Raw genomic sequence first — 96,687 nt, forward strand, 5'->3', positions numbered from 1 at the left:
ACCGTGCTGGAACAGCTCGACCTCCTCGGCGAACAGGTCGTTCCCGTCCTGCGCGAGGAGTTCGCCAAGAACCGCGGCCAGGACGTGCCCGAGGCGCCGACCCACCAGTCGCTGCTCGCCGCGCACACCACCCACAACACGCAGGATGCACAGGAGAAGGAGGAGAGCGGGGTATGAGCGAGCGTATGAAGGTGGTCGTGGTGTCGGCGGGGCTGAGCGTGCCCTCCTCCACCCGGCTGCTCGCCGACCGGCTCGCCGCCGCGGTCGGCCGTGCCACGCCGGTGGACGTCGAGGTCGTCGAGCTGCGCGACCTCGCCGTGGAGATCGCGCACAACCTCACCAACGGGTTCGCCGGCAAGGCGCTCGCCGCCGCGCAGGACGCGGTGACCCGCGCCGACGGGCTGATCGTCGTCACACCGGTCTTCAGCGCCTCCTACAGCGGACTGTTCAAGTCCTTCTTCGACGTGCTCGACAAGGACGCGCTGACCGGCAAGCCGGTCCTGATCGGCGCCACCGGCGGCACCGGACGGCACTCCCTGGTACTGGAACACGCCCTGCGCCCGCTGTTCGCCTACCTCCGCGCCGTCGTCGTCCCCACCGGCGTCTACGCCGCCTCCGAGGACTGGGGCGCCGAAGGACTCGCCGAACGGATCGAACGGGCCGCGGGAGAACTGGCCGCGCTGATGCCGTTGGCTCCGCGGCGGGGGGAGGAGGCCGTCGTGCCCTTCGCCGAACAGCTCGCGGCGCTGCGGCGCTGAGGATACCGAGGGCGCCCGCCCACCCGACCCGGCCGGCTGAGAGGTCGCCGTCTCGGGTGGGCGCCGGCCTGTGAGAGTTCCGTCGGCGGAGCGGTCCGGGGGTTTCGCCGGTTGCCTCTTCCTCGGTGAGAGGCCGGTAAAAAGGGTGATCGTAGGTCCGGCGGGCCCGGTCGAACCGCCGGACGCCTTGGCAGACTGGGGATGTGCCCCAGACTGTGCTGCTCGCCGAAGACGACCGTGCCATCCGTCATGCCCTGGAGCGTGCCCTGACGCTGGAGGGGTACCAGGTGACGGCGGTCGCCGACGGCGTGGAAGCGCTGGCGCAGGCGCACCGCAACCCGCCGGACGTGCTGGTCCTCGACGTGATGATGCCGGGCATCGACGGGCTCCAGGTGTGCCGGGTGCTGCGTGCCGAGGGGGACCGCACGCCCATCCTCATGCTCACCGCCCTCGTGGAGACCGCCGACCGCATCGCGGGTCTGGACGCCGGGGCCGACGACTACGTGGTCAAGCCGTTCGACGTCGAGGAGGTCTTCGCCCGGCTGCGCGCGCTGCTGCGCCGTACCAGCCCGGTGTCCGTGCCGGGCGGCGGCTCCGAGGGCCCGGTCCGTGAGGCGCAGGTGTCCTCCGACCGGCAGGTGGAGGCCGCAGGTCTGCGCATGGACCTCCAGGCCCGCCGGGCCTGGCGCGGCGGGCGCGAGCTGGAGCTGACGCGGACCGAGTTCGAGCTGCTGGAACTGCTGGTGCGCAACGCCGGCATCGTGCTCGACCACTCCACGATCTACGACCGCATCTGGGGCTACGACTTCGGCCCCGGCTCCAAGAACCTCGCCGTCTACGTCGGCTATCTGCGCCGCAAGCTGGACGAGCCCGGCGCCCCGCAGCTGATCCACACCGTCCGGGGCGTGGGTTACGTGCTGCGGGAGGACTAGGTGGGCCGCCGGTGGCTGCCGGACCGGCCCCGGCCGAAGCTGGTCTCCCTGCGCACCACCTTCGCGGTCTCCTTCGCCGCCGTCACCGCCGCGGTGACGATCCTGGTCGGCATCATGTCGTACAACTCCGCCGCGCGGCTCGTCCGGGTGGACCAGCAGTCGGTGTTCACGCAGGTCGTGCAGGACGTCCGGGACGAGGTACGGCAGCACAGGATGGGGCCGGAGGACTTCTCCTCCTCCCGTCCGGGGCACGATCTGGTCCGTCCCGCCCGCACCGACGTCCAGGTGCTCGGCGCGCGGGGGCAGATCGTGGACCACGGCAGCCCGGTGCTGCCGGTCACCTCCCGGGACCGGGCCACGGCGCTCGCGCGGACGGCCGGGCAGGTGGTCGAGCACAAGGACGTGCGGGTGGACGCGGACCTGTTCCGCATCGCCACCGTCTCGCTCGGGAACGGACGGGGGGCCGTCCAGGTCGCGCAGGAGTTCAGCGACACCGAGGACCTGCTGCGGGCGCTCCAGCAGCGGACGCTGATCCTGATGGCGGCGGTCGTGGTGGCGGCCGGGCTGTTCGGCTGGTGGCTGGCCCGGCGGATCACCCGGCGCCTGGTGATCCTGACGTCGGCCGCCGAGGACGTCGCCCGCACCCGGCAGCTGGGCATCCAGGTGCCGGTGGCCGGGCTGGACGAGGTGGGGCGTCTGGGCCGGGCCTTCGACCGGATGCTGGGGCGGCTCGCGCAGTCGGAGGAGGACCAGCGCAGGCTGGTGCAGGACGCCGGCCATGAACTCCGCACGCCGCTGACCTCCCTGCGTACGAACATCTCGCTGCTGCGGCGGATCGACGAGCTGCCGCCCGCCACCCGGGAGGAGCTGGTCGCCGACCTCTCCCAGGAGGCCCGGGAGCTGACCGACCTGGTCAACGAGCTGGTCGACCTCGCCGCCGGGCAGTCCGACAGCGAGCCGCCCCAGCGGGTGGACCTCGCCGACCTCGCCGAGGACGTCGTGGGGCTGGCCCGGCGCCGTACCGGCCGGGAGATCGTGCTGCGCGCGAGCGGCGACACGACGACCGACGGGCGGCCCGGGATGCTCCAGCGGGCCATCTCCAACCTGGTCGAGAACGCGGCCAAGTTCGACCGGGACGGCAAGGCGCCGATCGAGATCGGGATCACGGGGCCGGCGCGGCCGGGGACGGTCCGGGTGGAGGTGCGGGACCGGGGGCCGGGGATCGCCGAGGGCGACCTCGTCCGGATCTTCGACCGCTTCTACCGCGCCGCCGACGCCCGTTCCCTGCCCGGTTCCGGTCTCGGCCTGTCGATCGTCCGCGAGATCGCCATGGCCCACGGCGGAGCGCCGTTCGCCTTCCGCCGGGAGGGCGGGGGCGCGGTCATCGGCTTCACGGTGGGCGGCGGGATCGTCCCGGGCGGCGGCGGCACCTGAGGCGTGCGGGCGGCAGCGGGCCGTGGGGGACGGGCGTGGGGGGTGCCTCCGTGCGGCCGCCCGTCCTGTGGCACGCGGGGCTATGAGCGGCCCGGCAGGGTGAGGAAGCCCTCGGCGCGGGCGCTCGCCAGGCCGATCCTCGGGATGTCGCTGCTCTTGGCGAAGAGCAGGAAGCGGGGTTCCCACACGGGCCGGTACTTGGCGTTGGCCCGGTACAGGGACTCGATCTGCCACCAGCGGGAGAAGAACGTGAGGGTCGAGCGCCACAGGCGCAGCACCGGGCCCGCGCCGAGGCGGGCGCCGCGTTCGAAGACCGAGCGGAACATGGCGAAGTTGAGCGAGACGCGGTCGATGCCCAGCTCCCGCGCGTGCAGGAGGAGTTCGACGACCATGAACTCCATCAGGCCGTTCTCGCAGGCGCGGTCGCGGCGCATCAGGTCCAGGGAGAGGCCGCGCTCCCCCCAGGGCACGAAGCTGAGCAGGGCGCGGGGTTCGCCCTGCGCGTCCCGGCACTCCAGCATCACGCAGCGGCCGTCGGCCGGGTCGCCGAGGCGGCCGAGGGCCATGGAGAAGCCGCGTTCGGTGGCGCCGTCCCGCCAGTGCTCGGCGCGGTCCACGAGGACGGCCATCTCCTCGGCCGGGATGTCCTCGTGGCGGCGGACGCGGACCGTGCAGCCGGCCCGGCGGACCCGGTTGTGGGCCTGGCGGACCACGCGCATGGCCCGGCCCTCCAGGGTGAAGTCGGCGAGGTCCACGATCGCCTCGTCGCCGAGTTCCAGCGCGTCCAGGCCGTGCCGGGCGTAGACCGTGCCCGCTTCCTCGCTCGCGCCCATCACGGCCGGGGTCCAGGCGTGCCGGCGGGCCTCGGCGAGCCAGGCGTCGATGGCGCCGGGCCAGGCCTCGGGGTCGCCGAGCGGGTCGCCGGAGGCGAGGCTGACCCCGCCGACGACACGGTAGGCGATGGCCGCCTTGCCGCTGGGGGAGAAGATGACGGCCTTGTCGCGGCGCAGGGCGAAGTAGCCGAGGGAGTCGCGCTCGCCGTGGCGTTCCAGCAGGTCGCGGAGCCTGTGTTCGTCCTCCTCGGCGAGCAGGCAGGCGCCGCGCGGGGCGCGGAAGCAGGCGTAGAGGACGGCGAGGAACGCCACGGCCATCAGGATGTTGACGATGACGTCCACCCAGCGGGGGGCCTGTACGGCGGTGACGTGGTCGGCGAGCGGGCCGACGCTGATGCCGCGCAGCAGGGTGTAGGCGATCTCGTCCTTGAGGCCGGCGCCGGTGACCTTGTTCGTCGCGTGGACGAGGAGCGTGCCGAGGCCGCCGCCGGCGAGGATGCCGCCGATGCCGGTGGCGAGGGCCAGGCGCGGGTTGGAGCGGTCGCCGATGGCGTCGAACTCGCGGCGCCCGAGCAGCAGGGCGGCGACGAACAGGCCGGTCAGGGCGGTGGAGACCCAGTTGAAGGCGTGCTCGCGGTAGGGGGCGCGGGTGAGGGCGGCGGCGTAGAGGCCGAGGAGGGGGCCGGCGAGGAGCAGGTTGAAGAGCCAGGCGGCTCGTTTGCGGCGGCGCATGACCACCGCGAGGAACAGGGCGAGGGCCGCCGAGACCAGGCCCGCGGTGGCCAGGTAGGGGGTGAAGAACTGGCCCGCGTTGTGTTCGTGGACCTCTTCGCGGAAGGGGAGGGACACGACCGCCGCGAGGTTCAGCACGGCCAGCAGGCGCAGGTACCAGACGGTGGCCGTGGCGGCGCGGGCGCGCAGCCGGTGGTCGCCGCCGATGCGCGGGAGGCGGGGGGTGAGGACGCGGACGGCGCGGCGGGGAGCGGGGAGCCGCGGCGGAACGGGGGAGGACTGTCGTGCGGTGGTCGTCCGCTGTTCGGACGTCGTCTGTGGTGCGGGCATGGCGACTGGTCACCCTTGGGGACGGGGACGGGGCACCGCCGACCCTACAGCTTGTAGGGTAACGAGGGGTATGCATCCGCACGGCCTCCCCTGCCGCGGTGGTCCTCAGTCGCCGCCTCCGCGCCGGGCCGCCGTCAGCAGCCAGGCCAGGTTGCCCACCGCCGCCCCGGCGGCCACCGCGGCGACGATGACCCCGCCGGTCGCGAGGCCGTCGCTGAACAGGTGCGGACGCCGGTCCAGGCTGTGCAGCCCGAAGCCGCACAGCTCGTACACACCGACGGCGGCGATCACCAGGCTGACGATCAGCACGGCCAGCGTCGGCGCGAGACTGCGTGCGCAGACCTGCGTGCCGGGCTCCGCTTCCGTGGTGTCCTGCATGGGTCCCCCGTTGAACAGACGTGTGAACAGCCCGGTGGCCGTCGGCGCTTGGGAACCTACAATACGTAGGGTCGGTTAGGGTCGACGCCGTGCGGATCTACATGAGCGTGGACATGGAAGGCATCACCGGGCTCGTCGACGCCGACGACGTCCAGCCGGGCGGCCGGGACTACGAGCGGGGCCGCACCATGATGGCCGACGACGTGAACGCCGCCGTACGGGGCGCGCTGGCGGCCGGCGCGACCGGCATCCTGGTCAACGACGCCCACGGGCCGATGCGCAACCTGCTCCCCGGCGCGCTGCACCCGGCGGCCCGCCTGGTGCGCGGCAAGCCCAAGCAGCTCGGCATGCTGGAGGGGCTGACCGGGGAGTACGACGCCGCCCTGTGCGTCGGCTACCACTCCCGGGCCGGTGCGCTGGGCGTGCTCAGCCACAGCTTCATGGGTCACGAGATCGAGGACATGTGGCTGGACGGCCGCCCGGTCGGCGAGATAGGCCTCGCCCACGCCACGGCCGCCGCCCTCGGGGTGCCCATTGTGGCCCTCACGGGTGACGACGCGGCGTGCGCGGAGATGACGGAGTGGGACGCGTCGGTCGTCACCGTCCCGGTGAAGTACGCACGCGACCGGTTCGCGGCCGAGCTGCGGCCGGAGGCGGAGGCGCGGGGGGCCATCGAGGAGGCGGTCACCCGCGCGCTGTCCCAGGGCCCGCGCCGCCCCGCACCCTCCGCCGCCGAGGCCACCCTGACCGTCCGCTGGCAGTCCGCCTCGGTCGCCGCGACCCTGCTCGGCATCCCGGGCGTGACGGCCGAGGACCCCAGGACGGTCCGGGCGAGCGGCCAACTGCCCGCGCTGTACCGGCAGTTCGGGGTGTGGATGCGGGTGGCGGCGTCGCTCACCAACCAGCCGCCGTACTGCTGACGCCCATCGGCGGGCCGTGCGGCGGCTGCCTGGTCCGGTGGCGGGCCGTGTGGCGGGTGTGGGGGCGGGTCGCGGGGGCCTGGTCGCCGTGGCGGGTGGAGTACCGGTGGCGGTGGCCGGTGGAGCGGGTCGGGGCCGCGGGGCGGGGATGCGCAGGCCGTGAGGCACTCCGGGGCCGGCCTGGTGAGCGGGTCGGCGGCGCCGGCTGCGGAGGGAGGCCAGGGCGTGCTCCACGATCCGGGCGGCGGCCCGCTACGGCCCGCGCACCGTCCTCGACGGCGCCGGTACGGCCACCGCCGCCCGCCTCCTCGTCACCCGGCGGGTGGTCCCGGCCCGCTGTGCCGCCGGGCCGACTTCACCGGGACCCGGCAGGACGTGGTGCGGGCGTTCGTGGGGGCGGGTGGCCGGCGCCGGTCAGCGTGACCGGCCGGCCGGGTGCCGGTGCGCCCCGTCCCGCAGGAACAGCACGCTCGTGAGGGTGCCCAGGAGTACGAGGGCCGCGTTCAGCGCGATCGCCGTCCGCAGACCGCCGAGGACGGCCACGGCCCCCGTACCGCTCATCGCGGCGGTGGCGACGGCGCTCATCACCGGCGTCCCCATGGTGATCCCGACCTGCTGGGTCATCGTCGCCAGCCCGGTGGCCAGCCCCTGCTCCCGGTCGGCGAGACCCGAGGTGGCGGTCACCATGAAGCCGACGATGACCAGCATGTTGCCCACACCGCCCGCGAAGGTCGCGGCCGACAGCAGCCACAGTGAGGAACGGCCGGTGCCGAGCCCCAGCAGGGCCGCCGTGCACAGGGCCTGGCCCAGGCCCCCGGCCAGCAGCACCCGGGTGGCGCCGAGCCCGCCGATCAGCCGCGGGGCGAGGGCGCCGCCGACGACGGTCCCCGCGCCCAGCACACCGAACGTCAGCCCGGCGGCCAACGGCGAGAAGCCGAGCACCTCCTGGAGGTAGAGGGTCAGCAGGAACACCAGGGACGTCTCGGTCAGGAAGGCGATCAGACCGGCCACGTTCCCCCACGCCACCGACCGCCTGCCCAGCACGTGCGGCGGCACCAGCGGCGCGGACACCCGCCGCTCCACCGCCGTGAACACCCCCAGCAGCACCACCCCGGCCGCCAGCGGCAGCAGCGCGTCCGGCGCGCCCCAGCCGTGCTCACCGGCCTGCGTCAGACCGAGGACGACGGCCAGCAGTCCGAGCGTCACCGTGACGGCACCCGGCACATCCGTCTTGGGCCGCTGCTCGGGCCGGGACTCGGCGATGACGGTGGGCGCGACGAGCAGCACGGCGAGGGCCACAGGTACGTTGACGAAGAACGCCCAGCGCCAGGAGAGCAGGTCGGTCAGCAGGCCGCCGAGGATCGCCCCCGTGGTGAAACCGGCCGACATCAGCGCCCCGTTCAGCCCGAGCGCCTTCTCCCGCAGCGGGCCCTCCGGGAAGGACGTCGTCAGCAGCGACAGACCGGCCGGGGTCACCGCGGCGGTGGCCAGCCCCTGGAACACCCGGGCCACGATGAGCACGTCGGGGCTGCGCGCCAGCCCGCCCGCCAGCGAGGCCGCGCCGAGGACGGCGAGACCGGCCAGGAACACCCGGCGGCGGCCGAAGAGATCGGCGACCCGTCCGAACAGCAGCGTGAACCCGGCCGCGCAGAGCGCGAACGCCGTGCCGATCCACTGGAGACGGGCGAGCGGGAAGCCGAGACCGGCGCCGATCACCGGCAGGGCCACGTTCAGGATGGAGAAGTCCACGGCCAGCATGAACTGGGCCGCGAGCAGCAGCACCAGCACCAGGCGGAGCCGGGGCGTGAGGACGGCGGAGACGCCGGGTGGCCGAGGGGTGACGGTGACGGACATGACGGGACGGTCCCTTCTGCTGCGGAAGCGTTCACGGACGGCGCGGGGTGCCGACAGGCGGCGGTAGCGCCCGCGCCCGCGCCGTGGTCGCCGGGGTCGGCGGAGGTGCCGGGTTCGGTGGAGGTGGCAAGGTTCTTGCGGAGGCGCCGGGGTCGGTGGAGGTGCCGGCGGTCCGGGTTGCGGCCGCTCCGGGTCGCGGGTGCTCCGGACCGCCGATGTCCTGCGGAGGTGCCGCTGTGCGGCGGACGTGCCGCTGTGCGGCGAAGGCCGCCGGGCCCGGCGCCTCCGCCGGGCACAAGAGTCGTCCGTGCCGCCCGCCCCAGCCAGCACCCCCCTGCGACCGGCCGCCGCGAGGGTGGTCATCGCGTGACCACCTTCGGGTGTGCCGCTCACGCCGCCCGCCGGGCAGGATGGACGGCGACCGCCGTACGCCCGGAAGGCGCGCGCCCCGCACTCGCGCCCGCCACACCCCCCGGAGGCCTGCATGGACGCGCCGTCCGAACTGGGAGCCTTCCTCAAGTCACGCCGTGCCGCGCTGCGGCCGCAGGACGTCGGCCTCGCGACCGCGCAGGCCCGCCGCCGGGTCGCCGGGCTGCGCCGCGAGGAGCTGGCCCTGCTCGCGGGCGTCAGCATCACCCACTACACCCGGCTCGAACAGGGCCGCGCGGCCGGTGTCTCCGACTCCGTGCTGGACGCCATCGCCCGCACCCTGCGCCTCACCGAGGACGAGACCGCCCACCTCAGGGACCTGGCCCGCCCCGCCGCCCGGCGCCGCCCGGCGGCACCCCGTGCCGAGCACGCGACCCCGTCGGCCCGTCAGCTGCTCGCCGCCATGACCGACGTACCGGCGCTCATCCTGGACCGGCGCAACGACGTCCTGGCCTGGAACCGGCTGGGCCACGCCCTGCTCGCCGCGCACCTGCCCGAGGACGCCCCGGCCACCCCCACCGCCCGCCCCAACCTCGTCCGGATGCTGTTCCTGGACGAGCGGTACCGGGCCCTGTACGCCGACTGGAAGGAGGAGGCCCACCTCGCGGTCGCCTCCCTGCGCCTGGTCGCCGGCCGGCACCCCGACGACCGCGCACTGGCCGAGCTGATCGGCCGGCTGTCCATCCGGAGCGACGAGTTCACCGCCCTGTGGGCCCGGCACCCGGTCCGCACCTGCGCCTCGGGGAGCAAGTCCCTGCGCCACCCGGCGGTCGGCACGCTGGAGTTGAGCTTCGAGAACCTGTGCCTGCCGGGCCCCGCGGGCCAACGCCTCATCGCCTACACGGCCGCACCCGGCACCCCCTCCGACGCGGCCCTGCGCCTCCTGGCCGGTACGGCGGCGTCCGCCGAGCCGGCGCCGCCCGCGCCGGACGCGATCACGGTCGCCCACGCCGCCGGGACCTGAGCCGACGAGGGCCGGGCCGGGTCCGGGCCCGTGGCCGGCCGCCGGCCTCGCGCGGGGACACGCACCGGCTCCCCTTCCCGCCTTCGCCGACGTAGCCTGCCGGGACTTCGCCGTATCCACCGCCGAACGGGAGTGCCCGCGTGACCGAGCCGACCGCCCCGGACAAGAAGCCCTTCCTGTACGTCGTCGTCTGCGCGAGCGGCGTCGCCCCTGACGTCGGCGAACTCATCACCGCCGCCCAGGAGGCGAACTGGGACGTCGGCGTCGTCGCCACGCCCCGGGGCCTCGGCTTCATCGACGCGGAGGCGGTCGAGGCCCGGACCGGCTACCCGATCCGCTCCGCCTGGCGCTCACCGGGAGACCCGCGCCCGCTGCCGCCGCCGGACGCGATCGCCGTCGCCCCGGCCACCTTCAACACGATCAACAAGTGGGCCGCCGGCATCTCCGACACCCTGGCCCTGGGCATCCTGTGCGAGGCGTACGGCATGGGCGTCCCGACCGTGGCCCTGCCGTACCTGAACTCCGCCCAGGCCGCCCACCCCGCCTACCGGCAGAGCCTGGACCGCCTGCGCTCGATGGGTGTCCTGATCGGCTCCTCCGCGCACCACCCGCCGAAGTCCGACGGCGCGGCGGACCGCTTCCGCTGGGAGGAGGCCCTGGAACTGCTGGCCCCCGTCGTCAGCACGGCCAGGTGACGCCGGCGTCGTCGGCACGGCGGGGGTGACGACGGCCCCCGCGGGCCGGCCGCCCGGCCGGCCGGCCCGCGGGGACAGCGCGCTGCCGCCACCGCCCGCCGGACGTAGGGTCCGTATATGAGTGCCGTCTGGACCGGCCGGCGCGGTGCCGCGCCGCCGGAGCCGCCCTCTCGCCGCCGCCGGTGCCCCCGCACAGGAGCGTGAAGCATGTCCGGCACGGCCACCGACCCCCGCTCCCCCGGCTCCGGACCGGACGCCGTGGACTGCGTCCTGGACCGGTGCGCACGCGAGACCGGTGCCTACGCCGGCGGGCTCTACGTCCTCTCCCCGGACGAGCAGGTGCTCCAGCTCGCGGTGCTGAGCGGGATCTCCCGGCGGATCGCCTCGCCCTGGGCCCGCGTCCCGGTGCAGGCCGCGAGTCCGGTGAGCGACGCCGTACGACGAGGAGCCCTGGTGTGGATCGGCGGCCAGGAGGAGCTGGCACGCCGCTACCCGCAGCTGGCGCTCGTCCTGCCGCACCCGTTCGCCATGGTCGCCGCGCCGGTCAGCAGCGGCGCACGGACGTGGGGCGGCCTGGTGCTGCACTGGTCCAGCGCGCACCCCGCCACCCTGAGCGCACAGGAGCGGGCGCTGATCACCGACGCCTGCCGCCGCCTGGGCCCGATCCTGCGGCGGGCCGCCGACAGCGGACGCGTCCTCGCCGGGCCCGAGCCGCGGATCCTGTCCCCCTCGCGCAAGCGTGCCGCCGGACCGGCCGAGGCCCAGGCCGCGGCCGACTTCGCCGAGCGGCTGCCCAGCGGCTGCTGCGCGCTCGATCCGGACGGCCGGATCACCTTCCTCACCACCGCCGCGGCGGAACTGCTCGGCGCCGGCATTCCCGACCTGCTGGGCGCCCGGCCCTGGGAGGCGCTCGCGTGGCTGGACAACCCGGTGGCCGAAGACCGCTACCGGGCCGCCGTGCTGAGCCGTCGGCCGACGTCCTTCACCGCCCGGCGGCCCCCCGACCAGTGGCTGTCGTTCCACCTGTACCCGGACGCGTCCGGCATCAGCGTGCGCGTCGTCCCCGCGTCCTCGGCCGACGCCGTACCTCCTCCGCATCTGCTGCACCCGGCGCCCGCGGCGGAACCCGGCCGGGCCACGGCGCTCTACCACCTGATGCACCTGGCCGCCACGCTCACCGAAGCGGTCGGCGTCCAGGACGTCGTCGACCGGGTCGCCGACCAGATCCTGCCCGCCTTCGGCGCCCAGGCCCTCGCCCTCATGGCCGCGGAGGAGGGCAGACTGCGGATCATCGGCTTCCACGGCTACTCCGCCGCGCTGATGGACCGCTTCGACGCGGCTCCCCTGTCGTCCGACACCCCGGCGGTGCACGTCCTGACGACAGGGATCCCGAGCTTCTTCGGCACCTTCGGCAACCTCAGGACGGCCTATCCTCCCGCCGTCCTCCAGGACGACATGGCAGCCTGGGCGTTGCTGCCGCTGATCACCTCCGGGCGCCCCGTCGGCTCACTCGTCCTCGCCTACGACCGGCCGCGCGCCTTCCCCGCCGAGGAGCGCTCCGTCCTCACCTCGACCGCCGGGCTGATCGCGCAGGCGCTGGACCGCGCGCGCCTCTACGACGCCACGCAGCAGCTCTCCCACGACCTCCAGGCCGGCCTGCTGCCGCGCACCCTGCCCCGGGTCCCCGGCCTGGACGTGGCCGCCCGCTACCTTCCCGCCGGCTACGGCATGGACGTCGGCGGCGACTTCTACGACCTCATCCGCCTGGGCGAGACAACCGCCGCCGCGGCCATCGGAGACGTCCAGGGGCACAATGTCCAGGCCGCCACCCTCATGGGGCAGGTCCGCACCGCCGTCCACGCCTCCGCCGGCGCACCCCCCGGCGAGGTCCTCGCCCGCACCAACCGCCTGCTCACCGATCTCGACGCCGGTCTGTTCACCAGCTGCCTCTACGCCGACCTCGACCTCGCCCGCCACAGCGCCTGCCTGGCCACCGCCGGGCATCCGCCGCCGATCCTGCGCCATCCGGACGGCCGCACCGAGATCCTCCGGCTGCCTCCCGGGCTGCTGCTCGGCATCGATCCCGCCGCCGACTACCCGACGGTGAACGTCCCGCTGCTTCCCGGTGCCGTGCTCGCCCTGTACACCGACGGGCTCGTGGAGACCCCCGGCACCGACATCGAGGACGCGATCACGGCCCTCGCCGGCCGGCTCGCCCACGAGCGGAACCAGTCCATGGACGCCCTGGCCGACACCCTCATCACCCACGCCCGGCACACCATGCCCCGCAGCGACGACGTCGCCCTGCTCCTGATCGGCCCGCAGGGGAGGTGCGCACCGGGGCCCCTGTGAGGCCGCCCCGCCTGACCGTAAGCGAGCGACTCCGGCGACCAAGCACGAGTGGGAGGAGGCCCCCCAGACAAACCCCTCGCGCCGCGGTTGGCCCTCTACCGCCAGCCGTCGAGGGAAACCTCCGGGCCTCCAGCGAGATACCGGTGGAGGGCGCTCGCGGTCGTGTCCACGAACTCCTCTGGGATGGCATCGGCATCGACCCAGCAGACCTGAGCGTGCTTGCGAGGTTCGCGGTTCTCCGGTTCTCCGGTTCTCCGGTCCAGTCATGCGCGGTGAAGACCACGGTGAGGAAACCGTTGGGAGCTTCGACGCCCCAGGCACCGTGAATGATGTGGGCGACCTTCAGGGACTCCGGCTTCACGGTCAGGCCGGTCTCCTCGCACAGCTCGCGCACCGCGGTCTTGGTGCGCCAAGACGCGACGACCCTGATCGGCCCCCTTCTCGGCCTTGCGCCACTACCGCACTTGGACTTGCCACGCCCCGACATCACCACCAGCCACCCCAACGGCTACCTGTGGAAGCGCGACTACGTCGACGCCTGGCTGGGCGACGTGCCCGCTGTGTGGATCGACGACGACTTCACCAGCCTCGACCACGAATGGTCAGTGGAGCGTGGCGCCCGCGGGTTGCCGACTCCCCTCATCCAGCCCGACCCCCGAGAAGGTGTTCAACCGCAGCACTTTGCGCAGGTCTCGGCATGGGCCACGGAGGCGCCCACGCTCCGGGAGAGCGAGTCCGCGCCTCTGCGTGAGGCTGAAGCTGCATAGGCAGAGGCCGCTGCAGCGGATCTGCGGCCTCCGGGTGGTATCGCGATGAGGGATGTGTCGTGGGCCACCGCCGGAATCACCGGTGCCCCCGGCGAAACCAATGTGCCCTGGCCGCCTGAAGGCCCCTTTCATGGCGAGGGCGGGGTCCGAAAACCCCGCCCGCTACCCGAGAAACCCCAGCTCAGGGCCACACCAGGCAATAAGGCTGGTGCCCCGCCTCGTGCAGCCGGTGCGAGAAGTCCTGCCACTCGTGCAGCAACTGGTACACGTTGAACGCGTCCCGCGGACCGCCCCGGTCGGGGACCGTCGACCAGATGAAGGCCGCCGCGCCGACCGCTTCCTCGCCGATGCCGCGGAGCGGGTCGACGACCGTCATGGGGAGTTTGACGACCGCGTAGTCGGGGTGCAGGACGACCAGTTCCAGGGGTGGCACCTTGTGCAGGGGGACGCCCTCGATGCCGGTCAGCACCATCGCGGCCATCGTCTCCGGCTTGATCTTGGTGAACATGCCGTTCATGCCCAGCTCGTCGCCGCCGAGTTCTTCGGGACGCATCGAGATGGGGACGCGGGCCGCGGTCGCGCCGTCCGGCGCGCCGAAGTATTTGTACGTCACCCCCACCCGACCACCATTCCTGCTCCCCGCCCGGAGGCGGTCGGCCCGCTGGTCGAGCCGGCGGTCGAGCTCCCGGTCGATCCGCCGGTCGTACCGCTCGGGCTCGCCCGGTACACCCTGTGTCTGCCGTGCGTCGGTCTGACGTGTCTCGGTCGTTTCCTCCGCGTCGCGCCGGTGCCTTCCCCGCCGGGCACGTCGAGGACCCAGGTCATCAGTCCCCTCGCCCAGTCCGCCACCGCGATGCATATCTCCACCCGACTGCTTTTCTAGGACGCGTGGCCCCCGCCGCGCAACCCGATCATCGTGTCAGTGACCTCCCCCACGGCCGCCCGCCGAAACGTGCGGTGGAACAACAGTCCACGCGGGGGGATTCCCGGCCCTGATCATCCGGCCCCTGATGAGTACGTGCGTATGGGCTCTGTGTATCAGGTGTCAGTCTCGCAGATGAGGGATGGCCTCGCTGTGATCTTGGGACCCGCCGCGTCCGATCGGACCGCCACCGTGACCGCCGCCGCCCGCGATCGCCATCTCCACCGCGGTCCGGCCGGGGCTCGGCGCGGGGTTCGGCCTACCCTGAGGAGGTCACCCCGCAACCGGAGTCCGAGAAGCCGGAGTAGCCGCACGTCATGAGTGCCATGAGCGAAACGCCCTATCCCTACGACGCGCCCGTGTCACAGGCGCTCTTCGACCGTGCCTCCGTCGTCACCCCGGGCGGCGTCAACTCCCCGGTGCGCGCCTTCCGCGCCGTCGGCGGTACGCCCCGGTTCATGGTGTCGGGCAAGGGGGCCTACCTCACCGACGCCGACGGGCGCGAGTACGTCGACCTGGTGTGCTCCTGGGGGCCCATGATCCTCGGGCACGCGCACCCCGAGGTCATCGCCGCCGTCCAGGAGGCCGTGGCCCGCGGTACGTCCTTCGGCACGCCCGGCGAGGGCGAGGTCGCGCTCGCCGAGGAGATCGTCGCCCGGGTGGCGCCCGTGGAGCAGGTGCGGCTGGTCAGCAGCGGCACCGAGGCGACCATGTCCGCCATCCGGCTCGCCCGCGGGTTCACCCGGCGGTCCAAGGTGATCAAGTTCGCCGGGTGCTACCACGGGCACGTCGACTCGCTGCTCGCCGCGGCCGGCAGCGGGGTCGCCACCTTCGCGCTGCCGGACACGCCCGGTGTCACCGGCGCCCAGGCCGGCGACACGATCGTGCTGCCGTACAACGACCTGGAGGCCGTGCAGGAGGCCTTCCACCGGCACCCCGGGGAGATCGCCTGTGTGATCACCGAGGCGTCGCCGGGCAACATGGGCGTCGTGCCGCCGGACCCCGGCTTCAACCAGGCCCTCAAGGACTCCTGCCGGCGCAACGGCGCCCTGTTCATCTCCGACGAGGTGATGACCGGCTTCCGCACCAGCCGCGCCGGGTGGTACGGCGTCGAGGGCGTCGCGCCCGACCTGATGACCTTCGGCAAGGTCATGGGCGGTGGCTTCCCGGCCGCCGCGTTCGGCGGGCGCGCCGATGTGATGGCCCACCTCGCCCCCGCCGGGCCGGTGTACCAGGCCGGCACCCTCTCCGGTAACCCCGTCGCCACCGCCGCCGGTCTCGCCCAGCTGCGGCTGCTCGACGACGCCGCCTACGACAAGGTCGACGCCGTCGCCGAGCAGATCCGGACGCTCGTCGGAGACGCGCTGTCGAAGGAGGGCGTCGCGCACCGGGTGCAGAGCGCCTCCAACATGTTCTCCGTGTTCTTCACGGACCGGCAGGTGCGCGACTACGAGGACGCCAAGCGGCAGCAGTCGTACCGTTTCACCGCGTTCTTCCACTCGATGCTGGCGAACGGCGTCTACCTGCCGCCGTCGTCCTTCGAGTCCTGGTTCGTGTCCACGGCCCACGACGAGCGGGCCCTTCAGAAGATCGCCGACGCCCTTCCGGCGGCGGCCCGGGCGGCTGCGGAGGCCACGGCAGAATGAGCGACAGCAGCAAGGACGTCACGGTCGTCCACCTCATGCGGCACGGCGAGGTCGCGAACCCGGACGGGGTCCTGTACGGGCGGCTGCCCGGCTACCACCTGTCCGAGCTGGGCCGGCAGATGGCCGAGCGGGTCGCCGAGCACCTCGCCCCGCGGGACGTCACCTATGTCTGCGCCTCCCCGCTGGAGCGGGCGCAGGAGACCGCCACGCCGATCGCCAAGGCGCACGGGCTGGATCTCGACACCGACGAGCGGCTGATCGAGGCCGAGAACGCCTTCCAGGGCAAGACGTTCGGCGTCGGCGACGGCGCGCTGCGCAATCCGGACAACTGGAAGCACCTCGTCAACCCGTTCCGGCCGTCCTGGGGCGAGCCGTACGTGGACCAGGTGGTGCGGATGATGGGCGCGCTGAACACGGCCAAGGACCGGGCGCGCGGGCACGAGGCGGTGCTGGTCAGCCATCAGCTGCCGATCTGGATCGTGCGCTCGTACGTGGAGCGACGGCGGCTGTGGCACGACCCGCGCAAGCGGCAGTGCACGCTCGCCTCCCTGACGACTTTCACATATCTGGGTGACAAGATCGTGTCCGTGGGCTACAGCGAGCCCGCCATCGACCTGGTCCCGGTGCACCTGCGGGCCGGCGCCAAGCCCCAGAAGGGGAAGGGCGCCGCCCAGGGGAAGGCGTTCGGCGCCTGACCGGGTTCACTCGTCACTGACGGTCCGTTTGGTGTCGCTTAGCGCACTTTTGCGGTTTCCGTTACGAAAAACATAAGAATCTGCGGAACCTCCCCGATCGTCCTGCCCTCTGACTGGGTGACCAGCAGGCAGCGACGAATCGGGGATTTCCATGCCCACCTTCTCCCGGACCTTCTCCCGGCGGGGAATGCTCGGCCTCGGCGCGGGCGCGGCGGCCGCCGCCTCGCTCGCCGGCTGCGGGAGCCTCACGTCCTCGGACGGCGGCGGCCACCGGAACGGTTCCGGCCAGGGCGAGCCCGGGCGGGGCGACGGGGACGGGAAGGGGAACACCGCGCATCCGGCGCGGCCCATCGGTGACGGCTCCACCTCCTTCACCGGCAGGCAGCCGCACCAGCCGGCCAAGCCCGAGCCGCTGGAGCCGGGACAGACCCCGCCCCAGTTCGTGATCTTCTCCTGGGACGGCGCCGGCGAGGTCGGCAACGGGCTCTTCCCGCGCTTCCTGGACCTGGCCAAGGAGCACGGCGCGTCCATGACCTTCTTCCTCTCGGGGCTGTACCTGCTGCCCGAGTCGAAGAAGCGGCTGTACGAGCCGCCGAACAACCCGCGTGGCGCCTCCGACATCGGCTACCTCACCGACGAGCACATCAAGGCCACGCTGACGAACGTGCGCCGGGCCTGGCTGGAGGGTCACGAGATCGGCACCCACTTCAACGGGCACTTCTGTGCCGGTACGGGCACGGTCGGCAACTGGACCCCGCAGCAGTGGGAGAGCGAGATCCGGCAGGCCAAGGCGTTCGTGAAGGAGTGGCGGACCAACAGCGGCTGGACCGACCTGCCCGCGCTGCCGTTCGACTACGACAAGGAGCTGGTCGGCGGCCGTACGCCCTGCCTGCTCGGGCAGAACAACCTGCTGCCCACCGCCCGGAAGCTGGGCTGGCGCTACGACGCCTCCTCGCCGGGCGGCCGTCAGGTGTGGCCGGAGAAGAAGCTGGGGATCTGGGACCTGCCGTTGCAGCAGATACCCTTCCCCGGACACTCCTTCGAGGTGCTGTCCATGGACTACAACATGCTCGCCAACCAGTCCGTGAACTCCACCAAGGCGCCCGCCTACAACTACCCCGGCTGGCGCAAGCAGTCCGCGCAGGCGTACATCCAGGGATTCCAGCGGGCGTACGAGACGAACCGGGCGCCGTTCTTCGTCGGCAACCACTTCGAGCAGTGGAACGGCGGCATCTACATGGACTCCGTCGAGGAGGCCTTCAAGCACATCGCGCGCGAGAAGGAGAAGGGCGCCGACGTGCGGCTGGTCTCCTTCCGGCAGTTCGTGGACTGGATGGACGTGCAGAAGCCCGAGGTGCTGGCCAGGCTGCGCACGCTCGGGGTCGGGCAGCGGCCGGCGGGCGGCTGGAAGGAGTTCCTGCGGGCCGGCGGGTCCGCCTCCTCCGACGCCGCCTGACATCGCCACCGGCCGGGCGGTATGCCGGGAAAGTCCCGTGTAAATACGCCCTGAAATGCGGTTTTCCGCCCGGCAGGGGGGTGCGCGAGATCCCCGGAACAGGCATGCGAAACTTTTCACATGAGTACCCGTAGCCGCGCCGTCCTGCTCAGCGCCGTGGCCGCCGTCGCGGCCCTGTCCCTGTCCGCGTGCGGTAAGGGCGGCACCTCCGGAGGCGGGGGCGACACCCACTTCGTCACCGGCAACAACGGCATCGACACGGTCCCCGCCGGCAAGCGCGCCACGGCCCCGGACCTGTCGGGCAGGACCATCGACGGCAAGACCCTGAACGTCGCCGACTACAAGGGCAAGGTCGTCGTCGTCAACGTCTGGGGCTCGTGGTGCGGGCCGTGCCGCGAGGAGGCGAAGTACTTCGCCAAGGTCTCCAAGGAGTACCAGGACAAGGGCGTCCAGTTCGTCGGCATCAACACCCGGGACACCAGCACCACCCCGGCCGTGAACTTCGAGAAGGAGCACGGCGTCGAGTACCCGAGCCTGTACGACCCCACGGGCAAGCTGATGCTCCGCTTCAAGAAGGGCACCCTCAACCCGCAGATCATCCCCTCCACGCTCGTCATCGACCGGCACGGCAAGGTCGCCGCGCGAGCCCTGGAGGCGCTCGACGACACGGGCCTGCTGAAGATGCTCAAGCCGGTCCTCGCGGAGAAGTGACGTGAGCGCGCTGCTGACGCTGGCCGCGGAGACGGGCCAGAACGAGACGGTCCTGCACGGGGCCCTGCTGGTCGCCCTGCCGGTCGCGCTGCTCGCCGGGCTCGTCTCCTTCTTCTCGCCCTGTGTGCTGCCGCTGGTCCCCGGCTACCTCTCCTACGTGACCGGCGTCGCGGGCACCGACCTGGCCGAGGCCAGACGGGGGCGGATGGTGGCGGGCGCCTCCCTGTTCGTCCTCGGCTTCAGCGCCGTGTTCGTCTCCGGCGGTGCGCTCTTCGGCTACTTCGGCGCCAACCTGATCGACTACCAGGGCACCCTGTCCAAGGTGCTCGGCGTGCTCATGATCGCCATGGGCGTCTTCTTCATGGGGCTCCTGCCCTGGTTCACCATGCGCGAGTTCCGCTTCCACAAGCGGCCGACGGGCGGCCTGCTCGGGGCGCCCCTGCTCGGCGCCCTCTTCGGCGTCGGCTGGACGCCCTGCATGGGCCCGACGCTCTCCTCGGTGAACTTCCTCTCCTTCCAGGAGTCGAGCGCGGCGCGCGGCTCGCTGCTGATGGTCGTCTACTGCCTCGGCCTCGGCGTGCCGTTCGTGCTCACCGCGATCGGCTTCCGCAAGGCCCTCGGCGCCTTCGCCTGGGTCAAGCGCCACTATGTGTGGGTGACGCGCATCGGCGGCTCGATGATGATCGTGACCGGTGTGCTGCTGCTGACCGGCGCCTGGAACAGCCTGGTGCAGCAGATGCAGACCTGGTCCGGCGGCTTCAATGTGGGGATCTGACCGATGAGCAAGACCGACACCGACACCAGCCGGGACCGGGAGGAGCTGGGAGCGGCCGGCTCCCAGCTGTCCACCGCGCCGCAGGAGGAGCAGACGATCCTGCCCGGCCTCGGTGTCCTCGGCTGGGCGCGCTGGTTCTGGCGGCAGCTGACCTCCATGCGGGTCGCGCTGCTGCTGCTCCTGCTGCTCTCGCTCGGCGCGATCCCCGGCTCGCTGATCCCGCAGACCGGCGCCGACGCGAACAAGGTCGACGACTTCCGCGCCGCCCACAGGACGCTCGCGCCGGTCTACGACAAGCTCGGCCTGTTCCACGTGTACAGCTCGGTGTGGTTCTCCGCGATCTACATCCTGCTGTTCGTCTCCCTCATCGGCTGCATCGTCCCGCGCACCTGGCAGTTCGCCGGCCAGCTGCGCGGCCGCCCGCCGGGCGCGCCCAGGCGGCTGAACCGGCTGCCCGCCCACACCACCTGGCGCACCACCGAGGACCCGGAGCGGGTCCGCGAGGCCGCGCTCGCGCTGCTGCGCAAGCGCCGCTTCCGCGCCCACGTCGTCGGTGACGCCGTGGCCGCCGAGAAGGGCTACGTGCGCGAGCTGGGCAACCTGATCTTCCACATCGCCCTGATCGTGCTGCTGGTCGCCTTCGCCTCGGGCCAGCTGTACAAGTCCGACGGCACCAAGCTGATGGTGGAGGGCGACGGCTTCTCCAACGCGCTGCCGATGTACGACGACTTCAAGTCCGGCAGCCTCTTCCAGCCCGACGACCTGGTCCCGTTCAGCTTCACCCTGAAGGACTTCAAGGGGACCTACGAGCTGAGCGGCCCGAACCGGGGCACCGCGCGCACCTTCCAGGCGAAGATCGCCTACAACAAGGGCGCCTACGGCAGGCAGACCACGACCACCGTCAAGGTCAACGAGCCGCTGAAGATCGACGACTCCAAGGTCTACCTGGTCAGTCATGGCTACGCGCCCGTGATCACCGTCCGGGACGGCAAGGGCAAGGTGGTCTACCGCGACGCCGTGCCGCTGCTGCCGCTCGACGGCAACGTCACCTCCCAGGGTGTCGTGAAGGTCATGGACGGCTACCGCGACGCCGACGGCAAGAAGGAGCAGCTCGGCATCAAGGCCTTCTTCCTGCCGACCTACGGCGGGGCCGGCATGGAGATCGCCTCGGCCTTCCCCGCGCTGCTGAACCCGGTGCTGAACCTGGAGCCGTACCACGGCGACCTGGGCGTCGACTCGGGCCTGCCGCAGAGCGTGTACCAGCTCGACAAGTCCCACATGAAGGACTACAAGGACGCCAAGGGCGCGCAGCTGAGGGACAACCTCAAGCCCGGTGAGACCATGAAGCTGCCCAACGGCGCCGGCTCGATCACCTTCGAGAAGGACGTCAAGGAGTGGGCCGGCTTCGAGATCGTCCAGGAGCCGGGCGGCGGCTGGGCGCTCGCCGGTGCCCTCGCCGCGATCTTCGGACTGGCCGCGTCCCTGTTCATCCAGCGCCGCCGGGTCTGGGTGCGCGCGGTGCGCGGTGCCGACGGCGTCACGGTGGTCGAGATGGCCGGGCTCGGCCGCAGCGAGTCCGCGAAGGTGCCCGAGGAGCTGGGCGACCTCGCCGGAATCCTCTACGACCAGGCGCCGGGGGCACCCGGCCCCGACGACTCCACAGCAACCCCCGACCCCCAAGCCGTACCTGCCGAAGGGGCTGAGAAGTGACTCTCGCCGCCGCAACCGATCTCGCCGCCGCGACCAACGAACACCTCGCGAGCATCAGCAACACGCTGATCTACTCGTCGATGGCGGTCTACACCCTGGCCTTCTTCGCCTACATCGCCGAGTGGCTGTTCGGCAGCCGCAGCAAGGTCGCCCGTACGGCCGCCGCGCTCACCGCCGGCAGCGAGCGGACGGCGGGCGGGCCCGCCGTCACCGTGAAACGGGCCGGCGGCACCGCCGTGCTGGAGCGTCCGAAGGTCGTCGTCCGCTCGGCGTCCGGCGCGCGGGACGTGCCGGACGGTCCCGGCGCGCACGGCGGCGACGAGCAGGGCGACCTCTACGGCCGGATCGCCATCTCCCTCACCGTGCTCGCGTTCCTGGTGGAGCTGGGCGGCGTCGTCGCCCGCGCGGCCTCCGTGGAGCGGGCGCCGTGGGGCAACATGTACGAGTTCAACATCACCTTCTCCACGGTCGCCGTCGGCGTGTACCTGACGCTGCTGGCCCTGAAGAAGAACGTGCGCTGGCTCGGCCTGTTCCTCGTCACGACGGTCCTGCTGGACCTGGGCCTCGCGGTCACCGTGCTGTACACGGCCAGCGACCAGCTGGTGCCGGCCCTGCACTCGTACTGGCTGTACATCCACGTCTCCACCGCCATCTTCTGCGGTGCCGTGTTCTACGTCGGCGCGGTCGCCACGATCCTGTACCTGTTCAAGGACTCGTACGAGAACAAGCTCCAGCTCGGCGGCAAGCCCGGGAAGTTCGCCTCCTCGGTGCTGGAGCGGCTGCCCGCCTCCGCGTCCCTGGACAAGTTCGCCTACCGGGTCAACGCGGCCGTCTTCCCGCTGTGGACGTTCACGATCATCGCGGGCGCGATCTGGGCGGGCGACGCCTGGGGCCGGTACTGGAACTGGGACCCGAAGGAGACCTGGTCCTTCATCACCTGGATCGCCTACGCCTGTTACCTGCACGCCCGGGCCACGGCCGGCTGGAAGGGCCGCAAGGCCGCCTACCTGGCGCTGATCGCCTTCGGCTGCTGGCTGTTCAACTACTACGGCGTCAACATCTTCGTCAGCGGCAAGCACTCCTACGCGGGCGTGTGACCGCCGGGCAACGGCGCGACCGGCCACGGCGGACCCGCACCCGCGGGACGGCGGCCGTGACCACGTGCGCATCCCCGGGCCCGGGGGCAGGCTGGTGTCATGAGCGGTTCCATCGCACAGGGCACCAGCCAGACGCACGGGAACACGCACATCCTGCACTTCGTGGTGCGGCTCCCGCGGCGGATGGAGGAGGTCTGGGCCGCGCTGGCCACGCCGGAGGGACTGGCGTCCTGGTTCACCGCGGCCGACGTGCTCGAACCCCGGCTCGGCGGCGCGGTCACCCTGCGCGACCTGGGGGACGGGCAGGTCACCGCGTGGGACGTGGACCGGGTCGCGGAGTACACGGTCGGGGCCGGCGGCCGGCTCCGGTTCCACCTGGAGCGGGACGGGGAGGGCGGCAGCGTGCTCCGCTTCACCCATGAGTTCCAGGGCGAGGAGGAGTCGGAACAGCGCTGGCGGGGCCGCTTCCAGAAGTTGATCGAGGCGTTGGAGCCGGGGCGGGGCTGAGCGCCTAGGAGACCGCGGACAGGCTGTCGTGGGCCACCGAGGCGATCCGGTCCCGCAGCCGCTCGACGTAGAGCCGCATGTTCTTCGCCGCGACGTCCGTGTCCGGGTACCGGCTCGCCAGCCACAGCCCGTCGGGCAGCCGGTTCACCCACACGCACACCTGGTCGCCGTACGACACCCGCATCAGCCCGTACGCCTTCAGCTCCGCCCACCGCTCGGCGCCCGGGATGGCGCGGGCGTCGACGTACGACACGATCGAGTACAGGTCCGGGGAGGACGGCCGGAAGTCAGCGCCGAGCAGGCGCAGCACCCGGGCCAGCGGCATCCGGGCCAGCGACCGGTTCGCCTGGAGTTCGGCGCGGACCGCCCGCAGGGCCTCCGGGAAGCCGTGGGTGCGGCCCACGGGCACCTCGATCGGGGCGCCGCCCACGTACCAGCCCACCGAGTCCGTCCACCGCGACTTCACCCGGGTGTGGAAGGGCACCACCGTCCGGTACACCGGCTGCCCGCCGAGTTCGTGCACGATCAGCCCGGTCGCGGCCAGCAGCCCGACCAGGCTGCCGCCGTACGGCCGGCAGTACGCCTCGAACGCCGCCGCCGCGTCCGCGTCCGCCAGCGGCTCGCACAGCATCCGCTGCGTGGGCAGCGGACCGCCCGGGGTCAGGCCCAGGTCCACCGGGAAGCCCGGCAGTGTGCCGTCGCAGCGCCGGATGAACTCCCGCCAGCGGTCCACGAACGCGTGCCGGCCGTCGATGCCGTCCGCGTCCGCGCGCTCGATCTCGCAGAAGTCGACGTAACTCGCGGCGGGCGCGGCGGAGTCCGGTCGCACGCCGGCCAGGCCCGCCGCGTACAGCTCGTGGATCTCGGCGACGAGCCGGTGCAGGGAGTAGGCGTCGACGTTGCTGTGGTCGAAGGCCAGGTAGACGCTCGCGCCGTCGTCCCGGACGACGGCCGTGTAGATCAGGTTGGGCCAGCGCAGCGCGTCCGCGACCGTGTCGAAGCGGTCCTGGAGGTGGCGGACGAGGTCGCCGGCGTCGGGGAAGTCGCCCACCTCCGTCCGGCGCAGGGAGACGTCGGCCGCGTCGAGCGTGAACCGGCGCAGTTCGTCACCGGCCCAGCGGAAGCCGCTGCGCAGCGTCTCGTGCCGTACGGTCCAGGTGCGCAGCGCCCGCTCCAGCACGTCGAGGTCGACCGGTCCCGGCAGGTCGAAGGCGGTGCCGAGCCAGGTCGGCACGAACAGACCGTCCTCCCGTACGCACTTGGCGGTCCTGATGTGCGACTCCTGGATGTAGGCGGGCGGCCGGGAGTCGTCCGGGAGCGCCGTCGCCGCCGCGACGGTCGCAGGGCTCAACGTCCACTCGACGAGCCGTCCCGGCCGGACCTCGCAGCGCTGGATGTCAGTGATTCGCACGCGTCTCCCATCGCAGAAGGGGCCCCTGGATGCGGGCCCCCTGGAAGCCAATGCCGTGGGACGCGGGCGGGACATGCCCGGCCGGTTCATTTCAACGGAACGGGTGGCGGGCCGAACGCGGAAGTGAATAACCGTCGGTGACCGGTCAGGGGTTCACTCGACGGTGATCGAGTCCAGTTTCTCGCGGAGGTACGCGTGCGAGTCGACGGGCGGGTACGCCACCCGGCCCACCGGCGGAGGGAGGGACTCCACCAGCGTGCCCGGGGTGCACTCGCCGAAGTAGACGAGCGAGATCAGCTCCTCGGCGGGCGCGTCCACGGGCGGCGGCAGCACCCGGTGCCGCCCGGACCGCCACCGGTCCCCGGTCCAACGGGCCAGCAGATCCCCGATGTTGACCGTGAGCGCGGCCGGGTCGTAGGGGGCGTCCTGCCAGCCGTCCGTGTCGGTGTACACCTGGAGCCCGCCCTTGCCGGCCTGCCGGTCGAGGACGGTGACGGTCCCGAAGTCGGTGTGCGGCCCGATCCGGAACTGCCTCGGGCCCGGCGTGCCGACGACCTCCGTGCCCGGGTACCAGTTGATGTTGAAGCCGTACGTCGGGTGGTCCATGTGCCGGGTGAAGAAGTCGGCGCCGAGCCCGAGCGCGCACGCCAGCAGGGCCAGCAGCTCCTTCTCCAGCGCCACCATCCGGCCGAGGTACTCCTCGCACAGCCCGCGCAGCGCGGGCACCTCCGCCGGCCACACGTTGGGCGCGTACCACTCGGCGTTGACGACGGGGTCCGCGAACGGCTCGGCGGTCGCGAAGGTCAGCGACTCCTTCAGGTCCGGCGGGGTCTCGGTGCCCTCCGCGTACCCGTTGGCCTCGGTGCCCGGCCCGAGCCAGCCGCGCCCGCCGACCCTCGCCGCGTAGCGCTGCTTGACCCCGGCGGGCAGCAGGAAGAACTCCCGGGCGGCCGACCGGATCCCGGCCCGCAGCGCGGGGTCCACGCCGTGCCCGGTGACCAGCAGGAAGCCGGCGGACCGCAGGGCCTGGTCGACGGTGCGGGCGAGCACGGCCCGCCGCATCGCGTCCCCCTCGGTCCAGATCCGCAGATCGATGGTGGGAATCACACCGGCCATGTTTCCACTCCCCGGCGCCGCGCGGACCCTGCTCGCGGGGGTGGCCGTGAGGACAAAGCGGTACGTCGGCGATACTTGGGCACATGGCTTACGACGATCTTCGCTCCCTGCTCCGGGCGCTGGAGCGCGAGGGCGACCTCAAGCGCATCAAGGCCGAGGTCGACCCGTACCTGGAAGTCGGGGAGATCGTCGACCGGGTGCAGAAGTCCGGCGGCCCGGCGCTGCTCTTCGAGAACGTGCGCGGCTCGGACATGCCCCTCGCGATGAACGTGTACGGCACCGACCGCCGCCTGCTGAAGGCGCTGGGCCTGAAGTCGTACGGCGAGATCTCCGAGAAGATCGGCGGCCTGCTGCGGCCCGAACTGCCGCACGGCTTCGTCGGCGTCCGCGAGGCCTTCGGCAAGCTCGGGGCGATGGCCCACGTCCCGCCGAAGAAGGTCAAGCCCGACAACGCGCCGGTGCAGGAGGTCGTCCTCCAGGGCGACGACGTCGACCTCGAACGGCTCCCGGCGCTGTTCACCTGGCCGAAGGACGGCGGCTCCTTCTTCAACCTGGGCCTGACCCACACCAAGGACCCCGAGACCGGCATCCGGAACCTGGGCCTGTACCGCCTCCAGCGCCACGACAGGCGCACCATCGGCATGCACTGGCAGATCCACAAGGACAGCCGCAACCACTACCAGGTGGCCGCGCGCCGGGGCGAGCGGCTCCCGGTGGCCATCGCCTTCGGCTGCCCGCCCGCCGTGACGTACGCCTCCACCGCCCCGCTCCCCGGCGACATCGACGAATACCTCTTCGCCGGGTTCCTCGCGGGCAAGCGGATCGAGATGGTCGACTGCAAGACGGTCCCGCTCCAGGTCCCGGCCAACGCCGAGGTGGTCCTGGAGGGCTGGCTGGAGCCCGGCGAGATGCTGCCCGAGGGTCCCTTCGGCGACCACACCGGCTTCTACACCCCGCAGGAACCCTTCCCGGCCCTGAGGATCGACTGCGTGACGATGCGCAGGCGCCCGCTGCTCCAGTCGATCGTCGTCGGCCGCCCCCCGACGGAGGACGGCCCGCTCGGCCGCGCCACGGAACGCTTCTTCCTGCCCCTGCTGAAGATCATCGTCCCGGACATCGTGGACTACCACCTGCCCGAGGCCGGCGGCTTCCACAACTGCGCGATCGTCTCCATCGACAAGAAGTACCCGAAGCACGCGCAGAAGGTGATGCACGCGATCTGGGGGGCGCACATGATGTCCCTGACCAAGCTGATCGTGGTCGTGGACGCCGACTGCGACGTGCACGACCTGCACGAGGTCGCCTGGCGGGCCCTCGGCAACACCGACTACGCCCGTGACCTGACGGTCGTGGAGGGCCCCGTCGACCATCTGGACCACGCCTCCTACCAGCAGTTCTGGGGCGGCAAAGCCGGCATCGACGCGACGCGGAAGTGGCCCGAGGAGGGTTACACCCGCGACGGCGGCTGGCCCGACATGGTCCTCTCGGACCCGGATACGGCGGCCGTGGTGGACCGCCGCTGGAAGGAGTACGGACTGTGACCTCGGCCTCCGCCGCCATCCCCCAGCCCGGCCGCACCAAGGCGTTCCTGCGCCTGGTGATGATCGAGCACTCGGTCTTCGCGCTCCCCTTCGCCTACATCGCCTCCCTCACGGCGATGTACGAGTGGGACCGGAACATCCACTGGGGCCGTCTGCTCCTGGTCACGGTCTGCATGGTCGGCCTGCGCACCTTCGCGATGGCCGTCAACCGGATCATCGACCGCGAGATCGACGCCCGGAACCCGCGCACGGCCCACCGTGAACTGGTCACCGGCGCGATGTCGGTCCGGCACGCCTGGACGGGCGCCCTGATCGCCCTGGTGGTCTTCCTGGGCGCGGCTGCCCTGCTCAACCCCCTCTGCCTGGCGCTCGCGCCGGTGGCGGTGGTCCCGATGGTGGTCTACCCCTACGGGAAGCGGTTCACGAACTTCCCGCAGGCCATCCTGGGCCTCGCCCAGTCCATGGGCCCCATCGGCGGCTGGCTGGCGATCAGCGGCGAGTGGTCCTGGACGGCGGTGATCCTCGGCCTCGCCGTCGGCGTCTGGATCGGCGGCTTCGACCTCATCTACGCCTGTCAGGACGTCGAGACCGACCGCGAGATCGGCGTCCTGTCGGTCCCGGCCCGCTTCGGCATCCCGGCCGCGATCCGGGGCGCGCGGGTCTGCCACGCCGTCACGACGGCCCTGTTCGTCTGGTACGGCCTGGCCACCGACGCCGGAGCGTTCTTCTGGCTGGGCCTGCTGATCGTCGCCGGCGCGTTCCTCTACGAGCACTCCATCGTCCGGCCCCACGACCTGTCCCGCCTCAACAGGGCGTTCTTCTCCGTCAACGGCTTCATCGGCATCGCCCTGTTCGTGTGCGCGCTGCTCGATCTCCTCGTACGCGGTCTGACCGTGTGAGCGCCCCGGCACCACCCGGCCTGAGGGCGGTCGGGCGCGCCGGTACGCTCAAGGTGTGAACGCAGGAGAAACGCAGCGTGTGCCTTGGATCGTGGGGGTGTCCGGAGCTTCCGGGACGCCGTACGCGGCTGCCGTGCTGCGGGCGCTGCTGGAGGCCGGGGAAGCGGTCGACCTCGTGGTCAGCCGGGCCTCGCGGCTGACGCTGCTGGACGAGACCGGCATCGCGTTCCGGGACGCCCACTGGCAGGACGACCTGCGGCAGTGGCTGGCCCGTGGTGCCGACGGCAAGCCCGGCACCTTCGACGTGGACATCAGCGGGGTGCGGTACTGGACCGCGGGCGACCTCGCCGCCGGCCCGTCCTCGGGGTCCTACCCGGCCAAGGGCATGCTCATCGTGCCCGCCTCCACCGCCTCGGTGGCCGGTGTGGCGCTCGGCCTGTCCAAGGATCTGCTCCAGCGCGCGGCGAGCGTCACACTGAAGGAGCGCCGGACGCTGGTCGTCGCCGTACGGGAGACCCCCCTGAACGGGCAGACGCTGCGCCACCTCGTCGCGCTGGACGACGCCGGCGCCACGGTCGTCCCGGCCTCGCCCGCCTTCTACGCGGGCGCCACCCACATCCAGGACCTGGTGGACTTCGTCGCCGGCCGTGTGCTGGACGCGGCCGGTGTCGCACACGGCCTGTACCGGCGCTGGAAGGGCGAGCTGGGCGGCGGCGCACCCGGCACGTAAGGCAAGCAGCAGTACCCCCCCTCATCACTCCAGGAACATTCACCGGAAGGCTTCGATCGCATGGACGCGGTGGACAGGCAGCTCATCCAGGCCCTGAGGGAGAACGGCCGGGCCTCGTACGCGGAGCTGGGGCGCCTGGTCGGCCTGTCGGGCCCCAGCGTCACCGACCGCATCAACCGGCTGGAGGCGGCCGGTGTCATCACCGGCTACCGCGCCACGGTGGACGCGGCCTCCCTCGGCCTCGGCGTCACCGCCCTGATCGGCATCTCGCTCTCCGACGCCGCCGACCACGAGGACGTCGCCCAGCGGCTGCGGGACCTGACGGAGATCGAGGACTGCTGGTTCATCGCCGGTGACGACTCCTTCATGCTCAAGGTCCGCTCGACGGACGTGGACGGCCTGGAGAAGACCATCCGCCGGCTCAGCGGGACGAAGGGCGTCTCCCGCACCCGTACCACGATCGTGCTGTCCACCAAGTGGGAGAACCGGGTCGGGGAACTGCCGGAAGAGGTCTAGGGATACCGTGGTCGAGTCGTCGTGGAAAGGTGTGGGTATGGACGTCGGGCTCAAGCGCGAGCTGGAGGAGAAGGTCCGTTCCGGTGAGCGGCTGACCCGCGAGGACGGCATCGCGCTGTACGAGTCGGACGACCTCGCCTGGCTCGGCGGACTCGCGCACGAGGTGCGGACCCGCAAGAACGGGGACGTCGTCCACTTCAACGTCAACCGGCACCTCAACATGACCAACGTGTGCACGGCCTCCTGCGCCTACTGCTCGTTCCAGCGCAAGCCGGGCGAGAAGGACGCGTACACGATGCGCATCGAGGAGGCCGTCAAGCTCGCCCAGGCGATGGAGTCGGAGAACCTCACCGAGCTGCACATCGTCAACGGCCTGCACCCGAACCTGCCGTGGCGGTACTACCCGCGTTCGCTGCGCGAGCTGAAGAAGGCGCTGCCGCACGTCTCCCTGAAGGCCTTCACGGCGACGGAGATCCATCACTTCGAGACCATCAGCGGTCTGTCGGCCTCCGAGATCCTGGACGAGCTGATCGACGCGGGCCTGGAGTCGCTGACGGGCGGTGGCGCCGAGATCTTCGACTGGGAGGTCCGGCAGCACATCGTGGACCACCGCACCCACTGGGAGGACTGGTCCCGCATCCACCGCCTGGCGCACGAGAAGGGTCTGAAGACCCCGTGCACCATGCTGTACGGCCACATCGAGGAGCCCCGCCACCGCGTCGACCACGTCCTGCGCCTGCGTGAGCTCCAGGACGAGACCGGCGGCTTCCAGGTCTTCATCCCGCTGCGCTACCAGCACGACTTCGTGGACATGAAGGACGGCAAGGTGCGCAACACCCTCCAGGCGCGCACCCAGATGGCGACCGGCGTGGAGGCGCTGAAGACCTTCGCCGTGTCGCGGCTGCTGTTCGACAACGTCCCGCACGTCAAGGTCTTCTGGGTCATGCACGGCGTGCAGACCGCCCAGCTCGCCCTCCAGCACGGCGCCGACGACATGGACGGCTCGGTGGTGGAGTACAAGATCACCCATGACGCGGACAACTTCGGCACGCCGAACAAGCTGACCCGCGAGGACCTGCTGGAACTGATCCGCGACGCGGGCTTCCGCCCGGTGGAGCGGAACACGCGGTACGAGATCATCCGCGAGTACGAGGGTCCCGACCCGGCGCGCCGGGAGTCGCCGCAGCCGATGCGGGTGTGACTTTCCAGCGAGGGCCGGCTGAGCCGACCAGGGGCGCGGGGAACTGCGCGACAAGCCACGGCGCTTGCCGCAGCCGGGCGGCGGCCTGTACGACCCCTCGGTTCCCCGCCGGAACGAGGGGTACTCGGCCGGCATGCCGGCAACGAAGGCCCCCGAGGACGCCTACAGCGCGGCTCCCTTCGTGCCCGACGGCGCCGATCTCCAAGCCCTCCGCCGAGCCGCCGCGGGCTGTCGCGGCTGCCCCCTGCACCGCGACGCCACCCAGACCGTCTTCGGCGCCGGGGAGGCCGGCGCCCGCGTGATGCTCGTGGGGGAGCAGCCCGGTGATCAGGAGGACCGGCAGGGCAGGCCCTTCGTCGGGCCCGCCGGCAAGCTGCTCGACCGGGCCCTGGCGGAGGCCGGCCTCGACCCCTGCGACGCCTACGTCACCAACGCGGTCAAGCACTTCAAGTTCACCCGGGCCGAGCCCCGCAAGCGCCGTATCCACAAGACGCCGAGCCTGCGCGAGATGACGGCCTGCGGTCCCTGGCTGGCGGCGGAGCTGGCGCTGGTGGAGCCGGAGCTGATCGTGGTCCTGGGCGCGACGGCCGGGAAGGCGCTGCTGGGTCCGTCGTTCCGGGTGAGCCAGGTGCGCGGGACCGTGCTGGAGGAGGAGATCCACGGCCGGCCGGAGCGGCTGGTGCCGACCGTGCACCCGTCGGCCGTGCTGCGCGCGGACGACCGCGAGCAGGCGTACCGGGGCCTGGTGGCCGACCTGGAGGTGGCCGCGCGCGCCCTTGGGTGATCACGCACCCTTGAGTAATAAGTAAACTGCCGCCGTGCCTCTTACTTTCACCCTGGACCCCGCCATCACCCCCGCCCTGCGCGACGGCATCCTCGACCTGTGGACGGACGTCACCGACGCGGGCGGCGCCGTCGGCTTCGTGGCGCCGGCGGACCGCGAGGAGATACGCCCGGAGCTGGTACGGCACTTCGCGCAGATGGCCGAGGGCCGCACCCGGCTGCTCGTCGGCCACGACGAGGCCGGCGAGGTCGCGGCGACCGCCTTCCTCACCCGCAACACCCACCGGCTGATGACCCACTGGCTGTGGCTGTACACGGTGATGGTGCACCCCCGCCACCAGGGCCGGGGGTACGGCCGCGACCTGCTGGCCGCCGCCGCGGACGCGGCCCGCGGGATGGAGGGCATCGAGGCCGTTCGGCTGACCTGCCGGGGCGGGCTGGGCCTGGAGCGCTTCTACGGCTCCTGCGGCTACAAGGAGGTCGGCCGCGTCCCGGACGCCATCCGGGTGGCGCCCGGCGACGACCGCGACGACATCGTCATGCTGCTGCCGCTCCGCTGACGCCGACCCCCCTGCACGACCGTCCGGCGTCCGTGCTTCACTGGACGATGACCCCTTTTGGAATCGGACGAGTGGATTGAGATGCTCCGCTACACGCTGATGCGCCTCGGTATCTTCGCGGGCTGCCTCTTGATCGTCTGGGGAGCCGTCTACTCGGGCATCTTCCCGCGCGGCTTCGGCGAGTCCAATGGACTGTGGGTCCTGCTGCTCGCCCTGGTCCTGTCCGCGCCGATCAGCTGGGTGGCGCTGCGCCGGGAACGGGACCGGGCCTCCGTGCAGATCGTGCACAAGGTCGACCGGATGAAGGCCAACCTGGACGCCAACCGCAGCCAGGAGGACGTCGCCGACGACGCGTCGCGGGCGCAGGACGGGGCCACCGCGTCCAGCTGACGGCGCCGCCGGTCCCCCCGGGGTCTTCCGTGAGAGGCCCTAGGCTTGCCCTCATGGGTGCCGTCAAGACCAAACGGATGCCGAGGGCGGTGCGGGAGCGGCAGATGCTCGACGCTGCCGTACGCATCTTCGGGCAGCGCGGGTACATGGCCGCCTCGATGGACGAGATCGCCGAACTCGCGGGCGTGTCCAAGCCGTTGGTCTACCTGTACCTGAACTCGAAGGAAGACCTCTTCACCGCGTGCATCCGCCGCGAGGCCGCCGCGCTCACCGAGGCCGTGCGCGCGGGCGTCCGGCCGGGGCTGCCCGCCGACCGGCAACTCTGGGACGGCCTGCGGGCGTTCTTCGCGCACACCGCCGAGCACCCCGACGGCTGGTCGGTGCTGCACCTCCAGGCCCGTACGCACGGCGAGCCCTTCGCGGCCGAGGTCGCCGCGATGCGCGCGGAGATCGTCGCGTTCGTGACCCGGCTGGTCGCGGTCGCGGCCCGCGAGGCCCACCGCGATCCCGACCTGCCCGAACACGAGGTGGCGGGCCTGGCCGAGGCCCTGGTCGGCGCCGCCGAGTCCCTCGCCGCCTGGGCCAACGCCACTCCGGGGACGACGGCCCGCCAGGCGGCGGCCACCCTGATGAACTTCGCCTGGGCGGGCCTGGGCAACCTGATGCGGGGCCAGGTCTGGACACCGCCGGCCGAGCCGGCCTAGGGGCGCCGGGCGCACCGCGCGAGCGACCCCCGCATCCGGTCGCACCCGGCGACGGCCCTCACGTCCCGCGCACGTCCCCCTCCACATGCACCCGCCCGTCCGCCGCCGCCCGCAACTCGAACCGCCCGCTGCCGTCGGCCCCGTACACCACCGTCCCCGGCAGCAGCACCGGCGCCCGGAACCGCGCCCTGACCTCGGTGGCGCCGGGGGTGCCGTGGGCGGCCAGGCAGCGGGCCAGGGTCCACATGCCGTGGGCGATGGCGCGGGGGAAGCCGAAGAGGCGGGCGGTGAGGGGGTGCAGGTGGATGGGGTTGCGGTCGCCGGAGGCGGCGCCGTACCGCCGTCCCACGTCCCCGGCGAGGCTCCACTCGGCGGCGGCGGGCAGCGCGGCGCCGGCGTCCGGCCGTGGCCCGGGTGGCGTACCGGGGCCCTCGCGCGTCTCGGACGGCGTTCCGGCGCCGGTGCGGTGCCGGGCCAGGTACGTGCTCCGGGACTCCCACAGCACGCTCCCGCCCGACCGCAGTTCCGTCACCACCGTCGCCTCCGTCCCCCGCCGGTGCGCGGCCAGTCCGGCGACCCACACGCCGAGTTCGTACGCGCGGTCCGCCGCCGGCGCGGCGGCCTGGGTGATCTCGATCGACGTGTGCACCAGCCCCAGCAGCGGCAGCGGGAAGTCCCGCCCGCTCATCAGCCGCATGGCCAGCGGGAAGCCGAGGACGTGGGGATAGGTGACCGGGAGGTCGGGCTCGCCGGTCGGGTAGCCGCAGACCCGCTCGTACGCGGCCAGCCTGGCCAGGTCGACGCGGACGCCGGGCAGCACCAGGCGGGTGCGCGGGAAGGCCGCGTCCGGGGCGGGGCGCTTGAAGGGCGAGCGCAGGGCGCCCCGGGCCAGCAGCGGGGCCAGCGCGGGGGGCGCGGTCAGGGTGACGGCGGTCATCACGCCCCCAGCAGGCTCTGGCCGCAGACGCGGACGACCTGGCCGTTGACCGCGCCGGAGGCCGGGTGGGCGAGCCAGGCGGTGGTCTCGGCGACGTCGACGGGCAGCCCGCCCTGCGCGAGGGAGTTCATGCGGCGGCCCGCCTCGCGGATGAGCAGCGGGATCGCGGCGGTCATCCTCGTCTCGATGAACCCGGGCGCCACCGCGTTAACGGTCACCCCGTGCCCGGCGAGCGCGCGCGGCGCCAGGGACCGTACGAGACCGGCGATCCCCGCCTTGCTCGCGCCGTAGTTGGTCTGGCCCGCGTTGCCCGCGAGCCCGGCGATGGAGGCGGTGGCCACGATCCGCCCGCCGGCGCGGAGGGCGCCGCCGGCGAGCAGCGCGTCGGTGGTGCGCAGCACGCCGCCCAGGTTGACCTCCAGCACCGACCGCCACCGGTCCGCCGGCATGTTGGCCAGCCGCCGGTCCCGGGTGATGCCCGCGTTGTGGACGAGGACGTCCAGTCCGCCGGGGAGGGCGTCGGCGATGCGCTCGCCCGCGTCGGCGGCGGTGATGTCGAGGGCGAGGGCGGTGCCGCCGAGCCGTTCGGCCACCCGGCGGGCGTCGGCCTCGGCGGCGGGCACGTCCAGGACGACGACCCGGGCGCCGTCCCGCGCCAGCGTCCCGGCGACGGCCTCGCCGATCCCGCGCGCGGCTCCCGTGACCAGGGCGGTGCGTCCGTCGAACGGCCGCTCCCGGTCGGCCGGGGCGGTGACCTCCGTGCCGCCGACCTCGATCACCTGGCCGCTGACGTAGGCGGACCGGGGGGAGAGCAGGAACCGCAGGGTGGACTCGGCGGCCCCGGCGTCCGTCAGCCGGACCAGGTTGACGGTCCTGCCGCGCCCGATCTCCTTGCCGAGGGAGCGGGTGAAGCCCTCCAGGGCCTGCTGGGCGGCCGACTGGTGGTGGTCGGCGGGGTCGAGGGGGGCGCCCAGCACCAGCACCCGGCCGCTGGGGGCGACGGACCGTACGACGGGGTGGAGGGCCGCGTGCACCTCGGCGAGCGTGCCGACGTCCCGCACCCCGGTGGCGTCCAGGACGACGGCGGCGGGGTCCCGGTCGCCGGCGGCGAGGCCGGTACGGCCGAGGACGGGCGCGAGGTCGAGGGCGGACTCCCCGGCGGTCAGGTGCAGCAGGGGGCCCGGCAGCGCGGGCCGCTGCGGTGACCACCGGATCAGCTCGGCCGGCTGGGGCAGGCCCAGGCGCCGGGTGAGGAAACGGCCGGGGGCCGTGCCGGTGAGGCTGAGGTAGCGGTCGGCCATCTGCGACTCCCGCGCGACTCGGTTCGAAGGGCTGGACATTGCTTACTCTGAAGTAAGGTTACCGAAGGTAAGTCAAGGTGGGCCACCGCCGGGTGAACCACCGTCACGGGTGAGGAGCAGATCGACATGAGCCCCCTGGAGCCACCCCGCGCACGCCGGGTCGCGGTGCTCGGCGGCACCCGCGTCCCGTTCGCCCGCTCCGACGGTCCCTACGCCACCGCGAGCAACCAGGAGATGCTGACCGCCGCCCTGAACGGCCTCACCGACCGCTACGGCCTGCACCGCCCCGGCGCGGTCGGCGAGTTCGTCGCCGGCGCGGTCCTCAAGCACAGCCGGGACTTCAACCTGGCCCGCGAAACCGTGCTCGGCTCCCGGCTGGACCCGCGCACCCCCGCCTACGACGTCCAGCAGGCCTGCGGCACCGGACTCCAGGCCGTCATCGCCGCCGCCAACAAGATCGCCCTCGGCCAGACCGAGTCGGCGGTGGCGGGCGGCGCCGACACGGCGAGCGACGCGCCCCTGGGTGTCAACGACGGCCTGCGCCGCATCCTCCTGGAGGCGCGCCGGGCGAAATCCGCGTCCGCCCGCCTGAAGGCGCTGGCCCGCATCCGCCCCGCGCACCTCGTCCCGGACGTCCCGCGCAACGCCGAGCCGCGCACCGGCCTGTCGATGGGCGAGCACGCGGCGGTCACCGCCCGCGCCTGGGGCATCTCCCGCCGGGCCCAGGACGAACTGGCGGCCACCAGCCACCGGCGCCTCGCCGCCGCCTACGAGCGGGGCTTCTTCGCGGACCTGGTGGTCCCCTTCCGGGGCCTGGAACGGGACCAGAACCTCCGCCCGGACTCCACCCCGGAGAAACTGGCCGCCCTGAAGCCGGTGTTCGGCACGGACCACCCCGGCCCCACCATGACGGCCGGCAACTCCACGCCCCTCACGGACGGCGCCGCCCTCGTCCTGCTGGCGAGCGAGGAGTGGGCCGAGGCGCGCGGCCTGGAACCGCTCGCGTACCTGACCGCGTACGAGACGGCGGCCGTCGACTTCGTCCACGGGGACGTGACGGGCGGCGCGCAGGGCGAGGACGGACTGCTGATGGCGCCGGCGTACGCGGTCCCGCGCCTGCTGGAGCGCACCGGCCTGGACCTGGCCGACTTCGACCTGGTCGAGATCCACGAGGCCTTCGCCTCCCAGGTGCTGGCCACGCTGGCGGCCTGGGAGAAGCGGGGCCTGCCGCCCGTGGACCGTGCGCGCCTGAACGCCACGGGCTCCTCGCTGGCCACGGGCCACCCCTTCGCGGCGACGGGCGCCCGCATCGTGGCGACCCTGGCCAAGCAGCTGGCGGAGCGGGAGGGTACGGGCAAGGGGCTGATCTCGGTCTGCGCGGCGGGCGGCCAGGGGGTGACGGCGATCCTGGAGCGCCCCTGACACCGGCCGGCAGGCAGAGGTGAACACCCGTCACATAACCCCCGAGGCTGCACATCCCCGGCCCCGGATCATCCCCGGACCCGCACAACCCCCTCACAGCGGAGTCGTACGATCACCTGCCTAACCAGCGGTAACGCCCTGTCCCCGAAGGCCCACCGCAGGTGCACGCACGCCAGAGGAGCCGCCCGTGTCCACGCCGTACCCGACCCCGCCCGCCTCCTCCGGCACCCCGGTCTCCGCCACCGACTACGACGGCCGCCCGGTCCTCGTCGAACCCGTGACGGTCCGGCTCGACGGGGCCGTACGGGAAGTGACGGTCCCCCCGTTCGCGCCCCCGGTCACCCACGGCTCCCTCGCCGACCTCCCGTACGAGAACGCCGAGACCGATCCCGACCGGGTCGTCCTCAGCCGCAAGCGGTCCGACGGCAGTTGGACGGACGTGACGGCCGCGCGCTTCGCCGCCGAGGTGCAGGCCGTGGCCAAGGGCCTGGTCGCCGAGGGGCTGATGCCCGGCGACCGCATCGCCGTCATGTCCCGCACCACGTACGAGTGGACCCTGCTCGACTTCGCCGCCTGGGCGGCCGGCCTGGTCACGGTCCCGGTCTACCCGACCTCCTCCGCCTTCCAGACCCGCTGGATCCTGCACGACTCCGGCGCGGTCGCCCTGATCACCGAGACCGCCGCCCAGGCCGCCGCCATCGGACCCGAGCTCCCCCACCTGCCCGACCTGCGCCGCCTGTGGGTGATGGAGAAGGACCACGTGGCCCGGCTCGCCGAAGCGGGCGCACTCGTGCCCGAGGGCGAGACCGGCGTACGCCGGGGCATGCTCGGCCCCGACACGCTCGCCACGCTCATCTACACCTCCGGCACCACCGGCCGCCCCAAGGGCTGCGCCCTCTCGCACGGCAACTTCTTCGCCGAGGTCGACAACGCGATCGAACTGCTCCACCCCGTCTTCAAGGCGCAGGGCGAAGACCCCTCGGTCCTGCTCTTCCTGCCCATGTCCCACGTCTTCGGCCGCATGGTGGCCATCGCCTGCGTCCGCGCCCGGGTCCGCCTCGGCCACGCCCCCAGCCTGGCCCCGCGGGACCTCCTCCCGGACCTGGACGCCTTCAAGCCGACCTGCCTGCTGACCATCCCCTACATGCTGGAGAAGGTGTACAACGCGGCGCGCGCCAAGGCGGAGGCGGGCGGCCGGGCGTCGGTCTTCGACCGGGCGGCGGCCGTGGCCGAGCGGTACGGCGAGGCGCTGGAGGCCCGCCAGACCGGCGCGGGCAACGGTCCGGGCCGTGCCCTGAAGACACAGCGCGCCTTCTACGACCCCCTCGTCTACCGCCGCATCCGCGCCGCCATGGGGGGCCGCGTCCGGTACGCCATCTGCGGCGGCTCCCCGCTCGGCCGCCGCCTCGCCGCGTTCTACGCCGGCGCCGGCATCGAGATCTTCGAGGGCTACGGCCTCACGGAGACCACCGGCGCCTCCACGGTCACCCCGCCCCTGAAGCCCCGCCTGGGCACGGTCGGCTGGCCGCTGCCGGGCACACGGGTGAGGATCGCGGCGGACGGCGAGATCCTGGTCGGCGGCGACCACGTGCTGCGCGGCTACTGGGACCCCCAGGCAGGCGGAGTGGTCCCGGCGACCCGCGACGGCTGGCTGCCCACGGGCGACCTCGGCGAACTGGACGACGAGGGCTACCTGACCATCACCGGCCGCAAGAAGGAACTCCTGATCACGGCGGGCGGCAAGTCGGTGGCCCCGGCCCCGCTGGAGAACTGGCTGCGCCAGCACCCGCTGATCTCCCAGGTGATGCTGGTGGGCGACGGCCGCCCCTACGTCGCCGCGCTCGTCACCCTGGACCGCGACGGCATCACGCACTGGCGCCAGATGATCGGCAAGCACCCGGTGCCGCCGGAACTCCTGGTGGACGACGAGGAGCTGCGCGCGGTCCTGCAACGAGCGCTGGACGAGGCCAACCGGATGGTGTCCCGCCCCGAGTCCATCCGCCGCTTCGCCGTGCTCCCGGTGGACTTCACCGAGTCGGCCGGCCACCTGACCCCGTCCATGAAGCTGCGCCGGGACCAGATCCTGCGGGACTTCGCGGCGGAGGTGGAGGGCTTGTACGAGCGCTGAGGGGACCGGCGCCGGAACGGTCACGTCACCGCACCGGCGACGGTCGGCACCCGCTCCTCGCTGGTCCCGCCTCCTCCGGACTCGGCGGGGCGGGGAGCGGGTTGCCGCCTGGGTCGGTCGCGGCCCGCGCACGATCCTCGCGCGCCGTGCCGGGCCCAGTCAATCCTTGGGTTTCCTCATCAAACCCCAGTGTTAGCTTGGGCCTTGTGACCCTCGAAGACCTCCGTGTGTTCGTCGCCGTGTGCCGGGCGGGCAGCCTCAGCTCGGTCGCCCGTGACCTCGGCCGCACCCAGTCCGCCGTCAGCCAGCACGTCAAGCGGCTGGAGCGGGAGACCGGCGTGGCCCTGCTGGAACGCCAGCCGCGCGGGGTCGTGCCGACGCGGGCCGGCCGGATACTGGAGGCCGCCGCGGGCGAGGGCATCAACGCCCTGGACGTCGCCGTACGACAGCTGCGCGACCTGGTCGACGGCCACAGCGGGTACGTCCGCGTGGCCACCGGCGCGACGACCGTCCGGCACTTCATGTCCGACGCGGTCGTCGCGTTCCGCCGCCTGCATCCCACGGTCAACCTGGAGTTCCGCACGGTCAGTTCGGGCCGGGGCAGCTTCGACGCCCTCGCCGACGGCACGCTGGACCTCGCCTGGATCACCATCGGCCCGCCGGTCCGGGGCATCGAGCAGCGGACGGTCGTGGAGCTGCCGTGGCTCCTCGCGGTCCGGGCGGACGACCCGGTGGCCGGCCGCCCGCACCTGGACCCGGCCGAGCTGTCCGGCGCCCGGGTCATCCGGCTCCCGCCGAACTCCACGTCCGCCGCCCACCTGGAAGCGGCGTGCGCCGAACGGGGCGTCCGGTTCGCCTACGAGCCGAGCGTGGCCGACTGGGACACGGCCCTGCTCCTCGCCGAGCTGGGGATCGGAAGGGCGGTCGTACCGGCCGTACCGGGGCTGCCGGTCCCCGGTGACGGCCCGCTGCGCCTGATCCCGCTGCCCGGCCTGCGTCCCCTCCCCGTCGGCTGGGCGGTCCGCCGCTGGGACGCGCTCAGCCCGCCGGCCCGGGCCTTCGCGGACACGGTCGCCGCGTTGCGCTGAGCGCCAGCTCCACCCAGACCGTCTTGCCGACGTCCCGCTCGGACACGCCCCAGAGGGTGGCCAGCACCTGCACGATCACGAGACCCCGGCCGTTCTCGTCCTCCAGCCCCCCGTCGAGGAAGCGGAGGGCGCGGTCGCCCCGGGCGTCGCTCACCTCGATACGCAAGGTGTCCTCGGCGGGGCGCAGCGCGAGCCGCAGTTCGAAGTCCCGGCCCGGTACGCGACCGTGGGTGACGGCGTTGGCGGCGAGTTCGGCCACGACGAGCTGGGCGGTGTGGCTGAGGTCGCCGTCATGGGGATACCCCCAGGTGGCGAGCGCGGCACCGGTGAGCCGCCGCGCCAGCCGGGCGCCTCGCGGCGTGGCGCTGAGCCGTTGGACGAGTTCGGTTGGGGGGGTGGAGATTTCTACGTTCACATCACCGAGCGTGGTCACTTCTCCCTACGCTGACCAGGGGAGACCCGGCGACTGTCCGTAGTCGTACGGGTGCGTTTCGTGGGAGTACGGGTCAGTCGGAGGGCACGTGACGGAGGAGAGCGGGCGCAGGCCGGAGACGCCGGCGGAGGAGAACGGGTCGGCCGGGGTGTTCGCCGTCCTGGGCAAGCAGCTGAAGCTGATGCGGGAGCGGGCGGGGCTGAACCAGCGGGAGTTCGGCCAGTTGGTGGGGTATGGCCCGGACCAGATCTCCGCGATGGAGCGAGGGGTGCGTACGCCGAGGCCGGAATTCCTGCGGCGGGCCGACGAGATCCTGGCCGCCAACGGCGTGTTCATCGCGGTCATCCCGGAGGTGGAGGAGGCGATGACCAGGGCGCGGACACGGCATCCCGAGTGGTACCGGGGTTATGCGGTGCTGGAGGCGCAGGCAGTGTCCCTGCACGACTACAGCACCATGGGCGTGCTGGGCCTGCTCCAGACCGAGGACTATGCGCGCGCGGTGTTCACCCAGCGGCATCCGCCCCTGGACGAGGAGACCATCGAGAAGCGGGTGGCCGACCGGCTCTCGCGCCAGCAGATCTTCGAGCAGTGGCCGCCGCCCGAGTTCAGCTTCGTCATCGAGCAGGCGGTGCTGGAGCGGCCGATCGGTGGGCCGAAGGTGCACGAGGACCAACTGCGTCAGTTGCTGAGGATCGGTCGGCGGCGCAATGTGCAGTTGCAGGTCATGCCAACAGGACGGCACGAACACCCTTGCTTGGACAACGGCTTCACCTTGCTCATCCCCAAGGGGAAGGAGCAAGTTGCTTACATGGAGTCACAGGGGTACCCCAAGCTGATCAGTGACCGAGAAGAGGTCCGCGTCCTCGCCGCTCGCTATGGGATCATCCGGGCTCAGGCCCTCAACCCGCACGAGTCCCTGGACTTGATCGAGAAGATGCTGGACGGACGATGACCATAGAGCAGTTGACCTGGTTCAAGTCGAGCTACAGCAGCGGCGAAGGCGGCCAGTGCCTGGAAGTCGCCGCCCACCCCACCGCCATCCACATCCGCGACTCGAAGCAACCCCTCGCCGCCCACCTCACCGTCACCCCCTCCGCCTGGTCAGCCTTCCTTCTGGGCGAGAAGGAACGCCTGCGGGACGGGTGATTCGCCGCGCGTCACCTCGGGCCCCCGCACGGTGGTGGAGCGGACGGTGAAGCCGGCGCCGGTGAGCAGGTCCGCCATCTGCTCGGGGCGGCGCCGGTGGTAGTCCAGGGCCACGTCATGGCCGAAGGGGCGTTCGAGGCGGAGCGGTACGTCGCCCACCTGGAAGGCGAGGAGGAGCCGTCCGCCGGGCGCCAGCACGCGGTGGAACTCGGCGAACAGGCCGGGGAGTTCGTCCACGGGTGTGTGGATGCTGGAGTACCAGGACACGACCCCGGCCAGCGAACCGTCGGCCGAAGAGAGTTCCCGCATCGAGCCCTGCTCGAACCGCAGGGCGGGATACCGGCGGCGGGCGATGGCGATCATCGCGTCCGAGAGGTCGACGCCGAAGACGGACAGGCCCAGACCGGCGAGGTGGGCGGTGACGTCGCCGGGGCCGCAGCCGAGGTCGGCCACCGTGCCGTGGGGGCCGACCTGTTCGGCGTACGCGCCGAGGAGGGCGCGTTCCAGGGGCCGTTCGGCGAGGGGATCGCGGAAGTGGCCGGCGTAGTCCTCGGCGATGGTGTCGTAGAAGGCGCGGGTGTCGGTCATGGGCAGGGACCGTAGCGGCCCGCACTGACACCCCGCTTAGGCTGCTGTCGTTGGCCAATGCATTTACTGGGGGGTACGGGCCGGTGAACCGGTCGACGGAGGTGTTCCAGCCGCTCCAGGCGGACGACCCGCCCGTGGTGGCGGGTTACCGTCTCGCCGCGCGGCTGGGCGCGGGCGGTATGGGCCGGGTCTACCTGTCCCACACACAGGGCGGACGGCCCGTCGCGCTGAAGGTCGTACGGCCGGAACTGGCGGACGATCCGGATTTCCGGCGGCGGTTCGGCAGGGAGGTCAAGGCGGCTCGGCGGGTGAAGGGGGCGTACACCGCCGAGCTGATCGACGCCGACGCGGACGGCGTCCCGCCGTGGCTGGCCACGCTGTACGTGCCGGGGCCGTCCCTGACGGAGGCCGTGGCCCGGCGCGGGCCGTTGCCGGTGGCGGCCGTGCTGTGGCTGATGGCGGGGGTGGCCGAGGCGCTGGAGGCCATCCACGCCGAGGGCATCGTGCACCGGGACCTGAAGCCGTCGAACGTGCTGCTGGCCGCCGACGGTCCCCGGGTGATCGACTTCGGTATCGCACTGGCGGCCGACGGGACCTCGTACACGGCGACGGGCGGCACGATCGGCACGCCCTCGTTCATGGCTCCGGAGCAGGCGTCCGGGGGCGAGGTGACGGCGGCGACCGACGTCTTCGCGCTCGGGCAGACGGCCGCGTTCGCGGCGCTGGGCAGGCCGCTGTACGGGGACGGTCCGGCCGTGAACGTGCTGTACCGGATCGTGCACGAGGAACCCGGCCTCGATCTGCTGCCCGAGCCGCTGCGTCCGCTGCTCGCCCGGTGCCTGGCCGCCGATCCGGCGGAGCGGGCCACCGCGGCGGAGGTCGTGGAATGGTGCCGGCAGCGGCTGGGCGCGGACGCCGACGCGGGCGGGGGGCCGGCCGTGTGGCGGGAGATCACCGGGCCGGAAGCCGCGGTTCCGGCACCCGTACCGGAGCCGACCCGGGCGTACGCCCGGCAGCCGCCGACCGCGCCGGCCGGCTGGCCGCAGCCGACGCCGGAGCAGCGGAAGGCCTTCCGCAGGCGGCGCGCCGCGCTGATCTCGGTCGCGGGTGTGGCGGGCGGCGCGCTGCTGGCGGCGCTCCTGGCATGGTCGGTCATGGACGCGAACGGCCGGTCCGACAGGCGGGACACGGCGGGCTCCCGGACGTCGGCCGCGGGACATTCTCCGAGATCGTCGGCGTCCTCGTCCGCGTCGAACGCCAAGGACTCCTCGGGCTCCGGCGCTGCCGCTGACGGTGCGCCCGGCGTGGCGCAGTCCCCCTCGCCCTCGTTGTCACAGCCGCAGGCCGAGCCGTACGCCCCGCTGATGGTGGACGCGAAGAACCCGATCAGCATCGAGGACCCGTTCGGCAAGCCGAAGAACGACAAGGGGGCCATCCGCTTCGGCTGCAAGACGGCCGGCTGCGAGCTGGAGAGCGACGGCAGCGTGTTCGTCCAGATGATGGGCGGGCACGGCAGCACCCTCGACGACTGCCGTCTCTTCCTCAAGCACGCCACGTACCACCGCCTGCCGCTGGCCGCGTCGGCGGCCGGCACCGAGATCTGCATCAAGCACCCCTCGGGGGACATCGCGCTGTTCACGATCCAGACCAAGTCGACCGCGCTGCCCGACATCGGGTTCGTCATGGGCGACTTGGCGGTCTGGCGAGAGGCCGCCTAGCTCACCCCCATCCCCCGCAACACCGCCGTCGTCACGGCCGCCCCCAGTACCACCACGACGAACGGCGCCCGGCGCCAGGCCAGCGCGGCGCCGGCCAGGACGCCGGCGGGGCGGGCCCAGCCCGCGAAGCCGCCGGACTCGGTCAGGGCGCCCGTGGCCAGCAGGGCGACCAGGAGGACCACCGCGCCCGCCGTGGCCAGTTCCTGGACGCGGGGCGGGACGGTGACCCGGCCGTGCAGAGCCGGGCCGACCAGCCGGAAGGCGTACGTGCCGACGGCCAGGGCGAGGATCACGACGAGCGTGGTGTTCACGCGGCGGCTCCCCGGTCGGCCGGGCGGCGGTGCAGGAGCAGTCCCGCCAGGGCCAGCAGGACCGGGACCCCGGCCGGGACGGCGGGCGTGACCGCCAGGGCCAGGGCGGCGCCGAGCAGGGCGCACCGCCGTACCGCCGCGTCCGCGCGGAGGGCGGGCAGGACCAGGGCGACGAGGACGGCGGGGAACGCGGCGTCCAGGCCGTAGCGGGCGGTGTCGCCGAGGGCGCCGCCCGCGAGCCCGCCGGCCAGCACGCCGATGTTCCACACGGCGAACAGGCCGAGCCCGGAGATCCAGAACGCCCGCCGCTGCCGTACCGGGTCGGACTGGGCGAGGGCGAAGGCGACCGTCTCGTCGGTGACCAGATGGGCGCCCAGGAAACGGGTCGCGCGGTTGGTGCCGATGATCTCGGCCACGGCGAGGCTGAAGGCCGCGGTCCGGGTGTTGAGCAGCAGCCCGGTGGCCACGGCGGCGACGGGCCCGCCCCCGGCGAGCAGCACGCCCACCGCGCTGAACTGGGCCGATCCCGCGTAGACCACCAGCGACATCAGCACCGGCACCCACAGGGGCAGTCCGCCGGCGACGGAGACGGCGCCGAAGGAGACGCCGACGATGCCGCTGGCGAGCCAGACGAGCGAGCTGTCGCGGAGGAGGGAACGGTCCGCGTCGGGCGGGGGCGGTGTTCGGTGTGGCGAACGCATGTTCTCTACGATGGACAGTGAGCGCCCTGTCCGTCAAGGCGAACGATCGTACCGATGGAGCGAACGCACATGTCCGAGGTGCCCGCCCGGCTCCCCCTGGAGTGGATCGCCGCGTCCCTGAAGCGGGAGCGCGGACGTGCCGGCCTGTCCCTGTCCGAGCTGGCCAAGCGGGCCGGAATCGCCAAGTCCACGCTGTCCCAGCTGGAGGCCGCGAGCGGGAACCCGAGCATGGAGACCATCTGGGCGCTCGCGGTGGCGCTCGGCGTGCCGTTCAGCGCGCTGGTGGAGTCACCGGCGCCCAGCGTCCAGGTGATCCGGGCCGGCGAGGGGCCCACGGTCGGCTCGGAGCGGTCCAGCTATGTGGCCGCGCTGCTGTCGGCGAGCCCGCCGGGGGCGCGCCGGGACATTTATCACGTGTGGCTGGAGCCCGGGAGCGTACGGGATTCAGAGCCTCACACCCCGGGGACCGTCGAGCACATCGTGGTCAGCGACGGGGCCGTGAAAGCCGGTCCGCGCGGCGAGGCCGTGGAACTCGGCCCCGGGGACTACATGTCGTACCGGGGAGACGTGCCCCACGCGTACGAGGCGCTCGCGGCCGGGACCAAGTTCGTGCTGATCATGCAGCACATGTGAGCGTGCGTGAATACGAAATGAACGGGGAAAGGCAGGAGCCCCGTCGCCGGTGGCGCGGGGCTCCTTGGGTACTGCACTCAGGTTCTGCGATCAGGCAGTGATCAGACGGGAGTGACGTTCTCCGCCTGCGGGCCCTTCGGGCCCTGCGTCACGTCGAAGCTCACCTGCTGGTTCTCCTCGAGGGAGCGGAAGCCGGAGGCGTTGATCGCGGAGTAGTGAACGAAGACGTCGGGGCCGCCGCCCTCCTGGGCGATGAAGCCAAAGCCCTTTTCGGCGTTGAACCACTTCACGGTTCCGGTAGCCATAAGCCCTCCTTGGGCCCAAAAGGGTTGCCCTGCCTCCAGAACCTGCAAGTGCGAAACGGTGCTGCACGACTGCATTCGTCTGAAAACGACGAGAGCCTGCGGTTACATGCTCCGCAGGCTCTGTACTGCAAGGGAAACCAAACTGCAACTTGCGGCAAGCCTAGCATCCGGGCAGCCGAAAGCAATAGGGGTCAAGATCACGTCACCCGGATGTTTGAACGTCCGCTGGGCCGTTCGGGGGTGGGGCCGGTCCCGGCGCCGTACTCCACGGGGTCTAGCCTCGCGATGTGGACAATTCTCGCACCCGGCCGCGCGTCGGCCACATCCAGTTCCTGAACTGCCTGCCCCTGTACTGGGGGCTCGCGAGAACCGGCACGCTCCTCGACTTCGAGCTCACCAAGGACACCCCGGAGAAGCTCAGCGAGCGGCTCGTGCACGGTGACCTCGACATCGGCCCCGTCACCCTGGTGGAGTTCCTGCGCAACGCCGACGACCTCGTCGCCTTCCCCGACATCGCCGTCGGCTGCGACGGCCCGGTGATGTCCTGCGTGATCGTCTCGCAGGTCCCGCTGGACCGGCTCGACGGCGCCCGGGTCGCCCTCGGCTCGACCTCGCGCACCTCGGTCCGGCTCGCCCAGCTGCTGCTCGCCGAGCGGTACGGCGTCCAGCCCGACTACTACACCTGCCCGCCCGACCTCAGCCTGATGATGCAGGAGGCGGAGGCCGCCGTCCTCATCGGCGACGCCGCCCTGCGCGCCAACCTCCTCGACGGCCCCCGCTTCGGTCTCCAGGTCCACGACCTCGGCGCGCTGTGGAAGGAGTGGACCGGCCTGCCGTTCGTCTTCGCGGTGTGGGCGGCCCGCCGGGACTACCTGGAACGCGAGCCGTTCATCACCCGCAAGGTCCACGAGGCCTTCCTCGCCTCCCGCGACCTCTCCCTGGAAGAGGTGCACAAGGTCGCCGAACAGGCCGCCCGCTGGGAGGACTTCGACGAGGCCACCCTGGAGCAGTACTTCACCACCCTCGACTTCAGCTTCGGCGCGCCGCAGCTGGAGGCCGTCGCCGAGTTCGCCCGCCGGGTCGGCCCGACGACCGGCTTCCCGGCCGACGTGAAGGTGGATCTGCTCCAGCCCTGAACGGGGTAGGAACCCGGGACGGGGCGACCGAGGGGGGAAGCGTGGGCGGGGTGACCACGGGGGTGCCGGTGCTCGGCGCCCTGCTCTGGGGCGCGCTGGCCGGGGCCCTGCTGCCCCGCGCCGCCTACCGCTTCGCCGTACCGTCCGGCGAGCCGTGGCGCGACCGCTGCCCCGGCGGCCGCCATCCGGTCCGGGGGTGGCTGGGCCGGGTCCGGTGCGCCGCGTGCGCGCGCGTGGGCGAACGCGGGGGAGCCGAGGGGCGCGTGCCCGTCACCTCGTACCAGCCGTACGCCCCCTCCGCGCCGCTCCTCGCCACCGCCACCGCCCTCGTCTGCGCCGCCCTCGCCGCCGCCACCGGCACCCGGCCGGAGCTGGCGGTCTGGCTGCTGATCGCGCCCGCCGGCGTGCTCCTCGCCGCCGTCGACCTCCGGGTGCAGCGGCTGCCCGACCCGCTGACCCTCCCGCTCGCCGCCACCGCCCTCGCCCTGCTCGGCCTCGCCGCCCTGCTCCCCGAACACGCCGGTCACTGGCGCACCGCCCTCTACGGCGCCCTCGCGCTGGGCGCCGGCTACTACCTGCTGTACCGCGTCAACTCGGGCGGCATGGGCTTCGGTGACGTGAAGCTGGCCGTGGGCGCGGGCGCCGCGCTCGGCTGGTACGGCTGGCCCACCGTGCTGCTCGGCACCTTCGCGGGCTTCCTGCTCGGCGCGCTCTACGGCGGCGCGCTCGTCCTGGCCCGGCGGGCGGGCCGGAAGACGGCCGTACCGTTCGGCCCGTTCCTCCTCGCCGGTGCCCTCGCCGGTGTGCTGATCGGCGCGTACGCGGCCTGAGCGCGGGCGGAAGAAGGGGCTGGCGTAGGCTGACTCAGTCCGTCCACAACCCTTGACGAAAGGGACACCCTGGTGACCGAGAAGGCCGACCTCACGTCTGTCCTCGACCGTGCCGCTGCCGGTGGGCGGATCACCCCGGAAGAGGCGCTCGTCCTCTACCGCGACGCCCCCCTGCACGCCCTGGGCGCCGCCGCCGACGCGGTGCGCCGCCGCAAGTACGCGGGCATCGAGCACATCGCCACGTACATCATCGAGCGGAACATCAACTACACGAACGTGTGTGTCACGGCGTGCAAGTTCTGCGCCTTCTACGCGGCCCCCAAGGACAAGGAGAAGGGCTGGACGCGGGACCTGGACGACATCCTGCGCCGCTGCGCCGAGACCGTGGAGCTCGGCGGCACCCAGATCATGTTCCAGGGCGGCCACCACCCGGACTACGGCGTCGAGTACTACGAGAAGCACTTCCGGGCCATCAAGGAGGCCTTCCCGCAGCTCGTCATCCACTCCCTGGGCGCCTCCGAGGTCGAGCACATGGCCCGGATCAGCGGGGTCTCGGTGGAAGAGGCCATCACCCGCATCCACGAGGCCGGCCTGGACTCCTTCGCCGGCGCGGGCGCGGAACTGCTGCCCGAGCGCCCCCGCAAGGCCATCGCGCCCCTCAAGGAGAGCGGCGAGCGCTGGCTGGAGATCATGGAGACCGCGCACCGGCTGGGCGTCGAGTCCACCTCCACCATGCTGATGGGCACCGGCGAGACCAACGCCGAGCGGATCGAGCACCTGCGGATGATCCGGGACGTGCAGGACCGCACGGGCGGCTTCCGCGCGTTCATCCCGTACACCTACCAGCCCGAGAACAACCACCTGAAGGGCCGCACCCAGGCCACGCTCTTCGAGTACCTGCGGATGATCGCCATCGCCCGCCTCTTCCTGGACAACGTCCAGCACATCCAGGGCTCGTGGCTCACCACCGGCAAGGAGGTCGGCCAGCTGTCCCTGCACTACGGCGCGGACGACCTCGGCTCGATCATGCTGGAGGAGAACGTGGTCTCCTCGGCCGGCGCCAAGCACCGCTCCAACCGCCTGGAGATCATCGACCTGATCCGCAAGGCGGGCCGGGTCCCGGCGCAGCGCGCGACGACGTACGAGCACCTGGTCGTGCACGACGACCCGGCGAACGACCCCGTGGACGACCGCGTGGTATCCCACATCTCCTCCACGGCCATCGAGGGCGGCACGGCCCACCCCGAGCTGAAGCTGCTCGCGTCGAACTAGGGCCGCCGTGCTGACGATCCACGCCGACTCCAGGGGGCACGCCTTCCTCGTCAAGGGGGAGTGGATCGAGGCGGTCGGTCCCCTGGAGGAGCTGACCGCCGCGCAGCCACGCGTGCGCGTGCGCGCCTGGCCCGGCATCCTCACGCCCGGGTTCGTCAACCCCTACGGCAACGAGCTGCTGGAGCGGACGTACCACCCGGACCCGCGCGAGGCCGACGAGCTCGGCACCGAGCCGCTGACCGGGGACGCGCTCGGCTCCCTCAGCCTGGACGACGCCCGCTGGGGCGCCAGCGCCCGGCGGGGCATCCAGCGCCTGCTGGCGTACGGCACGGTCGCCGTGGCCTGCGAGCCCTTCGGCAGCCGCGCGGTGCGCGACGCCGTGCGGCGCTCCGGGCTCGGGACCGTGGGACGGCTAGGGACCCCCGACGAGCGGCCCTCCCTGGACCCGTTCGGCTCCGCCCGGCCCCCCACGCCGGCGGCCGAACGCCGCGAGGGTTCCGCCGCCCGCTTCGCCGTCTTCGACGTGCGCGACGAGGAGGAGCTGGCCGAGCGGGGCGCGGGGACGTGCGTGGCGACGGTGGTGGCGGGACGGCTGGTGTTCCGCCGCCGCTGAGCGGCCGCGGCGGTCCGCCGGGCCGGAGAAGCGGTCCGCTCAGCCGGAGAAGCGGCGCGCGAAGGCACCCGGCGTCTGGCTCACCCCGCTGCAGTCCGTGGCCGCGTCGTCCTGCCCGGACCGCCCCTTGGTACACGGCCGGTCCCGGAACGCCGACCACATCGACACCCAGGCGAGCCCCTTCCGCTCCGCGAACGTCCGCACCCGGTCCGCGTCGGACAGCGTGAACGTCTCCCCGGCCACGTCGTTGACACCGATCATGGAGGTCAGCGCCATGCCCCGCCAGGCGGCCGCGTCCGACAGCCCGAACACCTTCTTCAGCTGGGCGTGCGCGGCCGTCGCGGACGTCACGGCGTAGTCCCCCATGTCACCGTCGTACGACTCGCCGTAGTTCATGGTCATGAGATCGACCGTGGAGACCTGGACGTCGTACGTGTTCGCGGACTCCAGCAGCGCGAGGCCGTCCGCGTCGAGCCCCGAGGGCATCACCGGGAGGGTGAAGGAGACCTTCAGGTCCGGTCGTTCCTCCTGCAACCGCGCTATCGCCCGCGAACGCAATCCGACGGAGGCGGAGTTCGTCAGTTCGTCTCCCTCGACGTCGAAGTCGGCCGCGCTGGAGCCGGCCGCGTCCAGCGCCTTTCCATACGCGGCGGCGAGTTCCGAAACGCTGTCGCAGACGGCGGCCAACTCCTTTCCGGAGGCGCCGCCGAACGAAACTCGGACGTCGGCGCCGGTTTTCCTCAGCGCGGATATCCGGGACGTCACGGCGGAACCGGTGATCGCCTCAGTGCCGTTCCACCGTGGCGTACAGCCACTGCCACCGGAGATCACGAAGGCGAGGTTGTACGTCGCCGGGGACCCGGCGGCCTCGGTGGCGGTGGCCTCGGTGGCGCTGACGTAGGGAGCGTAGACGGTGCTGGTCGCGGGGGCGGCAGCGGTGCTGGAGGCGGCGTGCGGGGCGCTCGTGGCCCCGGCGGAACAACCCGTCACCGCGAGCGCGACCGCGCAGCCGGCCCCGGCCATCGGCCTCAGTGGACTCCTCATGGGGGGAAATCTCTCACACCGGGGTGTGCGTTCCGCGCGTTCTCTCAGCCCGCCGACAGGTTCACGGCGCCTTCAGGGGCGGCTCACAAGGATCTCGGGTGGCTCACAAGAATTCCAGAGAAAAGGACACATAAAGCCTCTCTAATATCCGGGGAATGCAATCCGAACCCGCCATCGAAACTCGCGCCGCCGGGCGCGGTCGTCGCCGCACACATGGCAACGGGTCCACCGAGGGACCCGTGTTCGTTGACACCACCGGACGCCGGTCGAAGGTGCTGCGCCGCCTCGGCCTGTTCCTCGGCGCCGTCTGCCTCGCCTACGCGGGCGTGCTCGCCGCCGCGTTCACGGGCTGGGGCACCTCGCTGAACCCGTCGTCCCTGCTGCCCTTCGGCGCGCGTGCCGAAGACGGCCGGGCACCCGGCGGGATGCGGCCCGAGGGCGGCATCGGCCGCCGGGCGGACCTGCCGGACACCGTCCGCCCGACGGCCTCACCCACCGCGTCCACGACCCCGTCCGTCCCCGCGTCCGCGTCCGCGGGCGCCAACTGAGCGGGGCGCAGCGGCAGTCATGACCACTCCGACGTCCTCCCGGGGCCGCAGGCGCGCGCCCACCCGCATCGAGCGCGCGGCAGGCCGGGCCGCGGCGCTGCAACGCCCCCGCGTCGTCCTCGCCCTCCTGCTCCTGCTCGCGCTGACCTGCGTGATGCTGCTCGACGGGTACCTGCGCGCCGAGGTCGGCGGCGACCAGCGCGTGCGCAGCGGAGCCGACTCCAGCGAGGTCCCGGACTCGATCCTCGACGGCGGCCCGATCCTCACCTTCCGCGGCGGCCGGGCCACCACGGTCTCCGTCCCCGCCAAGACCATCGCCCTCACCTTCGACGACGGCCCGGACCCGACCTGGACGCCCCAGGTCCTCGAGATCCTGCGCAAGTACGACGTCCCCGGCACGTTCTTCCTGGTGGGCTCCATGGTGTCGCGCTACCCGGGCATCGTGCGGACGATGGTCGAGCAGGGCAACGAGGTCGGCGTGCACACCTTCACGCACGTCGACCTGTCGTACCAGTCCGCGTCCCGCGTCGACCGCGAGATGGAGCAGACGCAGCTCGCCCTCGCCGGTGCGGCCGGCATCACCACGACCCTGTTCCGGGCGCCGTACTCCTCCGAGACGGACGCCATCGACGACTACAGCTGGCCCGTCTACGAGAGGCTCGGCAAGGACGGCTACACCAGCGTCTTCGTCGACACCGACAGCGACGACTGGAAGCGGCCGGGCGTCTCCGACATCGTGAAGTGGGCCACCCCGAAGGGCACCCGGGGCGCCTCGGTGCTCTTCCACGACGCGGGCGGCGAACGCTCGCAGACGATCGCGGCGCTGCCGGAGTACATCGAGAAGATGAAGGCGAAGGGCTACACCTTCACCACCATCAGCGGGGTCATGGCGGACCGGCAGACGGCGGGCGGCGGCACGCCCGCCGGCCTCCGCCTCCAGGCCGCCCACCACCGGGCCACCGGACTGACCCTCTACGAGGGCAAGGCCCTCGTCGCGGCCGTGGCCGTCGCCGAGTGGACCGTGCCCGCGCTGTCGGCCGGGCTGGCGATCGTCGGGGTGGCCGTGCTGGGCCGCTTCGGGATGATGCTGGTCCTCGCCCGCCGCCACCACCGGCAGCGCAACGGACGCCGGTTCGGCTGGGGCCCCGCGGTCACCGGGCCGGTGAGCGTGGTCGTCCCGGCGTACAACGAGAAGGAGTGCATCGCCAACACCCTCCGGTCGCTGGCGCTTAGCACCCACCCGATCGAGATCATCGTGGTGGACGACGGCTCGACCGACGGCACCTCGCGGATCGCGCGCGACGCGGCCGAGTCGCTCGGCATGACGAACGTCCGGGTGATCCGCCAGGAGAACGCCGGCAAACCGGCCGCGCTGAACAACGGCGTGCGCAACGCGTCGTACGACATCGTCATCATGATGGACGGCGACACGGTCTTCGAACCGGACACCGTGCGGCAGCTGGTGCAGCCCTTCGCCGACCCGTCCGTCGGCGCGGTCGCCGGCAACGCCAAGGTCGGCAACCGCACCACCGTGATCGGGGCCTGGCAGCACATCGAGTACGTGATGGGCTTCAACCTCGACCGGCGCATGTACGACCTGCTGCGCTGCATGCCCACCATCCCGGGCGCGATCGGCGCGTTCCGCCGGGACGCCGTGCTGGCGGCCGGCGGCATGAGCGAGGACACCCTCGCCGAGGACACCGACATCACCATCGCCATGCACCGCGCGGGCTGGCGGGTCGTCTACCAGGAGCACGCCCGTGCCTGGACGGAGGCGCCCGGCTCGCTCAAGCAGCTCTGGTCCCAGCGCTACCGCTGGTCGTACGGCACCATGCAGGCCCTGTGGAAGCACCGCACGTCCCTGACGGACCGGGGGCCCTCGGGCCGCTTCGGCCGGGTCGGCATGCCCCTGGTGGTGATCTTCCAGGTGGTCACGCCGCTCTTCGCCCCGCTCATCGACGTCTTCACCGTCTACTCGATGATCTTCGTCGACTTCCGGGCGGCCCTGCTGGCCTGGCTGGCGGTCCTCGGCGTCCAGCTCCTGTGCGCGGCCTACGCCTTCCGCCTCGACCGCGAGAAGTACCGGTACCTGCTGATGATGCCCCTGCAACAACTGGCCTACCGCCAGATGATGTACCTCGTCCTCATCCACTCCTGCGTCACCGCGCTCACCGGCGGCCGCCTGCGCTGGCAGAAGCTGAAGCGGACGGGCGAGGTCGGCACACCGGCGCAGGCGGGCTGAGATGGGAGCGCACAGCAGGACCGCGGCCGTTCCCCCCGTACGGCCGTCCGGGCCGGGCCCCGCCGGGCGCGACCGCTACTTCGACACGCTCAGGGCCCTGGCGCTGATCCGGGTGGTGACCTACCACACCTTCGGGTGGGCCTGGTGCGGCCTGGTGTTCCCCTCCATGGGCGTCATGTTCGCCCTGGCCGGGACCCTGATGGCGAAGTCCCTGGAACGCCCGGCCCCCAAGGTCCTCAGGAGCCGGCTCAGACGGCTGCTGCCCCCGTTCTGGTTCTGGGGCCTCTTCGTAGTGCTCGCGATGCTGGTCCACGGCTGGATGCCGGGCCGGCAGATCGTCTTCTGGGCCGTCCCGCTCGGCGACCCGCCGGGCAACGCGTGGGGCGAGCAGGCTTGGGAGATCCTCTGGTACCTGCGCACCTACCTCTGGTTCGTGCTGCTCTCCCCGCTGCTGCTGCGGCTCTTCCGGCTCGCCCCGGTCCCCGTCCTGCTGCTGTCCCTGGCGCCGGTCCTGATGCTGGACTTCTGCTGGGCGGGCCCGGACAACCGGCTGGGCAGCGCCCTGTGGGACCTGTCGACGTACCTCTTCTGCTGGCTGCTCGGCTTCGCCCACCGCGACGGTGTGCTCCAGCGGGCCAAGCCGGTCCCGGTGGCCGTCCTGTCGCTCGCGGCCCTCGGCTACGGCGCCTGGTACGCCTTCGGGCACCAGGCCGAGTTCGGGACGTACGACCTGGACGAGAACCCCCTCGCGCAGGCCTTCTGGTCGGCCGGCTTCGTGACGCTGCTGATGTGGGCGAAGGCGCGCCTGCGGATCGACCTCGCCGGGCTGACCCGGTTCCGGCGCCTGGACCGCGCGGTCACCGTGTTCAACGCCCGCGCGGTGACGATCTACCTCTGGCACGAGATCGCGCTGGTGCTGGCCGTCCCGCTGATCGACCGGCTCTGGGACGTACCGGCCTTCGAGACCTACCTGCCGCTGGACAGCCAGTGGTTCCTGTTCGGTGTCGGCTGGGTGCTGATCGCCTTCTTCGTGCTGGCGTGCGGGTGGGTGGAGGACGTGGCGGCCCGCAAGAAGCCGACGCTCCTGCCGGGAGGGCGGGCTGCAAGAATGGGCGGGTGACCCGCGCTTCCCTGAACAAGCAGCCGCACGAAGTCGCCTCGATGTTCGACGACGTGGCGGAACGGTACGACCTGACGAACGACGTGCTGTCGCTCGGCCAGGACCGGCGCTGGCGCAAGGAGGTGGCGAAGGCGGTCGACGCGCGCCCCGCGCAGAAGGTCCTGGACCTCGCCGCCGGCACGGCCACCTCCTCGCTGCCCTTCGCGCGGACCGGCGCGTACGTCGTCCCCTGCGACTTCTCCCTCGGCATGCTCCAGGTCGGCAAGAAGAAGCACACCTGGCTGCCGTTCACGGCGGGCGACGCGACGAGGCTGCCCTTCAAGGACGACACCTTCGACGCGGTGACGATCTCCTTCGGGCTGCGCAACGTCCAGGACACGGACGCGGCGCTGCGCGAGATGCACCGGGTCACCCGGCCCGGCGGACGCGTGGTGATCTGCGAGTTCTCCCACCCGACGTGGGCGCCGTTCCGCACCGTCTACACCGAGTACCTGATGCGGGCGCTGCCGTCGGTCGCGCGCGCGGTCTCCTCCAGCCCGGACGCGTACGTCTACCTCGCCGAGTCCATCCGGGCCTGGCCCGACCAGCCCGCGCTCGCCGAACGGCTGCGCGAGGCGGGCTGGTCCAAGGTGGCGTGGCGCGACCTCACCGGCGGGGTGGTCGCGCTGCACCGGGGCTTCAAGGAGTAGCGGGCTTCCGGGAGGCGGGGAGTCTCAGGAGGAGCCGAACCCGGCTACCGCGTACGGGTCGCCCGGCTGCTCCAGCTCCCGTCGCACTCCGCCCGTCGGTGGCCGCGGAACGCGCGGTTCCCGCACGCCTCCGCCGCCCTCTCCCTCACCGAAGTCGAACCACACGTAGACCATCGAGTCCGGCGGCACCTCGGCGCCGGGCTGCGGGTACTGGCGTACGACGTAGTCGACCACGGTGCGGTGGAAGTCCGGGCGGTCCGGCGCGTTGAGGAGCAGACCCCGCGTCCTGGCGGTCTCGCGCGCGTCCACGGCCATGAGACCGACCAGACGAGGGACGCGCACTTCGGGTGTTTTGGGTGTTATACGCACAGATGTCACCCCCAGCGGTACTGGAAGGGTAACGCTCACCCGGTCCACCCGGAAGGCGCTGGTACCTTTCCGTGACAGACGACTACTGTGCGTGATGGAAGCGGAGCCGGAAACACAGGGCCGGCTCGTCCAGCGTGGGGTGCGGGTAGGTCTCCGCCCGCTCCATGCCGAGCCGCCGGGTCACCGCGATCGACCGCTCGTTGCCCTGCCGGACCATCGCCACCACCTCCGGCACCCCGGCCTCCCGCACCCGCCGCAGCGTCTCCCGCGCCGCCGCGGTGGCGTACCCCTTGCCCCAGTGCGCCCGCCCGAGCCGCCAGCCGATCTCGATCTCGCCGACCGGGCCCCAGTCCGGCCGCCACGGCTGCGCACCGGTGAAGCCCATGACCTCGCCGGACTCGTCCAGCAGGGTCCACAGGCAGAAGCCGTGCTCCGCGTCGTGCCGCCGCTGGCGCGCGGTCAGTTCCTCGTACACCGACAGCTCCGCCGGCCTGCCGCCGTGGAACTCCATCACCTCCGGGTCGGCGAAGACCCGGTGCCACGCGACCGCGTCCTCGTGCGTGGGGACGCGCAGCCGTACCGCGGGGAGAGGTCGCTTCACAGGGCAGCCCTTCAGCCAGTCGATCAAGTCCGCTGAATAGACTGCCCATGTCCAGTGCCGGTCGGCACGCAGATTTCGAAACCTTGGGGAGATCCCGCCGTGACCGAGCCCCTCTCCGACCACACCGCCGATGTGATCGTCGTGGGCGCGGGGCCAGCCGGCTCCACGACCGCGTACCACCTCGCCAAGGCCGGTCTCGACGTCCTGCTCCTGGAGAAGACCGAGTTCCCCCGCGAGAAGGTGTGCGGCGACGGCCTCACCCCGCGCGCGGTCAAGCAGCTCGTCGCCATGGGCATCGACATCTCCGAGGAGGCCGGCTGGCTGCGCAACAAGGGCCTGCGCATCATCGGCGGCGGCTCCCGCCTCCAGCTCGACTGGCCCGACCTCGCCGCCTATCCGAACTACGGCCTGGTCCGCAAGCGCGACGACTTCGACGAGCAGCTCGCCCGCAACGCCCAGAAGGCCGGCGCCCGGCTGTACGAGCGCTGCAACGTCAGCGGCCCGGTGCTCGACGACCGCACCGGCCGCATCACCGGCGTCACCGCCAAGCTCGGCGAGGAGAAGCGCGAGGTCACCTTCCACGCGCCGCTCGTCGTCGCCGCCGACGGCAACTCCACCCGCCTCTCCCTGGCGATGGGCCTGCACCGCCGCGAGGACCGCCCGATGGGCGTGGCCGTGCGCACCTACTTCACCTCGCCCCGCCACGACGACGACTACCTGGAGTCCTGGCTGGAGCTGTGGGACCGCCGCGGCCCCCAGGACCGTCTGCTGCCCGGCTACGGCTGGATCTTCGGCATGGGTGACGGCACGTCGAACGTGGGCCTCGGCGTGCTCAACACCTCCGCCTCCTTCAAGGAGCTGGACTGGCGCGAGATCCTCAAGGCGTGGTGCGCCTCCATGCCGGAGGACTGGGGCTACACCCCGGAGAACATGACCGGCCCGATCCGCGGCGCCGCCCTGCCCATGGCCTTCAACCGCCAGCCGCACTACACGCGCGGGCTGCTGCTCGTCGGCGACGCCGGCGGCCTGGTGAACCCCTTCAACGGCGAGGGCATCGCCTACGCCATGGAGTCCGGCCAGATCGCCGCCGACGTCATCGTGCAGGCCCACGCGCGCGCGACGCCCGCCCAGCGCGAGATCGCCCTCCAGCGCTACCCGCGCGTCCTCAAGGACACCTACGGCGGCTACTACACGCTCGGCCGCGCCTTCGTGAAGCTCATCGGCAACCCGAAGGTCATGCAGATCGCCGCCCAGCGCGGTCTGACCCACCCGCTGCTGATGAAGTTCACCCTGAAGCTGCTGGCGAACCTCACCGACCCCACGGGCGGGGACGCGATGGACCGCATCATCAACGGCCTGAGCAAGGTGGCCCCGAAGGCGTGACCGGGCGCTGAGCCGCGGCGACGGCGGCCCGGCGGACGTACACCGCGTCCCGCCGGTCCGTCGTCTGCCGCGGAACCCGGCACCGACAGGCGCCCCTCGCCCTCGTCCAGCAGCCGTCGCCCGGTCGTGGGCGTTTCGAGCACTGGATTGACGATGTGTCCGACATGTCGGACTCTGCCTTCAATGGGGGCAGTTCATCCCGGCTGATGTGCCGCCGGGCCGGTGCCCTCGGCGGCGTACCACCGGACGGCGGCCCGAGCGGAGCATGTCAGGGACGAGGCGAGGCGCGTCAGGGGACGCCGCAAGGGCCGCTGCCCCGAGTGGCTGCGGCCCTACGCGTGCGAGAGGTGCCGAGTGCGCTCAGAGCACCCGCACGGCGCCGGTGGGCGGGTCGTACGACAGCGGGCGCTCCACGACACCGGTGGAGGGGTTCTGCGCGCCCACGAACATGCCGTCGCCGACGTACACCGCGACGTGGTACGCGGAACCCGCGCTGCCCCAGTACAGGATGTCGCCCGGCTGGAGGTTGCTCAGCGAGACCTGGGTGCCGGCCGTCGACTGGTCCTGGGAGACGCGCGGCAGGCTGATGCCGACCTGCTTGAAGGCCGTCTGCACCAGGCCGGAGCAGTCGTAGGCGGAGGGGCCGGTGGCGCCGGAGACGTACGCCTTGCCGACCTGCGCCTTGACGAAGCTGATGACGGCCGCGGCCGAACCGGTGGCCGGGGACGTGCTGGTGCTGGTGCTGGTGGCAGTGGTGGTGGACGTGGTGGTGGAGCCGGCGTCCGCCGTGGTGGAGAGCGTGGTCCGCTCCGCGGTGCGGGAGGCGCGGGCGGCGGCCTCCTTGCGGGCGTCCTCCTGGGCCTTCTTCTTGGCCTCCGCCGCCTTCTTCTTGGCGTCGGCGAGGTCCGCCTTGGCCTGCTTCGCGGCCTTCGCGGCAGCCGCGTCACGCTCGGCCTGCAGCTGGTAGTTCGCCGCGGCCTGCTCGGTGGCGTCCGCGGACTGGGCCGCCTGGGCGGCCAGGTCGGCCGTCAGGGTGGGCAGTTCGAGGGTCTGCGTCACCGGCTCGGCAGCGTTCGCCGAGCCGGACGCCCCGGCGACTGCCAGGGTGCCGAGGACGCCACCGGCAACTCCGGCCCGCATCGCGAGGGTCGACGCGCTGCGGCGGGGCTTCCGGTGGCTGCGTATGTGAGCGGTGTGGGACATGGGAACAACCGGTACCAGGGGCTCCTTCATATCTTCAAGAAACGTGTGCTGCGCCACAGTTGTTCAATCGAGACCCGGAAACCCGGGCGTGTCGCTCTTTATTGACGCCGTAACGGACATTGCGGACGCCCGTGATCAAGCCCTTGATCACGGTCTTTGATCATTAAGTCCGAATTGCCCCCCGCCTACCATTGGTTGGGTTCGTTGGCCAAGCCCGGTTCTCAGACGCCTCTCATGAATGTGGCGGACGTCACGGAACGATTACCGGAACGGCGGCGTCCGGCGCCCGCCCGGCTCGTGAACGCGTGCACGCGCCCGGAGTCCGTCCACATCCCGCCCCGGCCTCCCTCCGAGGTGTGAACGCGCCCCACTATCAGGCCATCGCGTCCATCGCCAATTTGCATGCATCGGAAGTCTCTTGATATGGAGACGCACCCTCCGGCCTGCGACGACGTGCGAGATTGTCACTTCTGGTGATCAACTGAACGCTTCGCGTATGAAGATCACTCATCATCCGACTTCATGATCCTTCGTCAGGTGGTGGAGATCACAAAGCTTGTGCAATACCCCGTGTCGCAGATCACAGAGCGGCAGGCATAAGATGCGAGGCAGTTGGGCTTGTGACCTGCTTCACATGTTCGCGATCTTCGCCGGGGCCAGCGGGGTTCGTGGGACCGGTGAGGCGGATGTGAGCCCAGTGCAACCGCCAGCAGTCAGTGCCGACTGAGAGGAGCGAGGAGCGGTGAACGCGTATGCGCCCATCCTCGTACTGGGAGCCCTCGGGGCAGGCTTTGCGATCTTCTCCGTGGTCATGGCCACGCTGATCGGTCCGAAGCGGTACAACCGCGCGAAACTCGAAGCCTACGAGTGCGGCATCGAGCCGACCCCCACGCCGGCCGGCGGCGGGCGCTTCCCCATCAAGTACTACCTGACGGCGATGCTCTTCATCGTCTTCGACATCGAGATCGTCTTCCTCTACCCCTGGGCCGTCACCTTCGACGCCCTGGGGATCTTCGGGCTCGTGGAGATGCTGCTCTTCGTGCTCACCGTCTTCGTCGCGTACGCGTACGTATGGCGGCGCGGCGGCCTGGAATGGGACTGAGGGGCCTTTAACGACATGGGACTCGAAGAAAAGCTGCCGAGCGGCTTCCTGCTGACCACCGTCGAGCAGGCCGCGGGCTGGGTGCGCAAGGCGTCCGTCTTCCCGGCCACCTTCGGCCTCGCCTGCTGTGCCATCGAGATGATGACCACGGGCGCCGGCCGCTACGACCTGGCCCGCTTCGGCATGGAGGTCTTCCGCGGCTCACCGCGCCAGGCGGACCTGATGATCGTCGCCGGCCGGGTCAGCCAGAAGATGGCGCCCGTCCTGAGGCAGGTCTACGACCAGATGCCCAACCCCAAGTGGGTGATCTCCATGGGCGTCTGCGCCTCCTCCGGCGGCATGTTCAACAACTACGCGATCGTCCAGGGCGTCGACCACATCGTCCCGGTCGACATCTACCTGCCGGGCTGCCCGCCCCGCCCCGAGATGCTGATGGACGCGATCCTCAAGCTCCACCAGAAGATCCAGTCCTCCAAGCTTGGCGTGAACGCCGAGGAGGCGGCCCGCGAGGCGGAGGAGGCGGCGCTCAAGGCCCTGCCCACGATCGAGATGAAGGGGCTGCTGCGGTGAGCGACGCGAACGGCACCCAGGGGAACCACGGGGCGAACGGCCCCGCGAACGGGGCGAACGGCCCCGCGAACGGGGTGAACGGCTCCGCGAACGGGGTCAACCCCGAGAAGGACCTCTCCGCCTCCAACCTCCCCGGCCAGCGCGGCCAGGGCGGCGAGGAGATCCGCGTGCAGCGCGGCATGTTCGGCGCCGACAACGGCGGCGACACCTCCGGCTACGGCGGCCTGGTCCGCTCGGTCCGACTCCCGGGACCGGCCACCCGCCCCTACGGCGGCTGGTTCGACGAGGTCGCCGACGAGCTGGAGGGCGCCCTGGAGGAGCAGGGACTCCTGCCGGGGAACGCCATCGAGAAGACGGTCGTCGACCGCGGCGAGCTGACCTTCCACATCGAACGCGAGCACCTGGTCCGCGTCGCCCGCACCCTGCGCGACGACCCGGCCCTGCGCTTCGAGCTGTGCACCGGCGTCAGCGGCGTCCACTACCCGCACGACAAGGGCCGCGAGCTGCACGCCGTCTACCACCTGCGCTCGATCACCCACAACCGGCTGATCCGCCTCGAAGTCAGCGCGCCCGACAGCGACCCGCGCATCCCGTCGCTGGTCCCCGTCTACCCGACGAACGACTGGCACGAGCGCGAGACCTACGACTTCTTCGGCATCGTCTTCGACGGTCACCCGGCCCTGACGCGGATCATGATGCCGGACGACTGGCAGGGCCACCCGCAGCGCAAGGACTACCCCCTCGGCGGCATCCCCGTCGAGTACAAGGGCGCCCAGATCCCGGCTCCGGACCAGCGGAGGTCGTACTCGTGAGCACGCAGTCAGCATCCGCCGCGTCGGCCGCGTCCGCGCGCGAGACCACCGAGGGCACCGTCTACACGGTCACCGGTGGCGACTGGGACGAGGTCGTCCAGTCCGCGGCCCGCGCCGACGACGAGCGCATCGTCGTCAACATGGGTCCCCAGCACCCGTCCACCCACGGGGTGCTCCGCCTGATCCTGGAGATCGAGGGCGAGACGGTCACCGAGGCCCGGTGCGGCATCGGCTACCTCCACACCGGCATCGAGAAGAACCTCGAGTACCGCACGTGGACGCAGGGCACCACGTTCGTGACGCGCATGGACTACCTGACGTCCTTCTTCAACGAGACCGCCTACTGCCTCGCCGTCGAGAAGCTCCTCGGCATCGAGGACCAGATCACCGAGCGCGCCAAGATCATCCGGGTGCTCCTGATGGAGCTGAACCGGCTGTCCTCCCACCTGGTGTGCATCGCCACCGGCGGCATGGAGCTGGGCGCCACCACGATCATGATCTACGGATTCCGTGATCGTGAAATGATTCTCGACATCTACGAGCTGGTCACGGGCCTGCGCATGAACCACGCGTACATCCGGCCCGGCGGACTCGCCCAGGACCTGCCGCCCGGCGCGGTGGACCAGATCCGCGAGTTCGTGAAGAAGATGAGGAAGAACCTCCCGGAGTACGACAAGCTCGCCACCGGGAACCCCATCTTCAAGGCCCGCATGCAGGACGTCGGCTACCTCGACCTGGCCGGCTGCATGGCCCTCGGCGCGACCGGCCCGATCCTGCGCGCCACCGGCCTGCCGCACGACCTGCGCAAGGCCCAGCCGTACTGCGGCTACGAGACGTACGACTTCGACGTCCCGACCGCCGACACCTGCGACGCCTACGGCCGCTTCCTCATCCGCCTGGAGGAGATGCGCCAGTCGCTCGGGATCGTCGAGCAGTGCCTGGACCGGCTCAAGCCCGGCCCGGTCATGGTCCCCGACAAGAAGATCGCCTGGCCCGCCCAGCTCGCCCTGGGACCGGACGGACTCGGCAACTCCCTCGACCACATCAAGAAGATCATGGGCACCTCCATGGAGGCCCTGATCCACCACTTCAAGCTGGTCACCGAGGGCTTCCGGGTCCCGCCGGGACAGGCGTACACGGCCGTCGAGTCGCCCAAGGGCGAACTCGGGGTGCACGCGGTGTCCGACGGCGGCACCCGCCCCTACCGGGTCCACTTCCGCGACCCGTCCTTCACCAACCTTCAGGCCATGGCGGCGATGTGCGAGGGCGGCCAGGTCGCCGACGTCATCGTCGCCGTCGCGTCCATCGACCCCGTGATGGGAGGCGTCGACCGGTGACCACCTCTTCTTCCGAGCGGGGCGTCAGCCTGGGCATGCCCGAACTGCCCGCGCCCGCCTACCCGGACGACGTCCGGGCCCGGCTGGAGGCGGACGCGCGCGAAGTGATCGCGCGCTACCCGGACTCCCGGTCCGCCCTGCTGCCGCTGCTCCACCTCGTGCAGTCGGAGGAGGGCCACGTCACGCGCACCGGCATGCGGTTCTGCGCGGACATGCTGGGTCTGACCACGGCCGAGGTCACCGCCGTCGCCACCTTCTACACGATGTACCGGCGCAAGCCGTCCGGCGACTACCAGGTCGGCGTCTGCACCAACACGCTGTGCGCGGTCATGGGCGGTGACGCGATCTTCGAGACCCTCCAGGAGCACCTGGGCGTCGGCAACGGCGAGACCACCGACGACGGCAAGGTCACCCTGGAGCACATCGAGTGCAACGCGGCCTGCGACTACGCGCCGGTCGTGATGGTCAACTGGGAGTTCTTCGACAACCAGACCCCGGCGAGCGCCAAGCACCTCGTCGACGACCTGCGGGCGGGGCGCCCCGTGCAGCCCACGCGCGGGGCGCGTCTGTGCACCTTCAAGGAGACCGCGCGCATCCTGGCCGGCTTCCCCGACGAGCGGCCCGGGGCCGTCGAGGAGGGCGGCAGTGCGGGACCCGCGTCGCTGGTGGGCCTCCGCCTGGCCAAGGGGGAGACCGCACCCGCGCGCGTGGTCCATCCGCGCGGAGGTCCGCACGAGGAATCGCAGGACCGGGTGCACGAGCCGTCGCCGGCCGAGCACCTCAGCTCCCATGACGCGCCGCAGGACACATCGGCCTCCGACCCTGCCCACCCCGCGGGGCCCACCGCAGAGGAGGGGGAGTGATGACCGTGGTATCCGAGGTCAAGGATCCGAGCCCCGAGAAGCTGCTCGCACCCGTGCTGTCGGCCTTCTGGGACGAGGACCGGTCCTGGACTCTGGACGTCTACCGGAGGCACGAGGGGTACGAGGGGCTCCGCAAGGCCCTCGCCATGTCGCCGGACGACCTGATCGCGTACGTCAAGGACTCCGGGCTGCGGGGCCGCGGCGGCGCGGGATTCCCGACGGGGATGAAGTGGCAGTTCATCCCTCAGGGTGATGGGAAACCGCACTATCTTGTTGTCAACGCCGACGAGTCGGAACCGGGCACCTGCAAGGACATCCCGCTCCTCTTCGCGAACCCGCACAGCCTCATCGAGGGCATCGTGATCGCGTGCTACGCCATCAGGTCGTCGCATGCCTTCATCTATCTGCGGGGTGAAGTCGTCCCCGTCCTGCGGCGGTTGCACGAGGCCGTGCGCGAGGCCTACGCGGCGGGCTACCTCGGCGAGAACATCCTGGGCAGCGGGCTCGACCTGACCCTCACCGTGCACGCCGGCGCCGGCGCGTACATCTGCGGTGAGGAGACCGCACTGCTCGACTCGCTCGAAGGCCGCCGTGGTCAACCGCGGCTCCGTCCCCCCTTCCCTGCGGTGGAAGGCCTCTACGCCTGTCCCACTGTGGTGAACAACGTCGAGTCGATCGCGTCGGTTCCCGCCATCCTGAAAAACGGCAAGGACTGGTTCAGGGCGATGGGCAGCGAGAAGTCCCCGGGCTTCACGCTCTACTCGCTCAGCGGCCATGTCGCGAGCCCCGGCCAGTACGAGGCCCCGCTCGGCATCACGCTGCGCCAGCTCCTCGACATGAGCGGCGGCATGCGGCCGGGCCACCGCCTGAAGTTCTGGACGCCGGGCGGCTCCTCCACACCGATGTTCACCGACGAGCACCTCGACGTCCCCCTCGACTACGAGGGCGTCGGCGCCGCCGGCTCCATGCTCGGCACCAAGGCGCTGCAGTGCTTCGACGAGACGACCTGCGTGGTGCGGGCGGTGACCCGCTGGACCGAGTTCTACGCCCACGAGTCCTGCGGCAAGTGCACACCCTGCCGCGAAGGGACGTACTGGCTGGTGCAGTTGCTGCGGGACATCGAGGCCGGCAAGGGCGTGATGTCCGACCTCGACAAGCTCAACGACATCGCCGACAACATCAACGGCAAGTCCTTCTGCGCCCTCGGCGACGGCGCCGCGTCCCCGATCTTCTCCTCGCTGAAGTACTTCCGCGAGGAGTACGAGCAGCACATCACGGGCCGGGGCTGCCCCTTCGACCCGGCCAAGTCGACGGCCTGGGCGGACCGCCCGGAGGTGAACGCATGACCGTGACCACCAGTGCTCCCGCGGGTGGGGGAGAGGCGGCGGTCCCGCCGGAGGACCTCGTCACGCTGACGATCGACGGCATCGAGATCAGCGTGCCCAAGGGCACCCTGGTCATCCGGGCCGCCGAGCAGCTCGGCATCGAGATCCCGCGTTTCTGCGACCACCCCCTGCTGGACCCGGCCGGCGCCTGCCGGCAGTGCATCGTCGAGGTCGAGGGCCAGCGCAAGCCGATGGCGTCCTGCACCATCACCTGCACGGACGGCATGGTCGTGAAGACCCAGCTCACCTCGCCGGTCGCCGAGAAGGCCCAGCACGGTGTGATGGAGCTGCTGCTCATCAACCACCCGCTGGACTGCCCGGTCTGCGACAAGGGCGGCGAGTGCCCGCTGCAGAACCAGGCGATGTCGCACGGCAACGCCGAGTCCCGCTTCGACGGCAAGAAGCGGACCTACGAGAAGCCCGTGCCGATCTCCACCCAGGTGCTGCTCGACCGCGAGCGGTGCGTGCTGTGCGCCCGCTGCACCCGCTTCTCCAACCAGATCGCGGGCGACCCCATGATCGAACTGGTCGAGCGGGGCGCGCTCCAGCAGGTCGGCACCGGCGAGGGCGACCCGTTCGAGTCGTACTTCTCCGGCAACACCATCCAGATCTGCCCGGTCGGCGCGCTCACCTCCGCCGCCTACCGGTTCCGCTCCCGCCCCTTCGACCTCGTCTCCTCCCCGTCGGTGTGCGAGCACTGCTCCGGCGGCTGCGCCACCCGCACCGACCACCGGCGCGGCAAGGTCATGCGGCGGCTCGCCGCCTACGACCCCGAGGTCAACGAGGAGTGGATCTGCGACAAGGGACGCTTCGCGTTCCGGTACGCGCAGACGAAGGACCGCCTCGACACGCCGCTGGTGCGCAACGCCGACGGTGTCCTGGAGCCCGCCTCCTGGCCCGAGGCGCTGGAGGCGGCGGCGCGCGGCCTGGGCGCCGCCCGCTCCCGGGCCGGTGTCCTCATCGGCGGCCGGCTGACCGTCGAGGACGCCTACGCGTACAGCAAGTTCGCGCGCGTGGTGCTCGACACCAACGACATCGACTTCCGCGCGCGCGTGCACAGCGGCGAGGAGGCCGACTTCCTGGCCGCCTGGGTGGCCGGCCGGGGCCGGGACCTGCGGGGGTCCCGCGGGGGTACGGGCGTCACGTACACCTCCCTGGAGAAGGCGCCCGCCGTCCTGCTGGTGGGCTTCGAGTCGGAGGAGGAGGCGCCCGGCGTCTTCCTGCGGCTGCGCAAGGCCTGGCGCAAGCGCAAGCAGCGGGTGTTCTCGCTGGCCACGCACGCCACCCGGGGCCTGGAGAAGGCGGGCGGCACGCTGCTGCCGGCCGCTCCGGGCACCGAGACGGAGTGGCTGGACGCGCTCGCCAGCGGCGTCGGCCTGGAGGAGCCCGGCACGCTCGCCGCCGAGGCCCTGCGCGCCGAGGGCGCCGTCATCGTCGTGGGGGAGCGGCTGGCCGGTGTCGCGGGCGGACTCACCGCCGCGCTGCGCGCCGCCACCGCGACCGGCGCCGAACTGGTGTGGATCCCGCGCCGGGCCGGTGAACGCGGCGCCGTCGAGATGGGCGCGCTGCCCTCGCTGCTGCCGGGCGGCCGTCCGGCGACCGACCCGCGCGCGCGGGAGGAGGTCGCCGCGGCCTGGGGCGTCGCCGAACTGCCGGCCCGCTACGGCCGCGACACCCACCAGATCGTCGAGGCCGCCGCCACCGGCGAACTCTCGGCGCTCCTGGTCGCCGGGGTGGAGGTCGCCGACCTGCCCGACCCGGCACGCGCGCGTGAGGCGCTGGAGAACGTCGGCTTCCTGGTGTCGCTGGAGTTGCGGCCCAGCGAGGTCACCGCCCGCGCCGACGTCGTCCTGCCGGTCGCCGCGGTCGCCGAGAAGGCGGGCACCTTCCTCAACTGGGAAGGCCGCGTACGCCTCTTCGAGGCCGCGCTCAAGCCCGATCAGATGACCCGCCCGCTCGCGCCGACCGACACGCGGGTCCTGCACATGCTCGCCGACGCCATGGACGGCGCCGAGGGCGCCGACGGGCGCCGGCGGCTGGGCCTGCCGGATCTGCGCGCCACGCGCGCGGAGATCGACCGGCTCGGCTCCTGGGACGGCCCCCGCGCCTCCGGTCCCCTGGAGACCGCGGGCGCGCTGCCCCGCCCGGCCGTCGGTGAGGCCGTGCTCGCCGGGCACCGGCTGCTGCTCGACCAGGGCGTCCTCCAGGAGGGCGACGAGGCGCTCGCCGGAACCCGGCACGCCGCACGCGCGCGCGTGTCCGCCGCGACGGCCGCCGAGGCGGGCGTCGCGGACGGCGAGGTCCTGACCGTCACCGGCCCCGCCGGCACGGTGGGACTGCCCGTCCAGATCACCGAGATGCCCGACCGGGTGGTCTGGCTCCCGCTGAACTCCGCCGGCACCGGCGTCGCCTCCGACACCGGGGCGCGTCCCGGCTCCCTCGTCCGCATCGGCCCGGCGGCAGTCGCCGGAGAGGCACCCAAGGAGGTGGAGGCATGAGCCCGTACCTCGCCGCTGAAGACCTCTCGATGTTCGGCCGCGACCCGTGGTGGCTGGTCGTCGTCAAGGCGGTCTTCTGCTTCGCGTTCCTGATGGTGACCGTCCTGTTCTCCATCGTCTGGGAGCGCAAGGTCGTCGCCTGGATGCAACTGCGCATCGGCCCCAACCGGCACGGCCCCTGGGGCATGCTCCAGTCGCTCGCCGACGGCGTGAAGCTGATGCTCAAGGAAGACCTCATCGTCAAGCGCGCGGACAAGGTGGTCTACGTCCTCGCGCCGATCGTCGCGGCCATCCCGGCCTTCATGGCGATCGCGGTGATCCCCTTCGGGCCGGCCGGGAACGAGATCTCGGTCTTCGGTCACCGCACCGCGATGCAGCTCACCGACCTGCCGATCGCGATGCTCTACATCCTCGCGGTCGCCTCGGTCGGCATCTACGGCATCGTGCTGGCGGGCTGGAGCTCCGGCTCCACCTATCCGCTCCTCGGCGGTCTGCGCTCCTGCGCGCAGATGATCTCGTACGAGATCGCCATGGGCGCCGCCTTCGCCTCCGTGTTCCTCTACTCGGGGTCGATGTCGACGTCCACGATCGTGGAGCAACAGCACGACCGCTGGTACATCCTGCTGCTGCCGGTCTCCTTCATCCTGTACATCGTCACGATGGTCGGCGAGACCAACCGCGCCCCGTTCGACATGCCGGAGTCCGAGGGCGACCTGGTCGGCGGCTTCAACACCGAGTACTCGTCGATCAAGTTCGCGATGTTCATGCTCGCCGAGTACGTGAACATGGTGACGGTCTCGGCCGTGTCGACCACGCTGTTCCTCGGCGGCTGGCGCGCGCCCTGGCCGGTCAGCTCCTTCTGGGAGGGCGCGAACCACGGCTGGTGGCCGCTGCTCTGGTTCGTCATCAAGGTGCAGCTGCTGCTGTTCTTCTTCATCTGGCTGCGCGGCACGCTCCCGCGTGTGCGCTACGACCAGCTGATGAAGCTCGGCTGGAAGGTGCTCATCCCGGTCTCGGTGACCTGGCTGATGCTGGTCGCCACCGTCCGCGCCCTGCGCAACGAGAACTACGACTTCGCCGACATCGCCCTCTACGTGGGCGGCGGTGTCCTCGCCCTGCTGCTGATCTCCTTCGTCGCGGACATGTTCCGCGACAAGGGCAGGCCGGCCGAGGAGCCCGCCGGCGGGGAGCCGGCGTTCGACCCGATGGCGGGCGGGTTCCCGGTGCCGCCGCTGCCCGGGCAGGAGCTGCCCGCGGTGCCGCGGCGCCGCCCCCGCTGGGGTGAGCGGGAGCTGATTGTCAGTGGCGGGCCGGACACTGTCAGTGACGGATCTTCGGATGGAAAGGAGGCGTCCGATGGCTGAGGAGCCTCAGGAGTCCGGGCAGACCAAGCCCGGTTTCCAGAACCCCGTGGCCGGCTTCGGCGTGACCTTCAAGGCCATGTTCAAGAAGCGGCTGACCGAGCAGTACCCGGAGCAGAAGAAGACCACGGCTCCGCGGTTCCACGGACGGCACCAGCTCAACCGCCATCCGGACGGCCTGGAGAAGTGCGTCGGCTGCGAGCTGTGCGCCTGGGCCTGCCCCGCCGACGCCATCTACGTGGAGGGCGCCGACAACACCGACGAGGAGCGCTACTCGCCGGGCGAGCGGTACGGCCGCGTCTACCAGATCAACTACGCCCGCTGCATCCTGTGCGGGCTGTGCATCGAGGCGTGCCCCACGCGCGCGCTGACGATGACGAACGAGTTCGAGCTGGCCGACTCCAGCCGCGCCAACCTCATCTACACCAAGGAACAGCTGCTCGCCGGTCTCGAGGAGGGCATGGTCGACACGCCGCACTCGATCTTCCCGGGGACGGACGAACAGGACTACTACCGCGGCCTGGTGACGCAGGCCGCGCCCGGTACGGTCCGCCAGGTGGCCGTCTCCAAGGGCGAGGTCCCGCAGGAGGCCGCCTCCACCTTCGGCGAGGACGAGCCGGCCTCGGAGAAGGTGATCGGCCGATGACCGCTCAGCATCTCGCCGCCTACACCACCTCCACCGGTGAGGCCTTCCAGTTCTGGGTCCTCGGCACGGTCGCGGTGATCGGCGCCCTGTGCACCGTCTTCATGAAGAAGGCCGTGCACAGCGCGCTGTGCCTCGCCGGCACCATGATCGTCCTGGCGGTGTTCTACCTCGCCAACGGCGCCTACTTCCTCGGGATCGTGCAGATCGTCGTCTACACCGGCGCGATCATGATGCTGTTCCTGTTCGTGGTGATGCTCGTCGGCGTCACGGCCGCGGACTCCCTGAAGGAGACCATCAAGGGCCAGCGCTGGCTGGCCCTCGTGTGCGGGGCCGGCTTCGGGGTCCTGCTGTTCGCCGGCATCGCCAACGCCTCCCTGAAGGAGTTCGACGGCGCCGGCCGGGCGAACGCGAACGGCAACGTGGAGGGGCTGGCGTCCCTCCTCTTCACCAAGTACGTCTTCGCCTTCGAGATCACCGGCGCGCTGCTCATCACGGCCGCGGTCGGCGCCATGGTGCTCACCCACCGGGAGCGCACCGAGCGCGCCAAGACGCAGCGCGAGCTGTCCGAACAGCGCGTCCGCGAGGGGAAGCACCTCCCGCCGCTGCCCGCCCCCGGTGTCTACGCCCGGCACAACGCCGTGGACATCGCGGGTCTGCTGCCCGACGGCACCCCGTCCGAGCTGACCGTCAACAAGACGCTGCGCGCACGCGGGCAGATCCGTGACGTGTCCGCGGAGGCGCTGGGCGACCTGCGGGCGCTGGAGCAGCGCGCGGAGGAGCGCCTGGAGCGCCGGGCGGCCGAGCCGGAGACGTTCAAGCGGTCCGAGGAGGCGTCGAAGTGAACCCGGTCAACTACCTCTACCTCGCCGCCCTGCTGTTCACGATCGGCGCGACCGGCGTCCTGATCCGGCGCAACGCCATCGTGGTCTTCATGTGCATCGAGCTGATGCTGAACGCCTGCAACCTCGCGTTCGTCACCTTCTCCCGGATGCACGGCAACCTCGACGGCCAGATCATCGCCTTCTTCACGATGGTCGTCGCCGCCGCGGAGGTCGTGGTGGGCCTGGCGATCATCGTGTCGCTGTTCCGCGCCCGCCACTCGGCCTCGGTCGACGACGCCAGCCTGATGAAGCTGTAAGGGGTCGGAAGAATCGTGGAGAACCTGATCGCGCCGCTCATCGCGGCGCCCCTGCTCGGAGCGGCCGTCCTGCTGGTCGGTGGCCGGCGCCTGGACCGCGTCGGCCACTGGATCGGCACGCTCCTGTCGGCCGCCTCCTTCGTGTTCGGCCTCATCCTCTTCGCCGATCTCCTCGGCAAGGGCGCGGAGCACCGCACCCTGACGCAGCACCTGTTCAGCTGGGTCCCGGTGGCCGGTTTCCAGGCGGACGTCACCTTCCGCCTGGACCAGCTGTCCATGACGTTCGTCCTGCTCATCACGGGCGTCGGCTCGCTGATCCACCTGTACTCGGTCGGGTACATGGAGCACGACGAGCGCCGCCGCCGCTTCTTCGGCTATCTGAACCTGTTCCTCGCGGCGATGCTGCTGCTCGTCCTCGCCGACAACTACCTGCTGCTGTACGTCGGCTGGGAGGGCGTCGGTCTCGCCTCGTACCTGCTGATCGGCTTCTGGCAGCACAAGCCCAGCGCCGCCACGGCCGCGAAGAAGGCCTTCCTGGTGAACCGGGTCGGCGACATGGGCCTGTCGATCGCGATCATGCTGATGTTCACCACCTTCGGCAGCTTCGCCTTCGGTCCGGTCCTCAGCCACACCGGTGACACCTCCGAGGGCAAGCTCACGGCGATCGGCCTGATGCTGCTGCTCGCCGCCTGCGGCAAGTCCGCCCAGGTGCCGTTGCAGTCCTGGCTCGGGGACGCCATGGAGGGCCCGACCCCGGTCTCCGCCCTCATCCACGCGGCGACGATGGTGACCGCGGGCGTCTACCTGATCGTCCGCTCCGGCGCGATCTTCAACGCCGCCCCTGACGCGCAGCTGGCCGTCACGGTCGTCGGCGCGGTCACGCTGCTGTTCGGTGCGATCGTCGGTTGCGCCAAGGACGACATCAAGAAGGCGCTGGCCGGCTCGACCATGTCGCAGATCGGCTACATGGTCCTCGCGGCGGGCCTCGGCCCCATCGGCTACGTCTTCGCGATCATGCACCTGGTGACGCACGGCTTCTTCAAGGCCGGGCTGTTCCTCGGCGCCGGCTCCGTGATGCACGGCATGAACGACGAGGTCGACATGCGTCGCTACGGCGGCCTGCGCAAGTACATGCCGGTCACGTTCATCACCTTCGGCCTCGGCTACCTCGCCATCATCGGCTTCCCCGGCCTGTCCGGCTTCTTCTCCAAGGACAAGATCATCGAGGCGGCGTTCGCCAAGGGCGGCACCGAGGGCTGGATCCTCGGCGGCGCGGCCCTGCTGGGCGCGGCCATCACCGCCTTCTACATGACGCGCGTGATGCTGATGACGTTCTTCGGGGAGGAGCGGTGGCGCAAGGCCCCGACCCCGTCCCCGGCCGAGCCCAGCGTGGAGCCCGCCGCCGAGACCCGGGGCGAGCACGCCGAGCCGCACCCGCACGAGTCCCCGAAGGTCATGACGATCCCCATGATCGTCCTCGCCGTCGGCTCGGTCTTCGGCGGTGCCTTCTTCAGCATCGGCGACCGCTTCCTGCACTGGCTGGAGCCCGTGACGGGACACAGCGAGGGCGACTCCCCGCTCAGCGCGGCGACCGTCACCGGCGCCACCATGGTCTGCCTGGTCGTCGGCGTCGCCATCGCCTGGGCCCAGTACGGCCGCAAGCCCGTCCCGGCCGTCGCCCCGCGCGGCTCCCTGCTCACCCGCGCGGCCCGCCGCGACCTGCTCCAGGACGACTTCAACCACGTGGTCCTGGTGCGCGGCGGCGAGCACCTGACGCGCTCCCTGGTCTACGTCGACCACACCCTGGTCGACGGCGTCGTCAACGGCACGGCGGCCGGCTTCGGCGGCCTGTCCGGACGGTTGCGCCGGCTCCAGAACGGCTTCGCCCGCTCCTACGCGGTCTCGATGTTCGGCGGCGCGGCGCTTCTGGTCGCCGCGACCCTGCTGATGAGGGCGGTCTGATACCGATGTCCTTTCCCCTGCTGACAGCGACGGCGGCGCTCCCGGCCCTCGGGGCGGTCGCCACGGCCGCCGTGCCGGCCGCCCGGCGCACCGCCGCCAAATGGCTGGCGCTGACCGTCTCGCTCGCCACGCTCGCCCTGGCGATCACCGTCCTGGTCCGCTTCGACCCGGACGGCTCCCGCTACCAGCTCACCGAGTCCCATGCGTGGATCAAGGACTTCGGGGTCAGGTACGAACTGGGCGTCGACGGCATCGCGGTCGCGCTGATCGCGCTGACCGCCGTGCTGATCCCGTTCATCGTCCTCGCGGGCTGGCACGACGCCGACCCGCTGGAGACCGGCAGCCGGCGCTGGCGGCCCACCCAGGGCTTCTTCGCGCTGATCCTGGCCGTGGAGGCGATGGTGATCATCTCCTTCGAGGCCACCGACGTCTTCCTCTTCTACATCTTCTTCGAAGCCATGCTCATCCCGATGTACTTCCTCATCGGCGGCTTCGGGGACCGTGCCCACGAGCACGGCGAGGAGGCGGCCGCCACGCAGCGGTCGTACGCGGCGGTGAAGTTCCTGCTCTACAACCTGGCCGGCGGTCTGATCATGCTGGCCGCGGTGATCGGCCTGTACGTGGTCGCCGGGAACTTCTCGCTCACGCAGATCGCCGAGGCCCGCGCGAACGGCTCGCTGCACATGGCGACCAGCACCGAACGCTGGCTGTTCCTCGGCTTCTTCTTCGCCTTCGCGGTGAAGGCGCCGCTGTGGCCGCTGCACACCTGGCTGCCCAACGCCATGCAGGAGTCCACCGCACCGGTCGCCGTCCTCATCACCGCGGTCGTCGACAAGGTGGGCACCTTCGCGATGCTCCGCTTCTGCCTCCAGCTGTTCCCGGAGGCGTCGAAGTGGGCGACGCCCGTCATCCTCGTCCTGGCGCTCATCAGCATCGTCTACGGCGCGCTGCTCGCCGTCGGCCAGCGGGACATCAAACGCCTGGTGGCCTACGCGTCGATCTCGCACTTCGGCTTCATCGTCATGGGCATCTTCGCGATGACCAGCCAGGGCCAGTCCGGCGCCACGCTCTACATGGTCAACCACGGCATCTCCACGGCCGCCCTGATGCTGGTCGCCGGCTTCCTCATCTCCCGGCGCGGCTCCCGGCTCATCGCGGACTACGGAGGCGTGCAGAAGGTCGCCCCGGTGCTCGCCGGCACCTTCCTGATCGGCGGCCTGGCCACCCTGTCGCTGCCCGGCCTCGCGCCGTTCGTCAGCGAGTTCCTGGTCCTGGTCGGCACGTTCTCGCGCTACCCGGTGATCGGCGTCATCGCCACCTTCGGCATCGTCCTCGCCGCGCTGTACACGCTCGTGCTGTACCAGCGGACGATGACCGGCCCGGTGCGGCCGGAGGTCTCCGCGATGCCCGACCTCCGCGTGCGCGAGCTGGTGGTAGTCGCCCCGCTGATCGTGCTGCTGATCTTCCTGGGCGTCTATCCGAAGCCCGTGACGGACATCGTCAACCCGGCGGTCAAGCAGACCATGTCCGACGTCCAGAAGAAGGACCCCAAGCCCGAGGTGGAGGCGGCCAAGTGAGCGCACCAGCCGTCCACAGCCTGTGGACAACCGCGGCCGAACCGATCTCGAAGATCGACGCGCCGAAGATCGAATACGGACAATTGTCGCCGACGCTGATCGTCATCGGCGCCGCCCTGGTCGGGGTGCTCATCGAGGCGTTCGTGCCGCGCCGGTCCCGCTACTACGCGCAGGTGTTCGTGTCCGTCGTCGCCCTGTGCGCCGCGTTCGCCGCGGTCGTCGCGCTGGCGGCGGACGGGTTCGGCACCACGAAGGCGCACATCGCTGCGATGGGCGCCATCGCGGTCGACGGCCCGGCCCTCTTCCTCCAGGGCACGATCCTGCTGGCCGGCCTGGTCGGCCTGTTCACCTTCGCCGAGCGGCGCCTGGACCCGGCGGCACACGGCAACCGGGTGGACTCCTTCGCCGCGCAGGCCGCCTCCGTCCCCGGCAGCGACAGCGAGCAGGCCGCCGTGAAGGCGGGCTTCACCACCACGGAGGTCTTCCCGCTGCTGCTGTTCGCGGTCGGCGGCATGCTGATCTTCCCGGCGGCGAACGACCTGGTCACCCTGTTCGTGGCCCTGGAGGTCTTCTCCCTGCCGCTGTACCTGCTGTGCGCTCTGGCCCGCCGCAAGCGGCTGATGTCGCAGGAGGCCGCGGTCAAGTACTTCCTGCTGGGCGCGTTCGCCTCCGCGTTCACCCTGTTCGGCATCGCGCTGCTGTACGGCTACGCGGGCTCGATGTCGTACGCGCGCATCGCCCAGGTCGTCGACGGCACGGTCACCGACGTCGACCCGGCCCTCGCCAACACCATGGGCAACGACGCGCTGCTGCTGATCGGCGGCGCCATGCTCCTGATGGGCCTGCTGTTCAAGGTGGGCGCGGTGCCGTTCCACATGTGGACGCCCGACGTCTACCAGGGCGCGCCCACCCCGGTGACCGGCTTCATGGCCGCGGCGACGAAGGTGGCCGCGTTCGGCGCGCTGCTGCGCCTGCTGTACGTCGTCCTGCCCGGGCTGCGCTGGGACTGGCGGCCGGTGATGTGGGCCGTGGCGATCGTCACCATGCTGGGCGGTGCGGTCGTCGCCATCACCCAGACCGACATCAAGCGGCTGCTGGCGTACTCGTCCATCGCGCACGCCGGTTTCATCCTCGCGGGTGTGATCGCCACCTCGAAGGACGGCGTGTCGTCCGTCCTCTTCTACCTGGCGGGCTACTCCTTCGTCACGATCGGCGCGTTCGCCGTGGTCACGCTGGTGCGCGACGCGGGCGGCGAGGCGACCCACCTGTCCAAGTGGGCGGGCCTCGGCCGTCGCTCCCCGCTGGTGGCCGCCGTCTTCGCGGTGTTCCTGCTGGCCTTCGCCGGCATCCCGCTGACCTCCGGGTTCGCCGGGAAGTTCGCCGTGTTCAAGGCGGCGGCGGACGGCGGCGCGGCCCCGCTGGTCGTGATCGGTGTGATCTCCTCGGCCATCGCCGCGTTCTTCTACATCCGCGTGATCGTGCTGATGTTCTTCAGCGAGCCGCGGCCGGAGGGCCCGACCGTCGCCGTCCCGTCACCGCTGACCATGCTCGCGATCGGCCTGGGCGTGGCCGTGACGCTGGTCCTCGGCGTGGCGCCGCAGTACTTCCTCGACCTGGCGAACCAGGCGGGGGTCTTCGTGCGCTGACGCCCGCACCACCCGCGCCGCTGCCCGGCGCCCTCACAGGAGGGCGCCGGGCAGCGGCATGCTGCCGTGGTCACTGGTTCCTGTCGCGGCGCGTCCTGATCCGGGTGAGGTCGAGGTCCATCGGAAAGGGCACGTCCAGCTTCAGGCGCTCGCGGAAGATGCCGGTGCTCGTGTAGATGCCGGTCGTCGGCTCCAGCTCGAAGACGTGCACAGCGGCCCGCCCGTTCTCGTTCTCGACCCGCCAGTAGTGGGGGATCTTGGCGCGGGCGTACTTCAGGGGCTTGGTCTCGCGGTCGCGGGAGAGGGAGTCCTCGGAGACGACCTCGATGGCCACGACGACGGACTCCGCCGGAAAGCGGGTCTGGCCCGGCTCCTCCACCACGTCCGCGCTGACGACCACGACGTCCGGCTCGGGCCTGTTCTGGCGGTCGATGTCGATCGTGAACTCGCGGACGACCTCGAATTCCTCCGGCGCCAGCGACTGGAGCTGCCAGTTGAAGAAGTCGACAGCCCGTACGTGAAACATCGTCTGCGGACTCACGAAGACCAGGCTCCCGTCGATCAACTCCGTGTGCGGAGGAAGATTCGGGAGGCGGTCCAGGTCGTCGGCGGTCCAGCCGCCTTCCGGCGGGGTCGGCCAGCTGGGCGTGGACGCCTTCGGTGCGACGTTCATCAGTGCTCCCATGGGACGGAGTCTCGCCGGTGCGTTCAGACTATCGGCCCGAAACGGGCGGGGCTCGCGCGAACGTGTGAACGACAGTCGTGTCCTTGACGTGCGTTTCCCCGGCTGCCCTGTGGACAACTCCGGGACTGTCGGTCCGGACCCCTATGGTGGAGGCAGCGGTCGAGAGACGACACACGGGGGACCGGCGGGGGACAGGACGATGGGCGTGACGGGCGGGTTCAGCGAGATGACACAGGTGACCGAGGGGCCGGAAGCGGCCGACAGCGAGGCGCTGGCCACGCTGCACCGGGTCTTCGGGTACGACGCCTTCCGGGGCGAGCAGCAGGAGATCATCGAGCACGTGGTGGCGGGCGGCGACGCCGTCGTCCTGATGCCGACCGGCGGCGGCAAATCGCTGTGCTACCAGATCCCGGCCCTGGTCCGGCCCGGCACGGGCGTGGTCGTCTCGCCCCTGATCGCCCTCATGCAGGACCAGGTGGACGCCCTGCGCGCCCTCGGCGTCCGCGCCGGCTTCATCAACTCCACCCAGGACTTCGACGAGCGGCGCATGGTCGAGGCCGAGTTCCTGGCCGGCGAGCTCGACCTGCTGTACCTGGCCCCGGAGCGGCTGCGCGTGGAGGCCACGCTGGATCTGCTCTCCCGCGGCAAGATCTCCGTCTTCGCGATCGACGAGGCCCACTGTGTGGCCCAGTGGGGCCACGACTTCCGCCCGGACTACCTCACCCTCTCCCTGCTCGGCGAGCGCTGGCCGGACGTCCCGCGGATCGCCCTCACCGCCACGGCCACCCACGCCACCCACCAGGAGATCACCCAGCGGCTGAACCTGCCGACGGCCCGGCACTTCGTCGCCAGCTTCGACCGGCCCAACATCCAGTACCGGATCGTGCCCAAGGCCGACCCCAGGAAGCAGCTGCTCGCCTTCCTCCGCGAGGAGCACGCGGGCGACGCCGGCATCGTGTACTGCCTCTCGCGCAACTCGGTGGAGCGCACGGCCGAGTTCCTGACCGCCAACGGCATCCAGGCGGTGCCCTACCACGCGGGCCTGGAGGCGGCCACGCGCGCGGCGCACCAGGCCCGCTTCCTGCGCGAGGAGGGCCTGGTCGTGGTCGCGACCATCGCCTTCGGCATGGGCATCGACAAGCCGGAGGTGCGCTTCGTCGCCCACCTCGACCTGCCCAAGTCGATCGAGGGGTACTACCAGGAGACCGGCCGGGCGGGCCGCGACGGCCTGCCGTCCACGGCGTGGATGGCGTACGGCCTGAACGACGTCATCCAGCAGCGCAAGCTGATCCAGTCCGGCGAGGGCGACGAGGCGTTCCGCCGCCGGGCCGCCGCCCACCTCGACGCCATGCTCGCGCTGTGCGAGACCGCCCAGTGCCGCCGTGGACAGCTGCTCGCCTACTTCGGTCAGGACCCCGAGGCCGCGGCCTGCGGCAACTGCGACACCTGCCTCACCCCGCCCGAGACCTGGGACGGCACGATCGCCGCGCAGAAGGTGCTGTCGACGGTGGTGCGGTTGCAGCGGGAGCGCGGGCAGAAGTTCGGCGCGATGCAGATCGTCGACATCCTGCTCGGCAAGCGCACCGGCAAGGTGATCCAGTTCGACCACGACCAGCTGTCCGTCTTCGGCATCGGCCAGGACCTCTCCGAGGGTGAGTGGCGCGGTGTCGTCCGGCAGCTGCTGGCCCAGGGGCTCCTCGCGGTCGAGGGGGAGTACGGCACGCTGGTGCTCACGGAGGCGAGCGGCTCGGTGCTGCGGCGGGAGCGCGAGGTGCCGCTGCGCAAGGAGCCGAAGAAGCCGGCCGCCTCCCGGTCGCGTTCCACCGGCTCCTCCGGGGGCGACCGCAAGGCCAAGGCCGTCGTGGCCGAGCTGCCCGAGGCGCTGCTCCCCGCCTTCGAGGCCCTGCGGGCCTGGCGCGCCGAACAGGCCCGGGAACAGGGCGTCCCGGCGTACGTCATCTTCCACGACGCCACCCTGCGCGAGATCGTCACCCGGTGGCCCGGCTCGGTGCGGGAGCTGGGCACGGTGAACGGCGTCGGCGAGAAGAAGCTGGCGACGTACGGCGAAGGGGTGATCCAGGTGCTGGCCTCCCTGGACGGGGCTGCCGCGGCCGAAGACACCCCGGCTGCCGAGGCCACCCCGGCCGCCGGCAGCCATGATGCCGGCAGCCAGGACGCCGAGTGGCCCGACCTGGTGGACGAGCCGGAACCGGACGACTGGATATAGGCGGGACGGCCGGCGACGCCCAGGGGGAGTACCAGGCGGTGCCGCCGGTCCCTCAGGACAGTGCCGTCAGGCCCGGGGCGAAGGTGATCAGCAGCGGGAGCAGCGGCACCAGCGCGGCCACCGTCGTCGTCAGCGCCCGGTGCCGGCGCAGCAGCCGGGGCGGCGGCTCCAGCAGGCGGTCGACGCGTTCGCCGAGGAGGCGGCGGCTGGAGTCGCAGGACAGCACACCCCGGTGCTGGTTCAGCTCGATCAGGGCCAGGGCCGTGGTGAGGTGCCCGCAGCGCCGGGAGGCCGTGTCGTCCGCGGCCAGCTCGACCAGGCGGTGCGTCTGGTCGCAGAAGTGGGCGAACAACGGCACGCGCGGGAAGCCCGTGGCGAGGGCGGTGGACAGGTGCAGCAGCCAGTCGTGGTGGGCGCGGGCGTGTCCGCGCTCATGGGTGAGGACGGCGTCCAGCTGAAGGTCGGTGAGGCGGTGCAACGCCCCTGTGGTGACGACGAGTTGGGGCCGGTGCCCCGGCAGCCACCAGGCGTCCGGGTACTCGTCCTCCAGCACCAGCATCGGCCCGCGCGCCGCCGGCAGCCCGGCCGGCAGCTCGGGTGCGCGCTCGCGCAGGTGCGCCCGGGCCTGGCCGCGGCTGCGGCGGGCCTCGACGAGTTCGCGGGCGAGCATCGCGGTCGTCCAGGCGGCCCCGCAGGCCAGCAGCACGGTGAGCGCGGCGGCCCACACCGGCGCGGTGGACAGGTCGTAGGCCGCGGTGACGGCGGGCGGCGCGGGCGCGAACACGCGGTCGCGGACGGTGTGGAAGACGGCCGCCGCGCCCAGGACGAGCGCGGTCAGGCAGCACAGCAGGACGGTGGCGACGAGGCACTGCCACACCCACAGCGCGACCACGGGTTCCCGCTCGGGCCAGGCGGCATGGGTCAGCGCGCGCGGCGCCGGTACGGCGGCCGTCAGGGCGACGACGCTCAGCAGGAGCAGGCAGACAGTCATGCCGGGGCTCCGGTTCCTGGTCGGAGAGTGGGCGGGTGACGGTGGTGCCGGGCACGCGTCACGCGACGGCGGCTCGCGCGTGGTGCGTGTCCCCGTCAGTATGACGAAGACGGGCGGCCGGAGTCAGGTGCCGACACCGATCCGCCGTAGACCGGCCCGGGTCCACGCACCCCCGGCCGCCCGGAAGCGGCCCGGCCCGCGCGGCGGGTCACCCGGCCCGCCCGGCACCCCTGCGCAGGGTCAGGCCGGCACCACGCGCCCGCTGACCTCCCCGAGCCCCACCCGGCTGCCGTCCGGGCCCGGGGCCCATGCCGACAGGGTGACCACGTCGCCGTCCTCCAGGAAGGCCCGCTTGCCGTCGGGGAGTTCGAGGGGGTCGCTGCCGTTCCAGGTCAGTTCCAGCAGGGAGCCGCGCTGGCGTTCGGTGGGGCCGCTCACCGTCCCGGAGCCGTACAGGTCGCCGGTGCGCAGCGAGGCGCCGTTCACGGTCATGTGGGCGAGCTGCTGGGCGGCGGTCCAGTACATGGTGGAGAAGGGCGGTTCGGAGACCACGTGGCCGTTGACGGCGACCGAGATGCGCAGGTCGTAACCGCCGGGCTCGGTGCCGGGCGCCGAGTCGTCCAGGTAGGGCAGCAGCGGGTGCGTGCGCTCGGGAGGCGCCACGCGCGCGTGCTCCAGCGCCTCCAGCGGTGTAATCCACGCCGACACCGAGGTCGCGAAGGACTTGCCGAGGAACGGGCCGAGGGGGACGTACTCCCAGGCCTGGATGTCGCGCGCGGACCAGTCGTTCAGCAGGCACAGCCCGAAGACGTGCTCCCGGAAGCCGCCGAGCGCGACCGGGGTGCCGAGCCGCGACGGCACGCCCACGACGAAGCCGACCTCGGCCTCGATGTCCAGCCGGATCGAGGGGCCGAAGACGGGCGCGGGGTCGGCCGGGCCCTTGCGCTGCCCGCAGGGGCGTACGACGTCCGTGCCGGAGACGACGACGGTGCCGGAGCGGCCGTGGTAACCGATCGGCAGATGCTTCCAGTTGGGGGTGAGGGAGTCCTCGGCGTCGGGGCGGAAGATCCGGCCGACGTTGCGGGCGTGGTTCTCCGAGGCGTAGAAGTCGACGTAGTCCGCGACCTCGAAGGGCAGGTGCAGGCTCACCTCGGACAGGGGGTGGAACAGCGGCTCGACGGTCGCGCGGTGCGCCGGGTCGGTGACCCAGGACGCGACGGAGCGCCGTACGTCCGACCAGGTGGCGCGGCCGGCGGCCAGCAGCGGGTTGAGGGTGGGCCGGGCGAGCAGTGGCTGGTGGGGCGAGCCGAGCGCGGCGGCCGCGGCGCCCGCGTCGAGGACGTGGTTCCCGAGCCGGACGCCGATCCTCCGCTCCGTGCTGCCGGAGGGCGAGAACACGCCGTAGGGGAGGTTGTGCGGACCGAAGGGGTCGCCCTCGGGGACGTCGAAGGGGGGCATGGGGTGCTGCCTCACTCTCATCCGGGCCATGCATGGCACTGCGTTCCATGTGGTCGGGCCACACGTTACGGCCGAGGCGCGTGTCTTGGGCAGTGCCTCACCCGGGGCTCGGCAGGTCTGGGCCGAGCGGTGCCCATCGCGCCGTCAGCGGTGAGCGGTTGGGCGGGAGCGGCACGTAAGTGCGGGCAATGACAGGTGAGTCGGCGGGGCGTGCTGTCCGTATTCTCTGATCATGGCACCCACCCCGGCATATGCACTGATCGCCACCGACCTGGACGGGACGCTGCTGCGTGGCGACGACACCGTCTCGGACCGGTCCCTCGCCGCGCTCGCGCGGGTGGCGCGGGCCGGTGCCCGTCACCTGGTGGTGACGGGCCGCCCGGCCCCGCGGGTGCGGTCGCTGCTCGCGGACCTCGGCGGTGCCGGGCTCGCGGTGTGCGGGCAGGGAGCCCAGGTCTACGACGCCGCGACCGACCGTCTGCTGTGGTCGGTCCGGCTGGACCGGGAGCTGGCCGAGACGGCGCTCGGCAAGATCGAGGCGGAGGTGGGGGAGGTCTATGCGGCGGTCGACCAGGACGGCGTGGACGGGCTCACGCTCATCGAGCCCGGCTACCGGATGCCCCACCCGACACTGCCCGCGGTGCGGGTCGGCCGGCGGGACGACCTGTGGTGCGCGCCCATCAGCAAGGTGCTGCTGCGGCACGCCACCCTGTCCGACGACGAGCTGGCCGCCGTGGCCCGCGCGGCGGTGGGCTCGCTCGCGACGGTCACGATGTCGGGGCCGGGCACGGTGGAGCTCCAGCCGTGCGGGGTGACGAAGGCGACCGGGCTGGCGCTGGCCGCGGAACGGCTCGGGATCGCCGCCGAACGGGCCCTCGCGTTCGGGGACATGCCCAACGACATCCCGATGTTCGACTGGGCCGGGCGCGGTGTCGCCATGGCCGACGCGCACCCGGAACTGAAGGCGGTGGCCGACGAGGTCACCTCGTCGAACGAGGACGACGGCGTCGCCGTCGTCCTCGAACGTCTCTTCCCGACCGGCTGACCGGCTGACCGACTGACCGGCTGGCCGGCTGACCGGGACACCGGCTGCGCCCGGTCAGGCGGCCGGCCGGCGCCGGTCAGGCCGCCGGTGCCCGTCAGTACGCGCCGAACACGTTGTCGATGGACCCGTACCGCGCGGCCGCGTAGTTGCAGGCGGCGGTGATGTTGGCGACCGGGTCGTAGATGTCGAAGGACGTCCCGGCCACGTGGTACGCCTTGAACGTCGGGTCGATGACCTGGAGCAGGCCCTTGGACGGGATGCCCTTGGCGGCGTTGGAGTCCCAGAGGTTGATGGCCTTCGGGTTGCCCGAGGACTCGCGGATGATGTTGCGGTGGATGCCGTTGTAGGTGCCCGGGATGTGCTTCTCGGCCATGATCGCCAGCGACTCGCGGATCCAGCCGTCGAGATTGTTCGGGTAGCCGGCCGGGGTGGTGGCCGGCGTGGTGGTGGTGCGGGGGGCCGCGGAGGCGTCGGCCGCGCCGATGAGCGGCAGGGCGAGGACGGCGGCACCGGTGCCGACGGCGGTGAGCGCGCGGACCAGGCGGCTGTTCCGGGTACGGCGGGGCTGGGCGACAGCAGACATGGGGGCGTTCCTCTCCGGCGCCTGCGAGGTGAGCTGTCGGGTTCGGGCGGGGAGATGCCCGGCCGTGCCCCTGACGGAGGCATGGCTTCACCCCTAGCCGTCCCGGCGCGGCGTGTGCCGTTCCGGACCGGCGGCTTACCTGGGTCCCCCGCTCCTGCCGTACGAATGAGTTCGTCGATGGGTATGCGGGCGGCGGCAGGATTCGGCGTCCGCCCGACGGCCCGGAACGTATGCGAGAGCACATGTCGGGAACAAGGGCCGGATTCATGCAACGTGCGATTTGACCTTGATCGATGCTGTATGAGGTGCTTGATCCTTTGCGGTTGCCAATCCTCAACTCGCCGACACGGCAAGGGGTTGCGAGGGCCGGGCCGGACGGCCGGGCCGGCCGGGGGCGTGACCCAACTCACGAAAAGGCAAACAGTTTCAAATCGGACATGAGGGATTAGGGGGATTTGAACCGGAAGTCAGGATGGCGGCGGAATCCGGCATATGGGGGGCGTCGTTGCCGAGGCGAGGGCACAGTGTCCGGATTAGTCTTATATGGATAAAAATCCGCTCACACTGTGTGATCAAAACCATGCCGGTCATGATCCGGTATCGCCCGGGCTGGACCGGTGGGCGCTATCGGTGATCGAAACAGGACCGGATACGCTGACTTGAGTGATGGCAGCGACCTATCGACAAACCGTGTAACCGCCAGCAGACACCAGCAGACAGGAGACCCCTCGTGACCGTCGTCGGGCCGTTCGGGCTGAGCGTGCGGGACCAGGCTCTGGAAGCCGATGTCCAGGCCGGATTGGCGGCTGTCGAGGAAGGCTTGCTCGAAGCCACCAAGAGCGAGGTCCCGTTCATCACGGAGGCAGCGCAGCACCTGGTGCGGGCGGGCGGGAAGCGGTTCCGGCCACTGCTCGTGATGCTCGCGGCCCAGTTCGGCGACCCCTACGCCCCGGGCGTGGTGCCCTCGGCCGTGGTCGTGGAGCTGACCCACCTGGCCACGCTGTACCACGACGACGTCATGGACGAGGCGGCCGTACGGCGTGGCGTGGACAGCGCCAACACCCGCTGGGGCAACTCCGTCGCGGTCCTCACCGGCGACTTCCTCTTCGCCCGCGCCTCCCAGATCCTCGCCGACCTCGGTCCCGAGGCGGTCCGGGTGCAGGCCCTCGCGTTCGAACGGCTCGTCACCGGCCAGATCCTGGAGACCGCGGGTCCCTCGGACGGCCGAGACCCGGTCGAGCACTATCTGGACGTGCTCGCCGGCAAGACGGGCTCCCTGGTGGCGGTGTCGTGCCGGTTCGGCGCGATGATGTCCGGCGCGGACGAGACGGTCGTCGACGTCCTCACCCAGTACGGGGAACGCCTCGGCGTCGCCTTCCAGCTCGCGGACGACGTCCTGGACATCGCCTCCGACTCCCACGAGTCCGGCAAGACCCCGGGCACCGACCTGCGGGAGGGCATCCCGACCCTGCCGGTGCTCCGGCTGCGCGAGCGGGCCGCCCGGCTGGGCCTGGCCGAGGACGTCGCGCTGTGCGCGCTGCTGGACTCCGACCTCGGCGACGACGCCCGGCACGCCGAGGCGCTGGCCGGGCTGCGCGCGCACCCCGCGCTGGAGCAGGCCCGCCGGGACACCGTGCGGTACGCGGAGGAGGCGCGGGCCGCGCTCGCCCCGCTGCGCGAGTGCGATGCCAAGGCGGCGCTGATCGAGCTGTGCGACGCGGTCGTGCACCGCGCCGGCTGACCGGGCCGGTCTCCCGTAAGGGCCCCGGCGGCCGGCGCGACCCCTACGGGTCGGGCGGAGGAACCACCGCCGGATGTCATACCGCAGGTGTAGACGGAGTTGGCTCCGTGGTCTGACGCTTGTCCACAGCCGATTTGGTCAGATGGACACCACGGAAATCACCACTCCTCACCGTTTCGGGTGAGAATGGCGGCTCAGGGTGGACCAGCGGACCAGGGTGAGGACAGCCGCCGCCGACGACGGAGGTAAGGCACACATGGCACCGTACGAATCCGACGACGCAGTGGGCGCCGCACGGGACGAGCACCCGCGCTCGGCCCGGCGCAAGGCCGCCCGGTACGCCGTGCCGGTCGCGGTGGTGGGGGTGGCGGCGGCCACGATCGGGCTGGTCCCGGCGCTCGCCGACTCCGGTGACCCCGACCTGCCGAGGATCAGCGCCCAGCAGCTCATCGAGAAGATCGCCACGTCGGACGTGCAGCAGCTGTCCGGCACGGTGAAGGTCAGCACCGACCTCGGCCTGCCCGACCTGGGCGGCCTGCAGAACGGCCTGATGTCCGGCTCGGGCCGGGGCGGCTCCGGCGACGGCTCCTCCGCCGACCCGAAGGCCAAGCTCACGGAGCTGGTCTCCGGCACGCACACCCTGCGCGTCGCCGCCGACGGCCCCGACCGGCAGAAGCTGTCGCTGCTGGAGAGCGGCGCCGAGTACAGCCTCATCCATGACGGCAAGGACGTCTGGGGCTACGACAGCAAGAGCAACGAGGTCTACCACGCCACCGGGGCCGCCTCCGGCAAGGACCGCGACACCGAGCCGCCGGCCACGCCCAAGGACTTCGCCGACCAGGCCCTGAAGTCGGTGGACGACACCACGTCCGTCACCGTCGACGGCACCGCCCACGTCGCCGGGCGCGACGCCTACAAGCTGCTGATCCGGCCCAGGCAGTCCGGCACCACGGTCGGCGCGATCAGCATCGCCGTGGACGCGAAGACCGGGATGCCGCTGAAGTTCACGCTGACCCCGAGGAGCGGTGGCGCCGCCGTGCTCGACGCGGGCTTCACCCAGGTCTCCTTCGCCCGGCCCGCCGCCTCCACGTTCGACTTCACGCCGCCCGAGGGCGCGAAGGTCACCGAGGAGAAGGACGCCGGCGGCGCCCGGGAGCACGCCCCGGAGCACGGTGCGGGCTTCGCCGGGGGCCTGGAGGGCAAGGACGGGCTGAAGGTGCTGGGCAAGGGCTGGACGTCCGTCGCCACCTTCGACACCGGCGCCAAGGGCGGCGTGCCGACCGGCTCCCAGGGCGGTGAGATCGGCGGCTTCCTCGGCTCGCTGGGCGACCCGGTCTCCGGGAAGTTCGGCAAGGGCACGGTCTTCTCCACCCGCCTGGTCAACGCCCTGATCACCGACGACGGCAAGGTCTACGCCGGCACGGTGACCAAGGAGGCCCTGGTGAAGGCGGCCGACGCCGGGAAGTGACCTTCCCGGCGCACCGCACCCGATGAGACGAACCGAGGGGAGCCGATGGACGAACCGTCCGCCACGCAGCCGGAGCCGGGCGACCCGATGGCGAGTGTGATCGCCACGCGCGGCCTCACCAAGCGCTACCGCGGCGGACAGCTCGCCGTGGACGGTCTGGACCTGACCGTCCCGGCGGGCAGCGTCTTCGGCTTCCTCGGCCCGAACGGCTCCGGCAAGACCACCACGATCCGCATGCTGATGGGCCTGATCGAACCGACAGCGGGCACCGCCCGGGTGCTCGGCCGGCCCATGCCGCGGGCGGCCCGTGCGGTCCTCCCGCAGGTCGGCGCCCTCATCGAGGGCCCCGCCCTGTACGGCTTCCTCTCCGGCCGGGACAACCTGCTGCGCTACGACGCCGCCGACCCGACCGCCGACCCGCGCACCCGGCGCGCCCGCGTCGCCGCGGCGCTGGACCGGGTCGGTCTCGCGGCCGCCGCCGGCAAGAAGGCGAAGGCGTACTCGCTCGGCATGAAACAGCGCCTGGGACTGGCCGCCGCGCTGCTCCAGCCGCGCAGACTCCTCGTCCTGGACGAGCCCACCAACGGCCTCGACCCGCAGGGCATGCGCGAGATCCGCACGCTGATCAGGGAGTTGGCCGCCGACGGCACGACCGTCTTCCTCTCCTCCCACCTCCTCGACGAGATCGAGCAGGTGTGCACCCACGCGGCGGTCATGACACAGGGCCGGCTCGTCACCCAGGGCGCGGTCGCCGACCTGGCCGCGGGGGCACGCGACCGGCTGGTGGTCACCACCCCGGACCCGGCCGAGGCGGCGCGCGTGCTGAAGGAACTGGGCGTCGGGGACGTGCTGGCCGACGGGGACCGGGTCACCGGCGAGCCGCCCGCGCGGGATCTGGCCGAGGTGACGCAGGCCCTGGTCACGGCGGGCGTCCGGGTCCGTGGCCTCACCGTCGAACGGGCCTCGCTGGAGGACGCGTTCGTGGCGCTGACCGGGGAGGGCTTCGATGTCGCGGGCTGATGCGGTCCAGGTGGGCGCCGGGCGCCGGCCCAATCCGCTGTGGACTCTCGGGCTGCTGCGCAGCGAGCTGGTCACCACCGTCCGCCGCTGGCGCACGCTGGCCCTGCTCGGGGTGCTGGCCGCGGTGCCGGTGCTGGTCGGGATCGCCGTGAAGATCGAGACGCGAGGCGGCGGACCGGCGGGCGGGGGCGGCGAGGGCCCGGCGTTCATCTCGCAGATCACCAACAACGGCCTGTTCCTGGTGTTCACCGCGCTGGCCGCGACCCTGCCGTTCTTCCTGCCGATGGCGGTCGGCGTCGTCGCGGGCGACGCGATCGCCGGGGAGGCCGGCGCGGGCACCCTGCGCTATCTGCTGGTCGCCCCGGCCGGCCGTACCCGCCTGCTGCTCACCAAGTACGCGACGGTGCTGGCCTTCTGTCTGCTGGCCACGCTGGTCGTCACCGTCTCCGCGCTGCTCGTCGGCGCGCTGCTGTTCCCGCTCGGCGAGCTGACGACGATCTCCGGCACCCGGATCAGCCTCGCCGAGGGGCTCGGCCGCGCCGTGCTGATCGCCCTCGTCGTCGCCGCGTCACTGGTCGGTGTCGCGGCCCTCGGCCTGTTCGTGTCGACGCTCACCAACAGCGGCATCGCGGCGATGGCCACCACGGTCGGCCTGCTCATCACCGTGCAGATCGTCGACCAGATACCCCAGCTGCACGTGCTCCAGCCGTATCTGTTCTCGCACTACTGGCTGTCGTTCGCCGACCTGATGCGCGACCCGGTCTACTGGGACGACCTGGTGAGGAACCTCGGTCTGCAAGGGCTGTACGCGGCCGTGTTCGGCGCGGCGGCCTGGGCACGGTTCACGGCCAAGGACATCAACGCCTAGCGCCCGCTCACCGGGGGGCGACGCCGGCGGTCTCGTACGGGAAGCGCGCGAGGGGCGCGTCCTGCGCGAAGAACGTCTTGGCGCGCGCCAGTGCCCCGGTGTCCTTGCGTACGTCGCCCGGCGCGCTGCCGTTGCCGAGCAGGACCCCGCCGAAGCGCATCCGCAGGTAGGCGGCCGAGTTGTTGAGCGTGCCGGCGTACGGGTCGGCGACCGACGGCTCGTCGTCCGCCAGCGCGGCGATGCCCCACAGGGTGCGTCCGGCCATCGTCTCCTTGAAGCCGACGCCCGGGGTGCGCAGCCAGGCCGACCAGTAGTCCAGGTAGCGCTTGGTGAGGCTGGACACCGAGTACCAGTACAGCGGCGAGGCGATCACGATGTCCGTCGCCGCCAGTGTGGCGTCCAGGAGCAGGCCGGCCGGGGTGTCCGGGGACGGCCGGACGTGGTCGGTGTCGTGCCGCAGGTCCGCGAAGTCGGGCAGGGGGTGGTCGGCGAGGCGGATCCAGCGCTGTTCGGTGTCGCCGGGCAGCTGCGCGGCGGCCTCGCGGGCCAGCAGTTCGGTGTTGCCCGCCTCGCGGGCGCTGCCCAGGACGAAGAGGAAGCGGCGGTTCATGGGTCCCCCATACGCGTCATGTCGTACGCCGGTTAAATGCGTACGCATTCTATGCATGCGCAAGCAATCTGCGCCAGGGTACGGCTGGTGCGAGGCTGTGACGCCGCGGTGACGTGGAAAACCGCGAGAAGCGGACAGACTGGTGGGCAGGACGCGTACGACCGGATCGCGACGCCGGGGGAGTGAGGGACACCGATGGCCGGACTCAGCTTCGAGAAGAAGCGGGCGCCGCAGCCCGTGGGGCGTCCGGCGGCGGTGTCCGTCCGGGTGTCCGGGGCGGGGGGCGCGTCGGTGGACGGGGCGCGCATCGTGGCGGCACCGGGCCAGCAGATCCAGCAGGCCGTGCTCGACCACCTCCAGCGCCTGGCCATCAGCGTCGGGGCGCCCATACGTGCCACGGTCCACGACGACCTCGCGGGCTGCGTGGTCCCCCTGGAGGTCTCGGCGGACGGCTCGAGCCGGGTGACGGGGGAGGCGGTCCGGGTGGGCCCGCGGCCGACCGGGACCGGGACGCCCGGTGCCGGGCAGAGCCCGACCCGGCAGTTCGGACCGGCGCCGGTGGCGGAGGTCCCCGGTACGGACAGCCGGGAACGCGCGGCTCACAGCCTCCTCGCCGACGTACCGCCCGAGCCCCCCGCTCCCACGCCCACCCCGGCCCGTGGGTTCGACGCGGTCGCCGAGGAGGTGCTCGGCGACGGGCCGCTGACCGAGACCGCCGAGGGCGCCAAGCTGCTCACCGGGCCGATGAGCCGGATCAACGAGGCCGTCCGGGCGGGCCGTATCGACACCGCGGCGGAACTGGCCGACCGGACGCTCGCCGAGGCCACCGCCGTGTTCGGCCCGCACCACGCCGAGGTGCTGCACCTGCTCGAACTGTCCGCCTACATCGCCTACCTGGCCGGTGACCCGGTCCGCGCCTTCCGGCTGTCCCTGGACGTCGCCCGGCTGCGCCGCCAGGCACGGGACGGAGAGGCCGCCTACGACAACGTGCGCAGCGCGGCCACCGCCTGGCGCGCGGTGCGCGACCCGGAGGAGGGCCTGCGGCTGGGCCGCGACCTGATCGACCTGTGGACGGACCTCACCGCCGAGCCGGGCCCCGCCGCCGGCGACCCGGGCCCGCTGGAGTCCGCCCGTGCCCGCATGGTCCGCCTGACCGCCCGCGCGGCCGAGGCGGCGGCGCGGGCGTGACCCCTCCCGCGCGGAGCCGGCGCGCCCGGGGTCACTGCACGCAGAACTCGTTGTCCTCCGGGTCCGCCATCAGCACCCACTGGCCCGCGGGCTCCTTCACCTCGCGCACCACCCGCGCGCCCAGCGCCTGAAGGCGTGCCACCTCGTCCGCGCGCCGTTCCGGGCCGGCGTGGAGGTCGATGTGGAGCCGGTTTTTGGCGGTCTTCGGTTCCGGTACCCGCTGGAACAGCAGCCGCCGCCCGAGTCCGGTGCCGGTCTTGGGGTCGTACGGGTCGGCGGGGTGCCGTACGGCGATCAGGTCACGGAACGCGGGCCGCCCGTGGTACTCGACGGTGGCCTCCCCGGCCAGCGCGCCGAGGGAGAGCAGCCGTTCGACGAGGGCGCTGTTGTCCTCGGGGGTGTAGTGCAGCGCGGCGGCCCAGAAGTCGGCCTGTGCGTGCGGGTCAGCCGCGTCGATGACGAGCTTCCAGTGCAGGGGGACGGGCGCCTGTGCGGTCATGGCTCCCACTTATAGCCGGACGCGTCGGCGGAGGGGGGCACTCCGCCCACTCCGGCCTCCGTGGCCCCTCAGGTCAGGCATCCGCCGCGGTCGAAGCCGGAGCCGCCGCGGAGGGCGCGGAGGGTGCGGAAGACGTGGCAGGCGCGGCAGCCGATGCGGGTGCCGACGGTGAGGGCGGCGTCCCGGCCGTGCGGGCCGGCGGCACCGCGAGCCGCGAGGGTCGCCTCGCCCATCGCAGCGCGTCGCCGGTGAGCAGGATCAGCGCCAGCCAGACCAGCGCGAACCCGGCCCACCGCTCGGCCGGCATGGCCTCGTGGAAGTAGAGGACGCCGAGCAGGAACTGGAAGATCGGGGCCAGGTACTGCAGCAGGCCCAGCGTGGACAGGGGCACGCGGATCGCCGCCGCGCCGAAGCAGACCAGCGGGAGGGCGGTGACGAGGCCCGTGGACGCGAGCAGGGTGGCGTGTCCGGCGCCCTCGTCCAGGAAGCTGGCCCCGCCGTGCGTGGTCAGCCACAGCAGATAGCCGAGCGCAGGCAGGAACTGGATGGCGGTCTCGGCGGCCAGCGACTCGACACCGCCGAGGTCCACCTTCTTCTTCACCAGGCCGTAGGTGGCGAAGGAGAAGGCGAGACAGAGGGAGATCCACGGCGGGCGGCCGTAGCCGACGGTCAGCACGACGACGGCGGCGAGGCCTATGCCGACCGCCGCCCACTGCACGGGCCGCAGCCGCTCCTTCAGGAGCAGCACGCCCATCGCGATGGTGACCAGCGGGTTGATGAAGTAGCCGAGCGAGGCCTCGACGACGTGGCCGGCGTTCACCGCCCAGATGTAGACGCCCCAGTTCACGGTGATGACAGCGGCCCCCACGGCGACGAGGCCCAGCCGACGGGGCTGGCGCAGCAGCTCTCCGGCCCAGGCCCAGCGGCGCACGAAGACCAGCGCGACGGCGACGAACACCAGGGACCACACCATGCGGTGGGCCAGGATCTCCATGGCGCCGGCCGGTTTGAGCAGCGGCCAGAACAGGGGCACCAGCCCCCACATGCCGTAGGCGGCGAAGCCGTTCAGCAGGCCCGTGCGGTGCTCACCCTCGGACGTCGCGGCCACGTCCCCCTCCTTCTCGCTCGCGCGCCCGGCGTGGACGCACGAGGACGAAGGTAACGCCGGGCGCTCCGGATGTCATGCTCGTATCGCCATACGGTCATGACATCCGGGGCGCCCGGCCGGGGTCAGTCCTTGAGCGCGGCGGTGATGGCCTCGGCGAGCGGCGTCGTCGGACGGCCGGTCAGGCGGGACAGGTCGCCGGAGGAGACGACCAGCTCCCCCTTCTCGATCGACGCGTCCACGCCCGCCAGGATCCCGGCCACCGGCGCGGGCACCCCGGCGCCGGTCAGGATGCCGGTGAGGGTCTCCACCGGGACCGCGTTGTAGACGATCTCCCGGCCGGTCTGCCGGCTCAGCTCGGCCGCGTACTCGGCGAAGCTCCACGCCTCGTCGCCGCCCAGTTCGTACGTCGTGTTCTCGTGGCCCTCGCCGGTCAGCACCGCGACCGCGGCGGCGGCGTAGTCGGCGCGGGCGGCCGAGGAGACCCGGCCGTCACCGGCGGCGGCCACGACCGCGCCGTGCTCCAGCACCGGCGCCAGGTTCTCGGTGTAGTTCTCGTGGTACCAGCCGTTGCGCAGCAGGCTGTAGGGCAGGCCGGAGGCGAGGAGCACCTCCTCGGTCGCCCGGTGGTCGTCCGCCAGCGCGGCCTTCAGGGCGCCCGGGGCACTGGTGTAGGCGAGCAGCGCCACGCCGGCCGCCTTGGCCGCCTCGATGACCACCGTGTGCTGCCCCACGCGGCCCTTGTCGAACTCGTTGCCGGAGATCAGCAGGACCTTGTCGCCGGCGGCGAACAGGCCGTCGAAGGTCTCCGGCACGTTGTAGTCGGCGACGGCCAGCTTCACCCCGCGCGCGGCGAGGTCGGCGGCCTTCGCCTCGTCCCGCACGACGGCCGTGATCCGGTCGGCCGGCACCTTCTCCAGCAGCTGCTCCACGACGTGCCGGCCGAGGTGTCCGGTGGCTCCGGTGACGACGATGCTCATGAGGGGTGGCTCCTTCTCCAGTGGGTATGTCACTCACCCTAGGAGCGGCGCTAACCCAGCGAAAGTACCCACTTTGAAGTAAGGTACTGGCATGCCGGTAAGCAAGAACGCGGTGGACGCCGAGGCCATGTGCCCGCACCGCCTGGTCCTGGAGCACGTCACCAGCCGCTGGGGCGTCCTCGTCCTCATCGAGCTGCTGGAGCGGCCGTACCGGTTCAGCGAACTGCGCCGCGCGATCAGCGGCCTCGGGGGCCGGGGCGTCAGCGAGAAGATGCTCACCCAGACGCTCCAGACCCTGGAGCGCGACGGCCTGGTCCACCGGGACGCCAAGCCGGTCATCCCGCCCCGCGTCGACTACTCGCTCACCGCACTCGGCCGGGAAGCGGCCGAGCAGGTCCGGGCCCTCGCCCAGTGGACGCACGCCCGCATGGACGCGGTGGAGGAGGCCCGCCGATCCTACGACGAGAGCCGCCGGGCGTACGACGCGAGCCGCGGCGCATACGAAGAGAGCCGCCGCGCATACGAAGAGGCCCGGGGAAACCAGCCCCGGGCCTCCTGAGCCGGCGGACGGATCAGCCGACGACCGTCCAGGTGTCCCCGCCCGCCAGCAGCGCGGCCAGGTCGCCCTTGCCGTGCTGCTCGATCGCGGTGTCGAGCTGCTCGGCCATCCGGACGTCGTACACCGGCCGCTCGACCGAGCGGAACACCCCGATCGGCGTGTGGTGCAGGGTGTCCGGGTCCGCCAGCCGGGACAGCGCGAACGCCGTGGTCGGGGACGCGGCATGGGCGTCGTGCACCAGGACGTCCGCCTCGTTCTCCGGCGTCACGGTCACCACCTTCAGATCGCCGGTCCGTGCGTCGCGGACCACGCCTCTCGCGCCGTCCGCCCCGAAGCGGATCGGCTGCCCGTGCTCCAGCCGGATCAGCGCCTCCTCGGCCCGCTGCCTGTCCTTCAGGGCGTCGAACGCGCCGTCGTTGAAGATGTTGCAGTTCTGGTAGATCTCGATCAGCGCCGTACCCGGGTGGTCGGCGGCGGCACGCAGCACCTCGGTCAGGTGCTTGCGGTCCGAGTCGATCGTGCGCGCCACGAAGGACGCCTCCGCGCCGATCGCCAGCGACACCGGGTTGAACGGCGCGTCCAGCGAGCCCATCGGCGTCGACTTGGTGACCTTGCCGACCTCGGAGGTCGGCGAGTACTGGCCCTTCGTCAGGCCGTAGATCCGGTTGTTGAACAGCAGGATCTTCAGGTTGACGTTGCGGCGCAGGGCGTGGATCAGGTGGTTGCCGCCGATGGACAGCGCGTCGCCGTCACCGGTGACGACCCACACGCTCAGGTCCCGGCGGGAGGAGGCCAGGCCCGTCGCGATGGCCGGGGCGCGGCCGTGGATGGAGTGCATCCCGTAGGTGTTCATGTAGTACGGGAAGCGGGAGGAGCAGCCGATGCCGGAGACGAAGACGATGTTCTCCCGCGCCAGGCCCAGCTCCGGCATGAAGCCCTGCACGGCGGCGAGGATCGCGTAGTCACCGCAGCCCGGGCACCAGCGCACCTCCTGGTCCGACTTGAAGTCCTTCATCGACTGCTTGGCCTCGGCCTTGGGGACCAGCTGGAGCAGCCCGTTGGTGGCGTCAGTCATCGATGGCCTCCTTCAGCGCCGCGGCGAGCTGTTCCGCCTTGAACGGCATGCCGTTGACCTGGTTGTAGGAGTGGGCGTCGACCAGGTACTTCGCCCGGATGAGGGTGGCGAGCTGCCCGAGGTTCATCTCGGGGACGACCACCTTGTCGTAGCCCTTCAGGACCGTGCCGAGGTTGCGCGGGAAGGGGTTGAGATGGCGCAGGTGGGCCTGGGCGATCGACTCGCCGGCCGCGCGCAGCCGCCGTACCGCCGCCGTGATCGGCCCGTAGGTCGAGCCCCAGCCGAGCACCAGGGTCCGCGCGCCGTGCGGGTCGTCGACCTCCACGTCGGGGACGTCGATGCCGTCGACCTTGGCCTGCCGGGTGCGGACCATGAAGTCGTGGTTGGCCGGGTCGTAGGAGATGTTGCCCGTGCCGTCCTGCTTCTCGATGCCGCCGATGCGGTGCTCCAGGCCCGGGGTGCCCGGGATCGCCCACGGCCGGGCCAGCGTCCGCGGGTCCCGCTTGTACGGCCAGAAGACCTCGGTGCCGTCCTCCAGCGTGTGGTTCGGGCCGGAGGCGAACCGCACCCGCAGGTCGGGCAGCTCGTCCAGGTCGGGGATGCGCCACGGCTCGGAGCCGTTGGCCAGGTAGCCGTCCGACAGCAGCATCACCGGGGTGCGGTACGTCAGCGCGATCCGGGCCGCCTCCAGGGCGGCGTCGAAGCAGTCCGCCGGGGTCCGCGGTGCGACCACCGGCACCGGCGCCTCGCCGTTGCGGCCGTACATCGCCTGGAGCAGGTCGGCCTGCTCGGTCTTGGTCGGCAGACCCGTCGACGGGCCGCCGCGCTGGATGTCCACCACCAGCAGGGGCAGCTCCAGCGAGACCGCGAGGCCGATCGTCTCGCTCTTCAGGGCGACACCGGGGCCGCTCGTCGTGGTCACCGCCAGCGAACCGCCGAACGCCGCGCCCAGCGCCGCGCCGATGCCCGCGATCTCGTCCTCGGCCTGGAAGGTGCGCACGCCGAAGTTCTTGTGCTTGCTCAGCTCGTGCAGGATGTCCGAGGCAGGCGTGATCGGGTACGACCCCAGGAACAGCGGCAGATCCGCCTGGCGCGACGCGGTGATCAGGCCGTAGGCCAGGGCGAGGTTGCCGGAGATGTTCCGGTAGGTGCCGACGGGGAAGGCCTTGGCGGCCGGTGCGACCTCGTAGGAGACCGCGAAGTCCTCGGTCGTCTCGCCGAAGTTCCAGCCGGCGCGGAACGCCGCGATGTTGGCCTCGGCGATGTCCGGCTTCTTCGCGAACTTCGACCTCAGGAACTTCTCGGTGCCCTCGGTGGGCCGGTGGTACATCCAGCTCAGCAGGCCCAGCGCGAACATGTTCTTGCTGCGCTCGGCCTCCTTGCGGGAGAGGTCGAACTCCTTCAGCGCCTCCACGGTGAGCGTGGTCAGCGGCACCGGGTGGAGGCTGTAGCCGTCCAGCGAGCCGTCCTGGAGCGGGTCGCTGGCGTACCCCACCTTCTGCAGGGCCCGCTTGGTGAACTCGTCGGTGTTGACGATGACCTCGGCTCCGCGCGGGAGATCGCCGATGTTGGCCTTCAGGGCGGCCGGGTTCATGGCGACCAGGACGTTCGGCGCGTCACCGGGGGTGAGGATGTCGTGGTCGGCGAAGTGGAGCTGGAAGGACGAGACACCCGGCAGGGTGCCGGCGGGGGCGCGGATCTCGGCGGGGAAGTTCGGGAGGGTGGAGAGGTCGTTGCCGAAGGAAGCGGTCTCCGAGGTGAAACGGTCCCCGGTGAGCTGCATGCCGTCACCCGAGTCCCCCGCGAACCGGATGATCACCCGGTCCAGGCGCCGCACGTCCTTCGCGCCGCCCGGTTTGCGCTGCTCTCCCACGACGGTTCCGTCGGTCTGCTCCGCTGGGCTGCTGACCTGGCTGGTCACTGAACTGGACCTCCTTCGAGGCGGCTGTCCGGGGCCTGGTCGTCCCACGGACCGTCCCAGGATCAACCCTACGTCGGTTAGGGTCGCCTTCCCGAGGCCATCCAGGGATCGGACGACATTTCGAGACGGCCTGTCGCGCTGTGTGCACATCATGTCCCGCATCGCCGGACCGCCGGTCAAGGCGCTCCCCGCGCGTGTACAGGTTCTCTCCTCCGGCTCCCGTCCGGAGCCCCGGTCGCCCCCTACCGATCGCTCCGGGCCTTCCTCCCGGGTATCCGCCTCCACCGAAGCGGGAGCGGCCGACGGGGCGCTGACGGGAGGCTGACACGAGTCCGGCCGGCTAGGAGTTCAGGTAGGTGAGAACGGCCAGAACCCGCCGGTGGTCCCCCTCGCTCGGGGCCAGGCCGAGCTTCAGGAAGATGTTGCTGACGTGCTTCTCGACGGCGCCGTCGCTGACCACCAGCTGCCGGGCGATCGCCGAGTTCGTCCGCCCCTCCGCCATCAGCCCCAGCACCTCGCGCTCCCGGGGCGTCAGCCCCGCCAGCACGTCCTGCTTGCGGCTGCGGCCGAGCAGCTGCGCGACCACCTCCGGGTCCAGTGCCGTACCGCCCTCGGCGACCCGCACCACCGCGTCCACGAACTCCCGGACGTCCGCCACCCGGTCCTTGAGCAGATAGCCGACGCCCCGGCTGGAACCGGCCAGCAGCTCGGTGGCGTAGCGCTCCTCGACGTACTGCGACAGCACCAGCACCCCGAGCCCGGGGTGCAGCCGGCGCAGCAGTACGGCCGCCCGGACACCCTCGTCGGTGTGCGTCGGCGGCATCCGTACGTCCGCCACGACCACGTCGGGCAGCTCACCCCGCTCGTCCAGCTCGGAGATGGTCTTCACCAGCGCGTCCGCGTCGCCGACGCCCGCCACGACATCGTGCCCGCGGTCGGTCAGCAGCCGGGTCAGGCCCTCCCGCAGCAGCACTGAATCCTCGGCGATGACCACCCGCACCCTGTCCTCCACGATTCTTCCGGCCCCCCACAGCCCGATCCCCCGCGACGCCGACCGCCCGGGGCGTCCTTCCGGTGGTCCAGCATTCCAGCAATCCCCCCGGTCCGCCGCCGGACCGGGGGAATACCGGAGGAACACCGGGGGTGCGCCGGGACGTGCCCTGGGGGAGCGGACGTGGTCGCATGCGCTGCGCCGGGCGGATACGGGGGTGGCTTGGTGCTTGGTGCTCGGTGCTCGGCGTGCGGCCGCTTTGCCGCG

General features: G+C 71.9%; 91 protein-coding genes, 3 pseudogenes and 1 riboswitch. Of the genes and pseudogenes, 64 read left to right on the plus strand and 30 right to left on the minus strand.

Annotated features, from left to right (window positions below):
• From ACZ5DC_RS12675 to ACZ5DC_RS12690, 4 genes and pseudogenes are all read left to right on the plus strand, one after another.
• A pseudogene (locus tag ACZ5DC_RS12675) lies at positions 1 to 177 on the plus strand (5,10-methylene tetrahydromethanopterin reductase); the annotation flags it as partial.
• A gap of 8 nt (positions 178 to 185) precedes the next feature.
• Positions 186 to 758, plus strand: a complete 573-nt coding sequence (locus tag ACZ5DC_RS12680) for an FMN reductase (protein ID WP_468652797.1) — start codon at positions 186 to 188, stop codon at positions 756 to 758.
• A 203-nt stretch (positions 759 to 961) separates the two neighbouring features.
• Positions 962 to 1,690 (plus strand): response regulator transcription factor, encoded by a 729-nt coding sequence (locus tag ACZ5DC_RS12685; RefSeq protein ID WP_468652088.1) that lies wholly within the window; start codon positions 962 to 964, stop codon positions 1,688 to 1,690.
• Positions 1,691 to 3,124 (plus strand): sensor histidine kinase, encoded by a 1,434-nt coding sequence (locus tag ACZ5DC_RS12690; RefSeq protein WP_468652089.1) that lies wholly within the window; start codon positions 1,691 to 1,693, stop codon positions 3,122 to 3,124.
• Positions 3,125 to 3,204: 80 nt separating this feature from the next.
• Here ACZ5DC_RS12690 and ACZ5DC_RS12695 read toward each other — a convergent pair whose 3' ends face one another.
• Positions 3,205 to 5,019, minus strand: coding sequence for a phosphatidylglycerol lysyltransferase domain-containing protein (locus ACZ5DC_RS12695; RefSeq protein ID WP_468652091.1), 1,815 nt, complete (start codon positions 5,017 to 5,019; stop codon positions 3,205 to 3,207).
• 105 nt (positions 5,020 to 5,124) lie between these two features.
• Entirely contained in the window at positions 5,125 to 5,397 is a 273-nt protein-coding gene (locus ACZ5DC_RS12700; protein WP_468652093.1) for a hypothetical protein, read from the minus strand.
• 89 nt (positions 5,398 to 5,486) lie between these two features.
• Here ACZ5DC_RS12700 and ACZ5DC_RS12705 point away from each other — a divergent pair, with 89 nt between their 5' ends.
• Positions 5,487 to 6,317 (plus strand): M55 family metallopeptidase, encoded by an 831-nt coding sequence (locus ACZ5DC_RS12705; protein ID WP_468652095.1) that lies wholly within the window; start codon positions 5,487 to 5,489, stop codon positions 6,315 to 6,317.
• A 414-nt stretch (positions 6,318 to 6,731) separates the two neighbouring features.
• Here ACZ5DC_RS12705 and ACZ5DC_RS12710 read toward each other — a convergent pair whose 3' ends face one another.
• A complete protein-coding gene (locus tag ACZ5DC_RS12710) occupies positions 6,732 to 8,171 on the minus strand; it encodes an MFS transporter (protein WP_468652097.1) in 1,440 nt (479 codons plus the stop codon).
• A gap of 484 nt (positions 8,172 to 8,655) precedes the next feature.
• Here ACZ5DC_RS12710 and ACZ5DC_RS12715 point away from each other — a divergent pair, with 484 nt between their 5' ends.
• The 3 genes from ACZ5DC_RS12715 (at position 8,656) to ACZ5DC_RS12725 (ending at position 12,611) form a co-directional block, all read left to right on the plus strand.
• Complete coding sequence (locus ACZ5DC_RS12715; protein ID WP_468652099.1) at positions 8,656 to 9,564, plus strand: helix-turn-helix transcriptional regulator; 909 nt, start codon at positions 8,656 to 8,658, stop codon at positions 9,562 to 9,564.
• Positions 9,565 to 9,704: 140 nt separating this feature from the next.
• On the plus strand, positions 9,705 to 10,259 hold the full coding sequence (locus tag ACZ5DC_RS12720) for a flavoprotein (RefSeq protein WP_468652101.1): 555 nt from the start codon (positions 9,705 to 9,707) through the stop codon (positions 10,257 to 10,259).
• A 207-nt stretch (positions 10,260 to 10,466) separates the two neighbouring features.
• Positions 10,467 to 12,611 carry a SpoIIE family protein phosphatase gene (locus tag ACZ5DC_RS12725; RefSeq protein ID WP_468652103.1) on the plus strand — a complete coding sequence of 715 codons (2,145 nt, stop codon included), beginning with the start codon at positions 10,467 to 10,469 and terminating at the stop codon, positions 12,609 to 12,611.
• 95 nt (positions 12,612 to 12,706) lie between these two features.
• Here the strand turns inward: ACZ5DC_RS12725 and ACZ5DC_RS12730 are convergent.
• Positions 12,707 to 13,017: pseudogene (locus tag ACZ5DC_RS12730) on the minus strand (NUDIX domain-containing protein); the annotation flags it as partial.
• Here ACZ5DC_RS12730 and ACZ5DC_RS12735 point away from each other — a divergent pair.
• The gene (locus ACZ5DC_RS12735; RefSeq protein ID WP_468652105.1) at positions 12,938 to 13,378 is read left to right on the plus strand and encodes a hypothetical protein; all 441 of its coding nucleotides are present in this window, start codon (positions 12,938 to 12,940) and stop codon (positions 13,376 to 13,378) included. The pseudogene ACZ5DC_RS12730 and the gene ACZ5DC_RS12735 sit on opposite strands and share 80 nt — an antisense overlap.
• 181 nt (positions 13,379 to 13,559) lie before the next feature.
• Here ACZ5DC_RS12735 and ACZ5DC_RS12740 read toward each other — a convergent pair whose 3' ends face one another.
• A complete protein-coding gene (locus tag ACZ5DC_RS12740) occupies positions 13,560 to 13,997 on the minus strand; it encodes a hypothetical protein (protein ID WP_003974483.1) in 438 nt (145 codons plus the stop codon).
• 629 nt (positions 13,998 to 14,626) lie between these two features.
• Here ACZ5DC_RS12740 and hemL point away from each other — a divergent pair.
• From hemL to ACZ5DC_RS12780, 8 genes are all read left to right on the plus strand, one after another.
• On the plus strand, positions 14,627 to 15,946 hold the full coding sequence (hemL, locus tag ACZ5DC_RS12745; RefSeq protein WP_468652107.1) for a glutamate-1-semialdehyde 2,1-aminomutase: 1,320 nt from the start codon (positions 14,627 to 14,629) through the stop codon (positions 15,944 to 15,946).
• On the plus strand, positions 15,943 to 16,641 hold the full coding sequence (locus tag ACZ5DC_RS12750) for a histidine phosphatase family protein (RefSeq protein WP_468652109.1): 699 nt from the start codon (positions 15,943 to 15,945) through the stop codon (positions 16,639 to 16,641). Before hemL ends, ACZ5DC_RS12750 begins: the two co-directional genes overlap by 4 nt.
• Before the next feature lie 151 nt (positions 16,642 to 16,792).
• The gene (locus ACZ5DC_RS12755; protein WP_468652111.1) at positions 16,793 to 18,097 is read left to right on the plus strand and encodes a polysaccharide deacetylase family protein; all 1,305 of its coding nucleotides are present in this window, start codon (positions 16,793 to 16,795) and stop codon (positions 18,095 to 18,097) included.
• Between the two features lie 120 nt (positions 18,098 to 18,217).
• The gene (locus ACZ5DC_RS12760) at positions 18,218 to 18,808 is read left to right on the plus strand and encodes a TlpA family protein disulfide reductase (RefSeq protein WP_468652113.1); all 591 of its coding nucleotides are present in this window, start codon (positions 18,218 to 18,220) and stop codon (positions 18,806 to 18,808) included.
• A 1-nt stretch (position 18,809) separates the two neighbouring features.
• Positions 18,810 to 19,583, plus strand: coding sequence for a cytochrome c biogenesis CcdA family protein (locus ACZ5DC_RS12765; RefSeq protein WP_450841337.1), 774 nt, complete (start codon positions 18,810 to 18,812; stop codon positions 19,581 to 19,583).
• Between the two features lie 3 nt (positions 19,584 to 19,586).
• Positions 19,587 to 21,293 carry a cytochrome c biogenesis protein ResB gene (resB, locus tag ACZ5DC_RS12770; RefSeq protein ID WP_468652115.1) on the plus strand — a complete coding sequence of 569 codons (1,707 nt, stop codon included), beginning with the start codon at positions 19,587 to 19,589 and terminating at the stop codon, positions 21,291 to 21,293.
• Positions 21,290 to 22,390 (plus strand): c-type cytochrome biogenesis protein CcsB, encoded by a 1,101-nt coding sequence (ccsB, locus tag ACZ5DC_RS12775; protein ID WP_468652117.1) that lies wholly within the window; start codon positions 21,290 to 21,292, stop codon positions 22,388 to 22,390. The genes resB and ccsB overlap by 4 nt, the downstream gene beginning before the upstream one ends.
• Positions 22,391 to 22,489: 99 nt before the next feature.
• A complete protein-coding gene (locus tag ACZ5DC_RS12780) occupies positions 22,490 to 22,897 on the plus strand; it encodes an SRPBCC domain-containing protein (protein ID WP_468652119.1) in 408 nt (135 codons plus the stop codon).
• 4 nt (positions 22,898 to 22,901) lie between these two features.
• Here ACZ5DC_RS12780 and ACZ5DC_RS12785 read toward each other — a convergent pair whose 3' ends face one another.
• Both ACZ5DC_RS12785 and ACZ5DC_RS12790 read right to left on the minus strand, forming a co-directional pair.
• The gene (locus tag ACZ5DC_RS12785; RefSeq protein WP_468652121.1) at positions 22,902 to 24,308 is read right to left on the minus strand and encodes a condensation domain-containing protein; all 1,407 of its coding nucleotides are present in this window, start codon (positions 24,306 to 24,308) and stop codon (positions 22,902 to 22,904) included.
• Between the two features lie 153 nt (positions 24,309 to 24,461).
• Positions 24,462 to 25,424 (minus strand): isopenicillin N synthase family dioxygenase, encoded by a 963-nt coding sequence (locus ACZ5DC_RS12790; protein ID WP_468652123.1) that lies wholly within the window; start codon positions 25,422 to 25,424, stop codon positions 24,462 to 24,464.
• A gap of 83 nt (positions 25,425 to 25,507) precedes the next feature.
• On the opposite strand from ACZ5DC_RS12790, the gene ACZ5DC_RS12795 reads away from it, so the two are divergent.
• The 9 genes from ACZ5DC_RS12795 to ACZ5DC_RS12835 all read left to right on the plus strand — a co-directional run bounded on the left by ACZ5DC_RS12795 (position 25,508) and on the right by ACZ5DC_RS12835 (position 32,748).
• Positions 25,508 to 26,965: a menaquinone biosynthesis decarboxylase gene (locus ACZ5DC_RS12795; RefSeq protein ID WP_468652125.1), complete on the plus strand. Its 1,458-nt coding sequence runs from the start codon at positions 25,508 to 25,510 to the stop codon at positions 26,963 to 26,965.
• Positions 26,962 to 27,864 carry a menaquinone biosynthesis prenyltransferase MqnP gene (gene mqnP / locus ACZ5DC_RS12800; RefSeq protein WP_468652126.1) on the plus strand — a complete coding sequence of 301 codons (903 nt, stop codon included), beginning with the start codon at positions 26,962 to 26,964 and terminating at the stop codon, positions 27,862 to 27,864. Before ACZ5DC_RS12795 ends, mqnP begins: the two co-directional genes overlap by 4 nt.
• Positions 27,865 to 27,943: 79 nt before the next feature.
• Positions 27,944 to 28,594, plus strand: a complete 651-nt coding sequence (locus ACZ5DC_RS12805) for a UbiX family flavin prenyltransferase (RefSeq protein ID WP_468652128.1) — start codon at positions 27,944 to 27,946, stop codon at positions 28,592 to 28,594.
• A gap of 60 nt (positions 28,595 to 28,654) precedes the next feature.
• Entirely contained in the window at positions 28,655 to 29,110 is a 456-nt protein-coding gene (locus tag ACZ5DC_RS12810; RefSeq protein ID WP_366748466.1) for an Lrp/AsnC family transcriptional regulator, read from the plus strand.
• 37 nt (positions 29,111 to 29,147) lie between these two features.
• Complete coding sequence (mqnE, locus tag ACZ5DC_RS12815) at positions 29,148 to 30,311, plus strand: aminofutalosine synthase MqnE (protein WP_468652130.1); 1,164 nt, start codon at positions 29,148 to 29,150, stop codon at positions 30,309 to 30,311.
• A 133-nt stretch (positions 30,312 to 30,444) separates the two neighbouring features.
• A complete protein-coding gene (locus ACZ5DC_RS12820) occupies positions 30,445 to 31,095 on the plus strand; it encodes a UdgX family uracil-DNA binding protein (protein ID WP_468652132.1) in 651 nt (216 codons plus the stop codon).
• A gap of 34 nt (positions 31,096 to 31,129) precedes the next feature.
• Complete coding sequence (locus ACZ5DC_RS12825) at positions 31,130 to 31,654, plus strand: GNAT family N-acetyltransferase (protein WP_366748469.1); 525 nt, start codon at positions 31,130 to 31,132, stop codon at positions 31,652 to 31,654.
• Between the two features lie 81 nt (positions 31,655 to 31,735).
• Positions 31,736 to 32,044, plus strand: coding sequence for a DUF4229 domain-containing protein (locus tag ACZ5DC_RS12830; protein ID WP_366748470.1), 309 nt, complete (start codon positions 31,736 to 31,738; stop codon positions 32,042 to 32,044).
• 53 nt (positions 32,045 to 32,097) lie between these two features.
• Positions 32,098 to 32,748 carry a TetR/AcrR family transcriptional regulator gene (locus ACZ5DC_RS12835; RefSeq protein ID WP_468652135.1) on the plus strand — a complete coding sequence of 217 codons (651 nt, stop codon included), beginning with the start codon at positions 32,098 to 32,100 and terminating at the stop codon, positions 32,746 to 32,748.
• Positions 32,749 to 32,806: 58 nt separating this feature from the next.
• Here ACZ5DC_RS12835 and ACZ5DC_RS12840 read toward each other — a convergent pair whose 3' ends face one another.
• Both ACZ5DC_RS12840 and ACZ5DC_RS12845 read right to left on the minus strand, forming a co-directional pair.
• Entirely contained in the window at positions 32,807 to 33,685 is an 879-nt protein-coding gene (locus ACZ5DC_RS12840) for a MaoC family dehydratase (protein ID WP_468652137.1), read from the minus strand.
• Complete coding sequence (locus ACZ5DC_RS12845) at positions 33,685 to 34,986, minus strand: 3-oxoacyl-ACP reductase (RefSeq protein ID WP_468652139.1); 1,302 nt, start codon at positions 34,984 to 34,986, stop codon at positions 33,685 to 33,687. The genes ACZ5DC_RS12840 and ACZ5DC_RS12845 overlap by 1 nt, the downstream gene beginning before the upstream one ends.
• A gap of 126 nt (positions 34,987 to 35,112) precedes the next feature.
• Between ACZ5DC_RS12845 and ACZ5DC_RS12850 the strand changes: the two genes are divergently transcribed.
• From ACZ5DC_RS12850 to ACZ5DC_RS12860, 3 genes are all read left to right on the plus strand, one after another.
• A complete protein-coding gene (locus ACZ5DC_RS12850) occupies positions 35,113 to 36,408 on the plus strand; it encodes an acetyl-CoA C-acetyltransferase (protein ID WP_468652141.1) in 1,296 nt (431 codons plus the stop codon).
• A gap of 187 nt (positions 36,409 to 36,595) precedes the next feature.
• Positions 36,596 to 38,536, plus strand: a complete 1,941-nt coding sequence (locus ACZ5DC_RS12855) for an AMP-dependent synthetase/ligase (protein ID WP_468652143.1) — start codon at positions 36,596 to 36,598, stop codon at positions 38,534 to 38,536.
• A gap of 206 nt (positions 38,537 to 38,742) precedes the next feature.
• Positions 38,743 to 39,624 (plus strand): LysR family transcriptional regulator, encoded by an 882-nt coding sequence (locus ACZ5DC_RS12860; protein WP_468652145.1) that lies wholly within the window; start codon positions 38,743 to 38,745, stop codon positions 39,622 to 39,624.
• Here ACZ5DC_RS12860 and ACZ5DC_RS12865 read toward each other — a convergent pair.
• Entirely contained in the window at positions 39,575 to 40,039 is a 465-nt protein-coding gene (locus tag ACZ5DC_RS12865; protein WP_468652147.1) for an ATP-binding protein, read from the minus strand. The genes ACZ5DC_RS12860 and ACZ5DC_RS12865 overlap by 50 nt on opposite strands.
• Before the next feature lie 106 nt (positions 40,040 to 40,145).
• Here ACZ5DC_RS12865 and ACZ5DC_RS12870 point away from each other — a divergent pair, with 106 nt between their 5' ends.
• A complete protein-coding gene (locus ACZ5DC_RS12870; RefSeq protein WP_468652149.1) occupies positions 40,146 to 41,009 on the plus strand; it encodes a helix-turn-helix domain-containing protein in 864 nt (287 codons plus the stop codon).
• Positions 41,006 to 41,203: a DUF397 domain-containing protein gene (locus ACZ5DC_RS12875; RefSeq protein WP_031097097.1), complete on the plus strand. Its 198-nt coding sequence runs from the start codon at positions 41,006 to 41,008 to the stop codon at positions 41,201 to 41,203. The genes ACZ5DC_RS12870 and ACZ5DC_RS12875 overlap by 4 nt, the downstream gene beginning before the upstream one ends.
• On the opposite strand, the gene ACZ5DC_RS12880 is transcribed toward ACZ5DC_RS12875, so the two are convergent.
• A complete protein-coding gene (locus ACZ5DC_RS12880; RefSeq protein ID WP_468652151.1) occupies positions 41,159 to 41,791 on the minus strand; it encodes a class I SAM-dependent methyltransferase in 633 nt (210 codons plus the stop codon). The two genes, ACZ5DC_RS12875 and ACZ5DC_RS12880, sit on opposite strands and share 45 nt — an antisense overlap.
• Positions 41,792 to 41,874: 83 nt before the next feature.
• Between ACZ5DC_RS12880 and ACZ5DC_RS12885 the strand changes: the two genes are divergently transcribed.
• On the plus strand, positions 41,875 to 43,509 hold the full coding sequence (locus tag ACZ5DC_RS12885; protein WP_468652153.1) for a serine/threonine-protein kinase: 1,635 nt from the start codon (positions 41,875 to 41,877) through the stop codon (positions 43,507 to 43,509).
• Here the strand turns inward: ACZ5DC_RS12885 and ACZ5DC_RS12890 are convergent.
• Complete coding sequence (locus tag ACZ5DC_RS12890) at positions 43,506 to 43,820, minus strand: AzlD domain-containing protein (protein WP_468652155.1); 315 nt, start codon at positions 43,818 to 43,820, stop codon at positions 43,506 to 43,508. The genes ACZ5DC_RS12885 and ACZ5DC_RS12890 overlap by 4 nt on opposite strands.
• Positions 43,817 to 44,521: an AzlC family ABC transporter permease gene (locus ACZ5DC_RS12895; RefSeq protein ID WP_468652157.1), complete on the minus strand. Its 705-nt coding sequence runs from the start codon at positions 44,519 to 44,521 to the stop codon at positions 43,817 to 43,819. The genes ACZ5DC_RS12890 and ACZ5DC_RS12895 overlap by 4 nt, the downstream gene beginning before the upstream one ends.
• Positions 44,522 to 44,590: 69 nt before the next feature.
• Between ACZ5DC_RS12895 and ACZ5DC_RS12900 the strand changes: the two genes are divergently transcribed.
• A complete protein-coding gene (locus ACZ5DC_RS12900) occupies positions 44,591 to 45,154 on the plus strand; it encodes a helix-turn-helix domain-containing protein (protein ID WP_468652159.1) in 564 nt (187 codons plus the stop codon).
• 101 nt (positions 45,155 to 45,255) lie between these two features.
• Here ACZ5DC_RS12900 and ACZ5DC_RS12905 read toward each other — a convergent pair whose 3' ends face one another.
• Positions 45,256 to 45,459, minus strand: coding sequence for a cold-shock protein (locus tag ACZ5DC_RS12905; protein ID WP_003992177.1), 204 nt, complete (start codon positions 45,457 to 45,459; stop codon positions 45,256 to 45,258).
• A 287-nt stretch (positions 45,460 to 45,746) separates the two neighbouring features.
• Here ACZ5DC_RS12905 and ACZ5DC_RS12910 point away from each other — a divergent pair, with 287 nt between their 5' ends.
• From ACZ5DC_RS12910 to ACZ5DC_RS12925, 4 genes are all read left to right on the plus strand, one after another.
• On the plus strand, positions 45,747 to 46,595 hold the full coding sequence (locus ACZ5DC_RS12910; protein WP_366748484.1) for a menaquinone biosynthetic enzyme MqnA/MqnD family protein: 849 nt from the start codon (positions 45,747 to 45,749) through the stop codon (positions 46,593 to 46,595).
• A gap of 50 nt (positions 46,596 to 46,645) precedes the next feature.
• Entirely contained in the window at positions 46,646 to 47,425 is a 780-nt protein-coding gene (locus tag ACZ5DC_RS12915) for a prepilin peptidase (protein WP_468652162.1), read from the plus strand.
• Between the two features lie 72 nt (positions 47,426 to 47,497).
• On the plus strand, positions 47,498 to 48,697 hold the full coding sequence (gene mqnC, locus ACZ5DC_RS12920; RefSeq protein ID WP_014674270.1) for a cyclic dehypoxanthinyl futalosine synthase: 1,200 nt from the start codon (positions 47,498 to 47,500) through the stop codon (positions 48,695 to 48,697).
• Positions 48,698 to 48,704: 7 nt separating this feature from the next.
• Entirely contained in the window at positions 48,705 to 49,310 is a 606-nt protein-coding gene (locus tag ACZ5DC_RS12925) for a hypothetical protein (protein WP_468652164.1), read from the plus strand.
• A gap of 39 nt (positions 49,311 to 49,349) precedes the next feature.
• Here the strand turns inward: ACZ5DC_RS12925 and ACZ5DC_RS12930 are convergent, their stop codons facing one another.
• A complete protein-coding gene (locus tag ACZ5DC_RS12930; protein ID WP_468652166.1) occupies positions 49,350 to 50,354 on the minus strand; it encodes a chitinase in 1,005 nt (334 codons plus the stop codon).
• Positions 50,355 to 50,593: 239 nt separating this feature from the next.
• Between ACZ5DC_RS12930 and ACZ5DC_RS12935 the strand changes: the two genes are divergently transcribed.
• From ACZ5DC_RS12935 to ACZ5DC_RS12950, 4 genes are read left to right on the plus strand one after another with little or no spacing between them, the layout of a single operon-like run.
• Positions 50,594 to 50,902, plus strand: a complete 309-nt coding sequence (locus ACZ5DC_RS12935; RefSeq protein ID WP_468652168.1) for a hypothetical protein — start codon at positions 50,594 to 50,596, stop codon at positions 50,900 to 50,902.
• Positions 50,903 to 50,921: 19 nt separating this feature from the next.
• The gene (locus ACZ5DC_RS12940) at positions 50,922 to 53,144 is read left to right on the plus strand and encodes a bifunctional polysaccharide deacetylase/glycosyltransferase family 2 protein (protein ID WP_468652169.1); all 2,223 of its coding nucleotides are present in this window, start codon (positions 50,922 to 50,924) and stop codon (positions 53,142 to 53,144) included.
• A 1-nt stretch (position 53,145) separates the two neighbouring features.
• Positions 53,146 to 54,264, plus strand: a complete 1,119-nt coding sequence (locus tag ACZ5DC_RS12945; RefSeq protein ID WP_468652171.1) for an acyltransferase family protein — start codon at positions 53,146 to 53,148, stop codon at positions 54,262 to 54,264.
• Positions 54,261 to 54,953, plus strand: coding sequence for a demethylmenaquinone methyltransferase (locus ACZ5DC_RS12950; protein WP_171153819.1), 693 nt, complete (start codon positions 54,261 to 54,263; stop codon positions 54,951 to 54,953). The genes ACZ5DC_RS12945 and ACZ5DC_RS12950 overlap by 4 nt, the downstream gene beginning before the upstream one ends.
• A 24-nt stretch (positions 54,954 to 54,977) precedes the next feature.
• Here ACZ5DC_RS12950 and ACZ5DC_RS12955 read toward each other — a convergent pair whose 3' ends face one another.
• On the minus strand, positions 54,978 to 55,295 hold the full coding sequence (locus tag ACZ5DC_RS12955; RefSeq protein ID WP_468652173.1) for a PASTA domain-containing protein: 318 nt from the start codon (positions 55,293 to 55,295) through the stop codon (positions 54,978 to 54,980).
• Between the two features lie 109 nt (positions 55,296 to 55,404).
• Complete coding sequence (locus tag ACZ5DC_RS12960) at positions 55,405 to 55,923, minus strand: GNAT family N-acetyltransferase (protein ID WP_468652175.1); 519 nt, start codon at positions 55,921 to 55,923, stop codon at positions 55,405 to 55,407.
• A gap of 99 nt (positions 55,924 to 56,022) precedes the next feature.
• Here ACZ5DC_RS12960 and ACZ5DC_RS12965 point away from each other — a divergent pair, with 99 nt between their 5' ends.
• On the plus strand, positions 56,023 to 57,306 hold the full coding sequence (locus ACZ5DC_RS12965; protein ID WP_171153812.1) for a geranylgeranyl reductase family protein: 1,284 nt from the start codon (positions 56,023 to 56,025) through the stop codon (positions 57,304 to 57,306).
• A gap of 68 nt (positions 57,307 to 57,374) precedes the next feature.
• Here ACZ5DC_RS12965 and ACZ5DC_RS12970 read toward each other — a convergent pair.
• Together ACZ5DC_RS12970 and ACZ5DC_RS12975 are read right to left on the minus strand one after the other, a co-directional pair.
• Positions 57,375 to 57,494: pseudogene (locus ACZ5DC_RS12970) on the minus strand (peptide deformylase); the annotation flags it as partial.
• A gap of 172 nt (positions 57,495 to 57,666) precedes the next feature.
• Positions 57,667 to 58,509, minus strand: coding sequence for a C40 family peptidase (locus ACZ5DC_RS12975; RefSeq protein ID WP_468652178.1), 843 nt, complete (start codon positions 58,507 to 58,509; stop codon positions 57,667 to 57,669).
• Between the two features lie 742 nt (positions 58,510 to 59,251).
• On the opposite strand from ACZ5DC_RS12975, the gene ACZ5DC_RS12980 reads away from it, so the two are divergent.
• The 14 genes from ACZ5DC_RS12980 to nuoN are packed head-to-tail and all read left to right on the plus strand — an operon-like array spanning position 59,252 to position 75,406.
• A complete protein-coding gene (locus ACZ5DC_RS12980; RefSeq protein WP_003992243.1) occupies positions 59,252 to 59,611 on the plus strand; it encodes an NADH-quinone oxidoreductase subunit A in 360 nt (119 codons plus the stop codon).
• 15 nt (positions 59,612 to 59,626) lie between these two features.
• Positions 59,627 to 60,181: a NuoB/complex I 20 kDa subunit family protein gene (locus ACZ5DC_RS12985; protein WP_007383964.1), complete on the plus strand. Its 555-nt coding sequence runs from the start codon at positions 59,627 to 59,629 to the stop codon at positions 60,179 to 60,181.
• Positions 60,178 to 60,993 (plus strand): NADH-quinone oxidoreductase subunit C, encoded by an 816-nt coding sequence (locus ACZ5DC_RS12990; RefSeq protein ID WP_468652180.1) that lies wholly within the window; start codon positions 60,178 to 60,180, stop codon positions 60,991 to 60,993. Before ACZ5DC_RS12985 ends, ACZ5DC_RS12990 begins: the two co-directional genes overlap by 4 nt.
• Complete coding sequence (locus ACZ5DC_RS12995) at positions 60,990 to 62,330, plus strand: NADH-quinone oxidoreductase subunit D (protein WP_468652182.1); 1,341 nt, start codon at positions 60,990 to 60,992, stop codon at positions 62,328 to 62,330. The genes ACZ5DC_RS12990 and ACZ5DC_RS12995 overlap by 4 nt, the downstream gene beginning before the upstream one ends.
• The gene (nuoE, locus tag ACZ5DC_RS13000) at positions 62,327 to 63,193 is read left to right on the plus strand and encodes an NADH-quinone oxidoreductase subunit NuoE (protein ID WP_468652184.1); all 867 of its coding nucleotides are present in this window, start codon (positions 62,327 to 62,329) and stop codon (positions 63,191 to 63,193) included. Before ACZ5DC_RS12995 ends, nuoE begins: the two co-directional genes overlap by 4 nt.
• Positions 63,193 to 64,539 (plus strand): NADH-quinone oxidoreductase subunit NuoF, encoded by a 1,347-nt coding sequence (gene nuoF, locus ACZ5DC_RS13005; RefSeq protein WP_468652186.1) that lies wholly within the window; start codon positions 63,193 to 63,195, stop codon positions 64,537 to 64,539. The genes nuoE and nuoF overlap by 1 nt, the downstream gene beginning before the upstream one ends.
• The gene (locus ACZ5DC_RS13010) at positions 64,536 to 67,076 is read left to right on the plus strand and encodes an NADH-quinone oxidoreductase subunit G (RefSeq protein ID WP_468652187.1); all 2,541 of its coding nucleotides are present in this window, start codon (positions 64,536 to 64,538) and stop codon (positions 67,074 to 67,076) included. The genes nuoF and ACZ5DC_RS13010 overlap by 4 nt, the downstream gene beginning before the upstream one ends.
• Positions 67,073 to 68,440: an NADH-quinone oxidoreductase subunit NuoH gene (nuoH, locus tag ACZ5DC_RS13015; protein WP_468652189.1), complete on the plus strand. Its 1,368-nt coding sequence runs from the start codon at positions 67,073 to 67,075 to the stop codon at positions 68,438 to 68,440. Before ACZ5DC_RS13010 ends, nuoH begins: the two co-directional genes overlap by 4 nt.
• Positions 68,433 to 69,083, plus strand: coding sequence for an NADH-quinone oxidoreductase subunit NuoI (gene nuoI, locus ACZ5DC_RS13020; RefSeq protein ID WP_366748500.1), 651 nt, complete (start codon positions 68,433 to 68,435; stop codon positions 69,081 to 69,083). Before nuoH ends, nuoI begins: the two co-directional genes overlap by 8 nt.
• A complete protein-coding gene (locus tag ACZ5DC_RS13025) occupies positions 69,080 to 69,925 on the plus strand; it encodes an NADH-quinone oxidoreductase subunit J (RefSeq protein ID WP_468652192.1) in 846 nt (281 codons plus the stop codon). The genes nuoI and ACZ5DC_RS13025 overlap by 4 nt, the downstream gene beginning before the upstream one ends.
• A complete protein-coding gene (gene nuoK / locus ACZ5DC_RS13030) occupies positions 69,922 to 70,221 on the plus strand; it encodes an NADH-quinone oxidoreductase subunit NuoK (protein ID WP_030641022.1) in 300 nt (99 codons plus the stop codon). The genes ACZ5DC_RS13025 and nuoK overlap by 4 nt, the downstream gene beginning before the upstream one ends.
• A gap of 15 nt (positions 70,222 to 70,236) precedes the next feature.
• Positions 70,237 to 72,183, plus strand: a complete 1,947-nt coding sequence (gene nuoL / locus ACZ5DC_RS13035) for an NADH-quinone oxidoreductase subunit L (RefSeq protein WP_468652194.1) — start codon at positions 70,237 to 70,239, stop codon at positions 72,181 to 72,183.
• 5 nt (positions 72,184 to 72,188) lie between these two features.
• Positions 72,189 to 73,760 carry an NADH-quinone oxidoreductase subunit M gene (locus tag ACZ5DC_RS13040; protein ID WP_468652196.1) on the plus strand — a complete coding sequence of 524 codons (1,572 nt, stop codon included), beginning with the start codon at positions 72,189 to 72,191 and terminating at the stop codon, positions 73,758 to 73,760.
• Entirely contained in the window at positions 73,757 to 75,406 is a 1,650-nt protein-coding gene (gene nuoN, locus ACZ5DC_RS13045) for an NADH-quinone oxidoreductase subunit NuoN (protein WP_468652198.1), read from the plus strand. The genes ACZ5DC_RS13040 and nuoN overlap by 4 nt, the downstream gene beginning before the upstream one ends.
• Positions 75,407 to 75,476: 70 nt before the next feature.
• On the opposite strand, the gene ACZ5DC_RS13050 is transcribed toward nuoN, so the two are convergent.
• Positions 75,477 to 76,079: a Uma2 family endonuclease gene (locus ACZ5DC_RS13050; protein ID WP_468652200.1), complete on the minus strand. Its 603-nt coding sequence runs from the start codon at positions 76,077 to 76,079 to the stop codon at positions 75,477 to 75,479.
• A gap of 211 nt (positions 76,080 to 76,290) precedes the next feature.
• On the opposite strand from ACZ5DC_RS13050, the gene recQ reads away from it, so the two are divergent.
• On the plus strand, positions 76,291 to 78,318 hold the full coding sequence (recQ, locus tag ACZ5DC_RS13055; protein ID WP_468652202.1) for a DNA helicase RecQ: 2,028 nt from the start codon (positions 76,291 to 76,293) through the stop codon (positions 78,316 to 78,318).
• Between the two features lie 52 nt (positions 78,319 to 78,370).
• Here the strand turns inward: recQ and ACZ5DC_RS13060 are convergent, their stop codons facing one another.
• Together ACZ5DC_RS13060 and fahA are read right to left on the minus strand one after the other, a co-directional pair.
• Positions 78,371 to 79,309 carry a M56 family metallopeptidase gene (locus ACZ5DC_RS13060; RefSeq protein ID WP_468652204.1) on the minus strand — a complete coding sequence of 313 codons (939 nt, stop codon included), beginning with the start codon at positions 79,307 to 79,309 and terminating at the stop codon, positions 78,371 to 78,373.
• Positions 79,310 to 79,549: 240 nt separating this feature from the next.
• Positions 79,550 to 80,767 carry a fumarylacetoacetase gene (gene fahA / locus ACZ5DC_RS13065; RefSeq protein ID WP_468652205.1) on the minus strand — a complete coding sequence of 406 codons (1,218 nt, stop codon included), beginning with the start codon at positions 80,765 to 80,767 and terminating at the stop codon, positions 79,550 to 79,552.
• A 232-nt stretch (positions 80,768 to 80,999) separates the two neighbouring features.
• Between fahA and ACZ5DC_RS13070 the strand changes: the two genes are divergently transcribed.
• Positions 81,000 to 81,812, plus strand: a complete 813-nt coding sequence (locus tag ACZ5DC_RS13070) for an HAD family hydrolase (RefSeq protein ID WP_468652206.1) — start codon at positions 81,000 to 81,002, stop codon at positions 81,810 to 81,812.
• Between the two features lie 94 nt (positions 81,813 to 81,906).
• Here the strand turns inward: ACZ5DC_RS13070 and ACZ5DC_RS13075 are convergent, their stop codons facing one another.
• Positions 81,907 to 82,395: a transglycosylase SLT domain-containing protein gene (locus ACZ5DC_RS13075; RefSeq protein ID WP_468652207.1), complete on the minus strand. Its 489-nt coding sequence runs from the start codon at positions 82,393 to 82,395 to the stop codon at positions 81,907 to 81,909.
• A gap of 5 nt (positions 82,396 to 82,400) precedes the next feature.
• A riboswitch (cyclic di-AMP (ydaO/yuaA leader) is annotated at positions 82,401 to 82,582 on the minus strand.
• Between the two features lie 543 nt (positions 82,583 to 83,125).
• Here ACZ5DC_RS13075 and ACZ5DC_RS13080 point away from each other — a divergent pair.
• From ACZ5DC_RS13080 to ACZ5DC_RS13095, 4 genes are all read left to right on the plus strand, one after another.
• Positions 83,126 to 84,136: a polyprenyl synthetase family protein gene (locus ACZ5DC_RS13080; protein WP_468652208.1), complete on the plus strand. Its 1,011-nt coding sequence runs from the start codon at positions 83,126 to 83,128 to the stop codon at positions 84,134 to 84,136.
• A 256-nt stretch (positions 84,137 to 84,392) separates the two neighbouring features.
• Positions 84,393 to 85,604 carry a LolA family protein gene (locus ACZ5DC_RS13085; protein ID WP_468652209.1) on the plus strand — a complete coding sequence of 404 codons (1,212 nt, stop codon included), beginning with the start codon at positions 84,393 to 84,395 and terminating at the stop codon, positions 85,602 to 85,604.
• Between the two features lie 45 nt (positions 85,605 to 85,649).
• Positions 85,650 to 86,624: an ABC transporter ATP-binding protein gene (locus tag ACZ5DC_RS13090; protein WP_468652211.1), complete on the plus strand. Its 975-nt coding sequence runs from the start codon at positions 85,650 to 85,652 to the stop codon at positions 86,622 to 86,624.
• On the plus strand, positions 86,611 to 87,492 hold the full coding sequence (locus ACZ5DC_RS13095; protein WP_366748512.1) for an ABC transporter permease: 882 nt from the start codon (positions 86,611 to 86,613) through the stop codon (positions 87,490 to 87,492). Before ACZ5DC_RS13090 ends, ACZ5DC_RS13095 begins: the two co-directional genes overlap by 14 nt.
• Positions 87,493 to 87,499: 7 nt before the next feature.
• On the opposite strand, the gene ACZ5DC_RS13100 is transcribed toward ACZ5DC_RS13095, so the two are convergent.
• Positions 87,500 to 88,102 (minus strand): flavodoxin family protein, encoded by a 603-nt coding sequence (locus ACZ5DC_RS13100; RefSeq protein WP_468652213.1) that lies wholly within the window; start codon positions 88,100 to 88,102, stop codon positions 87,500 to 87,502.
• Positions 88,103 to 88,297: 195 nt separating this feature from the next.
• Here ACZ5DC_RS13100 and ACZ5DC_RS13105 point away from each other — a divergent pair, with 195 nt between their 5' ends.
• Entirely contained in the window at positions 88,298 to 89,290 is a 993-nt protein-coding gene (locus tag ACZ5DC_RS13105) for a hypothetical protein (protein ID WP_468652215.1), read from the plus strand.
• 31 nt (positions 89,291 to 89,321) lie between these two features.
• Here the strand turns inward: ACZ5DC_RS13105 and ACZ5DC_RS13110 are convergent, their stop codons facing one another.
• From ACZ5DC_RS13110 to ACZ5DC_RS13120, 3 genes are all read right to left on the minus strand, one after another.
• Positions 89,322 to 89,789, minus strand: a complete 468-nt coding sequence (locus ACZ5DC_RS13110) for a VOC family protein (RefSeq protein WP_468652217.1) — start codon at positions 89,787 to 89,789, stop codon at positions 89,322 to 89,324.
• Positions 89,790 to 89,862: 73 nt separating this feature from the next.
• Positions 89,863 to 90,897: an EamA family transporter RarD gene (gene rarD, locus ACZ5DC_RS13115; protein WP_468652219.1), complete on the minus strand. Its 1,035-nt coding sequence runs from the start codon at positions 90,895 to 90,897 to the stop codon at positions 89,863 to 89,865.
• 122 nt (positions 90,898 to 91,019) lie between these two features.
• Complete coding sequence (locus tag ACZ5DC_RS13120) at positions 91,020 to 91,874, minus strand: SDR family oxidoreductase (RefSeq protein ID WP_468652221.1); 855 nt, start codon at positions 91,872 to 91,874, stop codon at positions 91,020 to 91,022.
• Between the two features lie 91 nt (positions 91,875 to 91,965).
• On the opposite strand from ACZ5DC_RS13120, the gene ACZ5DC_RS13125 reads away from it, so the two are divergent.
• Positions 91,966 to 92,433, plus strand: a complete 468-nt coding sequence (locus tag ACZ5DC_RS13125; protein ID WP_468652223.1) for a winged helix-turn-helix transcriptional regulator — start codon at positions 91,966 to 91,968, stop codon at positions 92,431 to 92,433.
• A 13-nt stretch (positions 92,434 to 92,446) separates the two neighbouring features.
• Here the strand turns inward: ACZ5DC_RS13125 and ACZ5DC_RS13130 are convergent, their stop codons facing one another.
• From ACZ5DC_RS13130 to ACZ5DC_RS13140, 3 genes are all read right to left on the minus strand, one after another.
• The gene (locus tag ACZ5DC_RS13130; protein WP_468652225.1) at positions 92,447 to 93,508 is read right to left on the minus strand and encodes a 2-oxoacid:ferredoxin oxidoreductase subunit beta; all 1,062 of its coding nucleotides are present in this window, start codon (positions 93,506 to 93,508) and stop codon (positions 92,447 to 92,449) included.
• On the minus strand, positions 93,501 to 95,429 hold the full coding sequence (locus ACZ5DC_RS13135; protein ID WP_468652227.1) for a 2-oxoacid:acceptor oxidoreductase subunit alpha: 1,929 nt from the start codon (positions 95,427 to 95,429) through the stop codon (positions 93,501 to 93,503). Before ACZ5DC_RS13135 ends, ACZ5DC_RS13130 begins: the two co-directional genes overlap by 8 nt.
• Before the next feature lie 340 nt (positions 95,430 to 95,769).
• A complete protein-coding gene (locus ACZ5DC_RS13140; RefSeq protein ID WP_356337132.1) occupies positions 95,770 to 96,441 on the minus strand; it encodes a response regulator transcription factor in 672 nt (223 codons plus the stop codon).
• Positions 96,442 to 96,687 lie beyond the last annotated feature (246 nt).

This window comes from Streptomyces sp. NPDC031445 (genome assembly GCF_055581365.1).

Bases quoted from the DNA above. Each gene is read 5' to 3' on its own strand.
- ACZ5DC_RS13125 (WP_468652223.1), top strand. From the start codon at position 91,966: ATGCCGGTAAGCAAGAACGCGGTGGACGCCGAGGCCATGTGCCCGCAC.
- ACZ5DC_RS12850 (WP_468652141.1), top strand. From the start codon at position 35,113: ATGAGCCCCCTGGAGCCACCCCGCGCACGCCGGGTCGCGGTGCTCGGC.
- nuoI (WP_366748500.1), top strand. From the start codon at position 68,433: ATGGCTGAGGAGCCTCAGGAGTCCGGGCAGACCAAGCCCGGTTTCCAG.
- ACZ5DC_RS12810 (WP_366748466.1), top strand. From the start codon at position 28,655: ATGGACGCGGTGGACAGGCAGCTCATCCAGGCCCTGAGGGAGAACGGC.
- ACZ5DC_RS13085 (WP_468652209.1), top strand. From the start codon at position 84,393: ATGGCACCGTACGAATCCGACGACGCAGTGGGCGCCGCACGGGACGAG.
- ACZ5DC_RS12840 (WP_468652137.1), bottom strand. From the start codon at position 33,685: ATGACCGCCGTCACCCTGACCGCGCCCCCCGCGCTGGCCCCGCTGCTG.
- ACZ5DC_RS13040 (WP_468652196.1), top strand. From the start codon at position 72,189: ATGTCCTTTCCCCTGCTGACAGCGACGGCGGCGCTCCCGGCCCTCGGG.
- ACZ5DC_RS12880 (WP_468652151.1), bottom strand. From the start codon at position 41,791: ATGACCGACACCCGCGCCTTCTACGACACCATCGCCGAGGACTACGCC.
- ACZ5DC_RS12715 (WP_468652099.1), top strand. From the start codon at position 8,656: ATGGACGCGCCGTCCGAACTGGGAGCCTTCCTCAAGTCACGCCGTGCC.
- mqnE (WP_468652130.1), top strand. From the start codon at position 29,148: ATGGACGTCGGGCTCAAGCGCGAGCTGGAGGAGAAGGTCCGTTCCGGT.
- ACZ5DC_RS13075 (WP_468652207.1), bottom strand. From the start codon at position 82,395: ATGTCTGCTGTCGCCCAGCCCCGCCGTACCCGGAACAGCCGCCTGGTC.
- ACZ5DC_RS12985 (WP_007383964.1), top strand. From the start codon at position 59,627: ATGGGACTCGAAGAAAAGCTGCCGAGCGGCTTCCTGCTGACCACCGTC.
- ACZ5DC_RS12895 (WP_468652157.1), bottom strand. From the start codon at position 44,521: ATGCGTTCGCCACACCGAACACCGCCCCCGCCCGACGCGGACCGTTCC.
- ACZ5DC_RS12875 (WP_031097097.1), top strand. From the start codon at position 41,006: ATGACCATAGAGCAGTTGACCTGGTTCAAGTCGAGCTACAGCAGCGGC.
- ACZ5DC_RS13120 (WP_468652221.1), bottom strand. From the start codon at position 91,874: ATGAGCATCGTCGTCACCGGAGCCACCGGACACCTCGGCCGGCACGTC.
- ACZ5DC_RS12695 (WP_468652091.1), bottom strand. From the start codon at position 5,019: ATGCCCGCACCACAGACGACGTCCGAACAGCGGACGACCACCGCACGA.
- ACZ5DC_RS13110 (WP_468652217.1), bottom strand. From the start codon at position 89,789: ATGACCGCACAGGCGCCCGTCCCCCTGCACTGGAAGCTCGTCATCGAC.
- ACZ5DC_RS12710 (WP_468652097.1), bottom strand. From the start codon at position 8,171: ATGTCCGTCACCGTCACCCCTCGGCCACCCGGCGTCTCCGCCGTCCTC.
- nuoH (WP_468652189.1), top strand. From the start codon at position 67,073: ATGAGCCCGTACCTCGCCGCTGAAGACCTCTCGATGTTCGGCCGCGAC.
- ACZ5DC_RS12795 (WP_468652125.1), top strand. From the start codon at position 25,508: ATGGCTTACGACGATCTTCGCTCCCTGCTCCGGGCGCTGGAGCGCGAG.
- resB (WP_468652115.1), top strand. From the start codon at position 19,587: ATGAGCAAGACCGACACCGACACCAGCCGGGACCGGGAGGAGCTGGGA.
- ACZ5DC_RS12835 (WP_468652135.1), top strand. From the start codon at position 32,098: ATGGGTGCCGTCAAGACCAAACGGATGCCGAGGGCGGTGCGGGAGCGG.
- ACZ5DC_RS13130 (WP_468652225.1), bottom strand. From the start codon at position 93,508: ATGACTGACGCCACCAACGGGCTGCTCCAGCTGGTCCCCAAGGCCGAG.
- ACZ5DC_RS13050 (WP_468652200.1), bottom strand. From the start codon at position 76,079: ATGAACGTCGCACCGAAGGCGTCCACGCCCAGCTGGCCGACCCCGCCG.
- ACZ5DC_RS12760 (WP_468652113.1), top strand. From the start codon at position 18,218: ATGAGTACCCGTAGCCGCGCCGTCCTGCTCAGCGCCGTGGCCGCCGTC.
- ACZ5DC_RS12735 (WP_468652105.1), top strand. From the start codon at position 12,938: ATGATGTGGGCGACCTTCAGGGACTCCGGCTTCACGGTCAGGCCGGTC.
- ACZ5DC_RS12790 (WP_468652123.1), bottom strand. From the start codon at position 25,424: ATGGCCGGTGTGATTCCCACCATCGATCTGCGGATCTGGACCGAGGGG.
- ACZ5DC_RS12780 (WP_468652119.1), top strand. From the start codon at position 22,490: ATGAGCGGTTCCATCGCACAGGGCACCAGCCAGACGCACGGGAACACG.
- ACZ5DC_RS12905 (WP_003992177.1), bottom strand. From the start codon at position 45,459: ATGGCTACCGGAACCGTGAAGTGGTTCAACGCCGAAAAGGGCTTTGGC.
- ACZ5DC_RS13060 (WP_468652204.1), bottom strand. From the start codon at position 79,309: ATGACTGTCTGCCTGCTCCTGCTGAGCGTCGTCGCCCTGACGGCCGCC.
- ACZ5DC_RS12845 (WP_468652139.1), bottom strand. From the start codon at position 34,986: ATGGCCGACCGCTACCTCAGCCTCACCGGCACGGCCCCCGGCCGTTTC.
- ACZ5DC_RS13105 (WP_468652215.1), top strand. From the start codon at position 88,298: ATGGCCGGACTCAGCTTCGAGAAGAAGCGGGCGCCGCAGCCCGTGGGG.
- ACZ5DC_RS12820 (WP_468652132.1), top strand. From the start codon at position 30,445: ATGCCGGCAACGAAGGCCCCCGAGGACGCCTACAGCGCGGCTCCCTTC.
- nuoF (WP_468652186.1), top strand. From the start codon at position 63,193: ATGACCGTGGTATCCGAGGTCAAGGATCCGAGCCCCGAGAAGCTGCTC.
- fahA (WP_468652205.1), bottom strand. From the start codon at position 80,767: ATGCCCCCCTTCGACGTCCCCGAGGGCGACCCCTTCGGTCCGCACAAC.
- ACZ5DC_RS12945 (WP_468652171.1), top strand. From the start codon at position 53,146: ATGGGAGCGCACAGCAGGACCGCGGCCGTTCCCCCCGTACGGCCGTCC.
- ACZ5DC_RS13100 (WP_468652213.1), bottom strand. From the start codon at position 88,102: ATGAACCGCCGCTTCCTCTTCGTCCTGGGCAGCGCCCGCGAGGCGGGC.
- ACZ5DC_RS12750 (WP_468652109.1), top strand. From the start codon at position 15,943: ATGAGCGACAGCAGCAAGGACGTCACGGTCGTCCACCTCATGCGGCAC.
- ACZ5DC_RS12830 (WP_366748470.1), top strand. From the start codon at position 31,736: ATGCTCCGCTACACGCTGATGCGCCTCGGTATCTTCGCGGGCTGCCTC.
- ACZ5DC_RS12930 (WP_468652166.1), bottom strand. From the start codon at position 50,354: ATGAGGAGTCCACTGAGGCCGATGGCCGGGGCCGGCTGCGCGGTCGCG.
- ACZ5DC_RS12755 (WP_468652111.1), top strand. From the start codon at position 16,793: ATGCCCACCTTCTCCCGGACCTTCTCCCGGCGGGGAATGCTCGGCCTC.
- hemL (WP_468652107.1), top strand. From the start codon at position 14,627: ATGAGCGAAACGCCCTATCCCTACGACGCGCCCGTGTCACAGGCGCTC.
- recQ (WP_468652202.1), top strand. From the start codon at position 76,291: ATGGGCGTGACGGGCGGGTTCAGCGAGATGACACAGGTGACCGAGGGG.
- ACZ5DC_RS12975 (WP_468652178.1), bottom strand. From the start codon at position 58,509: ATGTCCCACACCGCTCACATACGCAGCCACCGGAAGCCCCGCCGCAGC.
- ACZ5DC_RS13090 (WP_468652211.1), top strand. From the start codon at position 85,650: ATGGACGAACCGTCCGCCACGCAGCCGGAGCCGGGCGACCCGATGGCG.
- ACZ5DC_RS13070 (WP_468652206.1), top strand. From the start codon at position 81,000: ATGGCACCCACCCCGGCATATGCACTGATCGCCACCGACCTGGACGGG.
- ACZ5DC_RS12900 (WP_468652159.1), top strand. From the start codon at position 44,591: ATGTCCGAGGTGCCCGCCCGGCTCCCCCTGGAGTGGATCGCCGCGTCC.
- ACZ5DC_RS12680 (WP_468652797.1), top strand. From the start codon at position 186: ATGAAGGTGGTCGTGGTGTCGGCGGGGCTGAGCGTGCCCTCCTCCACC.
- ACZ5DC_RS12940 (WP_468652169.1), top strand. From the start codon at position 50,922: ATGACCACTCCGACGTCCTCCCGGGGCCGCAGGCGCGCGCCCACCCGC.
- ACZ5DC_RS13025 (WP_468652192.1), top strand. From the start codon at position 69,080: ATGACCGCTCAGCATCTCGCCGCCTACACCACCTCCACCGGTGAGGCC.
- ACZ5DC_RS12700 (WP_468652093.1), bottom strand. From the start codon at position 5,397: ATGCAGGACACCACGGAAGCGGAGCCCGGCACGCAGGTCTGCGCACGC.
- ACZ5DC_RS13010 (WP_468652187.1), top strand. From the start codon at position 64,536: ATGACCGTGACCACCAGTGCTCCCGCGGGTGGGGGAGAGGCGGCGGTC.
- ACZ5DC_RS12725 (WP_468652103.1), top strand. From the start codon at position 10,467: ATGTCCGGCACGGCCACCGACCCCCGCTCCCCCGGCTCCGGACCGGAC.
- ACZ5DC_RS13095 (WP_366748512.1), top strand. From the start codon at position 86,611: ATGTCGCGGGCTGATGCGGTCCAGGTGGGCGCCGGGCGCCGGCCCAAT.